A 108268-nucleotide genomic window follows, 5' to 3' on the forward strand; every position below is an offset into this window, starting at 1 on the left:
CTCGGCGCCGTAGTGCCCGAGGACGGTCAGGTGCTCCAGGCCGGGGACGCCCGCGAAGCCGCCGTTGCGCACCGCGACATCGGCGGGCCGGCCGGTGATCACGGCGACCGAGGCCACCTTGGGGGCGAGCGCGGCGAGCGCGGGCACCGCCTCGGGGTGGGCGCGGGCCTGCTCGGGGTCGGCGACGATCGGCGCCAGCGTGCCGTCGAAGTCCAGGCCGATCACCGCGGTGCGGGGACGGGCCAGCAGGGCGGCCAGTCCGTCCCGGCCCGCCGGGGTGGCCGGGGTCGGCAGGGGTTTCGTGGGGTTGGCCGGGTCCGGTGAGTCGGTCGTGTGGATGCCCATATGACCGACCCTATCCACGCGAGGCCGACTCCACTCCTCGGCACCGCGCGCGACGCGCGGCCGGGGCCGCGCGTCAGCGCTCCGCGCGGCGGGTCTCGCGGACGCGGCGCAGGCGGTTGACCGTCACCGGGTCGTGGGCCAGGGCGCGCTCGTCGTCCAGGAGGGCGTTGAGGAGCTGGTAGTAGGTGACGGGGGAGAGGCCCAGCTCCTCGCGTATCGCCCGTTCCTTGGCGCCGGGGCCGGGAAAGCCCCGGCGCTCCAGCGCGAGGACGGCTTGTTCGCGGCTGCCGAGTTCCATGGGGGCCACGGTAGCGCCGGGCACCGACAGCCGGTCAGTTGGCGGCGTCGCTGTCGGCCGCCGTGGCGGTGGCCTGCAGCCGGGTCAGGACACCGGAGGGGCTGCCGCCGGGGGCGACGGCCTGGCCGATGTTCTTCTTCACCTCCGCGCTGACCGACGCCCAGGAGGTCTTGCCGACCGGGTACAGCTCGGAGGTGGGCAGCTGGTCGAGGAAGGGGCGCAGGGCCTTGTCGGAGGCCTTGTCCGACTCGCTCATGGTGTTGGAGGCGGAGCCGGTGACCGGCAGCAGCCCGTACTCGCGGGAGAAGTCCAGGACGTTCTTCTCGCTGTAGACGAAGTCGAGGAAGTCGCCGGCCTGGTCGGCGTGCCCGTTCTGCCTGAAGCCCATCATCCAGTCGGTGACGCCCATCGAGGCCCGGGCCGTACCGGTGCGGCCCGGCATCGGCACCATGCCGAACTTCACGCCCTTCTTGGCTGCCTGCTGGATCAGCGTGGGGTGGCCGTTGAGCATGCCGACCTGGCCGTCGGCGAAGGCGGCGAAGGCGTCGGCGCGGTTGAGCTTGCCGGGGGCGACCGGGCCGGTCAGCCCCTTGCCGACCAGGTCGTCCTTGAGCCAGCCGAAGGTGTCGACGTTCTGCGCGGAGTCGATGGTGTAGGTGCCTATGTCGTCGGTGTAGCCGCTGCCGCCGCTGCTGCCGTTGCCGCCGCTCAGCAGCCACTGCATGGTCTCGGCCTGGGCCTCCTCGGGGCCGAGGGGCAGGGCGTAGGGGTACTTCACGCCCTTGCTCTTGAGTGCCTCGGCGTCGCCGGCCAGCTCGTCCCAGGTGGTGGGCGGGGTGATGCCGGCCTTGGCGAAGAGGGTCTTGTTGTAGAAGAGCACCCGGGTGGAGGCGGCGAAGGGGATGCCGTACTGCGTGTGCTTCCACTGGCCGGCGTCCGAGAGCTGGGACAGCAGGTCGGCCTGGGTGCGGATGGAGAGCAGGTCGGAGGCGGGGTAGAGCTTGCCGGCGGCCGCGTAGTCGGCGTAGGCGCCGATCTGGGCCAGGTCGGGGGCGTGCCCGGCGTCCACCATCTCCTTGACCTTGCGGTCGACGTCGTTCCAGGAGTAGACGCTGACCTCGACCTTCACCCCGGGGTGCCCGGACTGGTAGGCGTCGGCGAGGGCGTTCCAGTACTTCTTGGAGCTGTTGGCGGCCGAGTCGCCGTAGTCGGCCGCGACGAGTCTGAGGGTGACGTCGGAGGAGCCCGTACTCCCGCAGCCACCGAGGACCGCTGTCATGCCCATGGCAGACATTACCGCGATCGTTCCTGCCGTACGCCGACGCACCGTCAAAGCCCCAACCCTGCCGTCTGACCGTTCGATATATGGACCCATAAGGTCTACACCACGCGAGTGGACTAGACCTCTCCCGGGTGCGGGGGTCACACTAGGGGCCGTGGTGAGACATGTCATCGCCCTGGACGTGGGCGGTACCGGGATGAAGGCCGCCCTCGTCGGCGACGACGGCGCACTGCTGCATCGCGCCCGCCGCGCCACCGGGCGCGAGCGCGGACCCGATGCGGTGATCGAGGCGATCCTCGACTTCGCCGCCGAACTGCACGCGTACGGCCTGGAGCACTACGCGCGGCCGGCCGCCGCGGCCGGGATCGCGGTCCCCGGCATCGTCGACGAGGAGCGGGGCACCGCCGTCTACGCGGCCAACCTCGGCTGGCGGGACGTCCCGCTGCGCGACCTGCTCGCCGCACGGCTGGGGATGCCCGTCGCCCTCGGGCACGACGTGCGCACCGGCGGTCTCGCCGAGGGCCGCATCGGCGCGGGACGCGGCACGGACCGCTTCCTGTTCGTGCCGCTCGGCACCGGGATCGCCGGCGCCATCGGCCTGGACGGCCGGGTGGAGGCGGGCGCGCACGGTTTCGCCGGCGAGATCGGCCACATCGTCGTACGGCCCGGCGGCACCCCCTGCCCGTGCGGGCAGCGCGGCTGTCTGGAGCGGTACGCCTCCGCGTCCGCCGTCAGCGAGGCCTGGGCGGCGGCCGGTGGGAACCCGGAGGCGGACGCCGCCGACTGCGCGAAGGCCGTCGCCTGCGGTGACCCGGACGCCGTCCGCATCTGGCAGGTGGCCGTCGACGCGCTCGCCGACGGGCTGGTCACCGCGCTCACCCTGCTGGACCCACGCACGCTGATCATCGGTGGTGGCCTGGCCGAGGCGGGGGAAGTGTTGTTCGAGCCGCTGCGGGATGCCGTCCGGCGGCGGGTCACCTTCCAGAAACTGCCCGCCATCGTCCCCGCCGCCCTCGGCGACACCGCCGGGTGCCTGGGCGCGGGACTCCTCGCCCAGGATCTCCTCAACCACACCGAGCGTACGGAGGTAACCCCCTGATGGCAGCCGACCCAGGGGCGCGGGGAACTGCGCGACCGGCCACGACCCACCCGCGGCCCGCCACGGCCGGGACCCCCCTTGTGCTGTCAGGCGCCCACGTGGTCCTCCCCACCGGAACCGTCGAAGCGGGCCAGGTGATCGTCGACGGCACCCGCATCACCGGCACGGCACCCCCGAACGCCCAGGTCATCGACGTACGCGACCACTGGCTGGTCCCCGGGTTCGTGGACATCCACAACCACGGCGGCGGCGGAGCGTCCTTCTCCGGCACGGTGGACGACGTGCTGACGGCCGTCCGCACCCACCGTCTGCACGGCACCACCACGCTGGTCGCCTCCACCGTCACCGACGAGATGGACCTGCTGGTGCGGCAGGCCGGGTTGCTGAGCGAGCTGGCCGAGCAGGGCGAGATCGCCGGTATCCACTTCGAGGGGCCGTTCATCTCGCCGTGCCGCAAGGGCGCCCACTCCGAGGCGCTGCTGCGCGACCCGGAACCGGCCGAGGTCCGCAAGCTGATCGACGCGGCGCGCGGCAAGGCCAGGATGGTCACCCTCGCCACCGAACTGCCGGGCGGTATCGACTCCGTGCGGTTGCTCGCCGAGCACGGTGTGATCGCGGCGATCGGCCACACGGACGCGACGTACGAGCAGACGGTCCAGGCGATCGACGCGGGCGCCACGGTCGCCACCCACCTCTTCAACGCGATGCCCGCCCTGGGCCACCGCTCCCCCGGCCCCATCGCCGCCCTGCTGGAGGACGAGCGGGTCACCGTCGAGCTGATCAACGACGGCACCCACCTGCACGCCGCCGCGCTGGAACTGGCCTTCCACCACGCCGGGGCCGACCGGGTCGCCTTCATCACCGACGCGATGGACGCGGCCGGCATCGGGGACGGCCGCTACATGCTCGGCCCGCTGGAGGTCGAGGTCAGCGAGGGCGTGGCCCGGCTGGTGGAGGGCGGCTCGATCGCGGGCTCGACACTGACCCTGGACCGGGCGTTCAAGCGGGCGGTGACCGTCGACGGGCTGTCGGTCGCGGACACCGTGACGGCGCTGTCGACGAACCCGGCCCGGCTGCTCGGCCTCTCCGACCGCGTCGGCTCCCTGGAACCCGGCAAGGACGCCGACCTCGTGCTGCTGGACGCCGACTTCGGCCTCAAGGGCGTGATGCGGCAGGGAGAATGGGTGGTGACGCCCCAACTGCCCTGACCGTACCGCGCCTCACAGGACGGTGACCGGTCCACGCACTGGGCCGGACGCCGTCTCCCTGGCATGATCGTGCCCCCGGAAATCGTTCGAGGGAGGTCGGCCCGGGTGATCCTCACGGTCACACTGAACACCGCTCTCGACCTCACCTATCGCATACGGTCGCTGCGGCCGCACACCTCGCACCGGGTGTCCGAGGTCGGCGAACGGCCCGGCGGCAAAGGCGTGAACGTGGCCCGGGTGCTGGCCGCGCTCGGACACGAGGTGACGGTCACCGGGTTCGCCGGCGGCGGGACCGGGCAGGCGGTGCGCGACCGGCTGGCCGGCACGCCCGGCCTGACGGACGCGCTGGTCCCGGTCGCCGGGTCGACGCGGCGCACGATAGCCGTGGTGGACGAACTGACGGGCGACACGACCCAGTTGAACGAGCCGGGCCCGCAGATAGCACCGCCCGAGTGGGGCGCCTTCATCGACCGTTACGAGGAACTGCTGCCGACCGCCTCCGCGGTGGCCCTGTGCGGCAGCCTGCCGCCGGGGGTGCCGGTCGGCGCCTACGCGAACCTCGTCCGGGCCGCCCGTGCCCATGGCGTCCCCGTACTGCTCGACACCAGCGGCGAACCACTGCGCCGCGGGGTCGCCGCCCGACCGGACCTCATCAAGCCGAACGCCGACGAACTGGCCGAACTCACCGGCTCCCACGAGCCGTTGCGTGCCACGCAGGACGCCCTCCGCCGGGGAGCCCACGCGGTGGTCGCCTCCCTGGGCGCGCAGGGCCTGCTGGCGTTCACCTCGGAGGGCCGCTGGCGCGCCACCCCACCGGCCCGCGTCCACGGCAACCCGACCGGCGCGGGCGACTCGGCGGTCGCCGGCCTGCTGTCGGGCCTCGTGGAACAACTCCCCTGGCCGGACCGGCTGACCCGCGCGGTCGCCCTGTCGGCGGCGACCGTACGGGCGCCCGCGGCGGGCGAGTTCGACCACGGGGCCTACCAGGACCTGCAAGGGCGGGTGGCGGTGACACAGGAGGCCGGCGCGGCCTGACGCCCTAGGTCCTGTCTGACAATTCGCGTCGTCGCCCGAAGGGCGGCCGCGCGGCGTCAGGTGCGTACTCTCGGAGTGCCGGCCCCAGGCCCTCGTACTGGACGTACTCGGGTCTGGGGCCGGTGCGGCGAGTGGGGGTCCCCCCGGCCGAAGGCTGGGGGAGCGTGCATGGCGTCGCGCGGCAGACGCGAATTGTCAGACAGGGCCTAGCCCTTGACGTGGCCCTTCTTCAGGTGGAACTGGTCCAGCAGGACGTTGCACTTGTCGCCGTCCTGGCAGGTCAGGGTCAACGTGTTGGAGCCCTTCTGGAGGTCGAGCCACACATAGCTGTGCGTCCACCCCTTGGCGATGTCGCCGTCCGCGGCATGCGCGAAGTTGGCCAGGTTGAACTTGTTGCCGAACGGCTTGCCGTTGACGAGGAGCGTCATCGCCTGGTCCTGACCGGGGACGCTGTAGTTGGCGAAGAGGGTGTAGGCACCGCCCTCGGGGAGGTTGCCAATGGTCCAAGTGGCCGACGCGCCCACGTTGTTGAGGTTTCCCACATAGCTGCCGCCCTTCGCCTGGGCGCCCTTGACATCCGAGGCCACCGAGGCGGTGCCGCCCAGCTGGAGGTCCTTGGCGTCGGTCTCCGGGAGGCCGGCCGCCGGACTGGCGCTCGCCGACTGACTGGGCCGGGAGCTCTGCGAGGTGGACGTGCCGGGCGAGGAGCCGCCGCCCGCCTTGTTGTCCGAGGAGTCGCCGCCCATCATCGCCACGCCGATGCCGATGACGACCGCGGCGACCACCGCGATCGCGCCGATCAGCAGCCCCTTGGTGTTGGGGCCGGAACGGCCGCCACCGCGGCCGCCGGACGCCGGCTGCTGCGCACCCGTGGGGGCGCCGCCCGGGAAGGTCTCGGGCGCTGCGTAGTGCGCGCTCGGCTGGCCGTAGGCGCCCTGCTGAACCTGGCCGTAGGCGGCGGTCTGCTGGCCCTGGGCCGGCTGGCCGTACTGGCGCTGGCCTACCGAGCGCACCCGGTTGACCGAGTTCGGGTAGCCGTAACCGCCGCCGGACGGTGGCTGGGCTCCCCGTGCCTGGCCGTCTGCGTACAGGTAGCCGAACGGGTCGTCGTCCTCGGGCGTGCTCGCGCCGTTGTCGCCGGGCGTCATCCCTTGGTACTCCTCAACAGGTGCGTGCGGATGCGGTAGGGGTATGAATGGCGAGCCTACCCGCTCTCGCTGGCCCAAACGGGTGACTCAGACCGCACTACACCGCTGACCTGCGGCTTACCCCGCGCGCCGATGTTGTTTGGGACGAGATCGTTTCTCTACGTACATCCGCTCGTCGGCCGACTTCAGCACTTCGTCCGCCGTCATCCCGCAGTGCGCCCAGCCGATGCCGAAGCTCGCGCCCACCCGCACGGCCCGCCCCTCGGCGCGGATCGGCTGGATGATCTCGTTGCGCAGCCGTACGGCGAGGTCCTGGGCGTCCGCCCGGCCCAGGCCGTCGGCGAGGATCACGAACTCGTCGCCGCCCAGCCGGGCCACGGTGTCCCCGTCCCGGACCCCCCGGGAGAGCCGCTGGGCGACCTCGATCAGCACCGCGTCGCCCGCGTTGTGACCGAAGCGGTCGTTGATCGACTTGAAGCCGTCGAGGTCGCAGAAGAGGACCGCGAGCCCCTTGGTGCCGTCGTCGCGATCGCCCTCGGGGGCGATGGAGTGCACATGGTGGTCGTAGGCGTCGTAGGCCTCCGCGCCCGGCGCGAAGTCGAAGCCGTGACCGGCGGGGGCCTCGAAGGCGGGGTGGCCGTAGGCCGCGTCCAGGGACTCCAGGGCCCCGGTCTGCGCCGGACGCCGGCACAGCCGGGCCGACAGCCGCGAGCGCAGCTCGGCGGAGTTCGGCAGACCGGTCAGGGAGTCGTGCGAGGCGCGGTGGGCGAGCTGCAGCTCCCGGCGCTTGCGCTCCTCGATGTCCTCGACGTGGGTGAGCAGGAAGCGGGGGCCGTCGGCGGCGTCCGCGACGACGCTGTTGCGCAGGGACACCCAGACGTAGCTGCCGTCGCGCCGCCCGAGCCGCAGTTCGGCGCGCCCGCCCTCCGCCGAGGTGCGCAGCAACGTGCCGATGTCCTCGGGATGGACCAGGTCGGAGAAGGAGTAGCGGCGCATCGCGGAGGCCGGGCGGCCCAGCAGCCGGCACAGGGCGTCGTTGGTGCGCAGGATGCGGCCGTGCTGGTCCCCGCCCATCTCGGCGATGGCCATGCCGGAGGGGGCGTACTCGAAGGCCTGTCGGAAGGATTCCTCGCTGGCCCGCAGGGCCTGCTGCTCGCGCTCCAGCCGGACCAGGGCCCGCTGCATGTTGGCACGCAGACGCGCGTTGCTGATCGCGATGGCGGCCTGGAAGGCGTACATCTGCAACGCCTCGCGGCCCCAGGCGCCGGGGCGGCGGCCGTTGCGCGGCCGGTCCACGGATATGACGCCGAGCAGCTCGCCGGAGGAGCCGCCCTGCAGGCCCGGTGTGTACATCGGCGCGAAGAGGCGGTCGGAGGGGTGCCACTCGTCCTCGAAGCGCGGCGCGGGCCCGTCGGTGTACCACTGCGGGACGTCGTCGTCGTCCAGCACCCAGCCCTCGGTGTGCGGTATGAACACCAGGTCGCCCCACTGCTCGCCCATGTTCAGCCGGCGGTCCCAGGACTCCCGGGAGCCGGCCCGGCCGGTGATCAGGGCCTCGGCGGCGGAGTTCCCGGAGAACGCGGCGACGACGAGATCGCCGTCGGGGCGTACGAGGTTCACGCACGCCATCTCGTACCCGAGGGCGTTGACGGCGCCGTCGGCGACGGTCTGCAGTGTGTCCGCCAGGCTGCGTGCCGTGTTCATGTCGGCCATGACCTGGTGCAGCTGTCGCAGGGACGCAAGGCGGACATACGGCTCCGACTCGGTCTCCATGCTCGCCCTCCCCCCGAGACCTCGCAGCGAATCAAGGGTCGTCTTCGGCGTTTCTCGACAGTGGCTCTCTGCGGTGTTCTCGATGATGCTCTCGCGGCTTCTCGCCACTGAATCACAGCGCGCTGCCCACTCGGTACACAGGGTCAACAATTCCTGCCCCTTGTGACTCAAGTCACAGGCAAACGTGAACAATTGAGTGGAGTTTCTGCGTTTGGTCTGTGTCTTTATGAACGCATGTTTTGTCGTTGCGTACACATCTGGGCACGGTGATGGTCCGCTGGTCCTAGGACCAGCCTCGGACCGGGGCCGGATGCGGGCCCCGGGAAGCGGAGACTAGCGTTTCCGGCGTGCTGAACTCCGCCTCCCCCACCGCCCTCACCGCTTCCGGGCATGCTGAGGGGGTGAGCAACGACGAGTTCCGGGCCGCGATGGCCCGGCTGGCGGCGGGCGTGGTCCTGGTGACCGCGCAGGAACCGCCGCTGGATCCCGACGACCCCGAGGGGCCGGGCGTCGAGGACGTCGGCATGACCGCGACCGCCTTCATGTCGGTCTCCCTCGACCCGCCGCTGGTCCTGGTCAGCCTGCGCGAGGGCTCCCGCATGGACGACCTGCTGGACGAGCAGCCCCTGTGGGCGGTGTCCGTCCTCGCCGAGAGCCAGCGGCACATCGCGGGCCGCTTCGCCATGAAGGGCCGCATCAGCGACCGGCTGCTCTTCGAGGACCTCGCCCGCACCCGCGGCGAGGCCACGGGCGCCCCGCTGCTGGACGGCGCGCTGGCCACCCTGGAGTGCCGCACCGAGCAGCGGGTGACCGCCGGTGACCACACCCTCGTCATCGGCCGCGTCCTGACCACCCGGGTCCCGGCCGCGGACGACGGCCCGCTCCTCTACCACGCCGGCCGCTACCGCCGACTGGGCTGAGCCCCAAACCCCTTGGCCACGGCATGATCCACCCACCTAGGCTGCGCGGATGACACCCCGTCTGGAACCCGTCACGCCCCGGAACTTCGACACCGCCGTCGCCATCAGCGTCCACCCCGCCCAGGAACACGCCGTCTCCTCGGTCATGCAGTCTCTGGCCGAGGCCTACGTCCACCCGACCGGCGTAGCCTGGCCCCGTCTGATCATGGAAGGGGACCGCGCGGTCGGCTTCCTGATGGCCTTCCTCGACATCGACTGGCACGGCGACGGCAGCCTCCACCGCTCCGGGCTGTGGCGACTCAACATCGCCGCCGGCGAACAGGGCAGGGGATACGGCCGCTTCGCCGTGGACCGCGTGGCCGCCGAGATCCGCCGCCGCGGCGGCAAGGAGCTGTACGTCACCTGGCACCCGGGCGCCGACGGCCCCGAGGAGTTCTACCTCCGCCTGGGCTTCGAGCGGAACGGGGAGACGAGCGGAGGCCAGACGGTGGGGGTACTGAGCCTCTGACCGGGCCCGGCACCCCGCTCCACAGGGCGCCGGCCGGTCACGCCGTCTCGATGTCGAGCTCCGCCAGCCGCGCCGGGTCGCCCACGACCTCGATGACCGTGATGCGGTCGGCCGCGAAGGCGAACGTCAGCACGCGCTCCGGACGGCCGTCGGCGAGGACGACCAGGCCGGTGGCGCCGTCGACCAGCGCCGGACGGGCGACGCCCGCCAGACGGGCGAACGTCGTCGCCCCGGAGGCGACCGCCACCGCGCCGCTGGTCACCCCCGCCTCGCTCCGAGCGACCACGTCCGGGTCGAGCACCGCCAGCAGTCCTTCGAAATCGCCTCCCCGCGCGGCGGCCAGGAAGGCGTCGACCACCGCCCGCTGCCGGGCGCGGTCGGCCTCCGGCGCGTCCGCGCCGCGCACCCGGCGCCGCGCCCGGCTGGCGAGCTGCCGCGCCGCCGCCGGGGTGCGCCCGAGGATGCCGCCGACCTCCTCGAACGGCACTCCGAACAGGTCGTGCAACACGAAGGCGAGCCGCTCGGCCGGGGAGAGCGTGTCCAGGACGACCAGCAGGGCCGCCCCGAGCGAGTCGGCGAGCACGGCGTCCTGCGCGGGGTCCGGCTCCGCGGACGGCCCCGGCCGCCAGGCGTCCAGGGGCTCCTCGCCCCGGGAGCGGCGCGAGCGCAGCAGGTCGAGGCAGACGCGGCCGACGACCGTCGTCAGCCAGCCCCCGAGATTGGCCACCTCGCGGGTGTCGGACCGGCTCAGCCGGAACCACGTCTCCTGGACCGCGTCCTCGGCCTCGGCGGCCGAGCCCAGCATCCGGTAGGCCACGGACCGCAGATGCCCCCGGTACGCCTCGAACCGCTCGGCGAGCGGTTCGTCGCCCCGTTCACCGTGCTGGTGGCGTCCACCGTGCTGGTGGCTGTCCCCGTGCTGGTCGCTCATCGGTTCGTCCGGCCCTTCCGCGCGCGCTTCCGTGGTCCCTCACCCCGATGACGGTTCGGCCACCTCGGATGTGACCGGGCGCCGGGAGACGGGCCGGGAGCCGCGGGGACCGGTCAGCCCCAGTCCCGGCCCGAGCGGCCGCGCTTGGTGTCCGAGCGCTGCTTCTTCTCCCGGAGCCGGCGTTCGTTGATGCCGCGGGGGATCCGGGTGGCTCTGCGGGGCTTGGGCGGGGGCGCGGTGGCCTCCGCGAGGAGGGCTGCCAGGCGTACGGCGGCGGCCTCGCGGTTGCGCCACTGGGAGCGGTGCTCGGAGGAGCGTACGGACACCACGCCGTCGACGAGCCGGCCGGCCAGCCGCAGCAGGGCCCGCTCCTTCCACACCGGGGGGAGCGCCTCGGTGCCCGCGAGGTCGAACCGCAGCTCCACCTGGGAGTCGCTGGTGTTGACGTGCTGCCCGCCCGGCCCGGAGGACCGCGAGAAACGCCACACCAGCTCGGCCTCGGGAAGCGAGACCGAGCCGCGGATGAAATAGGGCCCGGACATGCGTCCTATCTTCCCGGGACCGCGCGTCCCACGTCACCCGGTTTTCACCATGGCGGGTAAAAAAGGTAAAGGGATCCGGAACTACGGGGACCCCCCTCGACGTTCTTGCGGGTGACGGTAGCTTCGTCGGCACAAACTGTGCAGGGATATCTAAGGAAGGGACTCCCAACATGGCTGTAAGCCTGTCCAAGGGTGGCAACGTCTCGCTCACCAAGGAGGCTCCGGGCCTGACCGCCGTCACCGTGGGCCTCGGCTGGGACGTCCGCACCACCACCGGCACGGACTTCGACCTGGACGCGTCCGCGATCGCGGTCAACACGCAGGGCAAGGTCTACTCGGACGCCCACTTCGTCTTCTTCAACAACAAGCAGACCCCGGACAACTCCATCGTCCACACCGGTGACAACCGCACGGGCGAGGGCGCGGGCGACGACGAGGCGATCAACGTCAACCTGGCCGCGCTCCCGGCCGACATCGACAAGATCGTCTTCCCGGTCTCGATCTACGACGCCGAGAACCGCAACCAGAACTTCGGCCAGGTCCGCAACGCCTACATCCGCATCGTGAACCAGGCCGGCGGCGCCGAGATCGCCCGGTACGACCTCTCCGAGGACGCCGCCACCGAGACGGCCATGGTCTTCGGCGAGCTGTACCGCAACGGCGCGGAGTGGAAGTTCCGCGCGGTGGGCCAGGGTTACGCCTCCGGCCTCGTCGGCATCGCCCAGGACTTCGGCGTCAACGTCTGACACCCCCCTCGGGCTCTCCGGCTCCCCGCGTCCGCCGGCTCCCGGGCCGCCTCGCTCTTCGGGCGGGGCGGCCCCCGGTGGGGGCCCGCGCCGGGACCCGGCCGGGCGGAGCCGGTGCGGCCAACGGTCACGGATGGGCGGGCTTGCCGTCGCCGTACAGCCAGTCCTGCCAGATCTCGCCGAAGTCGTGGTCCGGTGCCTTCTTCTCCACATACGCGGTGAAGTCGTCCGTGCTCGCGCCGCCGTAACGGTGGGCGGCGGCCCAGCCCTGGATGATGTCGTAGAAGGTGTCGTCGCCGACCTTCTGCCGGATCTTCTGCAGGACCATCGCGCCGCGCTCGTAGACGGGGCTGTCGGAGATGTGCGCGGCGCTCGACGGCCGTGCGGGCGGGAAGGCCCAGATGGCTTCGTCGTCACCGTCGTAGAGGTCCGTGAACTGCTTCTGGGCGTTGGGGCCGCCGTGGTCCTCCGCCCACAGCCATTCCGCATACGTGGCGAAGCCCTCGTTGAGCCACATGTCCCGCCAGGACGTGGGCGTGACCGAGTCGCCGTACCACTCGTGGGCGAGTTCGTGGACGAGCGTGCTGATGGCGGGCGGCCCGGGGAAGACGGGCCGGTTCTGGGTCTCCAGCGCGTAACCGGCGTCGTGCGGCCGGTCGACGATCGCACCGGCGGAGGAGAACGGGTACGGCCCGAAGTTGAGCTCCTCCCAGTCGAGGATCTCGGGGATCTTCGCGAGGACCCCGGCGCTCGCCTCGGCCTGAGTCGGGTCCACCGCCGTCAGCAGGGGCAGCCCGTGCGGTCCCGTGCTCCGCTTGATCGTGTAGTGGCCCACGGCGACCATGGCGAGGTAGCTCGCCATCGGCCGGCCGCTGTGCCAGTGGTAGGTCGTCCGGCCGTCCTTGTCGCTCTGGTCGGTCAACTCGCCGTTGGAGACCGCCTGCAGGCCCTTCGGGACGGTGATCGCGATGTCGTACGTCGCCTTGTCCGAGGGGTGGTTGTCACTGGGGAACCAGGCCATGGAGCCGACGGGTTCGCCGAGGCCGAGGGCGCCGTCGGCGGTGGGCAGCCAGCCCTCCTCGGAGTCGTCGGGGTCGGTGAGGGTGCGCGGGGTGCCCGAGTAGTCCACGGTCACGCGGAAGGTCTCGCCCTTGCTCAGGTCGTCCCGGGGGCGGACGGTGAGTTCCTGGCCGGCGCGGTTCCAGCGGGCGTCCTTGCCCTCGACGGTGACCGCGTCGACACGCAGACCGGCGAGGTCGAGGTCGAACGCGGACAGATCCTGGGTGGCCTGGGCGGTGATGACCGCCCTGCCGGTGAGATGGCGGCCCTTCGGGGTGTAGTCCAGGGTGAGGGCGTAGTGGGTGACGTCGTAGCCGCCGTTCCCGGCCTGCGGGAAGTACGGATCGCGTACGCCCGAGCCGCCCGGCGTGCCGCGCACACCCCCGTCGCACGCGGTGCCGGTCAGGGCGAGGGCGAGCAGAGCGGCCGCGGCCGGCACAAGACGCTCGGATCTGGACATGTCAGTGATCCTATGATCGTCGAGGACTCCCGCACACCGAGGCTGGGGGACGGCGGCGGGCGTGACACCATTCCTTGCGTGCTCGACATCGGCTACGCCCTCTCCAACCGGTTCCCGGACCCGCCGCAGACCGACTACCGCCGTGCGGACGTCCACGCGCTGCGGCACGACCTGTTCTGCGGGGACGTCTACCTCGCGGACACCGAGAAGGACCGGGAGCTGTCCACAGCCTGGGGATGGGTGCCGGTGCTGGACTTCGCGTGGGCGCTGTGCGACATCGCGGAGCGGCTGGACCGCGATCCGATGGGCTCCCGCGCCGCCCGGCCGCAGCGGGCGGAGCTGGACTTCACCGAGTCGACCGACCGGATGCTCTTCGAGCGCCGCTTCGGCTGGGTCGACATCACCTCCGACTGGACACCCGCCGAGGAGTCCCCGCTCACCTTCTCCCACGCCGAACTGCGCCGCGAGGCACGGGACTTCCTGCACGACCTGGTCGCGGACCTGACCGACCTGCACGACGACCTCGCGGAGAACCCGGCGATCTGGACCCTTCAGGCCCGCTTCCCCCGCCTGCCCTGAGCCCTCACCCCTCCACCCGGATCCCCAGCTCGGCCGCCAGCACCGGTGCCAGATCCAGCAGCTGGCCGGTGCTGATCACCGCCCCGGCGAGACGGTCCAGACCCCGCACGATCTCCAGCGGGGCGGCCCCGCGGAAATCCACGTCCTTCAGCGTCGTGCCGCCGAAGTCGGCCTCCCGCAGCGCACAGTCGACGAACTCCACCCGCTCCAGGCTCGCGCCCGCGAAGTCCGGCTCCACCAGCACGCAGGACTCGAAGACCACGTCCTTGAGGCGGGCCTCACGCAGATTGAGGAAGTCCAGCTTGCCGCCGCGGACCACGACCCGCTCCAGCACGGCGCCGTGCAACTGCGTACCACCCAGGCGCGCGTCGACCACCTCGACGTCACGGAACGTGGACTCGGCGAGATGCGTGCCGACACCACGCAGGCCGGTCAGGACCGAGTCCAGCACCCGGGCCCGGCCCAGCCCCGTCTCGTCCACGGCGCAGCCCGTCAGCACGCAGTCCATGAACCGGGCCCCCACGCCGTCCTGCCCCGCCAGGTCGGTCTCCCGGAACTCCAGCCCGTCGTAGTCGCCGTCTGGCTCCAGCTCCCCGCCGGGCCACGGCCGCAACGGCGGCAGCCGCACCTCCGGCCGCCGCGCGCCCTTCACCGCCGACCGGCCCGCCGGTCCGCCACCCGTCGCTCTCCTCACCATGCCCCCATGCTGCACCCCACCACTGACAACCGGCCCCGACCCCCCGTCCGCCGGGCCGCCCTCGACCTCGAGCCGGCTCGAGTCGCCACGGCCGGGCCCCCGTTGGTGGTGACGTGCGGGGCGGGTCCGCACCCGCTCGGCACGGGCCCCGCGGGTCACCGACCACCGGGCGCTGCGGAACCGCGCCACCACGGGAAAGGTGGTGCCGGAACCATGAGGCACCGGCCCGGGAGCCGCGCCACCGGCGGCCTGGCGAGCCCACGCCGGCCCCCGGTCGCCCGTCAGTGCCGTCCCGCCACCCGGTCCGCCACCTCGGCGAGCCGGGAGGAGCGCAGACCGGGGCGCAGCCGCTCGCGCTGGTCGGCGGTGCGGTAGGTGGCGTACATGCCCTGCACACCGAGCCAGCGGAAGGGCTCCGGCTCCCACCTTCTGACCTTGTGGTTCACCCAGGGCAGGTCCGTCAGCTCGGTGCGGCCGCCCTGACCGGAGTCCTGCTGGACCAGATCGCGCAGGGTGCGGGCGGCCAGATTGGTGGTGGCGACACCCGAGCCGACGTAGCCGCCCGCCCAGCCCAGACCGGTGGAGCGGTCCAGGGTGACCGTCGCGCACCAGTCGCGCGGAACTCCGAGGACACCGGACCAGGCGTGCTCGACCCGGACACCCGCGAGCGCCGGGAAGAAGCGGGTCAGGATCTCCCGCAGCGCCTCGATCGTCGCCTCCTGCGTCCGCCCGTCGTTGTCCGTCCGGGAACCGAAGCGGTACGGCACCCCGCGCCCGCCCAGCGCGATCCGGCCGTCCGCCGTGCGCTGGGCGTACATGTAGGCGTGCGCCATGTCCCCGAGGGTCTCCCGGCCGTCCCACCCGATCGCCGCCCACTGCTCCCGCGTCAGCGGCTCGGTCGCGATCATCGAGGAGTTCATCGGCAGCCAGGTCCGCCGCTGGCCCTTCAACGAGGCGGTGAACCCCTCGGTGCAGCGCAGGACGTACGGCGCGCGCACCGTGCCGTACGGGGTGACCGCGTGCCGCGGGCGGATCTCCGTCACCGGCGTCGACTCGTGGATCGTCACCCCGAGCGCCTCCACCGCGGCCGCGAGCCCCTTCACCAGCTTCACCGGATGCAGCCGCGCCCCGTGTGGCGTCCAGGCGGAGCCGACCGCGTCCGCGACCCTGATCCGCTGGGCGGTCTCCCGGGCGCCGTACAGCTCCCGGTCCTTCTCGCCGTACGACAGCTCGTGCTCGTGGAACGCCCGCAGCCGCGCGAGCTGAGCCGGCGTGGTGGCCACTTCGAGGACGCCGCCCTTGTGCACGTCGGCATCGATGCCTTCGGCCCCGGCGACCGCGATCACCTCGTCCACGCTGTCGTTCATCGCCCTCTGCAGCCGTACGGCGGCGTCCCGGCCGTGCAGCCGGGCGTACCGGTCGCGGCCCGCGATCCCGTTGTACAGCCAGCCGCCGTTGCGCCCGGAGGCGCCGTATCCGCAGAACTTCTGCTCCAGGACGGTGATCCGCAGGAACGGGGCCGCCTTCTTCAGGTAGTACGCGGTCCACAGGCCCGTGTACCCGCCGCCGACGATCACGACGTCGGCCGACGCGTCCCCGGACAGCGGCTCCCGCACCGCGGGAAGACCGTCGTCCGCGTACCAGAAGGAGACACCGCCGTTGACGACACTGCTTGCCGAGCTGCTCATGGCCGGGACGTTAACCCCTCGGAGAGGCCGGTGTCTCCTTCGGATTCCGTGCTTTTCCCACGGCCCCTGACCAGCGGATAGCAGCCCAGTCCGATCAGCGCCGCGACGAGGTGGCCCAGCTCGGTGAAGGTCGGCCCGGCCGTCAGCGGCACCCCGAAGACGAGCAGCACCGCCGCCAGATACCCGTACCGCCAGGGCGCGGCGATCCGGTAGGTGAGCACCGCGACGACCCCGGCCAGCGCGTAACTCACCCCGATGTCGAGGGTGTTGACCGCCGAGTGCGGGGCCATGCCGTCCCGGATCGCCTTCAGCAGCGCCCCCTCGCTCACCAGCGTGGCCAGCACGTGCGCGCACACGCACACCGCCAGCCAGCGCGCCGTGCCCAGCCAGCGTTCGGCCGGCGCGTGGAACACCGAGTACAGGAAGACGTACGGCACCCAGTGCCCGCTGTCGATCCACATGGCACTCGACACCAGCACCCGCGCCGGCGTCCGCGACAGCTCATGGATGTTGGTCGAGCGCTGCCGCAGGAAGTGCTGCTCGAACTCCGGCGACATGTGGTGCAGCGCGACCGTCGTGACGAACAGGACCGCCAGCCACACGTACGTGCCGGGAGCACTGCGGACGTACGCCCACACCCCGCTCGGGCCCCGGTGAATTCGCATGACCCGATTCACGCACGCCGCGATCGTCCGGTCCGTCATCGACATCCCCGGCGGACCCCGCCACCGGGGCGTCCGCCCGAAACCCGGCCACTCGCCACCCGCCATGGGAAGACCCAGGTGGGACACACCCCACCCGGGCCCGAAAGAGCCCCCTGTCTCAGGTGACATCCCGGAACGGGCAGGCGTTCTTCATGCGACCGGAGTAGTGCAGCCGCATTTGACCTGACAGGTGAACCCCAGTTCGCCGCCACGCCAGCAGAGACACTTCCGCATCTTCAAGTTGTCCTGCGGGCACTTCGCCTTCTCCTTGCAGTCGGACTTGGCGGCCTCGCAGGCCTCCTTGATATTGGTCCCGTCTCCCTGCCCCTGCACCTCATCCGAGGTGCCAACGTCCGCCAGGGCGATCTGGCCGTCGTCGCCGTCGCCGGCGTCCGCCACGAGAATCTGACCATCCCCGTTTCCGCCCTGCGCCTCCTGGAACGCGTTGATCGCACCGATGGTGATGGGGCCGACCACACCGTCCTCGGCGATCACGGAAAAGCCGTTGTCGTTCCGCCAGGCGTTGAGGAACGTCTGCACCTCTTGCACGTCGTCAGGTTGGTTGTCACCGTCGACTCCGACTGTCCGCACGGATGGCATCGATACTCCCAGGCGCATGGGGCTGATTTGGGTAGTTCCAGCCAGTGTGACCGCATTCATGGGCCTCATCTCCCCGACACGCGAAGAGTTGCCCCACCTGCAGTCGATCCCCAGCCGCCCGCTGGAAACCCAACCAACGACAGTCAGCCACACCGACGCGTGTCGGTGGCTGTCGACGGGGGGCAGCTCTGCGCGTTCCGCCGAAAGTTGAGTCCTGTGCTGAACGAGGTAGGACAACACGCCACCGAGGACAACGCCGCCCAGCGATATGAGTGACGCCCAGACCTGACCTGCCATGACGGTCATCGTGCCATGCGCCGATCTTGAGAGATCTGGCTGTGGCTGGTGCGATCACGGTGTCCGAGCCGTCCTGGACAGCCCCGTTCACCGGGCTGAGCCGACGTCAGTTCGGCAAGTCGACCACCGCGTTACGACACGAGGGTCCGGATCCGGTCCACAGGGGCCGTCCGTGGAGTCTGCCGCTGAAGGACCGGGTGTTGCCGGTCGCCGCGTATTAGCGCACGAACCTGACCCTACGGCAGCCTGCCCCGCTCTTCGGCATCTCGAAGTCGGCGGCCGACCGCATCATCGACCACCTCGGGCCGTCGCTCGTGAGCCGGCCGCGCAGGAGGTTCCGCAAAGACACCGTGCTGATCGTGGATGGGACCCTAGTGCCCACCCGTGACCACACGGTCGCCGAGCAGTCGGAGAACTACAGGTACTCGACCAACCACCAGGTCGTCATCGATGCCGACACCCGGCTCGTGGTCGCCGTCGGCCGGCCGGGGCCCGACCACCGCAACGACTGCAAGGCTTGGGAGCTGTCCGGCGCGAAGGATGCCGTCGGCCGTCCCACGGTCATCGCAGACGGCGGCGCCACGCCATGCTCGGCATCGCCCGCTGCACAACCTCGCCCTGGCCGGGTAATAGAGAAACGGGCTGATCAACCAGCGCACCGCAGAACATTTACGGGACAACCCTCAGGCGTTCGAGTCGAGTACGCGGCGGCCCCACCACTGGATGGGCCGACCACGAGTCTGGATGCTCCCAGCCGAATAATCCGTCCGTGGCCTGCCGACCATGCACCTGGAACAGCCGACGCAGACGGGGAAGAGTTGGGCGGCAAAACGTCGGGGCGTTCACCCCGCTTCATGGTGCTTCCTTCGAAGCACACCAGAATGAGCGCCTTGACGCTTCCCGTCCGGTTCCCCTTCACGTCCCTGCGCCCCCGCCTTCAACCCTCCGGGCTCAGCAGATAGAGGAATCTCGGGGAGTTGTTCCATCATCTTTTGCGCAAGCGCCCTTCTAAGCTCGTCGTCCGCTCCGCGAGTAGACTGACGAATGTCTATTCCGGCGAGCCTTTCCACCGCTAGCACTTGCCCGGTCCGCAGAGGCTCCCAATAGTAGTGACGCAATTCTCTCGTCGTATCGGTGTATGACTTGAAGAATATGCTCGATATGAAGCCGCTCAAGATGGATGCAACTCCGGTGAGACCGGCCGCTGCGTAACGTGCCGAGCTGTCGTTGTTCTCCACAACCAGCGCCACGCCGGCAGCCAGCAGAATAAAGCCGATAGCGGCCGCGATTTGAGCGTTCCGAAATGCAGCTCGCTGCTCATGCAGGGATGTCACGTGGTACTCGTCGAGTTGTCGACGGTTTATGACAAAGAGGTCGGCCAGTGAGAGTCGGCGAGATCCTTGGCTACGCAAAGCTTCCATGTCGTTCTCAATTTGATAGCTCTTCTCTGCTCTTACCCTTTCATAGAAGGAGTGCCTGGCGGCCCAGTAGGAGAAAAACGTAGACCCTGCGATCGCGAAGGCGGCAAAAAGGAGACCGACTATCGCGGCCGCTAGCGCCATATCCCAGCGGCTATTGTCAGGTACCCATATAACGATGGGAACCATGACGACTGCCAGCCAGGTAATAATCAGAGAAACATAGATCCCGACCCTTGCCGAGTCGTAGCCTTCCATCCACCATTTTTGGTACTCCGGGCTATGGCGCCAAATATACGGCTTGATCTGCGCGCCTTGGCCGTCTTCCGGGCCACCCTGGTGGAGGTGAGGCTCCACATCGTGCCACGCTGGGAGATGTATGGCTGGGAGGTGCATGGCCACCTCCCCCTTTCCTCAGGGTCGATCTGACCTTCTACTTATAGACTGCGACGAGCTGGATCGTTACGCATCCCGGTTGGGGCCTTTGCGTCGTTCTGGATGACTCGGTAGTATGGGATTTTTGTGTGCTGGCCGGGTCCGCACGTTAGGTCGGTGGAACGGCTTTGGGCTGGAGCTGATTTGGCGCGAGTGATCGTGGACCATTCCGCTGGCCCGCGGATCGGGCAGGTTTGTGAGCCTTCCCGTTAGCGCCCGATTTGCACGTAGCGCGCCGCCGGGCGCGGCCGCCGGCGAAGACTGAGCAGCGGCCCCGCCGTGCGCGGGCCTTGATGAACCAGAGATAGTTGCACCGCCCGCGCTCCCTGCGCGTCCTTTCAGCAAGGGCGCCCGACGCAACAATGGCTGCGCCTGTCCGTCAGTGTTCGCCTCCGTTGATGTCAGGCCTGAATGTCAGCGGGATCCCTTCCCACGACCAGTAGATGCGAACTGGCAGCGAGCAATGCCGGGTACGGCTCGGCCATGTGGGCCGCCTCCATGGCCGATAAAATCAGCTCACCCGTGGGCCCCTTGTCCGCCTGCTGCTCGGCTGGCTTCACGAGCGACAACGCGGGCCCCTCGAGCCCGAAGACCTGTACGTCAGTCGGTCCGGATGCCACCAGCTCCGTGACCAACTCCTCAGCCCTATTCGCTCCCCGCCGGGTTGCGTCATGCTGGGAGACCTCCGCGGTTCGTTTGGTGACAGGTGGACAAGGGCGGCCCCGCCGCCCCATCCGCGTCCTCCAGCTACCGGACGGAAGCCCGAATAGCCGCGTGGAGAACAGCCGTCTGCGCAGCTCGGCAGACGGGCGGATGGAGTTCGTCAGGACTGAAGAGTTTCTCCGACGCTGCATCGTGACCGGCGCCGAGAGCATCAAGCGCGTGCTCTTCACCGACGGGGACGCCGTCCGCTCCCGATACCGGCGCCCCATGCTCCTGACCGGCGTTGATGTCGGCGTCATCCGGCCCGTCTTCGCCGAACGCCTCCTCCCGCTCCGTCTCGTGCGGCCCCGGCTACGGCGGACTGAGGCTGCGCTGTGGACGGAGTACGCGAGAGCCTGCCGATCGTTCGGAAGTCCGCATGACGTCCTCCGAGTGGCCGCACTGCCTCACCGGGCTCTACAGCGGCGAGGAATGCCGCCCCCTAGGAGCACCCGACCCGCCTTCACCACGGGCGACGTGCTGAGCGGCCCACTGCCATCTGGAGGGGACACGGCAGCCAGTGTGGTCCCGGCTCGACGGACTACCGCTGATACCGGGCCTCAGCCTTGGCCCGGTACTGCTCGAATTTCTCCGGCCGGTAGCGCTGAAGCCACAGCACATTCAGCACAGACAGGCCAACCAGGAGTACGACGCCGAGTGCCCAACCCACCGTCACCTGCCAACTGCGATGCGCGACCACGTTCGACAGCACCGAAAAGGCAACAATTCCAGCCGTCATCAGGGCCTGCCGTATCCACCATCTTCGAGACATGACCGCACCCTAAACGGCCCTGAGGCGGCCACCGATCAAGGAGATGCAAACCCTGACCCTGGCTCCCGCACCCCGCCCCGCGTGCTGCTTGTGCTGTTCCGGCGGTGACGGCACCGAGCTGCACCTGGACACGGCCAAGAACCGGCGAGCACGGATGATCCCGATCCCACCACCGCTCCGGTGGCAGTGCCTCCTCCACCGGTCTGCCGCCAAACCGCTTGCGGGGCGCCATGGGGCCCACGGATCGCTTGCTCAGGCGGCGCCGACAGCCGGGACCGTCGTCAAGAACTACCGTCAACGCCCTCACGATCATGGACCGTGAGGGCGTTGACGCAGGTAGTGCGTGGAGCCCCCTGTCGGATTCGAACCGACGACCTTCGCTTTACAAGAGCGGCGCTCTGACCAGCTGAGCTAAGGAGGCCTGCACGAGCGCGTGGCGCGTGCGTGCGTGTGCAGTCTACCCATGACCCGCCGCGGCACAGCGCGGGAATTTCGTGAAGTTCCGTGGGGCCCGGATGCTGACAGAGCGTGTGGGTGGCAGGTAGCGTCTCGGTCCAGTTCACTCCTGTGGACTACACCAACCACCTTCCTACAACGGATCGTCCGGCACGTTCCTGCCGGTAGAAGGGGGCCCATCACCATGGCCACTGTCACGTTCGACAAGGCGACCCGGATCTACCCGGGTTCCACCAAGCCCGCCGTCGACGGTCTCGACATCGCGATCGAGGACGGCGAGTTCCTCGTCCTGGTCGGCCCGTCGGGCTGCGGGAAGTCCACCTCGCTGCGGATGCTCGCCGGGCTGGAGGACGTCAACGGCGGCGCCATCCGCATCGGTGACCGCGACGTCACGCACCTGCCGCCCAAGGACCGGGACATCGCCATGGTGTTCCAGAACTACGCCCTGTACCCGCACATGTCGGTCGCCGACAACATGGGCTTCGCGCTCAAGATCGCCGGCGTCAACAAGGCGGAGATCCGGCAGAAGGTCGAGGAGGCCGCGAAGATCCTCGACCTCACCGAGTACCTGGACCGCAAGCCGAAGGCGCTCTCCGGCGGTCAGCGCCAGCGTGTCGCGATGGGCCGCGCCATCGTGCGCGAGCCGCAGGTGTTCCTCATGGACGAGCCGCTGTCCAACCTGGACGCCAAGCTCCGGGTGAGTACCCGCACCCAGATCGCCTCGCTGCAGCGCCGGCTCGGCATCACCACCGTCTACGTCACCCACGACCAGGTCGAGGCCATGACGATGGGCGACCGGGTGGCGGTCCTCAAGGACGGTCTGCTCCAGCAGGTCGACTCGCCGCGGAACATGTACGACAAGCCCGCGAACCTCTTCGTCGCCGGCTTCATCGGCTCCCCCGCCATGAACCTGGTCGAGGTGCCGATCGCGGACGGCGGCGTGAAGTTCGGCAACAGCGTGGTGCCGGTGAACCGGGAGGCCCTGACGGCCGCCGCGGACCGGGGCGACCGCACGGTGACCGTCGGTGTCCGCCCCGAGCACTTCGACATCGTCGAGCTGGGCGGCGCCGTCGCCGCCTCCCTGTCCAAGGACACCGCCGACGCCCCGGCCGGCCTCGCCGTCTCGGTGAACGTCGTCGAGGAGCTGGGTGCCGACGGCTACGTCTACGGCTCCGCCGAGGTCGGTGGCGAGGTCAAGGACCTGGTCGTCCGGGTGAACGGCCGCCAGGTACCGGAGAAGGGTTCCACGCTGCACGTCGTGCCGCGGCCGGGCGAGACCCACGTGTTCTCGACGTCCACGGGCGAGCGCCTCACCGACTGAGTCCGGCAGTGACTCAAGGGGCCCCGCGGATCATCCGCGGGGCCCCTTCCGTCAGGGTGAGATACCCCGGCAGAGCGATCATTCCGGGCGCCCCGCGTCAACCCTTTACCCAGAAAGAGGCGCGACTTCATCCCCCAAAGGGGTGACTAAATGTCGCCAAATCATTACCCCGCGCTACCCTCACACGCGTGAAGCACTCCACCATCCCTCAGACGCGACGCGGCCACCGGGGCGGCCCTGCCCGCCGGATCGGCCGCACCCTCGCCCTCGTCCTGCCCGTCTTCATGGTGCTCTCCGGGACCCTCGCGGTCACCCGGGTCAACTGGACGGGCAGCCCATCCGGCTCGGTACTGGCCGCCTCGGACGTCTCCCAGGCGGTGACTCCGGCCAAGGCGGTCTCCCACGCCCCGCAGGACGTGCTCCGCGAGCAGCTGATGTCCGAGCTCCAGGCCAAGGACCCGGGGGTCGTCCTCACCCACCTCCAGCAGGCCGTCAACGGGCACCCCTCGCTGGCCCGGCACTGCTCCTCCATCGCCCGCGCCCTGGGCCAGGCCGCGGTGCGCATCTACGGCGCCTCGCGCGCCCAGTCGTACGCCCGCCCGGTGTGCGACACGGCCTTCGCCTCGGGTGTGCTGACGGCGCACAGCTGAGCCCGGGCTCCACCGCCGGCGGGCGGCGGGGCGCCACGTACAGTGCGGTCATGACCCATCCGAACGCCGCGTCGCGCCCCACTCAAGCCGTGGTCCTGGCCGGTGGCCAGGGCTCCCGACTGCGCCCCTACACCGACGACCGGCCCAAGCCGATGGTCGAGATCCCCGGCACGGGCACTCCGATCATCGGCCACCAGCTGGCCTGGCTCGCCGAGGAGGGTGTGACGGACGTGGTGGTCTCGTGCGGCCACCTCGCCGAGGTCCTCCAGACATGGCTCGACTCGGCCGACCTGCCCGTCTCCGTCACCACCGTCGTGGAGAGCGAGCCTCTGGGCCGCGGCGGCGGCCTCAAGTACGCCGCCGCGCGCCTGCCGCACCCCGACCGGCCCTGGTACGCCACCAACGGCGACATCTGGACCCGCTTCTCGCTGCGGGACATGGCCGACTTCCACACCGAGCGGGACTCCGTCGCCACCCTGGCGCTGGCCCGGCCGCGCATCCCCTGGGGTGCGGTGAAGACCGACGGGTTCGGGCACATCACCGACTTCATCGAGGCCCCGCCGTCGACGTTCGAGATCAACGCGGGTGTGTACGTGTTCTCCCCGGAGTTCGCCTCGCTGCTGCCCGAGCGCGGCGACCACGAGCGGACGACGTTCCCCCGGCTGGCCCGGGAGAAGAAGCTCGCCGGGTTCCCCTTGCCCCAGGGGGCGTACTGGCGGGCCATCGACACGGCCAAGGATCTGACGGAAGCGGCGAAGGAGCTGTCGGCGCTGAGCCGCTGACGACCCGCCCCCACCTGTGAGGGCCCCGTACCTCGACCGGTACGGGGCCCTCCAGCGTGTGGGGTTCCGGGGTCAGCCCAGCAGGCCGCCCACCAGGCCCGGCTGGCCGGTGGAGGTACTGCTGCCGCCGCCGCCCGAGGACGTGCCGCCGCCACCGCCCGTGGTCGAGCCGCCCGTGCCGGTGCCGCCCACGCTGGTCGGTCCCGCCGTGGTGCTGGGGGCGCCGCCTGTCGGGGAGGACGGGCGGGGCGGGATCTGGCCCGTGGTGCCCCGGGTCTGGCTCGGGGTGGTGGTCGTACCGCCGGCGGACCGGGTGGCGCCCGGGGTGGTCGCCGCGCCGGAGGGGCTGGCGCCCGCGGTGGCTCCGCCCGAGGGCGAGGCGGGGGCACTCGGGCTCTTGTGCCGCCTGCCGGGTTCCTGCGGGAGCGGGGAGCCGGGGAGGTTGTTGCGCGGGGCCTCACCGGGGCCGGGGACGACCACCCGGCTGGAGTCGCGGACCGCGCTGCCCAGCAGGGAGCCGACCAGCAGGGTGAGGCCGATCGTGACGGACGTGATGAGCGCGCCGCGGCGCAGGACGAAGCGGCGCAGCTCCCAGATGTCGGAGCGGGGGCCGAGGCGCCGCCAGGCGCTGCCCGCGAGGCGGCCGTCCACGGAGTAGACGGGGGCGCCCGCGATGATCAGCGGGGACCACGCGGCGAGGTAGATGATGTCGGGCGCGTCGTAGGCCGGGACCGTCTTCCAGCTGACGGTGACGATGAGGGCGGCCGAGAGCAGGACACCGCCCACCGCGGCCACACGCTGCCAGCAGCCGAGGACGGTCAGGACGCCGACGACCACCTGGAGGAAGGCGATGACGAGACCGGAGCCGACCGGGTGGTGCAGGGCGAACTGGCGCAGCGGCTCGGCGACGTCCCACGGGTGCAGGGTGTTGAGCCACTTGACCATCGAGCCGCGCTTGCCGCCGTCGAAGTAGACGGGGTCGCACAGCTTGCCCATGCCGGCGTAGATGGAGATGAAGCCGAGGAAGATGCGCAGCGGGAGCAGGACGACGCCGAGGTTCAGCCGGCGGCCCGGGTAGTAGGCGTGCCGGGCCGGGTCGTCGCCGTGGCGTCTGCCGGAGCGCGGGGTGACGGTGTCGGAGGGGTCGGCGTAGTCGCCGTACGGCTCGAACTCCTCGCCGGGGTAGGGCGGTTCGTCGTAGGCGCCGTCGACCGTGCGCATGTGCGGCAGCAGGCGGGTGCCGTCGGCGTCGGGGGAGGTGCGCTGGTGGCCGACGAGGGGCGTCTCGACGGTCTGGTCGAGTGCGTCGTAGGCGTCCGCGTAGCCGGTCACGACGCGCGGGATGACCTGGGTGGCGCCGGCCTCGGGCTCTTCGGCGTGGCGGACGCTGCTGCCCCGCACGGCCTGGAGGAGCCGGTGGGCGCCGGTGTCGTCGGGGGCGGACTTCCCGCTCCACACGACGGGCCGGCGGCGCCCGGCCGCGGCACCGGGCCGGCCGGCCGCGGCCGGCATCCGGGAGGTGTCCGGGGTGGCGCTCAGGTGCCGGGCGATCCGCGGGCTGCGCTTCGCCGACGCGCCCAGCTGCACGCGGAAGCTGGCGTGATTGACGATGACCTGCGCCGGATCGCTCGGCACCTTCACCATGCTCAGCGCGGGAGCGTCGTCGAAACCCGACGAGCGGTCCCCCGTGGGTGTGCGGGGTGTTCTGGTGTCCACACTCATCTAACCGAGTGACATGGAGTTAGGACACTGCTTTGACCGCCCGGAAGTGTCCGGACCGCGTCAAAGCCGTCCTCGACGCCGCGGGGACGCCGGATTCACCCCGCACGGGTGAGGCACCGGACGGGCGTTCAGGCCCGGCGGCGCGCCGCCTCGTACAGCACGATGCCCGCCGCCACACCGGCGTTGAGCGACTCGGCGCCGCCCGGCATCGGGATCCGGACGCGGTGGTCGCAGGTCTCGCCGACGAGGCGGGACAGGCCCTTGCCCTCGCTGCCGACGACGATGACGACCGGGCCGTCGAGGGCCGCGAGGTCGCCGACCTCGGCCTCCCCGTCCGCCGCCAGGCCCACGACCGTGATGCCGGCCTTCTGGTAGGCCTCCAGGGTCCGGGTCAGGTTGGTGGCGCGGGCGACCGGGGTACGGGCGGCCGTGCCGGCGGAGGACTTCCAGGCGCCGGCGGTCATGCCGGCCGAGCGGCGCTCGGGGACGACCACGCCGTGGCCGCCGAAGGCGGAGACCGAGCGGACGACGGCGCCGAGGTTGCGCGGGTCGGTGACGCCGTCCAGGGCGACGATCAGCGGGTCGGCGCCCTCGTCGTAGGCGGCCGCGGCGAGGTCCTCGGGGTGCGCGTACTCGTACGGCGGGACCTGGAGGACCAGGCCCTGGTGGTTGAGGCCGTTGGTCATGCGGTCCAGCTCGGGGCGCGGGGCCTCCATGAGGTTCATGCCGCCGCGCTCGGCGACGAGCTGGAGGGCCTCGCGGACGCGCTCGTCGTTGTCGATGAACTGCTGGACGTAGAGGGTCGAGGCGGGGACGCCCTCGCGCAGTGCCTCGACGACCGGGTTGCGGCCCACGACCAGCTCGGAGGTGGACTTGCCGCCGCGGCCACGGGGCGTGGGGCGGCGCACGGCTTGCTTCGCCTTGGCGTTGGCGACGCGGTTCTTCTTGTGGCCCTTGCGCATCTCGGCGGGCGGGGTCGGTCCCTTGCCCTCCAGACCCTTGCGCCGCTGGCCGCCACTGCCGACCTGCGCGCCCTTCTTGCCGGACATGCGACGGTTGTTCGCGGCCATGACCTACCTGTCTCTGTGGTGCGTGCGGATGCGTACGTCTATGCAGTGTGCCGCCCGGAGGGCCGGGCGGCACAATCGATCATCGGATCATCGGACGGCTCAGCGCGGGCCGAGGCTCCAACGGGGGCCCTGGGGACTGTCCTCGATGGCGAGGCCGGACTGGCTCAGCTGGTCGCGGATGGCGTCGGCGGTGGCCCAGTCCTTGCGGGTGCGGGCGGACTCGCGCTGGTCCAGGACGAGCCGTACGAGGCTGTCGACCACGCCGTGCAGGTCCGCGCCGCGTTCGGTCTCGCCGGCCCAGTGCGGGTCGAGCGGGTCCAGGCCGAGGACGCCGAGCATGGCCCGCACCTCGGCGAGCCGGGCCACGGCGGCCTCCTTGTCGTCGGCGGCCAGCGCGCTGTTGCCCTGCCGGACGGTGGTGTGCACGACGGCGAGGGCCTGCGGGACGCCCATGTCGTCGTCCATGGCCTCGGCGAAGGCGGGCGGGACCTCGGCGGCGGGCTCGACGACGCCCCCGGCCTTCTCCACCACGCGCTGCACGAAGCCCTCGATCCGCGCGAACGCGGACTCGGCCTCGCGCAGCGACTCCTCGCTGTACTCGATCATCGAGCGGTAGTGCGGGGTGCCCAGGTAGTAGCGCAGCACGATCGGGCGCCACTGCTTGACCATATCGGCGACCAGCACGCTGTTGCCGAGCGACTTGGACATCTTGTCGCCGGCCATGGTCACCCAGGCGTTGTGCACCCAGTACTGGGCGAAGTCGTCGCCGTAGGCCTTGGCCTGGGCGATCTCGTTCTCGTGGTGCGGGAAGATCAGGTCGAGGCCGCCGCCGTGGATGTCGAAGGCGCTGCCCAGGTACTTGTGGGCCATGGCGGAGCACTCCAGGTGCCAGCCGGGCCGGCCCGGGCCCCAGGGGGTGGGCCAGGTCGGCTCGCCCGGCTTGGCGGACTTCCACAGGGCGAAGTCGCGCGGGTCCCGCTTGCCGGTCTCGCCCTCGCCGGACGGCTGGAGCAGGTTGTCCAGCTCCTGCCGGGACAGCTCCAGGTAGCGCGGGAAGGACCGCACGTCGAAGTAGACGTTGCCGTCGGCGGCGTAGGCGTGCCCGCGCTCGATGAGGACCTGCATCATCTCGATCATCTCGGTGATGTGGCCGGTCGCGCGGGGCTCGTAGGTCGGCGGGAGGCAGCCGAGGGCGGCGTAGCCGTCGTTGAAGGCGCGCTCGTTGGCGTAACCGATCGACCACCAGGGCCGGCCCTGCTCGTGGGACTTGGCGATGATCTTGTCGTCGATGTCGGTGACGTTGCGGATGAACGTGACCTCGTGGCCGCGGTATTCGAACCAGCGGCGCATGATGTCGAAGTTGAGGTACGAGCGGACATGCCCGATGTGGGGTGCCGCCTGCACAGTGGCACCACAGAGGTAGATCGAGACACAGCCCGGCTTGAGCGGGGTGAAGTCGCGAATCTGCCGGGCGTTGGTGTCGTACAGGCGAATAGTCACCACTCCAGGGTAGTGGGCGGCGGGCAGTGCCTTGCGACCCTTCCCCGCATTGCCTCCCCGATCGTGACGCGGGGGCCCGTCGTCAGCCGAGCGTCCCGACGACCTTGTGCGGCGAGACCCGGACGACCACCCGCTCGGCGTCCTGGGCGGAGGCGGGGTTGAAGTCCGCGTACTTCTGGCCGGTGTACTTCTGGCTCAGCTCGTCGATGAGTTGCCGGCCGCCCTCCGTGGTCATCTCGGCAACGCCGCGGATCTCGGCGTACTCGTAGGGCTGCTCGGGGTTCATGACGACGACCGTCACCCGGGGGTCGCGGTCCAGGTTCTTCTTCTTGCGGCGGTCGGCGGTCGTGGAGAAGAGGAGGTCGTCACCGTCGCGCTTGACCCAGACCGGGGACGACTGCGGGCTCCCGTCGGGCTGGATGGTGCTGACGACGATGAACACCTTGTCGTCGAGCAGGGCCTTGAGCCGGTCGGAAAGGGCGGCGGGCATGGGGTACCTCCGAGGCCTTAAGGTCAGCGGTCACTCTGCGGGTACCCTCGCACGCTCTCAGCTCACCCGCACCACCAGTGCGGTCGCCACCGCCATCAGACCCTCGTCGCGGCCGGGGAAGCCGAGGCCGTCGGTGGTCGCGCCGGAGACGGACACCGGGGCCCCCGCGGCCTCGGACAGGATCTTCTGCGCCTCGTCCCGGCGCTTGCCGATCTTCGGGCGGGGGCCGACCACCTGGACGGCGACGTTGCCGATGGCGAAGCCCGCCGCGCGAACGATCCGCGCGGCCTCGGCGAGCAGGGTGGTCCCGGAGGCGCCGGACCACTCGGGGCGGCCGGTGCCGAAGTGCTGCCCGAGGTCACCGAGCCCGGCGGCGGAGAACAGGGCGTTGCAGGCGGCGTGCGCGACGACGTCCGCGTCGGAGTGACCGGCCAGCCCCGTTCCCTCCCCCTCCCACCTCAGGCCGGCGCACCACAGCTCGCGGCCCTCCTCGAAGGCGTGGATGTCGGTGCCGATGCCGACCTGGGGCAGCACCGGGGACTCAGAAGCCATCGTTGAGCCTCCTGCGGGCCAGGACCGCCTCGGCGAGGACCAGGTCGAGGGGGCGGGTGACCTTGAAGGCCTCCTCGTGGCCGGGGACGGCCACGACCGTCAGCCCCAGCCGCTCCACCATGCCGGCGTCGTCGGTCACGTCGTCGGTGACGGTCTCGTGGGCGCGGACCAGGGTCGCGCGGTCGAAGCCCTGGGGTGTCTGCACCGCGCGCAGCCGGGCCCGCTCGGGCGTGGCGAGAACCGGCTCGGGGTCGCCGGCGACGGTGGCCGGCTCGACCTCCTTGACGGTGTCCGCGAGCGGCAGGGCGGGGACGACGGCGACCGCCCCGGCGCGTACGGCCTCGATCACCGTGTCGACCGTGTCGACGGGGACGAGCGGGCGGGCCGCGTCATGGACGAGGACCGCGCCGTACTCGGGGGGCAGTGCCTCCAGGCCGAGCCGGACCGACTCCTGGCGGGAGTCCCCGCCGGGCACGACCGCGAAGTCGGTGTTCCCGGGAAGCGCGTGCGCGTCGAGCAGGGACTTGACCTCGGGGGCGCCGTCCGGCGGGGCCACGACGATCACCAGGGAGACATGCCGGGAGGCGGCGAGCGCGCGGACCGCGTGGATGAGCATGGGCGTGCCGTTCAGCGCGCGCAGCGCCTTGGGGGCGCCCGGGCCGAGGCGTACGCCGCGGCCGGCGGCGGGAATCACGGCGGCGACGGGGGTCTGCGCGGGTGAAGGGCGCGATTCGTCAGACATCGGTTCCTGTCAGGTTTGTGTGCTCGACCTACGTGGGTATGGCCTGAGGAGTGCCGGGCGCGAGGCCTTGACCGGACCCTTTCCGTGACCCTGGTCGAGCCGTCCGCCCGGGCCCGGCACACTCAGTATCGGGGGATGTTCCCCGAGGTGTGCGGCAGGCTCCGCCCGTGGGCGTACGGCGTGCTTCACCCGGAGCGGCACCGGTTCCTCCACCGGTTCTCACCGGAGACGAACATGCCGCAGCGCCCGGCGACAGGTGAGTGTCATCGGGCACCACGGCATTTCACTGCGCTGAGCGTGCTGCCGGCGAGGGTTCGCCGCAGCCGGGCGTCAGGAGGCGAGCACCTCGTCGAGCAGGGCCTCGGCCTTGTCCTCGTTCGTGTTCTCCGCGAGAGCCAGCTCGCTCACCAGGATCTGGCGAGCCTTGGCGAGCATGCGCTTCTCACCGGCGGAGAGTCCACGCTCGCGCTCACGACGCCACAGGTCACGCACGACTTCCGCGACCTTGATGACATCGCCGGAGGCGAGCTTCTCCAGGTTTGCCTTGTAGCGACGGGACCAGTTCGTGGGCTCCTCGGCATACGGCGCGCGCAGCACCTCGAAGACCCGGTCCAGCCCGTCCTGACCGACCACATCACGCACGCCGACGAACTCCGCATTGTCCGCGGGCACACGTACCGTCAGGTCGCCCTGGGCGACCTTCAGCACCAAGTAGGTCTTGTCCACGCCTTTGATCTGGCGAGTTTCGATGGCCTCGATCAGCGCGGCCCCGTGATGGGGATAGACCACGGTGTCGCCAACCTTGAACGTCATGTGACAGGTACCCCTTCCGTGGCTATCCAGAGTAACACGGATACGGCGTCATCTGAATGGCGTTTTCGCAGGTCAGGGCATATCTCGGGGCTTGACAACAGCAACCGGGACGTGCTGCGAGGGGCCCGCGGAACCGGGTATTCGCAGGTCGGAGGGGCTCTCCGGGCAGAGCGAAACACGTACGCTACACACCTCACGGGCGGACGCCAAGTGGATGAACGTCCCGATTTGTCCGGTTCCAAGCGTGCGACTTCCGCTACTCCGTTCGGTGACCGGAGGTGGTTGTGAGACGAATCCGAAATTGATCAACGATCGCCGGCGGGGTGGCCGGTGATCAATTTCGAGGGCGGTCGCGCATTCCCGCGGAGGAATTTCGCCGGCGCCGTCACGGCGGTCTCGGCGGGGGCGCCGGAAGACACCGGCGGCATGTTTTGCGAATGTCCGGTGAACGGCCCCGCAATGTGACCGCCGAGTCACCTGTGCCGCGTGCGGTACCCCCAGCCGGAGGGATCCGGAGGGATGGGGAGCGGTTGGGGGAGGGTCGGGTGCGGTCACGCGGGAACGGCTCGGTAACCTAAGCCCGCTGACAGACCCTTAGGGTGGCTTCAATAAGAGAGCCGCCCGTGCGTTCAAGGAGTTGCCGCCGCCGTGAGCAGCAGCCTTCGACGCGGCGCCCTCGCCGCGTCCGCCATCGTCTTCTCGATCGCCTCGCTCGCCGCATGTGGCGCCGGCAACAACGCCCAGACCCTGGAGATCCAGCCGGACAACGCGGCGACCAGCGTCGGGGACATCAAGATCCAGAACGCCCTGGTCATCACCCAGCCGGACCCGAAGTCGACGGGCCCCGCGGCGGTCTCCGCGACCGTGTTCAACTCGGCCGGCCAGGATCAGACCCTCCAGTCGATCACCGTCGGCAACGGCACGTCCGTCCAGCTGAAGCCGGCCAAGGGGCAGAAGCTGACCGTCCCGGCCCACGGCTCCCTGGTCATCGGCGGCAAGGGCAACGCCTCCGCCATGGTGCCCGGTGGCCGCGAGGCCGTCCAGGACGGCAACGTCCAGAAGGTCACCTTCACCTTCAGCAAGACCGGTGCGGTGAACGTGCTCGCCTTCGTGGTCCCGGCCACCAACTACTTCGCCGAGTGGGGCCCGAGCGAGATCCCGTCGGCGTCCGCGTCCGCTTCGCCGTCGTCGTCCGCCTCGTCGTCCGCCGGTGCCCCGGGCGCCTCCGCAAGCGGCAAGCCGGGCAAGGACGGCAAGACGACCCCGGCGGCCGGCGCGACCGGCTCCCCGGGGACGGGCGCCACCCCGAGCGACTCGGCCTCGCAGTCGGCCGCCGGTCACTGAGCGGGCCTGCGAGCCGTAGCCGTACACGACGGAGGGCGGCACCCCCACCGGGGTGCCGCCCTCCGTCATGTCGCGGAGCCGACCGGAGGGACCGGCGGGCGCGGCCTACGGCTCGAACTTGTAGCCCAGCCCCCGGACGGTGACCAGGTACCGGGGTGCGCCCGGGTCCGGCTCGATCTTGGCGCGCAGCCGCTTGACGTGCACGTCCAGCGTCTTGGTGTCGCCCACGTAGTCGGCGCCCCAGACCCGGTCGATGAGCTGCATCCGGGTCAGGACGCGGCCCGCGTTGCGCAGGAGCATCTCCAGCAGGTCGAACTCCTTCAGGGGCAGGTCGATCTTCGAGCCGGCGACCGTCACCACGTGCCGGTCGACGTCCATGCGGACCGGGCCCGCCTCCAGCGCGGCCGGGGTGACCTCCTCCGGCTCCCCGCGGCGGCGCAGCACCGCGCGGATGCGGGCGACCAGTTCGCGGGAGGAGAAGGGCTTGGTGACGTAGTCGTCGGCTCCTATTTCGAGACCGACCACCTTGTCGATCTCGCTGTCCTTGGCGGTCACCATGATCACCGGGACGTTGGAGCGGCCGCGCAGCTGGCGGCACACCTCGGTGCCGGGCAGCCCCGGCAGCATCAGGTCGAGGAGGACGAGGTCGGCGCCGTTGCGCTCGAACTCGTCGAGTCCGTCGGGGCCGGTGGCCGCGACGGCCACCTCGAAGCCCTCCTTGCGGAGCATGTACGACAGGGCGTCGGAGAAGGACTCCTCGTCCTCGACGACGAGCACTCGGGTCACGGAAGGACCTCCGGGGCGGGAAGCGGTTCGTACGGGGATGACTCTGTGATGCCGGCCTCGTCGTCGAGGTCGGGGTGCTGCTGCGCGCGGTCGCGGGCCGCGCCCGCCTCCGGCAGCCGAAGGGTGAAGGTGGAACCTTGGCCTTCGGCGCTCCAGACCGTGACCTCCCCGCCGTGCGAAGCGGCCACGTGTTTGACGATCGCGAGACCCAGGCCGGTGCCGCCGGTGGCCCGGGAGCGGGCCGGGTCGACGCGGTAGAAGCGCTCGAAGACGCGCTCCTTGTCCTTCTCCGAGATACCGATGCCCTGGTCCGTGACGGCCAGCTCGATCAGGGCGCCGCCGGGCGCGGAGATCCGGCGGGCGGCGATGCCGACGCGGGTGCGGGCCGGAGAGTAGTTCACGGCGTTCTCGACGAGGTTGCCGAGGGCCGCGGCCAGCTGGCCTCGGTTGCCAACGACACGCAGATCGTCCGTGCCGCCGGCCGCCATCGTGATCTGCTTGGTGCCCGCCTGGTGGCGGCAACGGTCCATGGCCTCGGCGACCAGCTCGTCCACCCGGACGGGCTCGGCGTCCTCGAGGGGATCGTCGTTCTGCACCCGGGAGAGGTCGATCAGCTCCTGGACCAGGTTGGTCAGCCGGGTCGCCTCGATCTGCATACGGCCCGCGAAGCGCTGCACCGCCTCGGGATCGTCCGAGGCGTCCATGACGGCCTCGGAGAGCAGGGAGAGCGCGCCGACGGGCGTCTTCAGCTCGTGACTCACATTGGCCACGAAGTCGCGTCGTACGGCCTCGATGCGCCGGGCCTCGGTCAGGTCCTCGACCAGCAGCAGGACCAGGCGGGAGCCGAGCGGGGCCACGCGCGCCGAGACGGCGAGCGCCTCGCCGCGTCCGGTGCCGCGCCGGGGCAGGTCGAGCTCGACCTGGCGTATCTCGCCGTCGCGTCGGGTGTCCCGGGCCATCTGGAGCATGGGCTCGACGGCGAGCTTGCCGCCGCGGACCAGTCCGAGGGCGTAGGCGGCCGAGCTGGCCTTGACGACGGCGTCGGCCTCGTCGAGGACGACGGCCGAGGAGCGGAGCACGGACAACACGGTGTCCACGCCGGGCGGGAGTACGGGATCGGTGTGCAAGGAAGTCCTGGTGGGTCGCTTCTGGTCGCGTTCGCTCCAGCGGAACGCCAGCATGGCGATGACACCGGTAAGCACCCCGGCGATCGCTGCCGCTGCGGCAACCGCCGCGTTCACGTCCATGCCTCAAGGTTAGGCATGGGGTGTGACCTGGCTACAGCCGTCCGGGTGCGACCTCGAACACTCGTCGCCCAGAGTTCACCTTGGAGCCAGTAGTGGTTCATTTGGGGTGGCAGAAACGGACGCGTACGGGGCAGACCGTGGGAGCGTGGGGAAAGCGGGGTTCGCGCCCTGCGGCTTTCAGCCACTTTCGGCCACGGAGGCGGGCGCGAGGTGTCACGACCCCCTTCCCCCCCAAGATCACGTACGAGAGGGAATCCTGATGCGGGACGCGTACCACGAGGAACTGGACTCGATCGGCGACGGACTGGTGGAGATGGCCCGGCTGGTCGGATCGGCGATCGGGCGCGCCACGACCGCCATCCTCGACGCCGACCTGAAACTGGCCGAGAGCGTGATCGAGGCGGACAAGAAGGTCGACGAACTCCAGCACGACCTGGAGGCCCGGGCCATAGCCCTGCTCGCCCGTCAGCAGCCGGTGGCGACGGACCTCCGTATCGTCGTCACGTCGCTGCGCATGTCCGCCGACCTGGAGCGGTCCGGGGACCTCGCCCAGCACGTGGCGAAGCTGGCCCGGCTGCGCTTCCCGGCGCGCGCCGTCCCGCAGGACCTGCACGCCACGATCCTGGAGATGGGCCAGCTCGCCCAGCGGCTGATGGCCAAGGCCGCCGAGGTGATCATCACCAAGGACGTCGACCTCGCGCTCCAGCTGGAGCAGGACGACGACGAGATGGACCTGCTGCACCGCACCCTCTTCCAGCACCTGATCGACGACCGCTGGAAGCACGGCATCGAGACCGCCGTCGACGTCACCCTGCTCGGCCGCTACTACGAGCGGTACGCCGACCACGCCGTGGCCGTCGCCAAGCGCGTCGTCTACCTGGTCACGGGTGAGCACGCGGACCATCTCCAGCAGGACGGCATCCCGCCGCGCGGCGGGGTGGAGGAGGCGTGACCCTTCCGGGCCGACAGGGGCGTGACCCTTCCGGGCCGACAGAGGGCGTAGCCCTTCCGGGCGGGCAGGAGTCGTAACCCCTCCGGGCCGATGGGCGCCGGGGGGGGCTCGGGGTCCCGAGGGCGTGGTCGCCTCCGTGCGCCGTTGATGCGCCTGGCGGACTGGGCATGAAATGGACGAGGGCAGCCCTGCCCCAGCGTCTAGGAGGGACCCATGGCCGAATCCCCCGGCACCACGCCCGACCCCACGCAGGAGCACGAGACCGAGCAGCCCGCGCAGATCAGGAGCCTGCCGCTGTTCGGCGCGTGCGGCTGCGGCTCGGGTTGCGGCTGCGGATGCCAGTCGGGCAACCCCTGCCAGTGCGGCTGACGGTACGACCGCTGGTCGGCTGACGGCACGGCAGCGCATCGAAGGGCCGGTGTGAACCCGCTTCACACCGGCCCTTCCCCGTCGTACGCCGGGCCCCACGTCGTCCCTGGGAACTCCGTTGACGGAGCCGAACGGCCATGCGACGGTGAGGGGCGCGCTGCTGTCGAGAACCCCTGAGAAGAGTGGAGACGGGCTGCTGTGACCTCCGGAAACGAAGACTCCCCCCAGCCCATGGACCGCGGCCTGACCGCGGACCAACTCGACCTCTTCGAGAAGGAGTTCGCCGCCCGGGGGGTGAACCGGCTGATGCAGAACGCCGTCACCCAGACACCCGTGGACGACGTGGCCCTGGACCGGCGGATCCTCACCGGTATCGACCACTCGGTCTCCCACCACCTGGACGACTGGAAGGCCACCAACCAGAAGCAGAGCGGCCGGTGCTGGATGTTCGCCGGCCTCAACCTGCTCCGGGTCGGCGCCGCGCGGAAGCTGGGCGTGAAGGACTTCGAGTTCTCCCAGAACTATCTGCTCTGGTGGGACAAGCTCGAGCGCGCCAACCACTTCCTGGAGGCCGTCGTCGAGACGTCGGACCGCGACGTGGACGACCGTACGGTGGCGCACCTGCTGACGGACCCGATCGGGGACGGCGGCCAGTGGAACATGTTCGTGGCGCTCGTCGCCAAGCACGGCCTGGTGCCCAAGTCGGCCATGCCGGAGACCGACAGCTCCTCCTCGACCCGGGCGATGAACCGCGCCCTGCAGACCGTGCTCCGCCAGGGTGCCCGCGACCTGCGCGCGCGGGCCGGCGAAGGGGCCGAAGCGCAGCGCGAGCACAAACGGGAGGTGCTGGCCGCCGTCCACCGGGTGCTCAGCATCCATCTCGGCACGCCACCGCAGCGGTTCCTGTGGCAGTGGGAGGACAAGGACAAGAACTTCCACCGTGACGGCTGGCTCACTCCGGCGCAGTTCGCCGCGTCGTACGTGCAGCTCCCGCTGGACGAGTACGTGTGCCTGGTGCACGACCCGCGCGAGTCGAGCCCGGTCGGGCGCACCTTCACCGTCGAGTATCTGGGCAATGTGGTGGACGCCCCGCCGGTGGTCTACCTCAACACGCCGATGGAACAGCTGAAGCGGCTGGCCATGGACGCGATCGTCGGCGGCGAGCCGGTGTGGTTCGGCTGCGACGTGGCCAAGATGATGCGGGCGGACGCGGGCGTCTGGGACGCCGGGCTCTTCGACTACGCGGGCGTCTACGACACCCCGTTCACGATGGACAAGGCCGACCGGCTGCTGCACCACGACACGCAGATGACGCACGCGATGCTGTTCACCGGCGTCGACGTGGTGGACGGCAGCCCGCGCCGCTGGCGGGTGGAGAACAGCTGGGGCGAGGAGAGGGCGGACAAGGGGTTCTGGACCATGAACGACTCGTGGTTCGGCGAGCACGTCTTCGAGATCGCGGTCCGCCGCTCCGCACTCCCACCGGACCTGTCCGCCGCCCTCGACCAGCCCCCGATCGTCCTCCCCGCCTGGGACCCCATGGGCGCCCTCGCCAAGTGAGGCTTTCGGCCGGGGTGTCGCGGGACCGGAAGCATTCGGCAGCCTCTTCATGAGGTCCCGGCCGGGCTGGATCCTGGGCTGCGTGCCGGCTCCGGTCCTCCTGCTGACGGCCTGCACCTCGGGCCGGGACCCGGCGACCGAGTCGACGCCCTCCTGGCCGAAGGCGGTACCTACAAGGTGACCGTGGTGTGCGCGGGCAAGGGTGCCGTGGACCTGGACCTCACTGGCCGAGGCCCAAGAGGAGGTCGAGTCGGCTCGTCGGCGACGACACAAGGGCTCACGGCCGAGGTCGGCGACGACGGGAGTTGCCGGGCCGACGGCTTGCCAGACCTGCCTGCCGCAACGCGCCGGCCACGGGAGAAGTGGGGCCGTCTCGACGCCGCGCCGACTTGGGTCGGATAGCTGACACGGGCTGGGGGTACCCGCCTCGCAGCATGGCCCATGGTCCATGGCCGAGTCCGGTACGCGGCGACAGCAACGGAGAACCAGATGAAGGCCCGCCAGTCAGCAGCCCCGCCGCCACCCACGCCGGTTGCAGCGGATGTGCAGCCCGCCGAAGTGCTCTCCGGCCGCTACCGGTTGGGCGCGAGAATCGGATCGGGCGGCATGGCCGACGTGTACGAGGGCGTCGACACGCGCCTTCGGCGGCCCGTGGCCGTCAAGGTGTTCCGGCCCGGACCGGACCCGCAGATAGAGGACCATCTCACGGCGGAGGCCGTCCTTCTGGCCCGTCTGCAGCACCCGGGACTGGTCACCGTCTACGACGCCGGCCGCCATGACGACCGTACCTACCTGGTCATGCAACTGATCAAGGGCCCCACCCTGCGCAGTCTCCTGGCGTGTGGAGCGCTGCCTGAGCGGCGTGTGGCAGATGTGGGCGCCGCCCTCGCGCGGGTGCTGGCCTATGTCCACCGGGCCGGCGTCGTGCACCGAGACGTCAAACCGTCGAACATCCTCCTCGACGCGGCGGGCGCCCCTCACCTGGCTGATTTCGGCATCGCGCGCCTGGCCAACGCCACCCGCCATACGGCACCGGACGTGCTGATAGGCACCGCCGCCTATCTGGCACCGGAGCAGGTCGAGGGCAGGCGGATCGGGCCGGCCGTCGACATCTACGCGCTCGGCCTGGTCCTGCTGGAGTGCCTGAAAGGCGAACTGGAGTACCAGGGCACCGCGTTGGAAGCGGCGGTCGCCCGCCTGCACCGCCCACCCGAAGTCCCCACCTGGCTCCCCCCGGAACTCGCGGACCTGTTGCGGGCCATGACCGCCCAGGACCCCGAGGCCCGCCCGGACGCCGCGCAGTGCGCGCAAGTCCTCGCCTCCCGGCACGCCGGACCTGATCCACACCCCCTGCCGCCCGCGGTGCCCGCGGCGCCCTCCGAGGCGCGCCTTCCGACACCGCCGGCCACGCACCACGGAACGAAGGAGCACATACGCTCGCAGGAGGCGGCAGTCCCCCGGCGCGATCTCCCCGGCGGCACTCGCCACAGCCGTCGCCTGGCGGCGGGCACGGTCCTGGCCCTCTCCGTGGCCCTGGGCGCGACTCTTGCCGTCACATCCGGCGCCAGCCGAGGCGACGACCGGGCAGCGGTGACGCCCGCCAAAACCCCTTCGCACGCGCCCTCCGGTACGGCGACCGCCAAGAGCGGGCCCGGCGCCCTCCCGCCCACCCGATCTCACAGCGCTCAGTCCCCCTCCAGCGCAGTCGATGCGTCCCACCCCGCGGCTGCGGCAACCGGATCTCATGCCCAGCCCGTCTCCAGGACACTCGACACTTCCTATACGGCGGCTGCCCCGAGCTCGAGCCGCAGCGCCTCTGCACACCCCGCGACCTCGAAGCCGCCCCGGTCGGCGTCACCACGATCCGCGCCGACCCCACCCGGAGCCGGCGGCCGGCACCGGAAGACACATAAGGCGCACCCCACCAAGGCGGCGTCCCGGCCACCAAAGCCCTCGAAGGGCGGCGCCACTACCAGCCCCCCGCCCAGCCCGAGCCCGAGCCCGACGCAGTAAAGGCCGAGGCCCGCTGCCGTAACTTCAGTCCGGCAGACAGGAGCGGAATCGGTGCAGCAGTTCAAGTGCTGCGGGGCTCTTCGCGTCGAAGGTCTGGCCGCGTTGTTCGACAGGAAGATCCGGTCCCCAGATACGGGCACCGTGGCAGCGGAAGCAGAAGGCGATCTCGAAGAGCCGATCGGTCGAGCTGCGCGCTCGGATTCCCCAGCCCGGGAGGAAGCAGCGGTACGGCTCACTTCCTGGTAGGTCGGCGACAAGGGACAGGGCCTGCCGGGCCTGATCCCCCTCCCAGATCGCGACGGTGTCGCCGGCCAGGTCCTCCGAGCCGATGTGCCTGACGGGGTCGGTGATGCGGACGACCTCGACGAACTCGGTCTTCCCATGGGTTGGTGGCAGCAGCATGCTCCCAGACTCCCCGATCGCAGCTTCCCTGACCAGGGAGGGCCGCGGCGGCGGCGAGCATGGAACTCGGCTTGCGAAGGCGGCATCCTGGTGGTGTCTGACGGTCGCCGCGCTCCCTGGGCCGGCACTCATCGGCATCATTCCGCAGGTGATCCCCATCGCCATGACGCCCCGGTGGCTCGAGACCCGAATACGGGCCTTCGGCCGCCCCTTCTTTGCGTCCCTCCCCCAGAAGCCGTTCAGCAGGCGGGCCCGATGGCCACCTGTACATGCTTCAGGCGCTTGGCGGGGGTGGCATCGGCGTTGTAGCCGGGGTTGTCGCTTGCCCATGCCGCTTCGGTGCAGGGCCCCGAGCGTGTTGCCTGACTGTGACCGGCGTTTCCGCGCTTGCTCGCTACCCGCCGGATTGCAGGCAACAGAGCACCTCTACAGCTCCTCACGCAATCTCCTGCAATCACCCGGTAGACAGCAGCAACGGCCAGCATGCTGGGCCTTCCAACGGCCAGAACGGAGAGCACCCATGCAGCTCAGGTTCATCGGCACCACCTCCGAGAACGGCAACTGCCCCACGCTGTACGAGGACCTCGAAACCGGTGACATCGTCGTGCAGGGGTACACCGTCACCGACCCCGCCGACGTCGCCCAGCTCCGCGACGTCCTGGACAGCGAGTCGTTCGTCCGCGTGCCCCGCGAGCTGCTCACCCGCTTCACACCCCGAGACGAGGAGTAGACCGCGTGCCCGACCTGATCCCGTTCGACGAGATCACCCATCTGTTCACCGAGTTCGAGCACACCGCCTGGCGACTGGAGACCCAGCGCGGGTACGCCACCGACCGCGTGAGCCCCAACTGGGCGCGATGGAAAGCGGGCGAGGACTTCGCAAACGATCCGCCGGACGCCTGGCGGCAGAACATCGCCGAGCAGACCGCCGCCGGGAAACGCTTCGAGCGGGTGCGCCTGGTCGACGACCCACCCACCGAGGGACAGCAGTTCCTGCTCGCTCGCGCACCGAGCAACGAGGCCGCGGGCGAGGACATCCGCAACCTGTGGCGCGCGGATGCGGTACGGCTCGGCCTGCCGGGATACGACTTCTGGCTCTTCGACTCCCGCACCGTCGTCCGGTTCGTCATCGACGAAGACGGCGTGACCCTCGGGGTGGAGGTCCACGAGGACCCTGCGACCGTCGTCCACGCCTGCCAGGTACGGGACGCAGCCTGGCACTTCGCCGTCCCTACCAGCCAGTTCCAAGCCCAGGTACCGTCTGCCCGGTGAGCACCGATTACCAGACCGGCCGCGAGGCCCTCGGTGTGCGGCTGCGTGAGCTGCGCACCGAGGCCGGCCTTCAGGGCAAGGATCTCGCGGAGCGGCTGGGCTGGCAGCGCTCGAAGGTGTCGCGGCTGGAGAACGGCAAGCAGACCGCCACGGCCGCCGACCTGGAAGCCTGGGCGCTCGCCCTGGACGCCCCGGGCGAGCTGGCGGACCTTCACAGTCGACTGCGCGGCCTGGAATCTCAGCAGCGCTCCTGGCGCCGCCAGCTCGCCACCGGGCACCGGGCCGTCCAAGACCGGTACGTTGCCGAGTACCGGCGTACCTCGACCGTCCGCGGCTACGAGGCCACCGTCATCCCGGGCCTCTTCCAGACCCCGGGATACGCCCGGCATCTCCTCATCCTGAACGCCGAGCTGATGCAGTCGCCCCGCGACACCGACGAGGCTGTGAACGCCCGCATGCGGCGCCAAGAGGTTCTGTACGAGGGTGACAAGGCCTTTCGCGTTCTGATCTGGGAGGGCGCGCTGCACGCCCTCGTCGGACCGTCCGAGGTGATGGCCGGCCAACTCGACCGCCTCATAGGACTGATCGGGTTGCCGCAGATCGAGCTTGGCATCGTGCCGTTCGGGGTGCGGTTGAAGCTGTCACCGAAGCACGGATTCTGGATCTTCGATGAGCAGCGGGTGGTCGTCGAGACCATCAACACCGAGTTCACGCTGGAGTCCGCCGAGGACGTGGCCTTGTACGGGCGCGTGTGGGATCGGCTGGAAGAGGCTGCCGTGTGCGGGCAGCAGGCACGTCGACTGATCGGCCAGGCAAGGGCCTCCCTCGACCTCGGTTGAGCAACCCACCTCAACCCAGCGACCGCAGGCGCGATGCCGCGCAATCGGCGCACAGGCCCGCAACCGCCCTGCATACGGTCACGGCATGGCGACTCACCTCCCCCTCGCCTCCGTGGCGGCGGCACAGGACTGGCTGCTCTCCTGCATCCCAGACCCGACGGCAGCACAACACGCGTGGGACGCGCAGCAGCTGGCCGCGATTTCGACCGGCACGCACTGGCGCGTCGCCGAGGCCTCGCTGGCACTCAGCCTCGCAGCGATGCGCCGGCTGGGGTCCCACCCCCACGGCCCCGTACTCGCCGACGTCCACCGCAGCCTTTCCTGGTGGCTGCTGCCACCCGGCCTCTGTGACGAACTCGACGACGTCGCCGGCCTCACCGTGCACCCGGTCGGCTGGGAGCTCATGTGCCCGCCATTCGTGCACTCCACGAGCGGCAGGTGGTGGCTGGCGCTGCCAGCCGACGGTGGCCGGCTCACCGATCCCATGCTGCTCGGCGCCGCGTTCGGGCCCGGCGGCTACCACTCGGAAGCAGGTGACCTGTGACAGCCACCGAGACCAGCGCACTCGTCGACATCCCGGCCAGCCTCCTGCCGCTCATCCCCCTGCCGCCCCTGGAAGTCCTGCCCGACGCCCGGGCGCGCGGCGCCGAGTGCGTGTGGGGAGGCGAGCCGCTGTCCACCGCCACGGCCATCGACCTCGGCGAGCGCGAGACTGACGGTGGCCACTGGTTCCCGCGCGCCTGCCGGCCCTGCACCCGCCGCGCCGTCCTGGCCGCACGCAACGACCACCCGGGCCGGTGCGAGCAGTGCACCGACGACGCCACACTCTGCGAGACCCGCCGCGCCCTGCACACCCTCGCCCTGGAGCTACGCCGATGATCTGCGCCCGCTGCACTGAGCCGATCCGCCCCGGCGAGGAGCCCCGGGAAATCCAGAACCACGGCGCGAGCGCTGCCGGCGGCTCCGTCGTCGTGCACGCGCGGTTCTGCCGCCGCGCTCCGCAGCAGACCGCGCCGCGCCAGTAGTACAACTCCGTGCCCGGCACACCCCGACGTGCCGGGCACGGGCAGGACTCCAGCGGACTCGACGACGGCAAGGGCGAGGGCCAGGGCGCTGGAGACGTGGCCGTCCCCGTCATCCCCATCGAGGGCGGGCGGCCACACCCCCACGCCGCCCGTCCTCACAGCCCCTCAGGCGGTCGAGGACATCTTGTTCAGTTCAAGTCGGCCTCCGGGGAGGATCGGAACGGCCAGTAGCGGGAGCGGTCAGCCGGTGGTGAGCTGCCCCGGAATGCGGCCGGAGGCGCGGAGTTCCTGCAGGTCGGGGATGTGGATGTAGAGGGTGCCGGGGCTGACCCGAAGAGCTTGGCGATCGAGGTGATCGAGTTCTCGGGATTGGGGAGCATGTCGCGGGCGGCACGGATGATCTCGGGGGTGGCGACGGTGGGTCGGCCGCCGACGCGGCCGCGGGCGCGTGCGGCGTCCAGGCCCTCGCGGGTGCCGGAGACGATCAACTCGCGGATGAACTCGGCGAGGGCGGCGAAGACGCGGAAGACGAGCCGGCCGCCGGGGGTGGTGGTGTCCAGGCGCTCGTGCAGCGGCAGAAGCCGATCTCGCGGCGTCGGAGTTCGCCGACACCGATTTCTTGCCATAACTGGTTTGTGATGCAAAGCTGACTGGGTGACAGACGCTTCGATGCCCTCGCAAGGCACGCCTCACGAAGTCCTCGCCGGTCTCGGTGAATTGACTCGCAAGGTCCGAGCCGCTCAGCGCGGCACCTGGTTTCCTCTCCTGCTGCTCGGCGCGCTCACGCTGGGCGGCATCCTGGTCAACCGCTTCACCTTCCACGTCGAGACCGTTCCCTGCCCGGCAACCGCCCCCGCCGCAGGCATGGGCTGCACCGTGGGGGTGAAGCAGAATTCGCCGTACTACTGGGACCTCGGGCTCGCCCTCGCCTACGTCGCGACGGCGTTCTTCTACATCCGCCGCTCCCGCGACCGAGGTGTCGGCACCCCAGTCCGGCCGTACATTCTCATTGGGGTAGGCCTGCTTGGCCTGGTGGCCGCCACCACGTTCTGGGCCACCCGTCACGGGCTCCCGCAGCCCGGCGACCCAATCGACTTCTGGGGCCTGCATCTCGACCCCACTTCCGAGGCGACGGGGTTCGTCGGAATGCTCGTCGGCAACGTCACGGCCGTCGGACTGCCGCTGCTCGTACTGTCCTGGGTGGAGCGCAGCCGTGCCCTGCTGCTGCTCACCCTGGCATACCTGGCCCTCTTTCTGGTGCCGTTCCTCACCCGCTTCCAGCTCTTCCAGTTCATCCCCGTCACCTCCCCCTGGTCCGCCGCGCCCCGCCTTGGCCTCCAGGCCTTGCTCCTCCTGCTCGGCGCCCTCGGCTTCGGCCTGGCCGAGCGATCCCGTCGGCGCGACGTCTCATGACCTCCGAGCCCGATCAGCATCCCGTCAACGGCCTGAACGACGTGGTCCACCAGCGCGTCCGTCTCGGCATCCTCACCGTGGCCCACCAGGCACGCCGGGTCGAGTTCGGCTTCCTGCGCACGGCACTCGGCCTCACCGCCGGAAATCTCAGCCAGCATCTCACCGTCCTGGAGAAGGCCGGACTGGTCGAGATCGAGAAGGGCTACGAAGGCAAGCGCGCCCGCACCTGGCTCTCCCTCACCCCGGCGGGCGAGCGCGCGCTGCGCGACGAAGTCACCCAGCTCAAGCGACTCATCCAGCAGATCGAGACACCGACCAAGAACCCCGGGGAGGACATGTGACCACCACACCGGTCAGCCCGAGAACGGACCTGACGCGCCGGCGCATGCTCACAGCCGCGCTGGCCGCCAGCGTCGGGGCCGCCGTACCGATCAGCGCAGCGCGCCAGGCATGGGCGGCTTCGACCGCCACCGGCCCGGTACAGCTCACACTGCCCGCCCCCACCGGGCCGCACCCGGTGGGCACGGTGCCGCTCCACCTCGTCGACACCTCGCGTCCGGATCCTGTGGCCGGCCCGGGACATCACCGCGAGTTGATGGCCAGCATCTGGTACCCCGCTTGCAAGACGAAGGACCTGCCGCGCGCTCCCTGGATGACCCAGGGTGCGCTGCGGGCATTGCTGGCGGACGGCGGCTTCCCCCTCGATCCCGCCCTCGGCCCACTCACCGCCGCACACGTCGGTGCACCCGTGCACCAAATGGGCCATCGCCTGCCCGTCCTCGTGTACTCGCACGGCGCGGGCAGCCATCGCGGCGACCACACCATCATGGTCCAGGAACTCGCCAGCCACGGCTACGCCGTGGTCACCGTCGACCACACGTACGACACGTTCAGCGAGTTCCCCGACGGTCGACTCACCGTTCCGGCAGAGGTCCCGCCATTCCTGGGGCCCCGGGACTTCGCCACGGACATCCGGTTCGTGCTCGACGTCGTCGAGGGCCTTGCCGCCGGGCACAACCCCGACGTCGACGGCAGGCCACTGCCCCAGGGACTGCTCGGCGCCCTCGACCCGAGGTGCATCGGCGTGTTCGGCTGGTCGAAGGGTGGCACCGCCACCGCGCTCACTATGCTCGCCGACCAGCGCGTTGGCGCCGGGCTCGGTATCGACGGCCCGATGCAGCCGACCATCACCACCGACCTGGACCGGCCGTTCATGATGATGACCGCTTCGTTTACCCGGCCCGCCATGCCGGACGTCGCCGAGTTCTGGACACACCTTCGCGGCTGGCGGCTGAACGTCCAGGTCGACGGGGCCGTCCACAAGACGTACGGCGACGACGCGACACTGATCCCGCAAGCGGGCAAGGTCCTCGGCATGACCAACCAGCAGATCCAGGACATGATCGGCACCCTCGATCCGGACCGGGCGGTCCGGATCCAGCAGGCCTACCCGCTCGCGTTCTTCGACCTACACCTGCGACACCGCCGGGGACATCTGCTCGACGGACCGCGCGCGGCCTTCCCAGAGGTGAAGTTCGTCCCGTGAGAAGCGTCGGACCGCGCAATGCGCGGTCCGACCAAGACCGCCAGGAATGCCGTTGATATCCAGGCACGGCCTTCGCAAGGCCGGCTATCCGCGCAGCCCCGAGGGGAGCTGGTGACAGTTGAACTGGAGAGCCCATGAGTAGCGTGGCAAGGTCCGCGATGGCTGCTCCCTGAACGCGATCGCCCCCGGGCACTGCCGGTAGCGGGGGCTGGCCCCACCTTCGATCAGCCGGACAGCCGGATGGCCGGGAGAGCGCCATGTCGGCGACCGTTGCGCTGTCCCGAGCAAGTCGCCCACAGAGAAGGCAGGATCGTGCGCATAGTCACGGCCACCGCCGCCGCCCTGGCCCTCGCCGGCCAAGCCGCGCCGGCCGCCACCGCCCACCAGCCGACCACCGACGGAATCTGGCGCATGGACGGTTACGGCACCGTCCTATCCATCCGGAACGGAACCTTCCAGGAGTACCAGACCACCCCCGTCAGCTGTCTCAAGGGCGATTCCGCGCAGCGGACCGGCCCCGGCACCTACACCATGCCCGACGGCACTGTCCTCACCGTACGCACCCAAGGAGGCCGCGACCGCGCGTCCATGCGGGTGGACGGCTCCGTCGGCGACCGGAACCTGCGCCGGATCCCGGAGTTGCCCGACGCCTGCACGCGTCCGGCCCCCAAGGGTCCGCTTGCTGCCTTTGACGTCTTCTGGCAGTCCTTCGAGGAGAACTACCCCTTCTTTTCCGCCAAGGGCATCGATTGGCACGCCGTACGCGACCAATACCGCCCCCGGGTCCACGCTGGGACGACGAGGGACGAGCTCTACGCCGTCTTCAGCGAGATGGTCAGGCCGCTCCACGATGCCCACGTTGCCGTCCAGAACGGCGATCGCGTCTTCGCACGGGTTCGCCCCGGCACCGTCGTGCCCACCGAGGAGTTGGACGCCAAGGTCAAGAAGTTCATCGTGGCGCGCGACCTCGAGAACGCCCGGAACGTCCGGGACTTCGCCAACGGGCGGATCACCTACGCCGACCTCCCCGGTGGGCAGGGCTATCTGCGGATCTCCGGCTTCGGCGGATACGCGGGCGACGGCGCCCCCTACGCCGCCCAGATGGCCGAGCTCGACAAGGCGCTGGACACGGTCTTCAGCCGGGAGCGCACCCAGCGCCTGAAGGGCCTGGTCATCGACCTGCGGATCAACGGCGGCGGCTCCGACGCCCTGGGAATCCACATCGCCGAGCGCCTCACCGACACCTCCTACCTCGCCTACTCCAAGCGGGCCCGCAACGACCCCGCCGACCCCACCCGGCACACCCGCCCCCAACCCGCGTATGTCACGCCCGCCCAAGGGCCCCGTTACACCGGGCCGGTCGCCGTGCTGACCGGCGGCTCGACCTTCAGTGCGGGGGAGACCTTCACCCAGGCCCTCATGGACCGGCCTGGCCAGACGGCCCGGATCGGGCAGCCCACGCAGGGCGTCTTCTCGGACGTCATGTCGCGCAAGCTCCCCAACGGGATGTCGGCCTGGCTTCCGAACGAGGAGTTCCTGACCCGGGCGGGCAGGACCTTCGACGGCACGGGCATTCCACCGCACCTCGAAGAGCCGGTCTTCACGAAGAAGGAGTTCGACAAGAAGAGGGACTCGGCCTTCGACACGGCTCTGAACGTTCTGCGGAACTACGACGGCCCCATGAGTTGATCAACCCACCGAAGAGACATGCGCGAGCATGCCGCCGCCCGCGAACACGGCATGCACGCCCTGCGGCACTTCTACGCAACGCCCGGAACGCTCTCGGGCCGGCGCTCCGGCCGCGAGGCTCGGGGGGCTGCTTCACCTCGGGTGTCACGGCGGGAGCCCTGGGAAGTCGGGAACCCCTCGTTCGCCTAGGGATGTGCGTGGTCGTGGGGCAGGCCGCAGGCGTCGTCACGCAGATGCAGTCTGCGGAGGTCCTGGACCAGGGCGACGGGAAAGGGATGGAGCATCCACTTGGCCTGGTAGCCGGCCTCGCCGTGCTCTGTGAACACGTTCTGAGCGGCGTTCAGCACGGCGTGGGAGAACAAACGACGCGAGTGTGCCGACTGCCAGATCACCGTGCCGGCGGTGTCCGGTAGGTCGGGGCTGACCGAGACATCGGGGAACTTGTGGATGGTCACGTCGATCAGTACATCCGTGGCACGGAGCACCCAGCGGAGTTCCTGCGGCTCGGCGTCGAAGAAGAATCGGGTCGTGCGCTGCTGCCCGTACAGCCCTCCCGCAGCTGCCACGAGATCCGCCAACGCATCGGTGCAGTAGCTGACTACGAGCGAAGCCTGATGGGAGTCGGTGGCCAGGTGACACCTCGCCCAACCATGGCCCTGGAGTTCCCACTTCAGCTGAAGGGCGCCCGTTGGCGCCTGAGCGAACGGCACAGGGAGCAGGCTATCGGGCAGCGATCGGCCCTCACCCTTGGGAAGCCTGGATCTCCTGGAAAGCAGTTGCTGTGCTGACCTGCAATTGAGTGGCGCCGGAGTGCTGGTCGCCCCCGTGGCCAGTGCCCGCTGCTCCCCGTGGTTCCCTGCACGATCTGGTACGCGACTGGCACGGCTCCTTCGGCTGAGCCACCTGGAGCGGGTAGCCCCCGACCGAGCGCAGTGAGACACAGCCGCGCAAGCCGACCTCCCCTTCATCACACAGTCGTCCTGCGCCGGTAGTACGCGAGCGCCGTGGCCGCGAGGAGGGGCGCCCAGGCCAGCAGCGGGGAGTAGCACACCACGAGGAGTACTTGCTGGGCCGGCGTCTGCGTGACACGCCCGATCAGCCCTGCCGCCTGTGTACAGGCGAACCACCCCACTATCGTGCACAGCAGCGCCGCCCCGAGCATTGCCGGTACTACCGCCGCGAGTGTGTGCACGCGCCGTCCGCCGATGAGTGGGAGCCAGCGAGGTGCGACCTCGCCCCACGGCCGCACCAATCCGAGTGTGAGCAGGGCGAGACCTTCTGTTACCAAGGTCAGCGAGATGGCTACGACCGCCTCGCGACCGTTCCGGCCCAACTGCTCGGCCACCGGGAGCCCCGCAACCTGGGCGATCCGCCACAGGCCGGACGGCAGGGTGACAAGTGGCACTGTGTGGGCCGCGAGGACAGCCCAACGTGGAGCACTGGATAACCCGTCGATCTTCACCATGGGTTCCATCGTGCTCACGCCGAGATGCCCGCGCATCCGCATGCGGGATGACAAGCCTCTCCTCTATGGGGAGTACCTAGCTACCGCGTCGGGGGTCAAACGCGAACTCGCCATCGCCGCACTTCCAGAGCTCAGACCGGCGGCCCGAAGGAACGAGTCGAGACCAGGTCCGCGCTGACTACCGCGCCGCCCAGGAACACACCGCCCTCGGCCTGAAGGACCGCGAGCCCGTGTCCAACTGCGGGTCCTCGGAGAACGGCGTCCGAGGGTCGTACGCCCGGTCCATCTACTCCAACGTGCGGACAGCGCTCAGCGCGGCAGTGGATGACGGCCACCTACCGGCTCACTCTGTACGCGAATCGTGGCGGCAGATTCATTTGAACAGGATCCACGTTACGCGATCTGGTTTCGGACTCTCGAATAACGCATCATGATTACGCGTTTCCGATTACGTCTTCCGCATCCGACATCTTTTCACGTTTGCCAATCATGAATCGTGTCCGCGTGGGCTGCCCACCAAAGTTCGCCGATGCATTTGGGTCATACCAGGCCGGCCAGCCGCACGGCAAGGCTTGGCCCCCACCTGAGAGGCCGTCCGACGCCAGCTGAGCAAGCGCGCTCAAGGCCCAGCGTCCGGCCAACGCTTGATACCGACGGCTAGTTAATAGGGTGGATATAGCGCTGAGCTCAGCCTTTTGTTAATTGTCGGATGAGGCAGTAGGGTCCTGCTACCGAAATAGTGGAGAGGCCACCCATGGCCGGGCAGCCTCTCCTCTCCATGGGCTTGTTCATTGACCCAGCGATAGGACAACACATGACTCACACGGAGAGGGCCATAGTGCCACGGCGGGGCCTCCGCATCGACCTCGCCCTCCGCGAGACACCGTTCACCGTCATCGGTCTCGGCGGTGCCGGCCTGGGTGTGCAGACCGGGACCGGCCCCGTCGCCGCTTCCCTGTTCGCGCTGCTCGTGGCAGTCCGCGTCCAGATCAGCCGCACCTAGGGTCCACGGCCCCAAGCCCCAGCACAGCAACAGGCCCCCTACCAGCAGCGAAACGGCAGGTAGGGGAGCGGTGATGCACCCCTCTTCCATGTCCGACCACTCCTTAGCCACGCCATGGTTGAGCAGCTTCTGCACTCAGGCACTGAGCTGGGCGGACGGTGGGGAAAGCGGCCCCATCGGGCCCGGCTGCTTTCACCGTTGTTCCCCGCTGTTCCCGCCCGATCTGGTGCCTTGTGGTGCGGCAGACTTCAGCGCTGGAGTCCTGGCGCCGGCTCGATGACGTCACCCCAGACACGATCGCCCCATGGGTTTCCCTCGACACCGAGGCGTGCCGCGACAACATCGTCGAGGAAGTGCGCCTGAGCGACGCCTACCGTCGCGTGGGGCCACCACAGTGAGTCGCACTCGGTGCACAGCAGGAAGCACGTCCCATCGGCCTTGAAGCGGTACGGCTGGACCCAGTCCTGCTCACAGCGCGGGCAGACACGTTTGACTGACATGACCAGCACGGTACTCCGGGTGGGAGTGCACGCTTTCCAACTGTGTTGGTGGCCTCGTGGGCTGCCTCCGGGGTCGTTCACCTGCGTTCATGGGCGGCTGGCGCGGGCGGCAACACCTGCTGACGGTCCCGTGTGAACGGTCCTGAATGGGGCTGAATGAGAAGGGAACTGAGACGGGCGGCTCTACCCGGCAGGCTGCGGCCCCACGGGAGGAAATGCGTGGACCCACCACCATGCAAGGGGATGGGTTCCGTCTGGTCATGCGTCGTCTAGCGGCCACGCGGAGTGCTGAGGCGGTTTGTACTACTGCCGTAACAACCACTGCCGAACCCCGGCAGGCACGCGCGCCCGGGTGCCGGGGATGGCACTCTTTCCGCCTACGGCCCGTCAGGTCGGGCCAGTCAGAGGGGGAGTCTCTCCACGATGCATCGCATGCGCGCCGCCGCGGCCGTTCTCGCCGCCGCAGGGCTCGTCACCGCCACCCAGCTCGGTCTCGCCGGCACGGCATCGGCCGCGACCCCGGCTACGACGAGCACCGGTTGCCCGGTCAACCTCGTCTACCCGGCGAGGTTCTACGTCGACTCGCACGGTTGGGTGACCAACGGCGGTCTGTACTTCGGGATCAAGAACAAGAGCACGACCAAGAGCTTCACGAAGGTCACGCTCACCGTCACGGACGTCGCGAACATCCGCTTCGGCACGGCCACGCCCAAGAACGGCCGGGTCACCCACAAGACGTCGATGACGGTCTCCGTGTACAAGGGGACCCTCAAGCCGAGCAGCAGCCTCGGCGTGAAGGTGCAGACACACCTGCTCAACACCCACAGCTACAAGGTGAAGTTCGCCCTCCACGGCACCGGCTGGACCTGCGCCGTGAACCAGGGCACCTGGGGCGTCTGACCCCAAGTTCCCCTTCGGTCCACAGGGCGTCGCGGGGCGCTGTCCATCGGTTCAGGACAGCGCCCCGCGAGGCACAAGGGCTTTGAGGTCTGGCCTCATCTTTATCAGGTCGATCACCATGGGGTCCCGGCACTGCTGAGCGGCAGCTACTCGCTCTGCGGCTGGCCGTATAAGTGCGCGCTGATCCGCTCCCGTGCGGGGCTGTTGGTGTCAGACGTTGGTGTCAGACGTCAGTCGGTTGCTTGACGACTCCGTCAGGCCAGTGCTCATGGCGCATGGTCGGCACTCTTGGGACGCTTGCCGCAGCGAGGGCAGCCTCTCGCTGTTCCCGTTCCTCACGGAGTTCCTTGGCGAGCTGGGCAACTTCCCCTGCGACCCGTCGTTGCTCGTCCCGTGCCTTCAGAAGTTGCTTGCGTCGCACCTCCAGGTGAATGACCATGGCGGCCAAGACGGAGCGCAAGGCGTATGGCCACGACGCTGCGGCGACGTTCGGCTCATCGACCATCGACGTGTGGCGAAGCAGCGGACTCAGACAGTTGATCAGGTCAACTTCGTCCCCGGCGCTCAACGCTGCATTCAGGCGGTGCGCTACCTTGTTGCGCATTGAGTTGACCTTGAGATAGGCCGGGACATCCTCCTGATCGAGGGCTCCATGGGCCGCCACCAGGGCCACCTTCTGCGGGAAGGTGAAGCGATCGAAGTCGATCCGATCCGGAAACGGCACGAGATCCCCGAGCAGCTCGATCATTCGCGGCCCTCGCCGAGTACCTCGGTCACTCGGACCCGGGGCTGACGCTCCGCGTGTACGCGCATCTGATGCCGTCGAGCCAGGAGCGCACTCGCAAGGCGGTCGCCGCCGTCTTCGACACGGCCCGACCGGGCTCGTCCGGCACCTGACGGCCCAGAGACGGCCCAGAGGCAGCAACAAGCCCCCTACTCGCGGAGAAACCGCAGGTAGGGGGCTCGATCGTGGGCGCTTACTTCTTCTTGCCCTGGTTCTTGACCGCCTCGATCGCCGCTGCCGCCGCCTCGGGGTCGAGGTACTTGCCGCCGGGGGTGACCGGCTTGAAGTCGGTGTTCAGCTCGTAGTACAGCGGGATGCCCGTGGGGATGTTCAGGCCCGCGATGTCGGCGTCGGAGATGCCGTCCAGGTGCTTGACCAGGGCGCGCAGGCTGTTGCCGTGGGCCGCGACCAGGACCGTGCGGCCCGTCAGGAGGTCGGGGACGATGTCGTCGAACCAGTAGGGGAGCATGCGGACGACGACGTCCTTCAGGCACTCCGTAAGCGGGCGCAGCTCCGGCGGGAGGGTCGCGTAGCGGGCGTCGTGGAACTGCGAGTACTCCGAGTCCACGGCGAGCGGGGGCGGCGGGGTGTCGTAGGAGCGGCGCCAGAGCATGAACTGCTCCTCGCCGAACTCGGCCAGCGTCGCCGCCTTGTCCTTGCCCTGGAGGGCGCCGTAGTGGCGCTCGTTCAGGCGCCAGCTGCGGTGGACCGGGATCCAGTGGCGGTCGGCGGCCTCCAGCGCGAGCTGCGCGGTGCGGATCGCGCGCTTCTGGAGGGACGTGTGGACCACGTCGGGGAGGAGATCGGCGTCCTTCAGAAGCTCGCCACCGCGGACTGCCTCCTTCTCGCCCTTCTCGTTCAGGTTGACGTCCACCCAGCCGGTGAACAGGTTCTTCGCGTTCCACTCGCTCTCGCCGTGGCGGAGGAGGATCAGCTTGTACGGTGCGTCGGCCATGGCGTCGAGCCTACCTAAGGGGCATGGGGGCCGTCGTGGCGGCGCCGGGCCGTGCGAGCGGCGCCTGCCCGTAAATGGGGTGGCGCCCCGACGACCCTCATTCGTAAGGTGTGATGGCCGTCTTGGCCGCTTACCGCTGTGGGGGAAACGATGTCGTCAGCCGCTCTGAGACGTGCTGCCCGGGAAACCGTCTCCGGGCTCCCGCGCGAGTACTGGTGGCTGTGGACGAGCACCCTCGTCAACCGGCTCGGCGCGTTCGTGGCCACGTTCATGGCCCTGTACCTCACCATCGACCGCGGCTACTCGGCCTCGTACGCCGGTCTCGTCGCCTCCCTGCACGGCCTCGGCGGGGTCGTCTCCTCGCTCGCCGGCGGAGTGATGGCGGACCGGATGGGTCGGCGGCCCACCCTGCTCGTCGCCCAGACCGCCACCGCCGCCTCCGTCGCGCTGCTCGGCTTCATGACCGATCCGGTCGCCATCGCCGGGGCCGCCTTCCTCGTCGGCGTGGCCTCCAACGCCTCCCGGCCGGCCGTGCAGGCGATGATGGCCGACATCGTTCCCCCCGAGGACCGCGTACGTGCCTTCTCCCTGAACTACTGGGCCATCAACCTCGGTTTCGCCGTCTCCTCCACGGCCGCCGGGTTCATCGCCGAGTTCAGCTATCTCGCCGGGTTCCTGATCGAGGCCGGGATGACCCTGGCCTGTGCGCTCGTCGTCTTCCTCAAGGTGCCCGAGTCCCGGCCGGTCCCCGTCGGCGGCAAGGAGTCGCGGGACGCCGTCGGCCTCGCGGCCGTGCTGCGCGACGGCCGGTACATGGCCGTCGTCGGGCTCTCCTTCCTCGTGGCCCTGATCTTCCAGCAGGGGTCGGTCGGGCTGCCGGTGGCGATGGGCCGGGCCGGCTTCTCCCCCGCCGACTACGGCCTCGCCCTCGCCGTCAACGGCGTCCTGGTCGTCGTCCTGCAGATCCCCGTCACCCGGTTCATCGAGCACCGCGATCCGCGCACCCTGCTGGTCGCCTCCTCGGTCCTCGCCGGCTACGGCTTCGGACTCACCGCCTTCGCCGGGTCGGTCGGCGTCTTCATGCTCACCGTGTGCGTGTGGACCCTGGCCGAGATCGTCAACGCGCCGACCCAGACCGGCCTCGTCGTCCGGCTGTCACCGGTCCATGGGCGCGGGCGCTACCAGGGCGTCTACACCCTCTCGTGGTCCGTCGCCGCGCTGGTCGCCCCCCTGATGTCCGGCGCGGTGATCGACCGGTTCGGCGCGCAGTGGCTGTGGGCGATGTGCGCGGCGGTGGGGACCGTGGCCGGGCTGGGCTGGGCCGTGCTGATGCGCGGGATCCGGGACCCCGGGCCTGCCGCGGCGACGGTGGCAACGGCCGACGCCGTTGCCGTACCTGCGCCTTCACCCGCACCTGAGCCTTCGCCCGTACCTGCGCCCTCACCCGTGCGCGAGCCCTCCCCCGTGCGCGAGCCCTCACCCGTGCCCGGGTCCGAGGCCACAGTCCCCGCCATCGAGTCCACCGCCGAGTCCGCCGACGAGCCGGCCGACGGTGCGCCCGTCACCGGTGTCAGTCCAGGCACCCCGTGACCACGACCGGGCTTCCCGTGCAGTTGGTCGGGATGTTGTAGAGGATCTTGGAGTCCCTCACCGTGAACGGGGTGTCGGTCCAGACGCCGCCGGGGGCCACCGTGGAGGCGTTGCCGCGGACGGTGGTGTGGTCGAGCGTGACCGTCGCGTCGCCGTTCCAGATGCCGCCGGCGTGGGCGTCGCTGTCGCCGTTGGCGCTGTTCCCCTCGACGAGGCTGTCCCTGAGGACGAGCGCGCCGCCCGCCGTGTTGAGGATGCCGCCGCCCGTGCCACCCGTGCCGCCGGCGACGTTGCCCGTGACCTCCGCCCGGATCAGCGTCAGGCGGGCGCGGTTGAGGACGCCGCCCGCCAGGCCGGACGACGTGTTGTTGGCGATCTTGCCGTCGTAGAACTCCACCGTGCCGCCGTCGTCGACCAGGCCGCCACCGGCACTGGCGGCGGTGTTGTACCTGATCAGGGAGTTGCTGTAGACGGCCGAGCCGCCGGTCTGGTCGACCCCGCCACCGGTCGTCCGGGCGTGGTCGCGGGAGAAGTCGGTGTCTTCCACGCTCAGGGTCCCGGCGTTGTGCAGCCCACCGCCGGTGTCGGCGTTGTTGTACGCCAGCCGGCTGTGCTTGACGACGGCCGTGGCACCGGCCCCCACCTCCACGCCGCCGCCCTGTCCGCCGGCGGCGTTGTCCACGACGTCGGCCTTCACCAGGGTGAGCCTGCCGCCGCCGTCCACGAGGATCCCCCCGCCGTCGTCGGGCGCGTCGCCGCCGCGCACGGTGACGTCCTCCAGGTGCAGGTTGCCCGTGGAGGTGACGTGGAGGATACGGAAGGCGCCGGCCGTCGCCGAGTCACGGACGATCGTCGCGCCCTGGCCCATGATCGTGAGGCGGCGGTCGACGGCGGGCAGTCCGTCGTCGCCGGAGTAGGCGGAGGTCAGGTGGTAGGCGCAGTGGCTGGTGAGGACGAGCGTGGCGCCCGGCGACGCCGTGGCGATGGCGGTGCGCAGTGCGGTGGCGCCGCAGGGGACCTGGTCCTGACCCGTGGCGCCCGCCGGTCCGCCCGCCAGGCCCGTGACGACCGCCGCCGCGACCGCTGCCACGCTGCCGGATCGGATGTGTCCCATGGCTCTCCTTCAGGGCCGGGCCGCGTCGCGCAGCCGTCCGGGGTCCGTCGGTCGTGGCGGACAGCGGCAGCAAATACGACATTCAGCCTGGAGTCGGGCAGCCATGGTGGCCATGGTGATCGGATCACCCGGTCACGCGATGGGATTCGTTCGACCGGCCGAGTGGCCGGGGGCAGGCGGCCGGGCGGAGGGAGGGCCGGGGGCGGGAGACCGACGGCAGGGTTGCTGCCGTCCGCGCCTGTCCGCCCGCGCCGGCACCGGCGCCCTCACGGATGCATCCGGGCCCCCTTCAGCACCTTGTCCACCGCGCCCCGCGCCCCGTACACCGCGAGGCCCACCAGATCCAGGTCCGCCGTGGGGACGGCCCGCACGGCGGCGCGGTTGTCGCGGTCGTTGCCCGTCGCGAAGAGGTCCGCGGTGAACACCGCCCGGGGCAGGGACCGGCTCAGCGCCCGCTCGTGGGCCGCCTTCAGGGTCTCCTTCGTGCCCTCGAAGACCAGCACCGGCTGCCGGAACATGGGCAGGTACGACACCGAGTCGGCGTCCTCGTAGGGCTCCCCGACCACCTCGGGGAGGGTCACTCCGAGGCCGCTGACCAGGAACGCGGTGACATTGAGGCGCTGCCACGACTCCAGGTCCCCGCGCAGCAGTACGGCGATCTTCGTGTCGAAGCGGATGGGTTCAGTGCTCATGGGATGAGACTGCCGACCGCCCCGCCGCCGCGTCTTGTACGTTCTTTGCATGGCCGCACGGCGGGAGGTGACCGCGTGGCGTCCCCGCGTCCCGGGCGTCACGGAGGTCTTCCACGCCCGCTTCACCGAGTACGCCTACCCCATGCACGTCCACGACGCCTGGACGCTGCTGATCGTGGACGACGGGGCGGTGCGGTACGACCTCGACCGGCACGAGCACGGCACCCCGCACGACACGGTCTCCCTGTTGCCGCCGCACGTGCCGCACAACGGCTCGCCCGCCACCGCGGACGGCTTCCGCAAGCGGGTGGTGTACCTCGACAGCAGCCGGCTGGGCGAGGAGCTGATCGGGGCGGCCGTCGACGGACCCGATCTGCGCGATCCGGGGTTGCGGCGGGGCGTTGGCAGGCTGCACTCCGCCCTCGCCCGGCCCGGTGACGAGCTGGAGGCGGAGAGCCGGCTTACCTTCGTGGGGGAGCGGCTGCGGGACCATCTGCGGCACCGGTCGGACCCGCCGAGGGTGCGCCGGGATCCGGTACTGGCGGGTCGGCTGCGGGAGTTGCTGGACGCACGGCTCGTCGCAGGGGTCTCGCTGGAGGAGGCCGCGCGGCTGCTGCACGCCCATCCGGCGCATCTGGTGCGGGTGTTCAGCGGCGCCTACGGCATCGCCCCGCACCAGTACCTGATGTCCCGCCGGGTCGGCCGGGCCCGCCGGCTGCTGCTGGACGGGATGGCGCCGGGCGAGGTGGCGTCGGTGGCCGGGTTCTACGACCAGGCGCACCTGACCCGGCACTTCAGGAAGCTGGTGGGGGTCGCGCCGGGCCGCTACCGGCTCAGCTCGCGCTGAGCGTCGTACAGGTTGCTCGGCCGTACGACGTTCGTGGTGCCGTACAGCTCCAGGCGGGAGTGCGGGTCGCCGGTGAAGTCGGGGACGTCGATCTGGTCGAACTCGGTGACCTCGTTGATGCCGACCGTCGCCGAGTACGGTGCCAGGCCGTCGATCCTCGTCAGGCCCGCGCGGCCGTTGGTGACCCGGATGTTCCAGTGGGTGAAGCGGGCGCCGAAGAGCGGCCCGGCGCTGGCGTCCCCGCCGTGCCGGCCGGTGTTGTCGATGGTGATGTCGGTGCGGACGTCGGCGAACGGCAGTCCGCGATGGCTGTCGAAGGTGCCCATCCGCATGTCGCCGCGCGACCAGACGTTGTGGGAGGACAGCCCTTCGACGTTGATGCCGTGCAGTTGGGTGCCGGGGGGCGCGGGGACCGTGCGCTCCTCGATCGTGAAGTCCTCGATCAGATTGTCGTGGGAGCCCTCGCGGCAGAAGTACGGGTGGTGCGAGCCGCGGCCGGCGACCCGGGTGCGGCGCAGGGTGCAGGCGGAGGCGGCGACCAGGCCGAAGCCGTTGTCGACGTGGCGCACGGTGACGTCGTCCACCCAGCAGTCGTAGGCGCACTGCAGGACGACCCCGTTGTAGCCCTTGTCGAGGAGGTGGGGCGACTGCGGGGTCTGCACCGCCTCCAGGGTCAGGCCCTGCACGCCGGAGCCGGTCAACTCCGGTACGTGCGTGGTGAGTCGCGGATCCCATTCGGTGCGTACGTCGAGTGGGAGGGGGCGTTCGAGGGTGACGCGGCGGCCCTGGACGCGGGTGATGCGCACGGGCCACTCGTAGGGGACGTAGGAGAGCAGCTTCGTCTTGTCGTCCCAGGAGTAGGACGCAGGCCCCGGACCGCCGCCCGCCATGTGCTGGAGCAGGGTGTGGGCGGGGTCGTCGGCGAGGCGGAGCAGGACCAGGCGCCCGGGGCGCAGGCCGGTGGGGTCGGTCACGGTGAGGGTTCGCGAGCCCTGACGGGCGGGGGCCACGGCCGTGAGCGTCGTCCACTCGTCGCGGCTGTTGCCGGTCCAGCCCTCGAAGGGCCAGGCCCGGGATCTGATCGCGGCGACCAGGGAGTCCCAACGGGCCCTCGGAGCGAGCCAGATGAGACCGCCGGCCCAGGACCACGAGGACTTGTCACCGCCGTAGCGCGAGCCGTAGACGCCGACCAGTTCGGTGAGGTTCTTCGTGGCGTAGAGGGTCGTACGGCCGCTGCCGGCGCCGCGCAGGACGACGTGCGAGTCGCCGAGGCGGATCACGTCGTCGATGCGGAAGATGCCGGGCGGGATGGTGACCGTGCCACCACCGGCCCTTCCGGCGGCGGCGATGGCGCGGTTGATGGCGGGGGCGCAGTCGGTGCTGCCGTCGGGCACGGCCCCGAAGTCGGTGACGTCGGCGACGACGCGGGGGCGGGGGAAGCGGGTGGCTCCGCCGCGGTAGCCGGCCCGGCCGACATAGGGGATCTGCGGGTGGGTGAACGGGGTGCGCCGGAACTCGTGCCAGAGCGCGGGGACTTCACCCGGCGCCGTGGTCAGCCGCGCGCCGCCGGCGGCGGCCTGTGCGGTGTCGGCGGTGGCCGCCCGCGCGGTGCCGGTCGTGGCGCCCAGGGCCACCGCCGTCGCGCCCGCGAGCAGGGTCCGTCTGGTGAGGTGCGCGTTGCTCATGGTGACCCGGCTCATGGTGACCCGCCCCTTCGGTTCTGTTCATCCTTATGAACTACGTTCAGGAGTGTGCTGGCGGCGAGCATGCCACTGCCGACACCTGGCCGGAAGAGGGCGGCACGAAAAGGCCGGCCCGGGAAACGGGAGCGGTGCGAGGGTCAGCCCGACGCCCAGCCCGACGGTCAGTTCGCCGGACGCTCGATCAGATGCTTGAACGCGTCCAGGTTCCGGGTGGACTCGCCGCGGGAGACGCGCCAGGCGTACTCCTTGCGGATCGAGGAGGCGAAGCCCAGTTCCAGAAGGGTGTTGAAGGCGCCGTCGGCCGCTTCCAGGACCTGCCCGAGCAGGCGGTCGATCTCGTCCTCGGTGACGGAGGCGAGCGGGAGGCGGGCGTTGACGTAGATGTCACCGAGCTGGTCCACGGCGTAACTCACGCCGTACAGCTTGAGATTGCGTTCCAGGAGCCAGCGGTGGACACCGGCCTCGTTCTCGTCGGGGTGCCGGATGACGAAGGCGTTGAGGGAGAGGGAGTGGCGGCCGACGATGAGGGAGACCGTCGTGGACAGCTTGCGTGTGCCCGGGAGTTTGACCACGTAGTTCCCGGGCTCCGGGCTCTCCCACTCCAGTTCGGCGTCCGCGAGGACGGCCGCGAGGACCCGCCCGGCCTTGTCGACGTCACCCATGCGCTCGCCCTCACCCATGCTGGGAGCGTACGCGACGGCGGTGCCACTGGGCCGCGGCGGTGTAGACGTCGGCGGTGGCGGCGGCCGCGGTGTCCCAGCCGAAGCCCTGGGCGTGGCGGGCGGCGGCCTGCCCCATGCTCGTCGAGAGGGACGGCTCGTCGGCGAACCGGCCCAGCACGCGCGCGTACTCGGCCGGATGGTGGCCGCCCACGAGGAAGCCGGTCTCGCCGTCGCGCACGGCCACCGGCAGACCGCCCACGGAGGCCGCGAGCACCGGGGTGCCGGTCGCCTGCGCCTCGATGGCGACCAGCCCGAAGGACTCGCTGTAGGACGGCATGACGAGCAGCGACGCGGCCCGGAACCAGTCGGCGAGCTGCTCCTGGCCGACCGGCGGGCGGAACCGTACGACGTCCGCGATACCGAGCCGGGCGGCGAGCTTCTGCAGCCCCTCCGGCTTGGCGAGCCCGCTGCCGCTGGGGCCGCCGACGACGGGCACGAGGATGCGCGAGCGCAGCTCGGGGCGCTCGTCGAGCAGCACGGCCACCGCGCGCAGCAGGATGTCCGGCGCCTTCAGGGGCTGTATGCGGCCCGCGAACAGCGGGATCAGGGCGTCCTGCGGGAGACCGAGGCGGGCGCGGGCGGCGGCGCGGCCGTCGGCGGGGCGGAAGCGGTCGAGGTTCACGCCGGGGTGGACGACCGCGACCTCGGCCGGATCGGCCGCGTAGTGCCGGACGAGTTCGGCGGCCTCCTCGGCCGTGTTGGCGATGAGGCGGTCGGCGGCGGCGACGATCTGGGTCTCGCCGATGACCCGGGCGGCGGGCTCGGGACGGTCGCCGTCGGCCAGGTTGGCGTTCTTGACCTTGGCCATCGTGTGCATCGCGTGCACCAGGGGGACGCCCCAGCGCTGGGCGGCGAGCCAGCCGACGTGGCCGGAGAGCCAGTAGTGGGAGTGGACGAGGTCGTAGTAACCGGGTCGGTGACCGGCCCATGCCTGCATCACGCCGTGCGTGAACGCGCACAGCTGGGCCGGGAGGTCCTCCTTGGCGAGGCCCTCGTAAGGGCCGGCGTCGACGTGCCGGACGAGGACGCCGGGGGCCAGCTCGACGGTGGGCGGCAGGCCGCCGGCCGAGGCCCGGGTGAAGATCTCGACCTCGATGTTGATCGCGGCGAGCCGCTGGGCCAGCTCCACGATGTAGACGTTCATGCCGCCTGCGTCGCCGGTGCCGGGCTGGTGGAGCGGGGAGGTGTGCACGGAGAGCATGGCGACCCGGCGGGGCCTGCGGTGCAGCCGTAGCCGGGCGGAGGCCGACGGGGAGCGTCGCCCGAGCCTGCTGACGTACTGGCTCACCTGGCGGTCCTCCTTGTCGCGGGCATGCCTTCCAGAGGATCCACCTCATCCTCCGAAGGGGGACAACAGCGGCGGGGGCGCCCGCCATTCCCCCGCGCCCGCCTTTACCGAATAATTACCCTCATTCGCTCAACTGTTCACGGCGGGATCCGGTCACCGACCACCCCCCACCGGGCACCCGCACACCGGACCCGACCACCCGCGCCCCCGCCGCCGCCTGCTCGGCTCGGTCCGGGGGGCCGCGGGCGCCGCATACCCTCGTAGACATGGCAGCCCGCTCGACGTCCCTCCGCCACTCTCGGCCTCGCTCGGCCGGGGGGACTCCCGTCGTGGGAACGGTGACGCGCGGGACGACCAACCCCAACCGGCTGCGCCGGATGGACCGCTGGATCGCGGCCGCGCACGGCGCGGAACTGCGCCGCGCCGAGGACCCGGTGGCGGTCGACCTCGGCTACGGCGCCGCGCCCTGGACCGCCGTCGAACTGCTCGGCCGGCTGCGCACGGCCGCCCCACGCGCGCGCGTGGTCGGTGTCGAGATCGAACCGGAGCGGGTGGCGGCGGCCGTGCTCTACGAGCGGGACGGGCTGACCTTCCGGCACGGCGGGTTCGAGATCCCGGTCCCGGGCCGTCCGATCCTCATCCGGGCCGCCAACGTGCTGCGGCAGTACGACGAGGCCGAGGTCGCCGCCGTGTGGCAGCGACTGTGCGCCCGCCTCGCCCCGGCGGCCGGCGCCTCGCGTGGCGGACTGCTGGTCGAGGGGACCTGCGACGAGATCGGGCGGCGGCACGTCTGGGTGGCGCTCGGCCCGGAGGGCCCGCGCACGGTCACCTTCGCCACCCGGCTGGGCTCCCTGGAGCGCCCCTCCGACCTGGCCGAGCGGCTGCCGAAGGCGCTGATCCACCGCAACGTCCCCGGCGAGCCCGTGCACGCCTTCCTCCGCGACTTCGACCGCGCCTGGGCCGCCGCCGCGCCCTACGCCTCCTACGGCGCCCGGCAACGCTGGATCCGCTCGGTCCGCGACCTCGCCGCCGACTGGCCGGTGACGGACCGCGCGGCGCGCTGGCGCCAGGGCGAAGTCACGGTGGCGTGGGAGGCGTTGGCACCCCGCGGCTGACCCCTTCGAGTGGACAAAGCGGTGAACGGAACGATCTCCGTGCGTCGTTCGTCACAGAAGCGGGGGAGATCGTCGTACTCGGCGGTCGGCGGGGGAAATCCGACTTCCGACGACCTCTGTCGCTTTGCGCGCCGCCATGGCACGATCCCTCAGGCGACCGTAAGTTACTGACGGTAAATCAGTTTGGGGGAAGTGGTATGGGTACGGGCAAGCGCGGCCTGCTCACGGCCGCCCTGACCGTGGTCTGCGCGGCGAGCGTGCTCGCGGCCCCGGGTGTGGCGTTCGCGGCGGCCCCCTCCCCCCTGCCGACGGCGAGCGGCTCCCCGGCCGCCCCGAAACCGAGCGGCTCCCCGGCCGCTCCGGCGCCGAGCGGCTCTCCCGCCGCCCCGACTCCCCCGCGCGACAAGGACCTGGAGCGCGTCCGACGGCAGCTCGACAGCCTCTACCACGACGCCGCCGTGGCCACCGACGCCTACGACGCGGCCGAGGAGAAGGCGAAGAAGCAGTCCGCCGAGATCGTGGCGCTGGCGAAGAAGATCGTCGAGGGTCAGGAGAAGCTGAAGGCGATGAAGAACCGGGCGGGCGCCGCCGCCCGCTCCCAGTACCGCACCGGCGGACTGCCGCCCATCGCCCAGTTCCTGCTCAGCGACGACCCGGGACAGGTCCTGGACGGGGCCGGACTGGTGCTCCAGGGCCAGCGGGCGGCCAGGTCCCTGCTCGGCGAAATGGCCCGCACCCAGAAGGAGTTGCGGGAGTACGCCGCCGACGCCGCAGCCCAGTGGAAGAAGCTGGAGGCGGGCCGCAAGGCCAAGGCCGCCGCGAAGAAGAGGATCGAGCGGCGGATCGACGCCGCCGAGAAGCTCGAGTCGAGGCTGGAGAAGAAGGAGAAGGAGCGGCTCGCCGAGCTGGAACAGGCGGCCGCCGTCAAGGCCCAGACGGCCTGGCTGGACACCGGCGTCATCAAGGACACCGCCGGCAAGGCCTCGACGCAGGGCGAGAAGGCCGTACGGTTCGCCACCGCCCAGCTCGGCAAGCCGTACGTGTGGGGCGCCGAGGGGCCGGACTCCTTCGACTGCTCGGGCCTGACCTCGCAGGCCTGGGCGGCGGCCGGGCACCCCGTCCCGCGCACCTCGCAGGAGCAGTGGAAGCAGCTCAGGCACGTCGGCGTCGAGGACATGCGCCCCGGCGACCTAGTCATCTACTTCGACGACGCCAGCCATGTCGGGATGTACATCGGCGACGGCGCGATCATCCACGCCCCGCGCCCCGGGCGGACGGTGACGGTCGCGGGCGCCGGATCGATGCCGATCCTGGGTGTCGTCCGCCCGGACGCGTGAGGCGTACCCTTCCGGCCATCTCCCGCCGTGACGCGGGTCATGTGACCCACCGCACCCGCGGCCCGTACCCGAGTGAGCTTCGTCATCACCGGCGGTCCGCCGGACTGTCCAACTGCGGTACATAACACGGCATATGACAGCGGTCTGCGCGGCAGCGACGCGGCTCACACCATTCCATCGGGGTGGGCAATGCCGCTATGGTCACCCGTCGGTGGGTCGAGCCCCTCGACGCCGCCGTGCCCTCGGGGGGAGGGAAGGAACCCAAGAGATGCCCGTACCCGTACCGCGGCAGAGAGCGATCCCGGCCGTGGAGAGTGGTCAGGCGCAGGCCGCACCCGCAGTCGGCGGCCCCCTCAAGGACGAGGCCCACCGCGACGCCGTGCCCGTGAACGGCACCGGCGCCACTCTCACCCTGCTGTTGATCGAGGACGATCCGGCCGGTTCGCCGATCGTGCCCGACCTGCTGGACGCGGCCGGCAAGCCGATCCGTGTCCGCACCGCCCGCAACCTCACCGAGGCCGGACGGCTGCTCACCGACGACGTCCACTGCATCCTGCTGGATCTCGCGCTCCCGGCCCCGGGAGGCACCGGCGCGGACGACGAGCTGGCCGTGCTCAAGCACGTGCTGCGGCTCGCGCCCCGGCACGCCGTACTCGCGCTGACCGCCTCCGCGGACGCCGAGCGCGGCGCCGAGGCCGTGCGCGTGGGCGCCCAGGACTACCTCTTCCGGGACGAACTGGACGGCCGGCTGCTCAGCCGCGCCATCCGGTACGCGGTGGAACGCAAGCGGTCCGACACCGCCGAGCGCCGCCTCGCCGAGGGCAGGCTGCGCGCGCAGGAGAACCGTCGCCTGGAACGCGGCCTGCTGCCCACCCCGCTGCTGGAGGGGTCCTCGCTGCGCTTCGCCGCGCGCTACCGCCCGGGCCGTTCGCGGGCCCTGCTCGGCGGTGACTTCTACGACGCCGTCCGCACCCCGGACGGCACCGTGCACGCCATGATCGGCGACGTCTGCGGTCACGGCCCGGACGAGGCCGCGCTCGGCGTGGAGCTGCGCATCGCCTGGCGGGCGCTGACCCTGGCCGGACTGTGCGGGGACGAGCTGCTGGGCACGCTCCAGGAGGTGCTGGAGCACGAGCGCGCCGACGAGGAGATCTTCGCGACGCTGTGCACGGTGGACATCGCGCCCGACGGCCGGCGGGCGGGGCTGTGCCTGGCCGGGCATCCGGCGCCGCTGATCGCCCGCCCGGGCCGGCCCGCGCGGCTGCTGCCGTACGACAACAACGGTCCCGCCCTCGGTCTGCTGCCCGGCGCCCGCTGGCCGCGCATGCAGGTGGAGCTGGGTGCCGAGTGGAGCCTGATGCTCTACACCGACGGCCTGATCGAGGGCCGGGTCGGCGTGGACGGCGAGCGGCTGGGCCAGGACGGCATGGTCGGGATGATCCGCCGCCAGCTGGCCGAGGGGCTGCGCGGCGAGGAGCTGCTGCGGGCCGCGGTCAACGAGGTCCGCGACCTCAACGGCGGCGAGCTGACGGACGACGTGGCGGTCGTCCTGCTGGACCGAACGCCGTAGCGCGGCCGGCCCGCCGTACGGGCGGGCGGTTCGGCCCCCGAGAGGGGGCTCGGCCCGGAGAAGAGCCCGGCCCCCGCTGCACCCGGCCCAAGGCCCGCCCCGCGCCCCCCGTCGCCGGGCGCGGTCCGATCGCGGCCGACCCGCACCCCTCGGCAGCTCCCACGGCTGCCGGGCGATTCGGCCCCCGAGAGGGGGCTCGGCCGCCGACGCCCGGCCCCCGCTGCACCCGGCCCAAGACCCGCCCCGCGACCCCCCGGCCCCCGTCACCGGGCGCGGTCCGATCGCGGCCGACCCGCATCCCTCGGCAGCTCTCACGGCTGCCGGGCGCGTTCAACGCGTGCCGCGGCTGCCGGCGCGCCGTTCCGGTTCCTCGGCCGCCCGGACACGCTCAACCGACACGGCACCCAGCCGCTGCCACTGCCTGCCCGTACCGCGGCCGACCGATACCGCACTCGCCCGTATCGCGCCCCCTATCGCGCGCCGACCAGGCGCGCTGGGCCGGTGTCGCGGTGTACGCCCGCGCTCGACCGGGCATAGCGGCCGCCGCCCGCGCGCGATCCGCACGGCGGCCGGTGGCGCGTGCCCCGTCGCCGGGGGTGAGCCGCTAGCGGCCGCCGTTGTAGGGGCCGTACGGGCCGTCGCTGCTGCTGCCGCCGCGGCGGCCCCACCCGCGGCCGCTGCCGCCGGAGACCTGGCGAAGGGCGGGGCGGACGTCCACGAAGAAGACGATCGTGGCCACCAGGCCCGCCAGCTGAAGGAACAGCATCGGGACGAACAGGTTCACCGCGACGACGACACCCAGGATGATCAGCCAGAAGCCCTTGTTCTGCTTGTCGGCCGCCCGGTAGGCGTCCTCACGGAAGAGCGCGGCCAGCACGAAGGCCACCACGGCCATGGCCAGCATGGCGGTGAAGATCAGCCACATCACGCCGCCGAATGCCGTCATCAGCACAGAGCCCACCACCCGGGTCGAGTCGTCAGTACAGCCACCGTACCCATACAACGGGCCGGGCACCCCGAAGGTGCCCGGCCCGTACCGGCCTCGTCGGGTCTCGTCACATGGCCGGCGGGGGCGTCTTCTTCGCGGTGGTGCCGTTCTTGCGCGGAGTCGGCGCCTTCTTCGCGGCCGGCTTCGGCTCCTCCGTGACCTCGACCGGCTCGGGCTTGCCCTCGACGGCGATGGCCAGGTCCTCGATCTCCTCGGCGGCCTCGCCGCGCCAGGTACGCACGGCCTGCTCGCCCTGCTCGGCGACCTTCTCGTAGGTCTCGCGGACCCGGACCGCGTACTCGGCGGCGACGCCCACCCCGCGCAGGGCGAGGTCCTGGGCGCTCTCACCGAGCTTCTTCAGGTCGACGTCGAGGGTGCCGAGGAACTCGTTGACCCGGCCCTGGAGAGTCTCCTGCGCCTCCTTGGCGCGGGCCGCGGCCCGCTCCTGCACGGCCTTGGGGTCGGTGTTGCGCACGGCCTCGATACGGGCCGGTGCCTCGGCGCGCAGCTGCTCGACCAGGCCGGGCACCTTCTTGGCCTGCCGGAACGCCAGATCGGCGGTGCCGGCGGCGAAGTAGAGCGGCTTCGGGTCGCTGAGGGACTTGCGCAGGTCGTCGGTGATGGCCATGGTGATGGTCCTCCCGGATTCGCGTTCGGCTGAGGTTGTGTGGTCCGCGGTGTGACGTCCGTCAGCCCTGGCCGGCGTCATCCGGCCGTCCGCCGCGGACCGGCATCGTCGACAGCGTCGGCCGTGCGGGTGCCGCGCACGGCGGTGCCGCCGGTGCCCTCGTCCGCGGTCCCGGAGCCGTTCTCGTCGTTCCCGGCGTCCTCGTGTGCCGCGGGCTCGCCGATCCCGAATCCGTTCTCCTTGCGGAAGGACTCGTAGATCTGCAGCAGCACCTGCTTCTGCCGCTCGTTGAGCGAGGGGTCGGCGAGGAGGACGGCTCGCGTCTCCACGTCGTCCCGGTCCCGTTCGGCGTCGAGGATGCCGGCGCGGACGTACAACGTCTCGGCGGAGATGCGCAGGGCCTTGGCGACCTGCTGGAGCACCTCCGCGCTGGGCTTGCGCAGCCCGCGCTCGATCTGGCTCAGGTACGGATTGGACACCCCGGCGGCATCGGCGAGTTGCCGTAGCGACAGCTGGGCGTTGCGCCGCTGCTCGCGCAGGTACTCACCGAGATTGCCGACGTTGAGCGATGCCATGCCTCCACCTTGCCCCACCTTCGCTAACAATTGCAAGCACCCGCTTGCAAGAGTGTGTCGAAGCGGAAGGAGCCGCACTGTGATCGTGACGCGCCCGGCGTCCGATCAAGGTCACCCGCTGAGCCGGTCAGTATCGGAGAAGCGTCGGCCGGGGTGCTGCGGCTAGCGTGTCGGGGCGGCCCCGCGGAGATGGAGAGACGATGACCTCGACCACCAGGACGGACGCCCAGGCGTCCGCTCGGCACGACGCCGACCGGCACGACCTGATCAGGGTGCACGGCGCAAGGGAGAACAACCTCAAGGACGTCAGTGTCGAGATCCCCAAGCGCCGGCTGACCGTCTTCACCGGTGTCTCCGGCTCGGGCAAGAGCTCCCTGGTGTTCGACACCATCGCCGCGGAGTCACAGCGGATGATCAACGAGACGTACAGCAGTTTCGTGCAGGGCTTCATGCCGACGCTCGCGCGGCCCGACGTCGACCTCCTCGACGGGCTCACCACCGCGATCCTCGTCGACCAGCAGCGGATGGGTGCCGACCCGCGCTCCACGGTCGGCACCGCCACCGACACCAACGCCATGCTGCGCATCCTCTTCAGCCGCCTCGGCACACCGCACATCGGCTCGCCCAAGGCGTTCTCCTTCAACACCGCCTCGATCAGCGGGGCGGGCGCGGTCACCGTGCGACGCGGCGGACAGACCGTGAAGGAGCGTCGCGAGTTCAGCGTCACGGGCGGCATGTGCCCGCGCTGCGAGGGCCGGGGCGACGTCACCGACATCGACCTCACGCAGCTCTACGACGACGCCAAGTCGCTCGACGAGGGCGCGCTCACCATCCCCGGCTACAAGGCCGGCGGCTGGAACTACCGCCTCTACGCCGAGTCAGGCCTGTTCGACCCGGGCAAGCCGATCCGCGCCTTCACCGAGCGGCAGCTGCAGGACTTCCTGTACCGCGAGCCGACCAGGATGAAGATCGCGGGCATCAACATGACGTACGAGGGGCTCGTCCCGCGCATCCAGAAGTCGATGCTCGCCAAGGACCGGGAGGCGATGCAGCCGCACATCCGGGAGTTCGTGGACCGGGCGGTCACCTTCACCACCTGCCCCGAGTGCGCGGGCACCCGGCTCACCGAGGCGGCCCGGTCGTCGAAGATCGAGGGGATCAGCATCGCCGACGCCTGCGCGATGCAGATCAGCGACCTGGCCGAGTGGGTGCGCGGCCTCGCCGAGCCGTCGGTGGCGCCGCTGCTGAAGGCGCTGGGCGAGACCCTCGACTCCTTCGTCGAGATCGGCCTCGGCTATCTCTCGCTCGACCGGCCCGCGGGCACGCTCTCGGGCGGCGAGGCACAGCGCACCAAGATGATCCGCCACCTCGGTTCCTCGCTCACCGACGTCACCTACGTCTTCGACGAGCCCACCATCGGCCTGCACCCGCACGACATCCAGCGGATGAACGACCTGCTGCTGCGGCTGCGGGACAAGGGCAACACGGTGCTCGTCGTGGAGCACAAGCCGGAGGTCATCGCGATCGCCGACCACGTCGTCGACCTCGGCCCCCGCGCCGGCACGCAGGGCGGCACGGTCTGTTTCGAGGGCACCGTCGAGGGGCTGCGGGCCGCCGGCACCCTCACCGGCCGCCATCTGGACGACCGGGCCGTGCTCAAGAAGACGGTCCGCGAGCCGGCCGGCGCGCTGAGGATCCGCGGCGCGACCAGGCACAACCTGCGGGGCGTCGACGTCGACATCCCGCTCGGCGTCCTCGCCGTCGTCACCGGTGTCGCGGGCTCCGGCAAGAGTTCCCTGGTGCACGGCTCGATCCCGGCCGGCGAGGGCGTGGTGTCGATCGACCAGACGCCGATCCGCGGCTCGCGCCGGAGCAATCCGGCGACGTACACCGGGCTGCTGGAGCCGATCCGCAAGGCCTTCGCCAAGGCCAACGGCGTCAAGCCGGCGCTGTTCAGCGCCAACTCCGAGGGCGCCTGTCCCACCTGCAACGGCGCCGGGGTCGTCTACACCGACCTGGCGATGATGGCCGGTGTCGCCGTCACCTGCGAGGAGTGCGAGGGCAAGCGGTTCGAGGCCTCGGTGCTGGAGTACCGCCTCGGCGGTCGGGACATCAGCGAGGTGCTGGCGATGCCGGTGTCCGAGGCCGAGGAGTTCTTCGCCGCCGGCGAGGCGCGCACTCCGGCCGCCCACCGGATCCTGGTGAACATGGCCGACGTGGGGCTCGGCTACCTCACCCTCGGCCAGCCGCTCACCACGCTGTCCGGCGGTGAGCGGCAGCGGCTGAAGCTGGCCACGCACATGACCGAGAAGAGCGGTGTCTACGTCCTCGACGAGCCGACCGCCGGCCTCCACCTCGCCGACGTCGAACAGCTGCTCGCCCTGCTGGACCGGCTCGTCGACTCCGGCAAGTCGGTGATCGTCGTCGAGCACCACCAGGCGGTCATGGCGCACGCCGACTGGATCATCGACCTCGGCCCCGGCGCCGGTCACGACGGCGGCCGGGTGGTCTTCGAGGGCACCCCCGCCGACCTCGTCGCCGCCCGCTCCACGCTCACCGGCGAACACCTCGCGGCCTACGTCGGCGCCGGCTGAGCACGGCTCAGCCGCCGGATGCCGCCAGCCACTCCTCCAGGACGTCGAAGTCGCCCTCGGTGAGCCCGTAGCGGTGGTCGATCCGGTGCAGCAGGGCGGCCCCCGGGTGGTGGACGGCCGTCCAGGCGCGGTCGGCCTCGGTGATCTCGTCGTCCACCCAGATGAAGGGGCGGCGGGCCGCCCAGGCGACCAGCGGCCGGGTCTTCCAGTGCAGCAGGCCGGGCGGTTCGTCCTCGTCCGGCCACTCCACGACCGGCAGCGGGGGCAGGCCCAGCCAGGGCGCGAGGCAGGAGTTGGCGTCGTCCATCCAGGTGGTGGCCCACACCAGCTCACAGCCCAGCGCGAGGAGCCGGGGGCCTAGCGCCGGGTCGACACGGCTGAGCAGCGGGTGCCGTGCGCAGGCGGTCGGCGGGCCCGCGAACTCCGGGTAGGACCGGTCCGCCGCCCCGAACGGGATGAGCGGGCCGTCGACGTCGAGGAAGAGCAGCATCACCGTCCAGGATCGGCCACGGAGCCGTTCCCGGCGAGAAGCGCCTCGCCCCGGGCCCGGTGCGCGGCCTCCCACCCCTCGAGGGTCCGAGTGGCCTCCCCGGCGACCCGCGCCGGACGCCGGCCGGCGCGTGATCCGGGTCCCGCCGGTCCGGCGTCGCGGGGCGGGGGGTCCCCGCAGTGGCCGTATCAGCCACCGCCCCTCGGCACGTCGCCGAAGCCGGTGCCCGCCCGGAAGGCGAGGGCGCGCCTGGGGGACAGTCCCAGGGAGGCGGTGGCCGCGGCCAGGGTCATGGCGTACGAGTCCAGCGCGCGGCGGACGTTGGGGGCGTCCAGGCTCGTCCCGCTGACCAGGCGGTCGAGGTCGACGTAGGCGGAGCGGACCAGTTCGATCCACCGGTACACCGGCCAGTCCCGCTGCCAGCCCTTGGTGAAGCGCGGGGCCAGGCGGGCCTCCCAGCGGCGGAACATGCGGTCGCGGATCTCCGGGCGGGTCGGGGTGAGGTGCATGTGCCGGACCAGCTCGTACAGCGGGTCCCCGACCAGGGCCATCTCCCAGTCGATGAGGGTGAGCGCCGGGTCGTCGTCCCGGCGGACCAGGTTCCAGGGGTTGAGGTCGCCGTGCAGCAGGGCGCAGTCGCGGTCGGTGACGCGGTGCCGGGCGAGGATCTCGCGCAGCCGCGGCGCGTCGGGCAGCCCGAGGAAGCGGGCCGACTGCTGGGACGCCTTCGGCAGGTCGGCGACCAGCGCCACCAGCTGGTCGCTGAGCCAGTCGTAGAAGCCGGGGCGGCCCGCGACCGGGTCGACCGGGGCGTAGTCGACGGCGGTCAGCGCGGCGAGCTGGTCGATCAGACAGTCCGCCTCGTGCGGCCGCAGTCCGTGCACCGGGTGGTCGGGGCCCCGGCCGAGGTCGCGGGCGCCCTCGTAGGTGTGGACGGCGAAGCGGTCCCCGCGGTAGCGGTGGGCGGGGTCGGTGGCGTGGCTGGTGCCGAGTGCCAGGACGCGGGGCGCGGCCACCGGCACCCCGGACCGTTCGATCGCCCCGAGTACGGCGTGCTCGCTGAGGAAGCTGCGCTCGCGCCGCAGGACGACGCCGGCCTCGCGGCGGACGACCACGGGGAAGGGGGTGCCCGGCACCCGGAGCACCGTGTTGAGGTGCGCGGCGCCCTTGAACACCCGGCCGGCCGGGGCGGCTCCCTCCAGGAACAGCGCGTCGGCGACCGCGGCGTGCGGGAAGTCCCGGTGTTCGGGCACCCGCCGGTCCGGCGCCCACCCGATGCCCCGCCCCCCGGCCCCCCGCGCGCGGGCGACGGCCCCGGCGCGGGCCCCGGCGGGCCTGGCCCGGCCCGCCGACACCCCCCGGCGGAACAGCACCCGTTCGATCTCGTCCCGCTCCGGGACCCGGCCCAGCCGCAGGGGCTCGGTGGCGGATCGCAGGGCGCCGCGGACGATGTCGGTGGCCCTCTCCAGGCGTTGCCGGTCGAAGGAGTCCTCCAGCGAGCGTGCGGCCCGGATGACGTCCGCGTAGAGGGACTGCGCGTGCTCGAACGCCACGTAGTGGGGCAGGTCCTTGTGCAGGCCGGCCACGGCGGCCGGGCGCACCCGGCGCACCGCCGCGGCCCAGGCGTCGACGGCCCGGGGCCACTGGTCGTCCGGATAGCGCATCCGCACCAGATGGACGGCGAGGTCGTGCAACGGGTCGCCGTAGCCGGCCCGTTCCCAGCCCAGGCAGTGCAGCGCGGGGTCACCGCCGGGCGGCAGGACCAGGTTGCCGCGGTGCAGGTCGCCGTGGAGCAGACCGTAGGGCCGCCGGGTCATCGCCGGTACCCGGTCGGCGAACCGCAGCAGGGCGTCCTCGGGTACGCCGAGCGCGACGAACAGGCCGCCGTGGCGGGACCGGTGGGTGCGGCGGAGCTGCCGGTCGGTGAGCAGGGCCAGGGTGCGCAGGAATCCCTGGGAGTCGGTGTGGTTGCGCGGTCGGTCGGCGGGCAGGGGTGGCAGGGCGGGGCCGCGCACCTGGAGGATCGAGGCGAGCAGCCGCCCGAGGTCGGCCAGCAGCGCCGCGCCGACCGGTTCGCCGGGGCCGCACACGTCCGCCAGCAGGGGTCCGTCCACATGGCTGTGGACGGCGTACCCCTCGCCCTCGGCCAGGCACTCGGGCACGGGCAGCAGGCCGTGCAGGGCCCGCAGGATCTCCGGCTCGCTCCGCCAGGTCCGCACGGCGAGGGGCAACGCGTCCTCGCGCGCCACCCGCACGGTCACCAGGGTGCCGGGCTCCCGGCCCAGCGCCGCGGCCACGGGCCCGGTCAGCGGGACGACGTGGTCGCGGTGGTGGCGGCCTTCGCGCTCCGCCGCGGCGACGGCCCGGTGCACGAACGCCTGGACGAGGGCGTCCCTCCGGAATCTGCCGGCGTGCCCCCCGGCCGCGGCGCGGGGGACAGGCGGTGCGCCCACGGGCCGCTCCGGGAGGATCGCGCGAAAAAAGAAGGGCGGAAACGCTGGTCACCGGGGTGACCGGCTCGACCTTCGGCTCCGGAGCGGTGGCTCGGATGCGCGCATGCTAGCGCACGGGACGTCCGCTTCGGAGCATCCGCAGCAGCGGCTCCAGCGACCGTATGACGTGCTCGGCGCCCGCTGTCCGCAGCTGTTTCTCCTTGCCCTCGTCGCGCGCGTACCCCAGGAACGGGACGGCCGCCTCGCGTGCCGCGGCCAGGTCCGAGACCGAGTCGCCGATCATCAGGGCGGCGGCCGGGGCGGTGCCCATCGCCTTCAGCGCGCGGTGCAGGCAGTGCGGGTGCGGTTTGAGGTGGTCCAGTTGCCGGGTGCGGCCGTACAGATGGGGGCTGAAGCATTCGGCCAGGCCCCGGGTCTCCAGGTAGGAGCGGGCCACCCGGGGCGAGTTGTCGGTGGTGACGGCGAGCCTGGCGCCGACGGCGGTCCAGGTGCGGATCAGCGGATCGGCGTAGGCGGTGGGCAGCGCGGAGGCGGCGGCCCGCAGCTCCTCCCGGGTGAGCCGTTCCTCCAGTTCGGTGACGAGGTCGCTGCCCGGATGGCGGCGCCCGACGGCGCGCAGGACGACCTGGGGGTCGAGCGTCTCGCGTTCGCTCTCGGTGAGCAGCCCGCGCAGGCCGCGCAGCTCCAGCCACTCCACCAGATCGGCGGCCACCCGTTCCGCCTTGTGTCCGGCGAAGAGGCGGCAGATCGGCCCGTCGAAGTCCCACAGCACCACCTGAGCGGGTGTGGTCAGTTTCCGTAGCTTCTCGATCTCTTTCGCGGCAAGCTTCGCATCAGAAGTCGCATCAGAAGTCACTAGGAGAGTGTCAGGTCCGTGGTGATGGTTTCCCAGAGGGCGTCGAACCACTTCTGCGACTCCTCCACGAACGCCGCGTCCCGCCGACCGGCCCGCCGCGCGAAGGAGAAGAGCAGGGACTCCGAGCCGAGGGTGTCGTACATCTCCAGCGTCCCGCTCTCGGTGGGCTCCTCGCGTCGCGTGATCATGTAGTACGCGTACAGCGCCTCCTCGCCGTTGAGCAGGTACAGCTTCGCCGGCGGGGTGAACGGCAGGGCCCGGAAGGTGACGTGGACGTCGATGTCGTGGGTGCCGCGCAGTGCCTGGAGGTTGTACTGGAGGACCTGGCCCTGGGCGTTGCGCATCGCCAGCCAGCGCTGGTGGACGGCGTCGTCGTCGCTCCCGGCGTCGACCGAGACCGGGAAGGCGAGGTCGATGTCGCGGGACGGCAGCAGCACGCGGGCGTCGATCCGCTCGGGCCGCACGCGCCCCTCGTGGATCAGGCGCAGCGGCTCACCGAGGGCGGGTATCAGGCTCTGCGCGGTCAGACAGACCGCGTCGACGCGCACGTGCGGGGCCGCGAAGGCCTCCGTCAGCCGGGGGGCGAGGGCCACCATGGTCGGCTGCGGTTCGGCACGGGCGGGCGCCGGCCCGGCGACCCTCGGCGGGCTGCCCTTGCTGACGTGACTGAGCAGCCCGTCCTGCTGAAGTGCCCGCAGGGCCTGGCGTACGGCACCGCGCTCCACGCCGAACTCCCCGGCCAGCTCGGCCTGGGTGGGCAGCCGCTCGCCCGCCCGCAGGGCTCCCGTGCGGATGCGCTCGCGCAGGGCGTCGGCGATCTCGTGGGAGGTGATCCTTCTGCCGCCGTCGACTGCCACGTTCTCCTGGGTCACGACCAAACGCTACAACTCTGGTCCATCCATGGGCAGTTGTCGGAAAGTTGTTTATGCATGGCGACCAAGTGAGGACATCGAGCGGCAACCGTCTGCCAACTTCTGCGGGTTGGCGGAGCTTTCGCTCCGGTTCGGCGCGCGTCCGCCCCCGGACGCCTACGACGCCAGCACCAGCTCCGAGCTGATCGTCTCCCACAGCGCGTCGAACCACAGGCGCGACTGATCCACGAACGCCGCGTCCCGCCGCCCGGCCCGCTGCTCGAAGGCGAACAGCATCGACCGGGTGCCGTCGGCGTCGTACAGCTCCATGTGCTCGTGCCCGATCTGCCGCTCGCGTCGCCCCAGCGTGTAGTACGCGAACAGCGCCTCGGCCCCGTTGAGCAGGTACAGCTTGACCGGCGGGGTGAACGGCAGGGCGCGGAAGAGGACCTGGACGTCGATGCCGTGCGTGGCGCGCAGGGCCAGCAGGTTCTGCCGCAGCACCTGGCCCTGGGCGTTGCGCTGGGCCAGCCAGCGGCGGTGCAGCAGGCCACCGTCGGCCGCGTCCACCGCCACCGGGAACGCCAGTTCGATGTCCTGGCTCGGCAGCAGGACCCGGAAGTCGATCTTGGCCGGTTTCACCTGGCCGGCGTGGATCTCCCGCAGCGGCTCACCGATGGCCAGCGTGAGCGAGACGGAGGTGAGGCAGAGCGCGTCGATCCGCACGTGCGGGGTGGCGAAGGCGGCCGCGATACGCGGCGCCAGGCCCACCATGGTCGGCTGCGGCGGCGCAGCGGGACCGGCCGCGAGGGGCACCGCCCCCGGGAGTGCGGCCACGATCGCCGGACTGCCCTGGGAAACAGCGGTGAGCAGATGCTCCGACCGCAGGATGCGCAAGGCCTGGCGAACCGCACCGCGTTCGACGCCGAACTCGTCGGCGAGCGCGGCCTGGGTGGGCAGCCGCCGACCCGGCCGCAGCTCGCCGGACCTGATCCGGCGGCGCAGCTCGTCGGCGATCTCCCGATGGGACGGGCGGGGCCGCTGTGACCTCGTCCGTCCACTGGCCAGGACGTGCTCCGGGTCCACGGATGAACACTACAACTTCCCGCCAACTTACGGCAGTTCGCCGACGACCGGTTATGAGTCGGTTCCTTGCGGAGATAAGTACAGAGGAGTTGGCTACCAACTCGCACAACATGGTCGAAGCTTCCCGGTGGTTGGCCGAACGGGCTCCCTTCCGGAGGGGAGCCGGGAGCCCGGGCAGGGGGCGGCCCCCGGAGCACACAGCCACAGCGCACCAACCGCACAGCCACAACTGAACATCCGGCACAGCCACAACTGAACACGGTCATCGCACAGCCACAACCGAACAGCTCGCTACGGATGCACCACCGGCGACGTACGCGGAGGGGAGGCCGTCAGAAGATGTCCGGGCACCACGGGCGCCCGGGCGAGCGGAACAGGGCGTCGGCCTTCCGGGCGGCGCCCTCTCGTTCCTCCTGGACACGGCCGAGGGCGGCGAGCCGCAGCGGCGATTCGCCGCCGAGCCAGATCGAGGCCAGCTCCGCCACGTCCAGCGTGAGGTCGGCGCCCACGGTGCTCGTCGGCACGCACGACGCCCCCTCGGGCGAGGCCTGGAGCCGGAACCGTCCCCCGGCCGGACCGGTGTCGTCCACCACCTCGAGCACCAGCGCCCCCGACGCCTCGTACGTCCGCGCCTCAAGGGCCCGTACGACGTCCAGGATCCGCACCCACAGCCAATCCGCGTGCCCGGTGACCCGGGCCGCGCGCGGGTCGGGCAGCAGCAGCGGGAGCAGGTCGTCGGGGCCGCGGAAGCCGCTCTTGACCTTCGTGATCCAGTCGATCGAGCACAGGTAGTGCCACAGGGCGCGCTCGGCGGCCGGGGTGGTGGCGACGAGCTTGTGCACGGAGGCGGTCTGGTCGGGCTGCTTGCCGCTCCAGGTGTCGTCGGACCGGTAGGTCACCAGGCCCTCGACCTCGCCGGAGGCCGACCGGTACACGGCGTGGAACGGCTCGGTGAAGTCGGCGTGGAAGGGGACGGATCCGGTGAACGTCTGCCACCACAGCTCGTCCCGGCTGACCGCGCCTGGCTGGGCGCGGCGGAACCGCTCGTACAGCCCGGGGCCGAGCTCCCGGACCCGCGCCCCGTCCACCAGGTCGATCCGGCCCCCGTCGCCGGGGCCGGACCAGCGCGGGTCGAGACCGGCGCGCGGGACCTCGACGGTCCACTGGGTGGACCAGGTGGCCGGGCCGAAGCCGTAGCGGCCGTAGATGGGGTACTCGGCGGCTATCAGGGTGGCGACGACGTCCCCGCGGTCCTTGGCCGCCGCCAGGTCCGCGGCCATCATGCGGCCCAGCAGACCGCGGCGGCGGTGGGTCGGGCTGACGGTGACGTTGGTGATGGCGTCGGCGGGGACCGGAGCGCCGCCCACGGCGGTCAGTTCCTGCGCGAAGGAGCGGAAGGTGGCCACCCACCGGTCGTCGTCGACGGCGCCGAGCAGCCGGCCCGGCACGAACTCCCCGCGGCGGGCGTCCAGTTGCTCCCGCGCCAGGGCCGGAGGCTGCAGAAACCCGGTGGCCAGGGCACGCTGCCAGTCGTCGAAATCGGCCTCGGGGACGGTGCGCACATCGTTCATGGGGCCACGGTAGGCAGCCCCCCGGCCGGGTGTCCTGCCGATTTCCGCCCTCAGATCAGCAGGTCGTCGACCTGCGCCTCGCCCACCCGGTAGCGGCGGGCGATCTCCCCGCTGCAGTCGTCGGTGGTGCGCTGGAGCCGCTGACGGTGCCGGGAGACCTCCTGCTCGTAACGGACCAGGCGGCCCATGGCGGTGGTCAGTTCGAGGTCCGTGCGGGCCTGGAGGTCGGACAGTTCGACCTCGGCGAGCATCTCGGCGGCCAGCTGCCGGTACTCCTCGTTGTGCGGGGTGCCGAGGGTGACGTGCCGGGCCGAGGAGCGTTGCCGGGCGGGGGCGTCCTGGAGGATCTCCGGGAGCCGGTCGACCATCGAGCCGTCCGCCGGTGCCGGTACGGCGGCCCGGCCGCGCCGGCCCAACTCCGCGCGCAGGATGTCGATGCGGCCCTGGAGCAGCCGCCGCACATAGCTGAGGTCCGCCTCGTCACGCTGGGCGTCGCGGCGCAGGGCGCGCAGTTCGGGCAGGCTCAGCAGGGCCGGATCGTGCTCGGGCGGCTCCGCCGGAAGCGCCGTGTCCGCGGTGGCGTCGGAGCGCTGCGCGGGCGGCCGGTACGTCCCGTGTGTCCCCTGCCGCCCGCTGGTACTCGGTGTGCTCATTGCTTGTGACCGTCCCCTCGACCGGCGTGTGCAAGCATCGTGCCACCCCAACCGACCGCTATGTGACCGAGTGCCCCCGAACGGCCCCAGATGGCCGTGAAGAGAGCCATATTGGACCCCGTGTGGCCGTGTGCGGCGCACCGGGCATGATGGTCCGCATGCGTGCGGTGGTGCAGAGGGTGGACGGCGCGAGTGTCGTCGTGGACGGCGAGACGGTGGGCGCGATCGAGGGCGAGGGACTGTGCGTCCTCGTCGGGGTGACCCATGAGGACACCCCGGAGAAGGCGGAGCGACTGGCCCGCAAACTGTGGTCGGTCCGGATGCTCCAGGACGAGAAGTCGTGCAGCGACATCGACGCCCCGCTCCTCGTGATCAGCCAGTTCACGCTGTACGGCGACGCCCGCAAGGGCCGCCGGCCCACCTGGAACGCGGCGGCACCGGGCGAGGTGGCCGAGCCGCTGGTCGACGAGGTGGTGGCCCGGTTGCGGGCGCTGGGCGCGACGGTGGCGACGGGCCGCTTCGGGGCCGGGATGCGGGTGTCCCTGACCAACGACGGCCCGTTCACGGTGCTGCTGGAGGTCTGAGGGTGGGGCCGGGGCGCGCCGGCACCGCGCGCCCCGGTGGGGCCGTTACGGCTCGACCACGACCTCCTGCGCCGCGGCCGTCTCGCCGGCCAGCAGCGGCGCGTCGGCCGGGACGTTGCGCTTGACCAGGGCGAGGGCGACCGGCCCCAGCTCGTGGTGGCGGGCGGAGGTCGTCACGAAGCCGACCTTGCGGCCCTCGGCGCCCTCGTCCGCGAGGCGGATGTCCGTGCCGGGCACCGGCAGATGGACGTCGCTGCCGTCGAGGTGCAGGAAGACCAGCCGGCGCGGCGGCTTGCCCAGGTTCTGCACGCGGGCGACCGTCTCCTGGCCGCGGTAGCAGCCCTTTTGCAGGTGCACCGCCGTGCCGATCCAGCCCAGCTCGTGCGGGATCGTGCGGTGGTCGGTCTCGAAGCCGAGCCGGGGGCGGTGGTGCTCGACCCGCAGCGCCTCGTAGGCGAGCAGACCGGCGGCGGGTCCGTGCTGCGCCGCGAAGGACTCCAGATCGGCCCGGGGCAGGAACAGGTCGCGGCCGTACGCCGTCTCGCGCACGACGACGCCCTCGGGGACCTCGGTGATCGAGCCCGCCGGGAGGTGGACCAGCGCGAAGTCGGCGGTGCGGTCGGCGACCTCCACCCGGTAGAAGAACTTCATCGACTCCAGGTAGGCGATCAGCGCGTCCTGGGTGCCGGGCTCGACATGCGCCCAGACCGTGGTGCCGTCGTCCACCAGGTACAGCACGTGTTCGATGTGGCCGTGCGCGGAGAGGATCAGCGCCTCGGTCGCCCGGCCCGCGGGCAGTTCGCTGACGTGCTGGGTGAGCAGCAGGTGCAGCCAGGCCAGACGGTCGTCCCCGGTGACGGTGACCACGCCGCGGTGGGAGAGGTCGACGAATCCGGTGCCGGCGGCGAGTGCGCGCTGCTCGCGGAACAGGTCGCCGTAGTGCGCGGCGACGCCTTCGTCCACTCCTTCGGCGGAGACGGCGCCGGGCAGGGACAGCAGAGGGCTCTTCATACCGCAAGCCTACGACGTGGCAGTTGACGCCTTTAGCGAGCAGTCCGCGCACCGCCCGAAGATCGCGAAGTGCTTCATGTCGGTGTCGAACCCGAACCGCTCGCGCAGCTCGGCCCGGAAACCGGCCGCCACCTCGACGTCCGCCTCGATCACGTTGTCGCAGTCCCGGCACACCAGGTGCAGATGGTGGTGGCGGTCGGCGAGGTGGTAGGTGGGCGCCCCGTGCCCGAGGTGGGCGTGGCTGACCAGGCCCAGCTCCTCCAGCAGCTCCAGCGTCCGGTAGACGGTGGAGATGTTGACGCCCGACGCGGTCTTGCGCACCTCCACGAGGATGTCGTCGGGTGTCGCGTGCTCAAGGGTGTCCACGGCTTCCAGGACAAGCTGCCGCTGCGGCGTCAGCCGGTAGCCACGCTGCCTGAGGTCGCTCTTCCAGTCGGTGTTCACCACACCGAAGAGTCTAGGACCAACGCCCCGCCCCACGGAGATACGGTCTCTCACGTCCTGCCGGTCCCGCCGGCCTCCGCGGCGGCGGGCGGCACCGGCAACCGGTCCGTCAGCAGCAGTTCCGCAAGGCTCTCGCGCAGGTCCGCGGTAACCCGGACGATTTCCTCGTGCGCTCTGATCTTGTCGTCGATCGCCTCGAGCGCCCCTCCGATCTCCCGTTGCCGGTCGAGCGGCGGCAGGGAAACCGGCAGGTCGTGCAGGGTACGCAGGGTGATCGACCGCATGCCCGTGGTACCGGCCGCCCGGCGCTCCAACCAGTCGGCGGCCCGGCGGCCGGAGAGGAAGGCGAGCAGGTACGGGGCCTGCGCCGGATCGTGCGCGCGCACGCGGAGCAGATGGGTGTTGTACAGCCACCCGCTCTCCTCCTCCGTGACCAGCGCCACCCGTCCCACCGTGCCCGTACGGGTGACCAGGATGTCGCCGGGGGCGATCCGGAACTTGCGCAGCTCCCCCGCCTTCTCGGGGTCGAGGTACACCACGCTGTGGGCCGAGATCCTTCGATGCCGCAGATCGCCGGGCCGCACCACCGGGATTCCGGCGCGCGTCTGCTCATCCCTGCGCACGGTCGGGCCGCCCGCCTGGATGTCGCAGATCTCGCCGAGAGCGACACGCGGCCATTCCCGAGGGGAATCGTCCATACCCTCCTCGCTCACAGGCCGTACCTTCCCAACATCGCAGCAGCCGCGGCGTCGGCGTCCCGAGCCCGCGCGTGCAGTTCGCTCAGCTGCCTGGTGAGAGCGGCGAGATCCGCGGGCTCCGCGGAGTGTGCACCACTCGGCGTTCCGCTCGGCACGTAGAAGGCTGGGCTGAGGACGTAGTCCTTCTCCCTGATCTTCTCGATGGAAACGGCCCGGCTCAGGCCGTCGGTCGCCATGAACGTGCCGCCCTCGGCCCGTGCAGTGGTCCAAGACCGGTATTCCTCGAGGAGGCGCCGGCTCTCGGGCGGAGTCAGTTCGCGCCGGCCACGGGAGACGAGGGAGCCGAGACGGCTGGCGTCGACGAAAAGGATCTCGTCGCATGTCCCCGTCGGGTGTCGCAGCAGCCAGACCATCACCCGGATGCCCGTCGTCGTGAAGAGCTGAGGGGGCAACGCGATCAACGCCTCGATCGCGCCGTCCTCCACCATCGCGGCCCTGATCCTGCCTTCCGACGGGTTGGCGGAGAACGCGGCGATGTCGGGCATGAGGACGCCTGCCCGGCCGCCCGGGCGCAGATGGGTCACGACGTACTGGAGCCAGTCGAAGTTCGCGTTGTGCGAGGGCGGTTCGCCGTAGCGCCAGTGCGCGCGGTCGACGGCACTGCCCCGTTTCATGTTGAAGGGGGGGTTCGTCAGAATGCGGTCGAACCCGTGCGGCCAAGGATCGGGCCCGGCCGAGGGAGCCGTCCGTCCCCCGAAGAGGCTGTCCGCGCGTGCGCCGTGCAGGGCCAGGTTCATGCTCGCCAGCGCCAGCGGGTACTCGCCCACACCCGCGCCGCTCAGGTCGGGCGAACGATCCTGCCCCTCCGCCACCGCCTCCCGGGCGGCGGCCAGCAGTTCACCAGCCCTGACGAAGGGGTCGTGCACACTCCTGACGTCCTGGCTACGGTCGGCGACGAGCTTGGCGAGAAGGTCGACGGCGGTTCGGGGTGTGAAGAGGTCGCCCGCTCTTTTGCCCATGAGATCGCTGTAGCGAGCCATGAGCCGCTCGAAGGCGCGAGCGTGCTCGGCCCGGTCCACCGGCCCCGAGTCGTCCAGCAGCAGAATCGTCTCGACCAGACGGTGCTCGTCGAGGTCCCGGGAGAGTGCGGGCAGAACACGCTCGTGCTCGGGACCCAGCCCTCGCCGGACCGCGGCCGCCAGTCTCCGCACCGGCGAGTCACCGAAGGCGGGAGAGGGCCACCGCCGCACCACGGCCAGGATCGCCTCCCAGTCGTCGGGCAGGCACCCCCGGACGTAGAGAAGGGTGAGCAGGAGGGTGAGGTGGTCGGCCTGGGACAGTTCTCCACGGAATCGTTCCGCCTCTGGGCCGCTGAGCCGGTTCACGGCCTCGATCAGCGCTCCGGTCCGCGGTCCTCCGAGTGCGGCACGGAACCGGTCACCGTAGGTGGTGCCCTCCGGTTCCCCCGATCGTCTGGCGTTCGCCGGAATCGCACGCCGATCGAGCCATGCCAGTACTTCCGCCGCCGAGAAGACCTCGACGTCCGGCGGCTCCCGGGCCGGTTCCACGAGAGGCTGGGGAAAGTCCGCGTGCCGACGCTCCCAGTTCGTCACCGCGGGACGCTTCACCCCGGCCAGCCGCGCGACGTCGGCCCTGGTCACCAGGACCCCCTCGAGGTCGCTCACCGCTCCTCCGGCCATCAGAATCGGCAAGACCTGGAGCCGCGCAGCGTGTCCTGCTTGGCGGCGAGAACAGCCGGGAAACGATCCATGGCCTGGGCCTCCTTCGCCAGCTCGGGGTCGAGGTACCCGATCACGCGGTAGATCTTGGCATGGTCGGCGGCGAGATCGCGATGGTGGATCGGCTCGTGATGCATGATCCGGTTCCGTAGCAGCACCAGCGACCACAGGCCGTCGTACAGGGCGTCGCGGCGACCCGAGTAGTGCGGGAACGCCCTGTGCACGGTGGGCACCCAGAACAACCGGTCGTAGCCGGATCCGCCGCTGACCAGCGAAGCCCAGAAACCGAAGGACAACTCGGCGACGACGCTGTCGGACGGCGCGGGATCGAGCCCCCGCCGCTCGCACTTGGTGCGGGCCTTGGCCACGAGACGCTGCCCGTTCGCGTTGAGCGGAGCCACGGCCCACCAGTCGTCCCGGTGGTAGGCGAGCGAGAGCTGCTCGTGGAGCGCGTTGCGCAGCGCGAGTTCCAGGCAGTGCAGAGAACCGTAGAGCGCGGCCGAGGCCTCGACGTTCCACCAGTAGAGACGCCCCGCCACCACGGCGTTGCCCCGCGCGGCCTGGACGTAGCGGGCCAGGCGCAGCTTCGAGAACGCACGCGGCATCCACTCCGGCAGCTTGTCGGGCATCGTCATCCCCCTCGATCCGGGCATGTCGGAGCCCGGGACGGCTTCCACACGGGAACAGATTCACCGTGATACGGTGATGGGCGAACGCCCTGGGCTCGCCTCTGCACAGCACGCCACCCGGGGCACGGATTTCAGACCCCCGGTCGCCCTTTGGGCCGCCGGGGGTTTCTGTTTCTCATGCAACGACTTCACTACGGGGCCAACTGCGCCAGATGACCTCGTCGTTGAGCCCAACGGTAGCGACGGATGCCGAGCTTCACAAGCGCAGTGCACTGCGGAGGGTTCTGTTAACCCCCCTCACGACTGTTTCGGGGCCGGAAAACGGATGATGGCCCCGGCGCGGTGCGCGGGGCCATCGGGTGGCGGGGCCTACTTGAAGAAGGCGATCCCGTCGTCCGGCATGTCGTCCGGCAGGGCCTTGGCCCAGCGCTCGACGTCCTCCGGGGTGACGACCTTCTTCAGGTGGGCCGACATGTAGGGGCGCAGCTCGACCTCGGGGGTCTGCTTCTCGCCGACCCACATCAGGTCGCTCTTGACGTAGCCGTACAGCCGCTTGCCGCCGCTGTAGGGCTGGGCGGCGGCGGTCCGCGCCACGGCGTCCGTGACCAGGTCGATCTGCGGCTTCTTGTCGGCCATCTCGCCGTACCAGATCTCCACCGTGCCGTCGTCGCGGGTCATCGTGACCTCGACCTTGCGGTCGGCGTCGATCCGCCAGAAGCCGGACTCCGACTCCAGGGGGCGGACCTTGTTGCCGTCGTTGTCCAGCACCCAGGTGTGGGAGTGGTACTCCAGGAAATCCCGGCCGTCGTGGGTGAAGCTGACCTCCTGCCCGAAGTTGCACTTCTGCGAGCCGGGGAAGTCGTGCACGCCCGCGCCGGCCCAGTTGCCGAGCAGGAAGGCGAGCGGGACGAGGTCCTTGTGCAGGTCGGACGGGATCTCGATCATGGCGGAAGCTTTCCTAGGTGTGGATCAGCGCTGGCCCTGGTACAGCTTCTTCACGGTCAGACCGGCGAAGGCGAGCACGCCGACGCAGACCAGGACCAACAGGGTTTCGAAGAAGATCTCCACGGGTGCTCCTTGAGCGGAATACGACAGAGCCGGGGCCCAGCTTACGCGGCCGTACCCCGGCCCTCTCGGCGAGGTGGGCGGCGGGCTCGGTGGGCCGGATGTCTCGAGGGAGCCGCGGGCGCGGCGGATTACGATTTCGCCATGGCGAAGAAGCTCGTGATCAAGGTGACCGCCGGGGCCGACGCCCCCGAGCGCTGCTCGCAGGCCTTCACGGTGGCGGCGGTGGCCGTGGCCAGCGGGGTCGATGTCTCGCTGTGGCTGACCGGGGAGTCGTCCTGGTTCGCGCTGCCGGGCCGGGCCGCCGAGTTCGAACTGCCGCACGCGGCCCCGCTGCCGGACCTGATCGACTCGGTGCTGGCGGCCGGCCGGGTCACGCTGTGCACCCAGTGCGCCGCGCGCCGGGACATCACGGAGAAAGACGTCGTCGAGGGCGTACGGATCGCGGGCGCGCAGGTGTTCGTCCAGGAGGCCCTGGCGGACGGGGCGCAGGCGCTCGTCTACTAAAGCCCGGTTCAGCGGGGCGGAGGCTTCTTGCCGTCCAGTTCCTCCCACCACTCGTCGGACTTGGGGTCACCGGAAGGGTCGTCCCACCAGCGGTCGTCCGGGCCCCGCCGGTTGGCGACCATCGCGGCGACGGGCGGGATGACCATGGCGAGGACGCACATGCCCACGGCCGCCGGCACGGACCACAGGCGCACCACCGCCCACGCCAGGACGAAGAGCCCGATGCACGTTCCCATCAGGGCGAAGTAGAGGTGCCGACGCCGCGCGTACATGACTCCAGGGTAGGACCGGCGACCACTGTCACAACCGATCGACAATCCACGCCCGGCCCCGGCCCACGGGGTTACCGTGACGTAGCCCTACCGCGTTCCGAACGCCGTCACCGACCCGGGGAACCTCACATGCGCGCGCTGCGAATACTCCTGATCCTCGTCGTGATCCTGGGCGGCCTCTTCGTGATCGCGGACCGGGTCGCCGTGCACTTCGCCGAGGGCGAGGCCGCGGACAAGCTCAAGACGACGGAGCACCTGGCGTCCACGCCGGACGTGGACATCAAGGGCTTCCCGTTCCTCACCCAGGTCGCGGGCGGCTCGCTGGACGACGTGCGGGTCGGCATCAAGGACTACGACGCGGCCACCGGCGAGCCCGGCCGGACCCTGCGCATCGACGACCTGAAGGCCGACATGAAGGGCGTCGACTTCTCCGGCGACTACAGCTCCGCCACCGCGGCCACCGCGACCGGCACCGCGACGGTCTCCTACGGCGAGCTGCTCAAGGCCGCCAAGTCGGAGCCGAGCGACGTCGGCCTCGGCGTCCAGGCCCAGGTCGTCGGCCTCTCCGACGGTGGCAACGGCAAGATCAAGGTCGCGATCCGGGTGAAGGGCTCGGTCGTCGGGGCCATACCCGTCGACCGGACGGTGTCGGTGCTCAGCACGGTGACGGTGCGCGACGACCGGGTCCAGGTGCACGCGGACGGCCTGCCGGTGATCGGCGGGGTCACGCTCGCCGAGAACCGCGTCCGCGCGATCACCGACTTCCAGCAGGCCATCGACCGGCTGCCCGGAGGTATCAAGCTGGACGAGGTGCGGGCCGCCGCGAACGGCGTGGAGATCAGCGTGAAGGGTTCGGACGTCAAGCTGGCGGGGTAGGCAGCCGGTGCTGGACGCGGATGTCCGACTGGCGAGACGATCCGCGCCCGCACCACGGCCGCGCCGCCCAGCGCGCGCGTCCGTGGGACCCGCGACGCCCACCGCACCCCTCGCTCATCTCAATAAGTGGACGATCGCGTCTCGCCATATGACATGCCGGTGACACGCGCGCCCGGACGTCCCTACGATCGACGGCATGAAGCGACAGGCGGACCTCACGAAGCGGCGGGCAGTTGACCTGTGCCGCGTTTCCGCCATGCTCTGTCGCCCCTTCTGAGCGGAAGTCCGCGCACTTCCGCATTCCCCAGCCGCCCTGCTGGTAGGGCATCCGTGTGCTGCTCGTTCCCGAGCGCGCACCCTCTGCACTCGCACGCCCGCCGTAACTGCCCCGGAGGAGAAAGAGCATGAGCCGCAGCGACGTCCTCGTCGACGCCGACTGGGTCCAGGAACACCTGGACGACCCGAACGTCGCCATCGTCGAGGTGGACGAGGACACGTCCGCCTACGAGAAGAACCACATCAAGAACGCGATCCGCATCGACTGGACCAAGGATCTTCAGGACCCGGTCCGTCGTGACTTCGTCGACCAGGAGGGCTTCGAGAAGCTCCTGTCGAAGAAGGGCATCGCCAACGACACCCTGGTGATCCTCTACGGCGGCAACAACAACTGGTTCGCGTCCTACGCGTACTGGTACTTCAAGCTGTACGGCCACGAGAACGTCAAGCTCCTCGACGGCGGCCGCAAGAAGTGGGAGCTGGACGCCCGCGAGCTGGTCGACGGCGGCGACGTGCCCGAGCGCGCCGCGACCGACTACAAGGCAAAGCCGCAGGACACCTCGATCCGCGCCTTCCGCGACGAGGTCGTGGCCGCCATCGGCGCCCAGAACCTGGTCGACGTCCGCTCGCCCGACGAGTTCTCCGGCAAGCTGCTCGCCCCGGCGCACCTGCCGCAGGAGCAGTCGCAGCGTCCGGGTCACGTGCCCTCCGCCCGGAACATCCCGTGGTCGAAGAACGCCAACGACGACGGCACGTTCAAGTCGGACGACGAGCTCAAGGAGCTGTACGCCGCCGAGAGCGTGGACCTCGCCAAGGACACGATCGCCTACTGCCGCATCGGTGAGCGCTCGGCCCTGACCTGGTTCGTGCTGCACGAGCTGCTCGGCGTCCAGAACGTCAAGAACTACGACGGCTCCTGGACCGAGTACGGCTCCCTGGTCGGCGTGCCGATCGAGCTCGGCGCCAACAAGTAATCCGTCCCGACCGGCCTTCCGGTCAGACCCCTTACGGAGAATCAGCATGTGTGGAGCGAAGGCCGGCGGCCCGGACGCCTCGACGATCAAGCCCGGCGAGACCACGATCCAGGGCCAGGTGACGCGTGACGGCGAGCCGGTGACGGGTTACGTCCGCCTGCTGGACTCGACCGGCGAGTTCACCGCGGAGGTGCCCACCTCCGCCACGGGCCAGTTCCGCTTCTACGCGGCCGAGGGCACCTGGACCGTCCGTGCCCTCGTCCCCGGCGGCACGGCCGACCGCACGGTCGTCGCCCAGCAGGGCGGTCTGGCCGAGGTCGCCATCGCGGTCTGAGGCGACCCGGTTCCGTCGGAGGGCCGCATCCCCTGGGTTGGACGCCAGTGGGGGTGCGGCCCTCCGGCATGCGCGTGCGGCGCAGCTTCAGCCACGCGTCCGGACGACCGCCAGCGTCATGGCGACGAGCAGCGCGGCGACGCAGAGCGCCAGGAGCACGCCGCTCACGGCGGCGTCGACGACCTCGCGGCGCCGGGAACGCCGAGCCGGGCGGCTCAACGCCGGGGACGCGGGCGCGGGCGCCGTACCGGGCGTGGCGGCGCGCACACCGGGATGGAACGGCGGCAGGGCGTAGGCCGGCGGACAGGGCACGGTCCGGCCGCGCGACGCCGCGCTCGGCGGCCTGCGGTGCATATCGGTCACGCGCGGTGCTCCTTTCCCTGGTGCTGCCGCAGCAGCACGTTCGCGTCACTCTCGGCACTGCGGTCGTGCTCCGCCCGCGCGGCCTGCCGTTGTTCCGCCAGCCGCGCACAGTCGCCGCATCCGGGCACGGGCCGCGGTGGCCGGCTGGCGTCGTCCAGCGGCGGGGGCAGCGAGGGCACCGACGCGGCGCGGTGGTTGGCGGCCCGCACGCTCGCGCCGAGCCGCTCCCGGTCGGTGGCCGGGCGCAGTGTGTCGGGATCCGCCTCCCACTCCAGCCCTCCCCCTACGGGGCGGAGCATCGCGCGGGGCCCGACTCGGTCGCGGTACTCGCCGACCCTGCCGGTGACGGGGTCGTAGAGCAGCTGTCCGGGCTCGTGTCGCTCCGGCTTCGTGGTCATCACGCCCGGCTCCTTTCCATGAACGCCTGAACGCAGCGCGATGCCGGCACTACGCTGCGTGTTCGGGACGCTTACGAGCATGCCGCATGGAGGGGGCGTTCGCGCTGGTGAGAGGCCCAAATTCAACGCAGGGGCCGCCAAATTCAACAAATGCAACAGGAAACGCGACGGGAGCGCGATGCCACAACGACTGGTGATCACAGGGCGCAGCCAGGAGCCGCGGGGCCGCTTCACCGAGGAGTTACGCCGCCTCAGGAGCGAACGGGGCCTGAGCCTGCGGGAGCTGGCGAAGGAGGTGGGCTGGGACGCGTCGCTGCTCAGCAAGATGGAGAGCGGCCGGACGCTGGGCGGCCCGGAGGTCGTCCAGGCGCTGGACCAGTTCCACGGCACACCGGGGCTGCTGGTGACGCTGTGGGAACTGGCGGTGGCGGACCCGACCCAGTTCAAGGAGCAGTACCGGCGGTACATGTTGCTGGAGTCGGAGGCGGTGAGCCTCTGGCATTACGGGGTGAGCAGGCCGCCGGGACTTCTCCAGACCGATGCCTACGCCCGTGAGGCGCTCGCGGCGGGCGGGCTCAAGGGGAAAGAGCTGGAACAGCAGGTGGAAGCGCGCATCGGTCGCCGGGAACTGCTGGAAGGAGCCGACGCACCGACGTTCCGCAGCATCCTCTCCGAGGCGGTCCTGCGCACACCGTTACCCAACCGGGGGGAGTGGAGGGAGCAGTTGGAGCACCTGCTGGACATGTCGGAACGCCCGAACATCACCCTGCAAGTGCTGCCGCTCAGCACCGCCTTCCACGGCCTGGCGAGCACCGCCATGATGTTCCTCCGACTGCTGGACAGCCGCACCGTGGCACATGCCGAGAACGACTACGCGGTGAACTGATCGAGGATGCAAGCAGGGTTGAGCGTTTCCAGCGCACTTATGATGCGGTGCGCGACACGGCCCTGTCCCCGGCCGAATCGCGGAAGTTCGTCCTGCGGATGTTGGAGGAAGTGACGTGCGAGCCATCGACCTGACCCACGCGACTTGGCGCAAGAGCAGCTACAGCAACTCGGACGGCGGCGAGTGTGTCGAGGTCGCCGACGGTGTCCCCCTCGTTCCCGTCCGGGACAGCAAGGCCCCCACCCGCGGAGCGCTCCTCTTCGAGGCCGCCGCCTGGTCGGCCTTCGTGGACGGGATCAGGGGCGAGAGGCCCCTCGGCTGAACGGCCGGGAGGCGTCGGCACACTGCCGGTGGGCGCCTCCCGTCAGCCCAGGGCCCGCCCCAGCACCCACACCACCGGTGCCGCCGCCGACAGCGGCAGGGCGACGCCCGCCGTGAAGTGGACGAAGCGGGACGGGTAGTCGTAGGACGCCACCCGGTGGCCGATCAGGGCGCAGACCGCCGCCCCGGCACCCAGGACGGCACCCTTCGTGCCGAAGCCCGTCATCCCTCCCACCGCGATGCCCGCACCCGCGGCGGCCAGCAGCGCGACCACCACCGACGCCGGGGCCGGCAGGGGCAGGGCCCGGGCCAGGACGGCCACCGCCACCGCCGCCGCGCCCACCGAGACCGCGTGCGGATCGGCAGCCAGGTAGCCGGTCGCCAGGACCGTGAGGGACGCGGAGACGACCGTCGCCATCAGGCCGTACATCCGCTCGTCCGGCGAGGCGTGCGAGCGCAGCTGGAGGACCAGGGAGAGCAGGACCCAGACGCCGAGCGGGCCGAGGATCGCCGCCGGGGCGTGCTCGCGGCCCGCGACCAGGACCGCCACGTCGGCCGCGAGTCCGCCCGCGAAGGCGAGCGCGATGCCCTGCCGGGCCGGCCACATGCCGTTGAGCCGGAACCAGCCCGCCGCCGTCACCGCCTGGAGCGCCACCAGGGGGACGAGCAGGGCGTAGGAGCCGACGGGGGCCGCCACGGCCAGCAGCAGGCCCGTCAGCGCGGTGAGCGCCGCCGGCTGCATGCCGGGCTCGATGACCGGCGAACGGCCCTCCATGCGGGCCCGCTGGGCGTCGGTGATCCGGGAGTTCCCGGCGAGCGTCGCGGGGCCGTAGTCCGGCCCGGCCTCCGGTGCGGCCACGGCCGCGGGAGCCGGTTCCGGCTGGGGCTGCGCCGTCGGGGGCTGCGCGTACGACTGCGCGAACTGCTGCTCGGGCTGCTGGTGCGCCTGGTACGGCTGCTGCTGGTACGCCTGCTGCTGCCCGTACGCCTGCTGCTCCTGCGGCACGGGCGGCTGGTACGCCGTCTGAGCCGCCTGCACCGGCGCGTGCGTCTGCGTCTCCCAGGTCTGCCCCTGCCACTGCTGGGTGGACTGGGGGTCGTAGCCGGGGCCGCCGCCGTAGGGGTCGTCGTAGCCGGGCCACGCCTGCTGCTCCCCCTGCTCCCCCTGCTCCGGCTGCTGCTGGTGCTGGTTGTGCTGGTTGTGCTGTTGGTACGGGTCGTAGCCCTCGTACGGGCCGCCCTGATACGGCTGGTCGCTCATCGCCTCACCCTCCTGCGAACGGCGGGAGTACCTCGACCGTGCCGCCGTCGGCCAGCCGTACCGTCTCATGCGCGCGCGTCCCGACGGGGTCACCGTCGACGAGGAAGGAGCATCGCTGGAGCACGCGTGTGAGTTCACCGGGGTGTCCCGCGCGCACGGCGGCCAGCGCCTCGGCGAGCGTGTCCGCGACGTGCGGCTCCTCGGCGACCCCTGCGGCGGCCTTCGCGGCGGCCCAGTAGCGCACCGTGACCTTGGGCATCTGATTCCTCAATCGGCGGCGGGAAGACTCAACGACAGATGGTGTCAGGCTAGCCCGCCGCGGCCGCCGCCCAGTCCCCGATCCGGGCCAGCAGGTCGTCGTCCGCCGCGTTCTCGGCGTGGCCCATGCCCGGCTCCACCCACAGTTCGCCGTGGTCACCGGCCGCTTCGGCGAGCATCCGGGGGTGGTCAAGGGGAAAGTAGCCGTCGCGGTCGCCGTGCACGATCAGCAACGGGGTCGGGGCGATCCTCGCGGCCGCCTCCGTCGGGGAGAGCGGCACCGGGTCCCAGTCGCGGTGGTGGATGCGCGTGCGCAGTCCGTAACGGCCGACCAGGCGGCCCTCGGGACGGGTGATCAGCCAGTGCAGGCGGCGCATGGGCGCGGTGCCGCGGTAGTACCAGCGGGCGGGGGAGCTCACCGAGACCACCGCGTCCACCGTGCCGGGGTGGAGGGCCGCGTGCCGCAGCACCACCGAGCCGCCCATCGAGAAGCCGACGGTCACCACGCGCGCGTGCCCGAGACCGCGGGCCCACTCCACGGCCGCGGCGAGGTCCAGCACCTCCTTGTCGCCCACGGTGGAACGGCCGCCGGAGCGGCCGTGGCCACGGAAGGAGAAGGTGACGACGGCGCCGTGACCGCGCAGCACGCCCGCCACCCTTCGCACATGCAGGCGGTCCACGTCCCCGGTGAAGCCGTGGGCGACCACGAACACCGGATCACCGCAGGCGGGCCGGGAGGTGTCCGGAAGGCTTTCGTATACGACGGCACCCGGGTCGTATACGGAATCGATCGGAATTCCGTCGGCGCTGTGCAGAAACGTCCGGATAGGGGCCACTCTGCTTGTCTCGGAATTCGGACGAACGGTGGAACGTGCCGCATGACCTGCCGGACGGTTGCTCATGTGGGCTATTCTGCTGGGCAGAGGACTCGGGCAGCGTAGCCCCCGGGTCCTTTTGTGCTTTCGGACGCGTTGTATACGAAGCGGCGAACCCCAGGGTGACCGCGGGTGTACGGAGCCTTCGGGATCGCAGAGCCAGTGCCGTACCGCACACGTCCTCGCAGGGACCGAGGAGGAACCAGACGTATGAGTTCTCTGCTGCTCCTGACCAACGCCCTCCAGCCGTCGACGGAGGTGCTCCCCGCCCTCGGCCTGCTGCTGCACAACGTGCGGGTGGCCCCGGCGGAGGGACCCGCCCTCGTCGACACCCCCGGCGCCGACGTCATCCTGATCGACGGCCGCCGCGACCTGCCGCAGGTGCGCAGCCTGTGCCAGCTGCTGCGCTCCACCGGCCCCGGCTGTCCGCTGCTCCTCGTCGTCACCGAGGGCGGCCTGGCCGCCGTCACCGCCGACTGGGGCATCGACGACGTCCTCCTCGACACCGCCGGTCCCGCCGAGGTGGAGGCGCGGCTGCGGCTCGCCATGGGCCGGCAGCAGATCGTCAACGACGACTCCCCCATGGAGATCCGCAACGGCGATCTCTCGGTGGACGAGGCGACCTACTCCGCGAAGCTCAAGGGCCGGGTCCTCGACCTCACCTTCAAGGAGTTCGAGCTGCTGAAGTACCTCGCCCAGCACCCCGGCCGGGTCTTCACCCGGGCCCAGCTGCTCCAGGAGGTGTGGGGCTACGACTACTTCGGCGGCACCCGCACCGTGGACGTGCACGTACGGCGGCTGCGCGCCAAGCTCGGCCCCGAGCACGAGTCGCTGATCGGCACCGTCCGCAACGTCGGTTATCGATTCGTTACCCCCGAGAAGGGGGACCGTGGCGGCGACGAGGCCAAGGCCAAGGCGGACCGGGCAAAGACGGAGGATGCGGACGCTTCCGGCGTGCTGGACGGCGTCGAGTTCCACGCGGACGCCTGATGCCTTCCCGGCAGGGCGTGAAGAGTGCTCGGGCGGGGCATCGCCTCCGCGTATCCGACCCTCGATACGCCCTGCCCGGAGTGGGTCAATCCGCGTAGACTCCGCGCGTGGCCAAGGTGACTCGGGATGATGTGGCACGGCTGGCGGGGACCTCCACCGCCGTCGTCAGTTATGTCATCAACAACGGACCCCGGCCGGTCGCCCCGGCAACGCGCGAGCGTGTTCTCGCCGCGATCAAGGAACTGGGGTACCGGCCCGACCGGGTCGCCCAGGCGATGGCCTCGCGGCGCACGGACCTGATAGGCCTGATCATCCCGGACGCCCGCCAGCCCTTCTTCGGCGAGATGGCGCACGCGGTCGAGCAGGCCGCGTCCGAGCGCGGAAAGATGGTCCTCGTCGGGAACACCGACTACATCGCCGAACGCGAGGTCCACTATCTGCGTGCCTTCCTGGGCATGCGGGTCTCCGGACTGATCCTGGTCAGCCACGCCCTCAACGACCTCGCCGCCGCGGAGATAGACGCCTGGGACGCCCGGGTGGTGCTGCTGCACGAGCGCCCCGAGGCCATCGACGACGTGGCCGTGGTGACGGACGACCTCGGCGGCGCCCAGCTCGCCGTCCGCCACCTGCTGGAGCACGGCTACGAGTACGTGGCCTGTCTGGGCGGCACGGCCGACACCCCGGCCGTCGGCGACCCGGTCTCCGACCACGTCGAGGGCTGGAAGCGGGCCATGGCCGAGGCGGGCCTGTCCACCGAGGGGCGACTGTTCGAGGCGCAGTACAACCGCTACGACGCCTATCGCGTGGCCCTGGACATCCTGTCCGGCCCGGACCGGCCGCCGGCGGTCTTCTGCTCCACCGACGACCAGGCGATCGGCCTGCTCCGGGCTGCGCGCGAGCTGCGCATCGACGTACCCGGGAAGCTGGCCGTGGCGGGCTTCGACGACATCAAGGAGGCCCCGCTCGCCGATCCGCCGCTGACCACGGTCGCCTCGGACCGCTCGGCCATGGCCCGCGCGGCCGTCGACCTCGTCCTGGACGACGGGCTGCGGGTCGCCGGATCCCGGCGCGAGCGGCTGAAGACGTTCCCGTCCCGGCTGGTGGTCCGCACGTCCTGCGGCTGCACCGGCTGACCGCGCCCGGCCGGGGCCGTCCCCCGCGGCCCCGCCGTCTTTATATGGGGCAAACGAGGTTCTGCCGGGCTTCTCAGACGGCACTCAGGAAGCTCTCATGGTCGCGGGGGACTCTTCTCTCATGACCGAGAGCATCCGCCGCAGCGGCGAGTACGAGTTCGGGACCCCCCAGGGTGACGTCCCCCAGGGCACGTACACACAGCAGGGCGCCTACGCCCCGCGGTACGGCACTTCCGCTCCCGTGAACCCCGAGTGGCCGCCTCCGCCGCCGTACGAGCCCCTGCCGGAGGGCGCCGCGGCCCCCGGGCCGGAGCCGAAGCGGACCCGGGGCCCGGTCGCCCTGCTCGCGGCGGTCGCGATCGTCGCGGCGGCGGTCGGCGGCGGCACGGCGTACGCCTTCCAGGAGCTGGCCGGCAAGGGCACCATCGCCTCCACCGGCAGCACCACCAACGCGGTGCCCACCGGCAAGAAGGGTGACGTCGCCGCGATCGCCTCCGCGGTCAGCCCGAGCGTCGTCGAGGTCAACGCGACCTTGAGCAACGGTTCCTCCACCGGCTCCGGCGTGGTCGTCACGTCCGGCGGGGAGATCGTCACCAACAACCACGTCGTTGCCGGCGCCACCTCCGTCAAGGTGCGCACCAGCGACGGCAAGAGCCACACCGCCGACGTCGTCGGCACCGACAGCTCAAAGGACCTGGCGCTGATCAAGGTCCGGGGCGCCTCGGGGCTGAAGCCGGCCGACCTCGGCGACTCGGACAGCGTGCAGGTGGGCGACTCGGTGGTCGCCATCGGCTCCCCCGAGGGCCTGACCGGCACCGTCACCAGCGGCATCGTCTCCGCCCTCGACCGGGACGTCACCGTGCCCACCGAGGAGGGTCAGGGCCAGAACCAGGGCGGCGACGGACAGTGGCCGTTCCAGTTCGGCGGCCGCCAGTTCAACGGCGACACCGGCTCGTCCACCACGACCTACAAGGCGATCCAGACCGACGCGTCCTTGAACCCGGGCAACTCCGGTGGCGCGCTGATCGACGCCGCCGGTCATGTCATCGGCATCAACTCCGCCATGTACTCGTCGAGTTCGCAGGCGTCCTCGTCCTCGGACGCGGGCAGCATCGGCCTCGGCTTCGCCATCCCCGTCAACACCGTCAAGTCCGACCTCGCCAAGCTGCGGTCCGGCTCCGGCAGTTGACCCAAGCGACTCCAGCCTCTCCAGCCGTAACCCCCCACACCAACGGTCAGCAGGGAGAACGCCATGATCACCAAGATCCCGCACCAGGTCACCGGCCGCGGTCCGGCCGACACCGCCCTCGCCGTCTCCGTCGCCGCCGAACTGCACCCGCACGTCCCGGCCCCCCGCGCCCCCGAGGCCGCCACCACCCCGGCCCCCCGCGCCCCCGAGATCGCCGCCTACCCGGTTCCCGAGCTGATGGGTCTGCGCACCTCCGCCGCCCGTCCGCACCGCCGCAGGGTGCCCCTCAAGCGCCTGAACACCTTGCGCGGCCTGACCACGGCCGGGGTCTGAGCCCGGCCTGACCGCCTCGCGGCCCGGGAACGTGCGAGGCTGACGGGGAACCCGACCACCCGCCCCACCGCACCCCGAGGAAACGCGAGCGATGAGCCCCGCCGAAGGCGACCGTGAGACCCAGCGCATCCTGATCGTCGACGACGAACCGGCCGTACGCGAGGCCCTGCAGCGCAGCCTCGCCTTCGAGGGGTACGACACGGAAGTCGCCGTCGACGGCGCGGACGCCCTGGAGAAGGCCACCGACTACCGCCCGGACCTGCTCGTCCTGGACATCCAGATGCCGCGCATGGACGGCCTGACGGCGGCCCGGCGCATCCGGGGCGCGGGGGACACCACCCCCATCCTCATGCTCACCGCCCGCGACACGGTCGGCGACCGGGTGACCGGCCTGGACGCGGGAGCCGACGACTACCTCGTCAAGCCCTTCGAACTCGACGAACTCCTCGCCCGGATCCGCGCCCTGCTGCGCCGCAGCACCTACGCCGTGGCCGTGTCGGCCGAGGCCCGGCAGGACGAGGCCCTCACCTTCGCCGATCTGCGCATGGACCTCGCGACCCGCGAGGTCACGCGCGGCGGACGGCAGGTGGAACTGACCCGCACCGAGTTCACGCTCCTGGAGATGTTCATGGCACACCCGCGCCAGGTCCTCACCCGCGAGCAGATCCTCAAGGCAGTCTGGGGCTTCGACTTCGAGCCCTCGTCCAACTCCCTCGACGTCTACGTCATGTACCTGCGCCGCAAGACCGAGGCCGGCGGCGAGCCGCGCCTGGTGCACACCGTCCGGGGCGTGGGGTACGTACTGCGGCAGGGCGGCGCGGAGTGAGAAGGCTGGTGCGCCGCTACCAGGCGCTGCCCATCCGGGCCCGGCTCGCCATGCTGGTGGCGGCGGCGGTGGCGTTCGCGGTGGCGGCGGTGTCCGTCACCTGCTGGTTCATCGTGGAACGGAAGCTGAACGAGCAGGTCGCCAAGGATCTGCAGAAGACCGCCCAGCCCCAGCGCGGGGTGAACGTCGACTCCGTGCTCGCCAGCTGCCCCCAGCAGCCCAACGGGTCCATCGGCAGCGGCCTGCGCGCCCACGGCACCTACTACTACCTCCAGCTGGTGCGGCGCGACGGCAGCGCCTGTGTGTCCGCCGACTCCGCGGGCCGGGTGGAGACCACAGCGTCCGACACCGGCGTCATCGCCAGGGCCGACCGCAGCGGCGGGGTGCTGATCGACCCCGTCCTGCGCGACGGCGTCGACTCCAAGGGCAACGCCGTGCGCGTGCTCACCCAGCCGCTGACCCTCATCGTTCCGGGCGGTCAGCCCCAGCCCTACCCCGGGACGGCCCTCCAGGTCGCCATTCCGCTGAAGGCCACGCACGACACCCTCAAGGACCTGGCCCTGATCCTCCTGCTCGTCTCCGGCATCGGGGTGCTCGGGGCCGGCGCCGCGGGGCTCGCGGTGGCCCGGGCGGGCCTGCGCCCGGTCGACAAGCTCACGGAGGCCGTCGAGCACGTCGCCCGGACCGAGGACCTGGGCATCCGCATCCCGGTCCAGGACGACAGCGTGGACGAGGTGGCCCGCCTGTCCCGGTCCTTCAACTCGATGACCACCGCCCTCGCCAGCTCCCGCGACCTCCAGCAGCAGCTGATCGCGGACGCCGGCCACGAACTGCGCACCCCCCTCACCTCGCTGCGCACGAACATCGAACTGCTCAGCCGCAGCGAGGAGACGGGCCGGCCGCTGCCCCCGGCCGACCGCAAGGCCCTGCTCGCCTCGGTGAAGGCGCAGATGTCCGAACTGGCCGCCCTGATCGGCGACCTCCAGGAGCTGTCCCGCTCGGAGGGGCAGCGGGGCGAGCGGGTGCAGGTGGTGTCGTTGCAGGACACGGCCGAGGCGGCGCTGCGCCGGGCGCGGCTGCGCGGACCCGAGCTGACGATCACGGCGGACCTGGAGCCGTGGTTCGTCCGGGCGGAGCCGTCCGCGCTGGAGCGGGCGATCGTCAACATCCTCGACAACGCGGTGAAGTTCAGCCCCGAGAACGGCACGGTCGACGTCCGGCTGACCGGCGGCGTGCTGACGGTGCGAGACCACGGTCCCGGTATCCCCGAGGACGAACTCCCGCACGTCTTCGACCGGTTCTGGCGCTCCCCCAGCGCACGCGCCCTCCCCGGCTCGGGCCTCGGCCTGTCCATCGTGGCCCGCACCGTCCGGCAGGCGGGCGGCGAGGTCACCCTGGCCCGCGCGCCCGACGGCGGCACGGTGGTGACGGTACGGCTGCCGGGAGCGCCGACCCCGCCGCCGGACACGCCGGGCGACTGAGCGGAGCCCGCCCTACCGGATGATCGTGATCCGGTCGGCCTGGGGCGGGGTGAGCGGGTTCGTGGCGGTAGGTGGCCGCCGGGTCGATCGGGGGCCGTCCCTCTGCCCTTTCGGCTGCCGCCCGGCGTGCCGGGACTTCGCCGCGCCCGCCCCGTACCCTCGTACGCATGAGCAGCGACGACACCGTACGGGCCTTCCCCTCCCGCTCCATCGAGACCTATTCCGCGCTCTCCCCCGACCAGGCCGAGGCCGTACTCACCCTGCTCGCCGAGGCCGCCCGGGTCGACGGCCGGCAGCCGGTGTCCGAGCAGGGCCGGCTGCAGCTGCGCGGAGGCGCCCGCCAGGGCGTCGCGCATCTGCTGCTGACCATCGACGGCGAACTCTCCGGCTACGCGCAACTGGAGGACACCGACCCGGTGGAGGCGCCGGCCGCCGAACTGGTCGTGCACCCCGCGCAGCGCGGGCACGGGCACGGACGGGCGCTCGGCACGGCACTGCTCGCCGCCTCCGGCAAGCGGCTGCGGGTGTGGGCACACGGCGGACATCCCGCCGCCCGCCATCTGGCCCAGGTGCTCGGCCTGACCCTGTTCCGTGAACTGCGCCAGATGCGGCGGCCGTTGACCGACCTGGAGCTGCCCGAGCCGCGGCTGCCCGAGGGCGTGAGCGTGCGCGCCTTCGTGCCCGGCAAGGACGACGCGGCCTGGCTCGCGGTCAACGCCGCCGCGTTCGCCCACCACCCCGAGCAGGGCTCGCTGACCCAGCGCGACCTCGACGCCCGCAAGGCCGAGCCGTGGTTCGACCCGGCCGGGTTCTTCCTCGCCGAGCGGCGCGGCGAGCTGATCGGCTACCACTGGACCAAGGAGCACGCCGAGGAGGGGCTGGGCGAGGTGTACGTCCTCGGGGTGCGCCCCGGCGAGCAGGGCGGCGGCCTCGGCAAGGCCCTCACCACCATCGGCCTGCGCCATCTGGCCGGGCAGCACCTGCCGACCGCGATGCTCTACGTCGACGCCGACAACAAGGCGGCGGTGTCCGTGTACGAGCGGCTGGGATTCACGGCCCACGAGACGGACCTGATGTACCGCACCGAAACCTGACATCACGCGCCGACCGGCGGCCAAGGGGCGGCCGCCAGGGCGGGCCCGCCCCGCACGTCCAGACGGCCCGGCAGCGAACACGAGCGCTCCCCCTCGGCACCGTGCCCGGCGGCCCTGGACCGGGGCGATGTGGCCACGCTCCTCCCCGCCGGCCCCGGCAGGCGCAGAACACCTCCCCGGCGCGCCGACGACCGGCAACGCGCTCCCGCGCCGCGAAACCAGCCGAGCAGCGGCACCAACCGTCGCCCGGCGACACCCCCCGACGGGCCCGGACCGGGGCGATGTGGCCACGCTCCTCCCCGCCGACCCCGGCAGGCGCAGAACACCTCCCCCGACGCGCCGACCACCGGCAGCGTGCCCCACGCCGCGGAACCGGCCGAGAAGCGGCACCGCGCCCGGTCCCGTGCGTCCAGACCGCCCGGCAGCGGACACGGGCGCTTCCCCCTCGACACCGCCGCCCGCGGGCCTGGACCGGGGCAGTGTGGCCACGCTCCTCACCGCCGGGCTCGACCCGGCGATCGAGCGGCAGGCGCAGAACACCTCCCCGGCACGCCGGCCACCGGCTGCGCACTCCCGCGCCCCGGAACCGGCCGAGAAGCCGCACCGCCGCCCGGCGACACCCCCCGGCGGGCCGGAACCGGGCCGAAGTGGCCACGCTCCTCACCGCCGGACACGACCCGGCGATCGAGCCCACCGGCCCCGGCAGGCGCAGAGCACCTCCCCCGGCACGCCGGCCACCGGCCGCGCACTCCCGCGCCCCGGAACCGGCCGAGAAGCCGCACCGCGCCCCGTCCCGTGCGTCCCTTCCGGGTCGGAGGGCCGCACGGGACCGTCGGGCCGGGGGGCGGAACCCGTCGCTTTCGTGACGAAGACTCCCGGGAGCCGCCCCGCGCTATCCCGCACGTCATGTCGCCGTAACCGTTGATTCAGCCAGGCTTGCGACGCTCGGCCAATGAATCCCGCCGTGCCAGAGCCTTCGCCGCCACCCCAGGCGCCCGCGCGGAACGGAGCCGTGACGCTCCCGCCCGCACGTTCCGACGCGCCTGTGACGCCCCTGGCGCGGAAGAATGGGGTCATGAGTCAGCCAGACGCCCCGGCACCGGTCCAGCACCCCCAGCCCTCCGTGGGCTCCATCGCCGCGCACCGTCCGCACACCGTGGCCGCGGTGGTATCCGACCTGGAACCCGACCTCGACGCCGACCTCGACACGTACGAGGAGGCGGCGGGCGGCGGCCCCGCGCTGCCCCAGGGCCGGTTCCTGGACCGGGAGCGCAGCTGGCTCGCCTTCAACGAGCGGGTCCTGGAACTGGCCGAGGACCCGAACACGCCCCTGCTGGAGCGCGCGAACTTCCTGGCGATCTTCGCCAGCAACCTGGACGAGTTCTTCATGGTCCGGGTCGCCGGTCTCAAGCGCCGCATCGCCACCGGCGTCGCCACCCGCTCCGCCTCCGGCCTCCAGCCCCGCGAGGTGCTGGAGATGATCTGGGCCCGCTCCCGCGAGCTGATGGCCCGGCACGCCGCCTGCTACCACGAGGACGTCGCCCCCGCACTCGCCGAGGAGGGCATCCACCTGGTCCGCTGGAGCGAGCTGGCCGAGAAGGAACAGGCACGGCTCTTCACGCTCTTCCGGCACCAGATCTTCCCCGTCCTCACCCCGCTCGCGGTGGACCCCGCGCACCCCTTCCCGTACATCTCCGGCCTCTCCCTGAACCTGGCCGTCGTCGTACGCAACCCGGTCAGCGGCCACCGGCACTTCGCCCGCGTGAAGGTGCCGCCGCTGCTGTCCCGCTTCCTGGAGGCCGCGCCCGGCCGGTACGTCCCCCTCGAGGACGTCATCGCCGCCCACCTGGAGGAGCTGTTCCCGGGCATGGAGGTGCTGGAGCACCACGCCTTCCGGCTCACCCGCAACGAGGACCTGGAGGTCGAGGAGGACGACACCGAGAACCTGCTCCAGGCCCTGGAGAAGGAACTCATGCGGCGCCGCTTCGGGCCGCCGGTACGCCTGGAGGTCGAGGAGTCCATCGACCGCGAGGTGCTCGATTTGCTGGTGCGCGAGCTGAAGATCTCCGAGGCCGAGGTCTACCCGCTGCCCGGCCCCCTGGACCTCACCGGCCTCTTCCGCATCCACAGCCTGGACCGGCCGGAGCTGAAGTACCCCAAGTTCGTCGCCGGCACCCACCGCGACCTCGCCGAGGTCGAGTCCGCGTCCGCCCCGGACATCTTCGCCGCCCTGCGCGCCCGGGACGTCCTGCTGCACCACCCCTACGACTCCTTCTCCACCTCCGTGCAGGCCTTCCTGGAGCAGGCGGCCGGCGACCCGGACGTCCTCGCCATCAAGCAGACCCTGTACCGCACCTCCGGCGACTCCCCCATAGTCGACGCGCTCATCGACGCCGCCGAGTCCGGCAAGCAGGTCCTCGTCCTGGTCGAGATCAAGGCCCGCTTCGACGAGCACGCCAACATCAAGTGGGCGCGCAAGCTGGAGGAGGCCGGCTGCCACGTCGTCTACGGCCTGGTGGGCCTCAAGACGCACTGCAAGCTGTCGCTGGTGGTCCGCCAGGAGGGCGAGACCCTGCGCCGCTACAGCCACGTCGGCACCGGCAACTACCACCCGAAGACGGCCCGGCTCTACGAGGACCTGGGCCTGCTCACCGCCGACCCGCAGGTCGGCGCGGACCTCTCCGACCTCTTCAACCGCCTGTCCGGCTACTCCCGCCGGGAGACCTACCGCCGCCTGCTGGTCGCCCCCAAGTCCCTGCGGGACGGCCTGATCGCGCGGATCGACAAGGAGACCCAGCACCACCGTGCGGGCCGGCACGCCTTCGTCCGCATCAAGGTCAACTCGATGGTCGACGAGGCGGTCATCGACGCGCTCTACCGCGCCTCCCAGGCGGGCGTGCCGGTCGACATCTGGGTGCGGGGCATCTGCGCCGTCCGCCCGGGCGTCGCGGGCCTTTCGGAGAACATCCGGGTCCGCTCGATACTCGGCCGCTTCCTGGAGCACTCCCGGGTCTTCGCCTTCGGCAACGGCGGCGAACCGGAGGTGTGGTTCGGCAGCGCCGACATGATGCACCGCAACCTCGACCGCCGGATAGAGGCCCTGGTCCGGGTGGTCGACCCCGGCCACCGCGCGGCCCTCATCCGGCTGCTGGACACCGGCATGTCCGACGGCACCGCCTCCTGGCACCTCGGCCCGGACGGCGAGTGGACCCGGCACGCGACCGACGCGGACGGCCAACCCCTGCGCAACATCCAGGAGATGCTCATAGACGCCCGGAGGCGCCGGCGTGGCACAGCGACACCTTGACCCGACGGACCGCCCCACGGCCGAGGTGGTGACCGCGCAGGCCCTGGAGGGCTATCTGCGCGCCCAGGCCACGGAGTTCCTCCGCGCCCTGCGTCTGCACCGGGTGACCGGCGGCAGCTCCGCGGGCGGTGCGGACGGGGCCGTGGACGCGGCCCGCGCCCTGCGCCGCTCGGCCCGCCGCATCAGCGGCAGCCTGCACACCTTCCGGCCGCTGCTCGACCCCGGCTGGGCCGAGGAGATGCGCCCCGAACTCGCCTGGCTGTCGGGCACGTTGGGCCTCGAACACGCCTATGAGTCCCGGCTGGAGAGGCTGTTGCTCGCCCTGCACCGGCTGTCGGGAGCCGCGGTGTTCCCGGCACAGGCCGTGACCGCCGCGGCCGTCGCCGCGGCCGACCCGGGCGCGGCCGGCCGGGCCGGCGGGGCGGCGCCCATCCCGCCACGGGCGGCCTCGGACCACGGCGGGGGCCCGCCCGTCCCGGCGCCGGCCCCCGAACGCGGCAACCTGACGGTCGGCGCGGCCAAGGCGGGCGCGCTGCTCGAACGCCAGCTGACCCTGGCCCGCACCCGCGCGCACTCCACCGCCCTGCAGGCCCTCGGCTCCGCCCGCTTCCACGCCGTCGCCGACAAGGTCGCCGTACTGGCCAGCGAGGTCCCCCTCACCCCCGCCGCCGCCACCACCGACCCGAGCCCCCTGGCGGCGGCGGCGCGCGAACGCCTCACGGACGCCGTCGCCGCCCTGCCCCTGGTCACCGCCGGTCACCCCTACAACGCCGAGGCCCTGGTGCACGGCCTGTCCCCGGGCCCGTCCCCGCACCCCCAGGACGGCCCCTGGCACCAGGTCCGGCTGCTGCTGCGCCTGCACCGGTACGCCCGGGAGGCGCTGCACGCGGACGGCGCGCCCTTGGACGTGCGGCTGGTGGCGGCGGCCCAGGCCCTGGACCGGCACCGGGACGCCGCGGAGGCCGCCGGGGCCGCCGCGCAGGCGGCCCGCACCCCGCGCATCGCGCCGGCGACGGCGTACGCGCTCGGTGTGCTCCACGCCGACCAGCGCCACGAGGTGGAGGCGGCCAGGTTCGCCTTCCAGCGGGCGTGGCAGAAGCAGACCGTCGACATGCCCTGATCACCCCTGAGGAGGCGGTGTGGACGAGACCCCGGTCCAGGCGGCGGGCTGTGTGCTCTGGCGCCGCTCGCCGGTCGCCGGCGGCCTGGAGATCTGCCTGGTCCACCGGCCGAAGTACGACGACTGGTCCCACCCCAAGGGCAAGCTCAAGCCGGGTGAGGAACCGCTCGCCGGCGCCCTGCGCGAGGTCGCCGAGGAGACGGGGTGCGCGGCCGAGCCCGACGGCGAGCTGCCGACCCTGCGCTACCCGGTGAACGGCCGGCCCAAGGAGGTGCGCTACTGGGCGGCGGAGGCGGTTTCCGGCCACTTCACACCGAACGACGAGGTCGACCGGGTGCTGTGGCTCTCCCCCGCCGCCGCCCGCGACCGACTGACCCAGCCCCGTGACCGGGAGCTGGTGGACGCCTTCCTGCGGATGTCCGCGCCCCTGCGCCGACCGGGCTGAGACCGGCCGCCCGGCGGCCCGTCACCCGGCCGCCGTGTGCCCTTCCGCATCCGTGCGGGCCTGGCTGCGGGCCCTGCGGGCGGGGCCACGCCAGCCACAGCTGCATCTGGCCACGCAGAAACGGCCCTGCTCGGCGGTGGTCGTGAGGTGTTCGTGCCCGGGCCGAGCGGGTTCCGGCCCTTCCTGCTGCGCCGCGGTGACTGCCACGCCCACAACGCTACCCAGCGAGCGCCCGAGCGGTGCACGCTCCCCACCGCCTCCTCGTCGCCGCCCCGCCGTCTCCCCTCCGTCGCCCCGCACGGGCCGGCCGAGGCTGACGGCGGCGCGTGACGACGCCCCCTACCCGTCGTTAACCGGACGACGGGGGACCCGTGACGGACGTACCGGCTTGGGGGTAGGCAGGCGATGGATCGGTGGCAGCACCGGCGCGCGGGCAGGACGGTCCTCGCGGTCGGCATCATGCTCGGGCTCGGCACGGGCGCCTCGGGCTGTTCCGGCGGCCGGGCCGCGGCCGACGACGTCAAGGGCACGGGTGACCCGGTCGCCGTGCTGCACCGGGCCGCCGACACCCTGCGCGGCGCGGGCAGCTCCAAGGCCGGCACCTCGATGGAGATGGCCACGGGCGGCACCCGGGTCACCATCCGGGGCAGAGGCGTCTACGACTACCGGCACCGGCTCGGCCGGCTCACCGTCGTCCTGCCCGAGGACCCCACGGGCGCCGCCGAACACCGGCCCATCACCGAACTGCTCGCGCCGGGCGCCCTGTTCATGAAGAACCGGGGCGCGGGCGTGCCCGCCGACAAGTGGGTCCGGGTGGAGACCGCGTCGCTGTCCGACGGCAACCTCGTCACCGGCGGCGCGACCGACCCGTACGCCGCGGCCGAGGTGCTGCGCGGGACCCGTACGGCGGTCTACGTCGGCACCGACACGCTCGGCGGCACCCGGGTGCGGCACTACCGGGGGACGGCGGACCTGAGCCGCGCCGCGCGGTCCGCCTCCGCCGAGGACCGGGCGTCCCTCACCGCGGCGGCGAAAGGGTTCGCCACGGCCGAGGTGCCGTTCGACGCCTACCTGGACGACCAGGGCCGCGTCCGCAAGCTGCGACAGCGCTTCAGCTTCGTCAACGGCCGCCAGAAGACGGCCGTGGCGGTCGCCTCGACCACCCTGCTGTACGCCTTCGGCACCCCCGTCGACGTACGGCTGCCGCGCGCGGCGGACATCTACGCGGGCCGGATCGCCGAGAACGAGCCACCGGGCACTAGTCCTGTGCGCCACCCGTGAACTAGCCCGTCCGTGCCATGCGCGTTGCGTGGGGCCCTGCCTACCCTAGGAAGTCGTGACGGCGCGGAAGAGGTGAGGCAGGTGGCCCCGGTCGGCGGTACGGCGGTTCAGGACCACGTGGCCCTCGCCGAGATCGAGCTGTGCGGCGAGCTGATCATCGCGGCCTCGGCCGCCGAGGACCGGCTCAGCCTGGAGAGCATCGACGAGGTGCTGCGGGTGGCCGAGGAACGCGCGTCGGCCCGGGTCTGAGACCCGTCCCGCCGGGCGCGTGGCTCAGGTGCGCAGCAGACGGCCGATCGCCTTCGTCGCCTCGTCCACCTTCGCGTCGATCTCGTCACCGCCCTGGAGCGCGGCGTCCGCGACACAGTGCCGCAGGTGCTCCTCCAGCAGTTGCAGCGCGAAGGACTGCAGGGCCTTGGTGGAGGCGGAGACCTGCGTGAGTATGTCGATGCAGTACGTGTCCTCCTCGACCATCCGCTGCAGGCCGCGGATCTGGCCCTCGATCCGGCGCAGCCGCTTGAGGTGCTCGTCCTTCTGCTTGTGGTAGCCGTGCGTGGCGCCGGCCTCGGTCGTCGTCATCGCGGGCCTCCATCTCGGGACGCGCTGGAGATACATACCCCAGGTGGGTATATGGTAACGAATTTTGCGGGGTAGGGGGCCCTCGGGGCGCCCCCGTGATGATCACTCTGCCCGATGGGCGACACTGGGGGACGGCCCGATAGCCGTGGCCGGATGATGCGCCTAGCATCAGCCTGACCGAAACCGAAGCACCCCGAGGACCCCACGTGCGCTTTCGTCTGACCCCCAGGGAGACGAGCTTCTACGACATGTTCGCCGCCTCCGCGGACAACATCGTCACCGGCTCGAAACTCCTCATGGAACTGCTCGGGGCGGACTCCTCCGCCCGGGCCGAGATCGCAGAGCGTATGCGGGCCGCGGAACACGCCGGTGACGACGCCACTCACGCGATCTTCCACCAGCTGAACTCCTCGTTCATCACGCCGTTCGACCGGGAGGACATCTACACCCTCGCCGGATCCCTCGACGACATCATGGACTTCATGGAGGAGGCCGTCGACCTCGTCGTCCTCTACAACGTGGAGGAACTGCCGAAGGGCGTCGAGCAGCAGATCGAGGTACTGGCCCGGGCCGCCGAGCTGACCGCCGAGGCCATGCCGAACCTGCGCACGATGGACAACCTCACCGAGTACTGGATCGAGGTCAACCGGCTGGAGAACCAGGCCGACCAGATCCACCGCAAGCTGCTCGCCCAGCTCTTCAACGGCAAGTACGACGCGATCGAGGTGCTGAAGCTCAAGCAGATCGTGGACGTCCTGGAAGAGGCGGCGGACGCGTTCGAGCACGTGGCGAACACGGTGGAGACCATCGCCGTCAAGGAGTCCTGAGGCGTCGATGGACACCTTCGCCCTGATCGTGACCGTCGCGGTCGCGCTCTTCTTCACGTACACGAACGGTTTTCACGACTCCGCGAACGCGATCGCCACCTCGGTGTCGACGCGGGCGCTGACCCCTCGGGCGGCCCTCGCCATGGCGGCCGTGATGAACCTCGCCGGCGCCTTCCTCGGCTCCGGGGTCGCCAAGACGGTCAGCGAGGGGCTGATCGAGACGCCCCACGGCTCGACGGGGATGGCCATCCTCTTCGCCGCACTGCTGGGCGCGATCGTCTGGAACCTCGCCACCTGGTACTACGGCCTTCCGTCCTCGTCCTCCCACGCGCTGTTCGGCGGCATGGTGGGCGCGGCGCTGGCGGGCGGCACGGACGTGCTGTGGAACGGCGTCCTCGACAAGATCGTCATCCCGATGTTCGTGTCGCCGTTCGTCGGTGTGATCGTCGGCTACCTCGTCATGACGGCGATCATGTGGCTGTTCCGGCGGTCCAACCCGCACAAGGCCAAGCGGGGGTTCCGGATCGCGCAGACCGTCTCGGCGGCCGCGATGGCGCTCGGGCACGGTCTGCAGGACGCCCAGAAGACCATGGGTGTCGTGGTGCTGGCCCTGGTCATCTCCGGCCACGAGACGTTCGGCGACCCGATCCCGGTGTGGGTGAAGATCGTCTGCGCGGTGATGCTGTCCCTGGGGACGTACGCCGGTGGCTGGCGGATCATGCGCACACTGGGCCGCAAGATCATCGAGCTGGACCCGCCCCAGGGGTTCGCGGCGGAGGCCACGGGCGCGTCGATCATGTTCACGACCGCGTTCATCTTCAAGGCGCCGATCTCCACGACCCATGTCATCACCTCGGCGATCATGGGTGTGGGCGCGACGAAGCGAGTGAAGGCCGTCCGCTGGGGCGTGGCCAAGAACATCGTCCTCGGCTGGTTCATCACGATGCCCGCGGCGGCCCTGGTCGCCGCCCTGGCCTTCGGAATCATCAAACTGACGGTCCTGTAACCGCCGCCTTCCCCGGTCCGCCCACCCGCCCCGTCCCAGGGGAGGGTGGGCGGACCGGGACGGAGCGCGCGTGGGCCCGCCCCCGGATGACCGGGGGCGGGCCCTTTGCGTCCTCACGGTGGCACCGCCATGCAGCACCGCGAGGGGTCCGGTCGGCCGCCCGTCCAGGCCGGGGCGGCCGCGTCCGTCAGCCGAAGCGTCCGGAGATGTAGTCCTCGGTGGCCTGGACGGACGGGTTGGAGAAGATCCGCTCGGTGTCGTCGATCTCGATCAGGCGCCCGGGCTGGCCCACCGCCGCCAGGTTGAAGAACGCCGTACGGTCCGAGACCCGCGCCGCCTGCTGCATGTTGTGCGTCACGATGACGATCGTGAAGCGCTCCTTCAGCTCACCGATCAGGTCCTCGATGGCCAGGGTGGAGATCGGGTCCAGGGCGGAGCAGGGCTCGTCCATCAGCAGCACGTTCGGCTCGACGGCGATCGCGCGGGCGATGCACAGCCGCTGCTGCTGACCACCGGAGAGCCCGGAGCCCGGCTTGTTCAGACGGTCCTTGACCTCGTTCCAGAGGTTCGCGCCCCTGAGCGACTTCTCGACGATGTCGGAGAGCTCGCTCTTGCGGTAGTTGCCGTTCAGACGCAGCCCCGCCGCCACGTTGTCGAAGATCGACATCGTCGGGAAGGGGTTCGGCCGCTGGAACACCATGCCGACCTCGCGCCGCACCGACACCGGGTCGATGCCGGCGCCGTACAGGTCCTCG

Annotated in this window: 113 protein-coding genes, 1 tRNA gene and 5 pseudogenes (2 of these 119 cut by a window edge); 57 read left to right on the top strand and 62 right to left on the bottom strand. The window is 71.2% G+C overall.

The window, feature by feature from the left end:
* From otsB to ACIBA9_RS31665, 3 genes are all read right to left on the bottom strand, one after another.
* Positions 1-345, bottom strand: partial view of a trehalose-phosphatase gene (otsB, locus tag ACIBA9_RS31655; protein ID WP_399368424.1) — the 5' end (the start) only. It extends 531 nt beyond the left edge of the window; 345 of the gene's 876 nt are visible here — the first part of the coding sequence; the start codon lies at positions 343-345; the stop codon falls past the left edge of the window.
* 73 nt (positions 346-418) lie between these two features.
* Positions 419-643 (bottom strand): DUF3263 domain-containing protein, encoded by a 225-nt coding sequence (locus ACIBA9_RS31660; protein ID WP_362158742.1) that lies wholly within the window; start codon positions 641-643, stop codon positions 419-421.
* A 34-nt stretch (positions 644-677) separates the two neighbouring features.
* Positions 678-1937 carry an extracellular solute-binding protein gene (locus tag ACIBA9_RS31665; protein WP_399368426.1) on the bottom strand — a complete coding sequence of 420 codons (1260 nt, stop codon included), beginning with the start codon at positions 1935-1937 and terminating at the stop codon, positions 678-680.
* A 145-nt stretch (positions 1938-2082) separates the two neighbouring features.
* Here ACIBA9_RS31665 and ACIBA9_RS31670 point away from each other — a divergent pair, with 145 nt between their 5' ends.
* The 3 genes from ACIBA9_RS31670 to ACIBA9_RS31680 all read left to right on the top strand — a co-directional run bounded on the left by ACIBA9_RS31670 (position 2083) and on the right by ACIBA9_RS31680 (position 5267).
* Positions 2083-3024: an ROK family protein gene (locus tag ACIBA9_RS31670; RefSeq protein WP_399368624.1), complete on the top strand. Its 942-nt coding sequence runs from the start codon at positions 2083-2085 to the stop codon at positions 3022-3024.
* Positions 3024-4232, top strand: a complete 1209-nt coding sequence (gene nagA / locus ACIBA9_RS31675) for an N-acetylglucosamine-6-phosphate deacetylase (protein WP_399368428.1) — start codon at positions 3024-3026, stop codon at positions 4230-4232. Before ACIBA9_RS31670 ends, nagA begins: the two co-directional genes overlap by 1 nt.
* A gap of 105 nt (positions 4233-4337) precedes the next feature.
* A complete protein-coding gene (locus tag ACIBA9_RS31680) occupies positions 4338-5267 on the top strand; it encodes a 1-phosphofructokinase family hexose kinase (protein WP_399368430.1) in 930 nt (309 codons plus the stop codon).
* 206 nt (positions 5268-5473) lie between these two features.
* Here ACIBA9_RS31680 and ACIBA9_RS31685 read toward each other — a convergent pair whose 3' ends face one another.
* On the bottom strand, positions 5474-6415 hold the full coding sequence (locus ACIBA9_RS31685) for a carbohydrate-binding protein (protein ID WP_399368432.1): 942 nt from the start codon (positions 6413-6415) through the stop codon (positions 5474-5476).
* 117 nt (positions 6416-6532) lie between these two features.
* The gene (gene cdgB, locus ACIBA9_RS31690) at positions 6533-8188 is read right to left on the bottom strand and encodes a diguanylate cyclase CdgB (RefSeq protein WP_399368434.1); all 1656 of its coding nucleotides are present in this window, start codon (positions 8186-8188) and stop codon (positions 6533-6535) included.
* Between the two features lie 347 nt (positions 8189-8535).
* On the opposite strand from cdgB, the gene ACIBA9_RS31695 reads away from it, so the two are divergent.
* Positions 8536-9108: a flavin reductase family protein gene (locus ACIBA9_RS31695; RefSeq protein ID WP_399368436.1), complete on the top strand. Its 573-nt coding sequence runs from the start codon at positions 8536-8538 to the stop codon at positions 9106-9108.
* Positions 9109-9157: 49 nt separating this feature from the next.
* A complete protein-coding gene (locus ACIBA9_RS31700) occupies positions 9158-9616 on the top strand; it encodes a GNAT family N-acetyltransferase (RefSeq protein WP_399368438.1) in 459 nt (152 codons plus the stop codon).
* Positions 9617-9653: 37 nt separating this feature from the next.
* Here the strand turns inward: ACIBA9_RS31700 and ACIBA9_RS31705 are convergent, their stop codons facing one another.
* Complete coding sequence (locus tag ACIBA9_RS31705) at positions 9654-10547, bottom strand: sigma-70 family RNA polymerase sigma factor (protein ID WP_399368441.1); 894 nt, start codon at positions 10545-10547, stop codon at positions 9654-9656.
* A 113-nt stretch (positions 10548-10660) separates the two neighbouring features.
* Entirely contained in the window at positions 10661-11089 is a 429-nt protein-coding gene (gene arfB, locus ACIBA9_RS31710; RefSeq protein ID WP_362158762.1) for an alternative ribosome rescue aminoacyl-tRNA hydrolase ArfB, read from the bottom strand.
* A 170-nt stretch (positions 11090-11259) separates the two neighbouring features.
* Here arfB and ACIBA9_RS31715 point away from each other — a divergent pair, with 170 nt between their 5' ends.
* Positions 11260-11835, top strand: a complete 576-nt coding sequence (locus tag ACIBA9_RS31715; RefSeq protein ID WP_362158764.1) for a TerD family protein — start codon at positions 11260-11262, stop codon at positions 11833-11835.
* Between the two features lie 127 nt (positions 11836-11962).
* Here the strand turns inward: ACIBA9_RS31715 and ACIBA9_RS31720 are convergent, their stop codons facing one another.
* Complete coding sequence (locus ACIBA9_RS31720; protein WP_399368443.1) at positions 11963-13354, bottom strand: M1 family metallopeptidase; 1392 nt, start codon at positions 13352-13354, stop codon at positions 11963-11965.
* Positions 13355-13432: 78 nt separating this feature from the next.
* Here ACIBA9_RS31720 and ACIBA9_RS31725 point away from each other — a divergent pair, with 78 nt between their 5' ends.
* Positions 13433-13933 carry a hypothetical protein gene (locus ACIBA9_RS31725; protein ID WP_362158769.1) on the top strand — a complete coding sequence of 167 codons (501 nt, stop codon included), beginning with the start codon at positions 13433-13435 and terminating at the stop codon, positions 13931-13933.
* 4 nt (positions 13934-13937) lie between these two features.
* Here the strand turns inward: ACIBA9_RS31725 and ACIBA9_RS31730 are convergent, their stop codons facing one another.
* The 4 genes from ACIBA9_RS31730 to ACIBA9_RS31745 form a co-directional block, all read right to left on the bottom strand.
* Entirely contained in the window at positions 13938-14630 is a 693-nt protein-coding gene (locus tag ACIBA9_RS31730; RefSeq protein ID WP_399368446.1) for a pentapeptide repeat-containing protein, read from the bottom strand.
* Between the two features lie 281 nt (positions 14631-14911).
* Positions 14912-16318, bottom strand: a complete 1407-nt coding sequence (locus ACIBA9_RS31735) for an NAD(P)/FAD-dependent oxidoreductase (RefSeq protein ID WP_399368448.1) — start codon at positions 16316-16318, stop codon at positions 14912-14914.
* Positions 16315-16983, bottom strand: a complete 669-nt coding sequence (locus ACIBA9_RS31740; protein ID WP_399368450.1) for a rhomboid-like protein — start codon at positions 16981-16983, stop codon at positions 16315-16317. Before ACIBA9_RS31740 ends, ACIBA9_RS31735 begins: the two co-directional genes overlap by 4 nt.
* Before the next feature lie 189 nt (positions 16984-17172).
* Complete coding sequence (locus tag ACIBA9_RS31745; protein WP_399368452.1) at positions 17173-17571, bottom strand: peptidoglycan-binding protein; 399 nt, start codon at positions 17569-17571, stop codon at positions 17173-17175.
* 389 nt (positions 17572-17960) lie between these two features.
* On the opposite strand from ACIBA9_RS31745, the pseudogene ACIBA9_RS31750 reads away from it, so the two are divergent.
* A pseudogene (locus tag ACIBA9_RS31750) lies at positions 17961-18497 on the top strand (transposase family protein); the annotation flags it as partial.
* A 264-nt stretch (positions 18498-18761) separates the two neighbouring features.
* On the opposite strand, the gene ACIBA9_RS31755 reads toward ACIBA9_RS31750, so the two are convergent.
* On the bottom strand, positions 18762-19595 hold the full coding sequence (locus ACIBA9_RS31755) for a hypothetical protein (RefSeq protein ID WP_399368454.1): 834 nt from the start codon (positions 19593-19595) through the stop codon (positions 18762-18764).
* Between the two features lie 578 nt (positions 19596-20173).
* Positions 20174-20422: pseudogene (locus ACIBA9_RS31760) on the bottom strand (methyltransferase); the annotation flags it as partial.
* A 199-nt stretch (positions 20423-20621) separates the two neighbouring features.
* Here ACIBA9_RS31760 and ACIBA9_RS31765 point away from each other — a divergent pair.
* A pseudogene (locus ACIBA9_RS31765) lies at positions 20622-20919 on the top strand (hypothetical protein); the annotation flags it as partial.
* A gap of 96 nt (positions 20920-21015) precedes the next feature.
* Here the strand turns inward: ACIBA9_RS31765 and ACIBA9_RS31770 are convergent.
* Positions 21016-21246 (bottom strand): hypothetical protein, encoded by a 231-nt coding sequence (locus ACIBA9_RS31770; protein ID WP_399368456.1) that lies wholly within the window; start codon positions 21244-21246, stop codon positions 21016-21018.
* Positions 21247-21590: 344 nt separating this feature from the next.
* Positions 21591-21667, bottom strand: a tRNA-Thr gene (locus ACIBA9_RS31775).
* Between the two features lie 219 nt (positions 21668-21886).
* Here ACIBA9_RS31775 and ACIBA9_RS31780 point away from each other — a divergent pair.
* From ACIBA9_RS31780 to ACIBA9_RS31790, 3 genes are all read left to right on the top strand, one after another.
* Positions 21887-23023, top strand: coding sequence for a sn-glycerol-3-phosphate ABC transporter ATP-binding protein UgpC (locus tag ACIBA9_RS31780; RefSeq protein ID WP_362163152.1), 1137 nt, complete (start codon positions 21887-21889; stop codon positions 23021-23023).
* Positions 23024-23211: 188 nt separating this feature from the next.
* A complete protein-coding gene (locus tag ACIBA9_RS31785) occupies positions 23212-23673 on the top strand; it encodes a hypothetical protein (protein WP_399368458.1) in 462 nt (153 codons plus the stop codon).
* 50 nt (positions 23674-23723) lie between these two features.
* Positions 23724-24455: an NDP-sugar synthase gene (locus tag ACIBA9_RS31790; RefSeq protein WP_399368461.1), complete on the top strand. Its 732-nt coding sequence runs from the start codon at positions 23724-23726 to the stop codon at positions 24453-24455.
* Positions 24456-24527: 72 nt separating this feature from the next.
* Here ACIBA9_RS31790 and ACIBA9_RS31795 read toward each other — a convergent pair whose 3' ends face one another.
* The 7 genes from ACIBA9_RS31795 to ACIBA9_RS31825 all read right to left on the bottom strand — a co-directional run bounded on the left by ACIBA9_RS31795 (position 24528) and on the right by ACIBA9_RS31825 (position 31344).
* Complete coding sequence (locus ACIBA9_RS31795) at positions 24528-26177, bottom strand: DoxX family membrane protein (RefSeq protein ID WP_399368463.1); 1650 nt, start codon at positions 26175-26177, stop codon at positions 24528-24530.
* Between the two features lie 128 nt (positions 26178-26305).
* On the bottom strand, positions 26306-27247 hold the full coding sequence (gene rlmB, locus ACIBA9_RS31800; protein ID WP_393899307.1) for a 23S rRNA (guanosine(2251)-2'-O)-methyltransferase RlmB: 942 nt from the start codon (positions 27245-27247) through the stop codon (positions 26306-26308).
* 99 nt (positions 27248-27346) lie between these two features.
* The gene (gene cysS, locus ACIBA9_RS31805) at positions 27347-28747 is read right to left on the bottom strand and encodes a cysteine--tRNA ligase (RefSeq protein WP_399368465.1); all 1401 of its coding nucleotides are present in this window, start codon (positions 28745-28747) and stop codon (positions 27347-27349) included.
* A gap of 82 nt (positions 28748-28829) precedes the next feature.
* The gene (locus ACIBA9_RS31810) at positions 28830-29237 is read right to left on the bottom strand and encodes a PPOX class F420-dependent oxidoreductase (protein WP_399368467.1); all 408 of its coding nucleotides are present in this window, start codon (positions 29235-29237) and stop codon (positions 28830-28832) included.
* A gap of 57 nt (positions 29238-29294) precedes the next feature.
* Complete coding sequence (gene ispF / locus ACIBA9_RS31815) at positions 29295-29789, bottom strand: 2-C-methyl-D-erythritol 2,4-cyclodiphosphate synthase (RefSeq protein ID WP_399368470.1); 495 nt, start codon at positions 29787-29789, stop codon at positions 29295-29297.
* On the bottom strand, positions 29779-30531 hold the full coding sequence (gene ispD / locus ACIBA9_RS31820; RefSeq protein ID WP_399368472.1) for a 2-C-methyl-D-erythritol 4-phosphate cytidylyltransferase: 753 nt from the start codon (positions 30529-30531) through the stop codon (positions 29779-29781). The genes ispF and ispD overlap by 11 nt, the downstream gene beginning before the upstream one ends.
* Positions 30532-30861: 330 nt before the next feature.
* Positions 30862-31344 carry a CarD family transcriptional regulator gene (locus tag ACIBA9_RS31825; protein ID WP_003953493.1) on the bottom strand — a complete coding sequence of 161 codons (483 nt, stop codon included), beginning with the start codon at positions 31342-31344 and terminating at the stop codon, positions 30862-30864.
* A 648-nt stretch (positions 31345-31992) separates the two neighbouring features.
* On the opposite strand from ACIBA9_RS31825, the gene ACIBA9_RS31830 reads away from it, so the two are divergent.
* Positions 31993-32688: a DUF461 domain-containing protein gene (locus ACIBA9_RS31830; protein ID WP_399368474.1), complete on the top strand. Its 696-nt coding sequence runs from the start codon at positions 31993-31995 to the stop codon at positions 32686-32688.
* A gap of 105 nt (positions 32689-32793) precedes the next feature.
* On the opposite strand, the gene ACIBA9_RS31835 is transcribed toward ACIBA9_RS31830, so the two are convergent.
* Positions 32794-33474: a response regulator transcription factor gene (locus ACIBA9_RS31835; RefSeq protein ID WP_362163172.1), complete on the bottom strand. Its 681-nt coding sequence runs from the start codon at positions 33472-33474 to the stop codon at positions 32794-32796.
* Positions 33471-34721, bottom strand: coding sequence for a sensor histidine kinase (locus ACIBA9_RS31840; protein ID WP_399368476.1), 1251 nt, complete (start codon positions 34719-34721; stop codon positions 33471-33473). The genes ACIBA9_RS31835 and ACIBA9_RS31840 overlap by 4 nt, the downstream gene beginning before the upstream one ends.
* A 259-nt stretch (positions 34722-34980) precedes the next feature.
* Here ACIBA9_RS31840 and phoU point away from each other — a divergent pair, with 259 nt between their 5' ends.
* From phoU to ACIBA9_RS31860, 4 genes are all read left to right on the top strand, one after another.
* Positions 34981-35673 (top strand): phosphate signaling complex protein PhoU, encoded by a 693-nt coding sequence (gene phoU / locus ACIBA9_RS31845; RefSeq protein ID WP_362163176.1) that lies wholly within the window; start codon positions 34981-34983, stop codon positions 35671-35673.
* Positions 35674-35886: 213 nt separating this feature from the next.
* A complete protein-coding gene (locus ACIBA9_RS31850) occupies positions 35887-36042 on the top strand; it encodes a hypothetical protein (RefSeq protein ID WP_362163178.1) in 156 nt (51 codons plus the stop codon).
* A gap of 198 nt (positions 36043-36240) precedes the next feature.
* A complete protein-coding gene (locus tag ACIBA9_RS31855) occupies positions 36241-37602 on the top strand; it encodes an aminopeptidase C (RefSeq protein ID WP_399368479.1) in 1362 nt (453 codons plus the stop codon).
* 489 nt (positions 37603-38091) lie between these two features.
* Positions 38092-39615: a protein kinase gene (locus ACIBA9_RS31860; RefSeq protein WP_399368481.1), complete on the top strand. Its 1524-nt coding sequence runs from the start codon at positions 38092-38094 to the stop codon at positions 39613-39615.
* A 24-nt stretch (positions 39616-39639) separates the two neighbouring features.
* Here the strand turns inward: ACIBA9_RS31860 and ACIBA9_RS31865 are convergent, their stop codons facing one another.
* Positions 39640-40017 carry a hypothetical protein gene (locus tag ACIBA9_RS31865; RefSeq protein WP_399368483.1) on the bottom strand — a complete coding sequence of 126 codons (378 nt, stop codon included), beginning with the start codon at positions 40015-40017 and terminating at the stop codon, positions 39640-39642.
* 520 nt (positions 40018-40537) lie between these two features.
* Here ACIBA9_RS31865 and ACIBA9_RS31870 point away from each other — a divergent pair.
* From ACIBA9_RS31870 to ACIBA9_RS31890, 5 genes are all read left to right on the top strand, one after another.
* Positions 40538-40747, top strand: a complete 210-nt coding sequence (locus ACIBA9_RS31870; protein ID WP_399368485.1) for a hypothetical protein — start codon at positions 40538-40540, stop codon at positions 40745-40747.
* A gap of 5 nt (positions 40748-40752) precedes the next feature.
* Entirely contained in the window at positions 40753-41289 is a 537-nt protein-coding gene (locus ACIBA9_RS31875) for a DUF6879 family protein (RefSeq protein ID WP_399368487.1), read from the top strand.
* Positions 41286-42128, top strand: a complete 843-nt coding sequence (locus ACIBA9_RS31880; protein WP_399368489.1) for a helix-turn-helix domain-containing protein — start codon at positions 41286-41288, stop codon at positions 42126-42128. Before ACIBA9_RS31875 ends, ACIBA9_RS31880 begins: the two co-directional genes overlap by 4 nt.
* A gap of 85 nt (positions 42129-42213) precedes the next feature.
* Complete coding sequence (locus ACIBA9_RS31885) at positions 42214-42672, top strand: hypothetical protein (protein WP_399368491.1); 459 nt, start codon at positions 42214-42216, stop codon at positions 42670-42672.
* Complete coding sequence (locus ACIBA9_RS31890; protein WP_399368493.1) at positions 42669-43007, top strand: hypothetical protein; 339 nt, start codon at positions 42669-42671, stop codon at positions 43005-43007. Before ACIBA9_RS31885 ends, ACIBA9_RS31890 begins: the two co-directional genes overlap by 4 nt.
* Before the next feature lie 334 nt (positions 43008-43341).
* Here ACIBA9_RS31890 and ACIBA9_RS31895 read toward each other — a convergent pair whose 3' ends face one another.
* Positions 43342-43779 carry a recombinase family protein gene (locus ACIBA9_RS31895; protein ID WP_399368495.1) on the bottom strand — a complete coding sequence of 146 codons (438 nt, stop codon included), beginning with the start codon at positions 43777-43779 and terminating at the stop codon, positions 43342-43344.
* A gap of 28 nt (positions 43780-43807) precedes the next feature.
* Here ACIBA9_RS31895 and ACIBA9_RS31900 point away from each other — a divergent pair, with 28 nt between their 5' ends.
* The 4 genes from ACIBA9_RS31900 to ACIBA9_RS31915 all read left to right on the top strand — a co-directional run bounded on the left by ACIBA9_RS31900 (position 43808) and on the right by ACIBA9_RS31915 (position 47801).
* Positions 43808-44566 carry a hypothetical protein gene (locus tag ACIBA9_RS31900; RefSeq protein WP_399368497.1) on the top strand — a complete coding sequence of 253 codons (759 nt, stop codon included), beginning with the start codon at positions 43808-43810 and terminating at the stop codon, positions 44564-44566.
* The gene (locus tag ACIBA9_RS31905; RefSeq protein WP_399368499.1) at positions 44563-44907 is read left to right on the top strand and encodes a winged helix-turn-helix domain-containing protein; all 345 of its coding nucleotides are present in this window, start codon (positions 44563-44565) and stop codon (positions 44905-44907) included. Before ACIBA9_RS31900 ends, ACIBA9_RS31905 begins: the two co-directional genes overlap by 4 nt.
* Positions 44904-46112: an alpha/beta hydrolase family protein gene (locus ACIBA9_RS31910; protein WP_399368501.1), complete on the top strand. Its 1209-nt coding sequence runs from the start codon at positions 44904-44906 to the stop codon at positions 46110-46112. Before ACIBA9_RS31905 ends, ACIBA9_RS31910 begins: the two co-directional genes overlap by 4 nt.
* Positions 46113-46424: 312 nt before the next feature.
* Positions 46425-47801: a S41 family peptidase gene (locus ACIBA9_RS31915; RefSeq protein ID WP_399368503.1), complete on the top strand. Its 1377-nt coding sequence runs from the start codon at positions 46425-46427 to the stop codon at positions 47799-47801.
* A gap of 185 nt (positions 47802-47986) precedes the next feature.
* On the opposite strand, the gene ACIBA9_RS31920 is transcribed toward ACIBA9_RS31915, so the two are convergent.
* A complete protein-coding gene (locus tag ACIBA9_RS31920; RefSeq protein ID WP_399368505.1) occupies positions 47987-48367 on the bottom strand; it encodes a hypothetical protein in 381 nt (126 codons plus the stop codon).
* 401 nt (positions 48368-48768) lie between these two features.
* Positions 48769-49266 carry a hypothetical protein gene (locus ACIBA9_RS31925; protein WP_399368507.1) on the bottom strand — a complete coding sequence of 166 codons (498 nt, stop codon included), beginning with the start codon at positions 49264-49266 and terminating at the stop codon, positions 48769-48771.
* An 814-nt stretch (positions 49267-50080) separates the two neighbouring features.
* Here ACIBA9_RS31925 and ACIBA9_RS31930 point away from each other — a divergent pair.
* Entirely contained in the window at positions 50081-50269 is a 189-nt protein-coding gene (locus ACIBA9_RS31930; RefSeq protein ID WP_399368509.1) for a hypothetical protein, read from the top strand.
* 248 nt (positions 50270-50517) lie between these two features.
* Here ACIBA9_RS31930 and ACIBA9_RS31935 read toward each other — a convergent pair whose 3' ends face one another.
* Positions 50518-50769: a hypothetical protein gene (locus ACIBA9_RS31935; RefSeq protein ID WP_399368511.1), complete on the bottom strand. Its 252-nt coding sequence runs from the start codon at positions 50767-50769 to the stop codon at positions 50518-50520.
* 432 nt (positions 50770-51201) lie between these two features.
* Between ACIBA9_RS31935 and ACIBA9_RS31940 the strand changes: the two genes are divergently transcribed.
* Positions 51202-51669, top strand: coding sequence for a hypothetical protein (locus ACIBA9_RS31940; protein WP_399368513.1), 468 nt, complete (start codon positions 51202-51204; stop codon positions 51667-51669).
* Between the two features lie 223 nt (positions 51670-51892).
* Here ACIBA9_RS31940 and ACIBA9_RS31945 read toward each other — a convergent pair whose 3' ends face one another.
* Entirely contained in the window at positions 51893-52417 is a 525-nt protein-coding gene (locus ACIBA9_RS31945) for a hypothetical protein (protein WP_399368515.1), read from the bottom strand.
* Here ACIBA9_RS31945 and ACIBA9_RS31950 point away from each other — a divergent pair.
* A pseudogene (locus tag ACIBA9_RS31950) lies at positions 52405-52566 on the top strand (site-specific integrase); the annotation flags it as partial. The gene ACIBA9_RS31945 and the pseudogene ACIBA9_RS31950 overlap by 13 nt on opposite strands.
* An 80-nt stretch (positions 52567-52646) precedes the next feature.
* On the opposite strand, the gene ACIBA9_RS31955 reads toward ACIBA9_RS31950, so the two are convergent.
* A complete protein-coding gene (locus tag ACIBA9_RS31955) occupies positions 52647-53408 on the bottom strand; it encodes a phosphoglyceromutase (RefSeq protein ID WP_399368517.1) in 762 nt (253 codons plus the stop codon).
* Between the two features lie 150 nt (positions 53409-53558).
* Here ACIBA9_RS31955 and ACIBA9_RS31960 point away from each other — a divergent pair, with 150 nt between their 5' ends.
* Positions 53559-54998, top strand: a complete 1440-nt coding sequence (locus ACIBA9_RS31960; protein WP_399368519.1) for an MDR family MFS transporter — start codon at positions 53559-53561, stop codon at positions 54996-54998.
* On the opposite strand, the gene ACIBA9_RS31965 is transcribed toward ACIBA9_RS31960, so the two are convergent.
* Complete coding sequence (locus tag ACIBA9_RS31965) at positions 54979-56112, bottom strand: hypothetical protein (protein WP_399368521.1); 1134 nt, start codon at positions 56110-56112, stop codon at positions 54979-54981. The two genes, ACIBA9_RS31960 and ACIBA9_RS31965, sit on opposite strands and share 20 nt — an antisense overlap.
* Before the next feature lie 266 nt (positions 56113-56378).
* On the bottom strand, positions 56379-56804 hold the full coding sequence (locus tag ACIBA9_RS31970; RefSeq protein ID WP_393899295.1) for a DUF2000 family protein: 426 nt from the start codon (positions 56802-56804) through the stop codon (positions 56379-56381).
* A gap of 49 nt (positions 56805-56853) precedes the next feature.
* Here ACIBA9_RS31970 and ACIBA9_RS31975 point away from each other — a divergent pair, with 49 nt between their 5' ends.
* A complete protein-coding gene (locus tag ACIBA9_RS31975) occupies positions 56854-57651 on the top strand; it encodes an AraC family transcriptional regulator (RefSeq protein WP_399368523.1) in 798 nt (265 codons plus the stop codon).
* Here ACIBA9_RS31975 and ACIBA9_RS31980 read toward each other — a convergent pair.
* The 3 genes from ACIBA9_RS31980 to mshA all read right to left on the bottom strand — a co-directional run bounded on the left by ACIBA9_RS31980 (position 57630) and on the right by mshA (position 61364).
* Positions 57630-59351, bottom strand: coding sequence for a glycosyl hydrolase family 28-related protein (locus tag ACIBA9_RS31980; protein WP_399368525.1), 1722 nt, complete (start codon positions 59349-59351; stop codon positions 57630-57632). The two genes, ACIBA9_RS31975 and ACIBA9_RS31980, sit on opposite strands and share 22 nt — an antisense overlap.
* Positions 59352-59515: 164 nt before the next feature.
* Positions 59516-60016, bottom strand: coding sequence for a YbjN domain-containing protein (locus ACIBA9_RS31985; protein ID WP_399368626.1), 501 nt, complete (start codon positions 60014-60016; stop codon positions 59516-59518).
* 10 nt (positions 60017-60026) lie between these two features.
* A complete protein-coding gene (gene mshA / locus ACIBA9_RS31990) occupies positions 60027-61364 on the bottom strand; it encodes a D-inositol-3-phosphate glycosyltransferase (protein WP_399368527.1) in 1338 nt (445 codons plus the stop codon).
* Between the two features lie 329 nt (positions 61365-61693).
* On the opposite strand from mshA, the gene ACIBA9_RS31995 reads away from it, so the two are divergent.
* The 3 genes from ACIBA9_RS31995 to ACIBA9_RS32005 all read left to right on the top strand — a co-directional run bounded on the left by ACIBA9_RS31995 (position 61694) and on the right by ACIBA9_RS32005 (position 65386).
* Positions 61694-62479: a class I SAM-dependent methyltransferase gene (locus tag ACIBA9_RS31995; protein ID WP_399368529.1), complete on the top strand. Its 786-nt coding sequence runs from the start codon at positions 61694-61696 to the stop codon at positions 62477-62479.
* 197 nt (positions 62480-62676) lie between these two features.
* The gene (locus ACIBA9_RS32000) at positions 62677-63816 is read left to right on the top strand and encodes an NlpC/P60 family protein (protein ID WP_399368531.1); all 1140 of its coding nucleotides are present in this window, start codon (positions 62677-62679) and stop codon (positions 63814-63816) included.
* Positions 63817-64084: 268 nt separating this feature from the next.
* A complete protein-coding gene (locus ACIBA9_RS32005; protein WP_399368533.1) occupies positions 64085-65386 on the top strand; it encodes a PP2C family protein-serine/threonine phosphatase in 1302 nt (433 codons plus the stop codon).
* Positions 65387-65990: 604 nt separating this feature from the next.
* Here ACIBA9_RS32005 and ACIBA9_RS32010 read toward each other — a convergent pair.
* The 3 genes from ACIBA9_RS32010 to ACIBA9_RS32020 all read right to left on the bottom strand — a co-directional run bounded on the left by ACIBA9_RS32010 (position 65991) and on the right by ACIBA9_RS32020 (position 67577).
* Complete coding sequence (locus ACIBA9_RS32010; RefSeq protein WP_399368628.1) at positions 65991-66332, bottom strand: DUF2516 family protein; 342 nt, start codon at positions 66330-66332, stop codon at positions 65991-65993.
* A 109-nt stretch (positions 66333-66441) separates the two neighbouring features.
* Positions 66442-67002 (bottom strand): hypothetical protein, encoded by a 561-nt coding sequence (locus ACIBA9_RS32015; protein WP_362163208.1) that lies wholly within the window; start codon positions 67000-67002, stop codon positions 66442-66444.
* Positions 67003-67079: 77 nt separating this feature from the next.
* On the bottom strand, positions 67080-67577 hold the full coding sequence (locus ACIBA9_RS32020; RefSeq protein WP_399368535.1) for a helix-turn-helix domain-containing protein: 498 nt from the start codon (positions 67575-67577) through the stop codon (positions 67080-67082).
* 200 nt (positions 67578-67777) lie between these two features.
* On the opposite strand from ACIBA9_RS32020, the gene ACIBA9_RS32025 reads away from it, so the two are divergent.
* A complete protein-coding gene (locus ACIBA9_RS32025; RefSeq protein WP_399368537.1) occupies positions 67778-70171 on the top strand; it encodes an ATP-binding cassette domain-containing protein in 2394 nt (797 codons plus the stop codon).
* A 7-nt stretch (positions 70172-70178) separates the two neighbouring features.
* On the opposite strand, the gene ACIBA9_RS32030 is transcribed toward ACIBA9_RS32025, so the two are convergent.
* The 7 genes from ACIBA9_RS32030 to ACIBA9_RS32060 form a co-directional block, all read right to left on the bottom strand.
* Positions 70179-70661 (bottom strand): HAD domain-containing protein, encoded by a 483-nt coding sequence (locus ACIBA9_RS32030; RefSeq protein ID WP_399368539.1) that lies wholly within the window; start codon positions 70659-70661, stop codon positions 70179-70181.
* A gap of 188 nt (positions 70662-70849) precedes the next feature.
* A complete protein-coding gene (locus tag ACIBA9_RS32035) occupies positions 70850-73114 on the bottom strand; it encodes a phosphotransferase (protein WP_399368541.1) in 2265 nt (754 codons plus the stop codon).
* 106 nt (positions 73115-73220) lie between these two features.
* Positions 73221-73970 (bottom strand): HAD family hydrolase, encoded by a 750-nt coding sequence (locus tag ACIBA9_RS32040; RefSeq protein ID WP_399368543.1) that lies wholly within the window; start codon positions 73968-73970, stop codon positions 73221-73223.
* Positions 73970-74848 carry a winged helix-turn-helix domain-containing protein gene (locus ACIBA9_RS32045; protein ID WP_399368545.1) on the bottom strand — a complete coding sequence of 293 codons (879 nt, stop codon included), beginning with the start codon at positions 74846-74848 and terminating at the stop codon, positions 73970-73972. The genes ACIBA9_RS32040 and ACIBA9_RS32045 overlap by 1 nt, the downstream gene beginning before the upstream one ends.
* A 150-nt stretch (positions 74849-74998) precedes the next feature.
* A complete protein-coding gene (locus tag ACIBA9_RS32050) occupies positions 74999-75907 on the bottom strand; it encodes a winged helix-turn-helix domain-containing protein (RefSeq protein WP_399368547.1) in 909 nt (302 codons plus the stop codon).
* A 332-nt stretch (positions 75908-76239) separates the two neighbouring features.
* Positions 76240-77478: a GNAT family N-acetyltransferase gene (locus tag ACIBA9_RS32055; RefSeq protein WP_399368549.1), complete on the bottom strand. Its 1239-nt coding sequence runs from the start codon at positions 77476-77478 to the stop codon at positions 76240-76242.
* A 50-nt stretch (positions 77479-77528) separates the two neighbouring features.
* A complete protein-coding gene (locus tag ACIBA9_RS32060; protein ID WP_399368551.1) occupies positions 77529-78131 on the bottom strand; it encodes an aerial mycelium formation protein in 603 nt (200 codons plus the stop codon).
* Between the two features lie 158 nt (positions 78132-78289).
* On the opposite strand from ACIBA9_RS32060, the gene dtd reads away from it, so the two are divergent.
* Positions 78290-78715, top strand: coding sequence for a D-aminoacyl-tRNA deacylase (dtd, locus tag ACIBA9_RS32065; RefSeq protein ID WP_399368553.1), 426 nt, complete (start codon positions 78290-78292; stop codon positions 78713-78715).
* A 45-nt stretch (positions 78716-78760) separates the two neighbouring features.
* On the opposite strand, the gene ACIBA9_RS32070 is transcribed toward dtd, so the two are convergent.
* The 6 genes from ACIBA9_RS32070 to ACIBA9_RS32095 all read right to left on the bottom strand — a co-directional run bounded on the left by ACIBA9_RS32070 (position 78761) and on the right by ACIBA9_RS32095 (position 84181).
* A complete protein-coding gene (locus ACIBA9_RS32070) occupies positions 78761-79726 on the bottom strand; it encodes a YgfZ/GcvT domain-containing protein (RefSeq protein ID WP_399368554.1) in 966 nt (321 codons plus the stop codon).
* A gap of 9 nt (positions 79727-79735) precedes the next feature.
* On the bottom strand, positions 79736-80173 hold the full coding sequence (locus ACIBA9_RS32075; protein WP_362163231.1) for a transcriptional repressor: 438 nt from the start codon (positions 80171-80173) through the stop codon (positions 79736-79738).
* Between the two features lie 47 nt (positions 80174-80220).
* Positions 80221-80868, bottom strand: a complete 648-nt coding sequence (locus ACIBA9_RS32080; RefSeq protein ID WP_399368556.1) for a restriction endonuclease subunit S — start codon at positions 80866-80868, stop codon at positions 80221-80223.
* Positions 80869-80879: 11 nt separating this feature from the next.
* Positions 80880-82553: an N-6 DNA methylase gene (locus ACIBA9_RS32085; RefSeq protein WP_399368558.1), complete on the bottom strand. Its 1674-nt coding sequence runs from the start codon at positions 82551-82553 to the stop codon at positions 80880-80882.
* A gap of 14 nt (positions 82554-82567) precedes the next feature.
* Complete coding sequence (locus ACIBA9_RS32090) at positions 82568-83236, bottom strand: hypothetical protein (RefSeq protein ID WP_399368560.1); 669 nt, start codon at positions 83234-83236, stop codon at positions 82568-82570.
* Between the two features lie 369 nt (positions 83237-83605).
* Positions 83606-84181 carry an FABP family protein gene (locus tag ACIBA9_RS32095; protein WP_362163233.1) on the bottom strand — a complete coding sequence of 192 codons (576 nt, stop codon included), beginning with the start codon at positions 84179-84181 and terminating at the stop codon, positions 83606-83608.
* Between the two features lie 264 nt (positions 84182-84445).
* On the opposite strand from ACIBA9_RS32095, the gene ACIBA9_RS32100 reads away from it, so the two are divergent.
* Positions 84446-84808, top strand: coding sequence for a DsrE family protein (locus ACIBA9_RS32100; RefSeq protein WP_362163235.1), 363 nt, complete (start codon positions 84446-84448; stop codon positions 84806-84808).
* Positions 84809-84816: 8 nt separating this feature from the next.
* Here ACIBA9_RS32100 and ACIBA9_RS32105 read toward each other — a convergent pair whose 3' ends face one another.
* Entirely contained in the window at positions 84817-85080 is a 264-nt protein-coding gene (locus ACIBA9_RS32105; protein ID WP_399368563.1) for a DUF3099 domain-containing protein, read from the bottom strand.
* A 129-nt stretch (positions 85081-85209) separates the two neighbouring features.
* Between ACIBA9_RS32105 and ACIBA9_RS32110 the strand changes: the two genes are divergently transcribed.
* The 4 genes from ACIBA9_RS32110 (at position 85210) to ACIBA9_RS32125 (ending at position 87540) form a co-directional block, all read left to right on the top strand.
* A complete protein-coding gene (locus tag ACIBA9_RS32110; RefSeq protein WP_399368565.1) occupies positions 85210-85956 on the top strand; it encodes a DUF2993 domain-containing protein in 747 nt (248 codons plus the stop codon).
* A gap of 196 nt (positions 85957-86152) precedes the next feature.
* Positions 86153-86233, top strand: a complete 81-nt coding sequence (locus ACIBA9_RS32115; protein ID WP_362163317.1) for a putative leader peptide — start codon at positions 86153-86155, stop codon at positions 86231-86233.
* 127 nt (positions 86234-86360) lie between these two features.
* Positions 86361-87206: a sulfurtransferase gene (locus tag ACIBA9_RS32120; RefSeq protein ID WP_362163240.1), complete on the top strand. Its 846-nt coding sequence runs from the start codon at positions 86361-86363 to the stop codon at positions 87204-87206.
* A 46-nt stretch (positions 87207-87252) separates the two neighbouring features.
* Positions 87253-87540 carry a DUF1416 domain-containing protein gene (locus ACIBA9_RS32125; RefSeq protein ID WP_004986406.1) on the top strand — a complete coding sequence of 96 codons (288 nt, stop codon included), beginning with the start codon at positions 87253-87255 and terminating at the stop codon, positions 87538-87540.
* Between the two features lie 87 nt (positions 87541-87627).
* Here the strand turns inward: ACIBA9_RS32125 and ACIBA9_RS32130 are convergent, their stop codons facing one another.
* Both ACIBA9_RS32130 and ACIBA9_RS32135 read right to left on the bottom strand, forming a co-directional pair.
* Positions 87628-87894, bottom strand: coding sequence for a hypothetical protein (locus ACIBA9_RS32130; RefSeq protein ID WP_399368630.1), 267 nt, complete (start codon positions 87892-87894; stop codon positions 87628-87630).
* Positions 87895-87899: 5 nt separating this feature from the next.
* Entirely contained in the window at positions 87900-88301 is a 402-nt protein-coding gene (locus ACIBA9_RS32135) for a hypothetical protein (RefSeq protein WP_399368567.1), read from the bottom strand.
* Positions 88302-88380: 79 nt separating this feature from the next.
* Between ACIBA9_RS32135 and ACIBA9_RS32140 the strand changes: the two are divergent.
* Together ACIBA9_RS32140 and ACIBA9_RS32145 are read left to right on the top strand one after the other, a co-directional pair.
* Positions 88381-89321, top strand: a pseudogene (locus ACIBA9_RS32140) (helix-turn-helix transcriptional regulator).
* Entirely contained in the window at positions 89303-89509 is a 207-nt protein-coding gene (locus tag ACIBA9_RS32145) for a DUF397 domain-containing protein (RefSeq protein ID WP_362163243.1), read from the top strand. The pseudogene ACIBA9_RS32140 and the gene ACIBA9_RS32145 overlap by 19 nt, the downstream one beginning before the upstream one ends.
* A 42-nt stretch (positions 89510-89551) precedes the next feature.
* Here ACIBA9_RS32145 and ACIBA9_RS32150 read toward each other — a convergent pair whose 3' ends face one another.
* From ACIBA9_RS32150 to ACIBA9_RS32160, 3 genes are read right to left on the bottom strand one after another with little or no spacing between them, the layout of a single operon-like run.
* A complete protein-coding gene (locus tag ACIBA9_RS32150; RefSeq protein ID WP_399368569.1) occupies positions 89552-90769 on the bottom strand; it encodes a hypothetical protein in 1218 nt (405 codons plus the stop codon).
* A 4-nt stretch (positions 90770-90773) separates the two neighbouring features.
* Positions 90774-91028, bottom strand: a complete 255-nt coding sequence (locus tag ACIBA9_RS32155) for a MoaD/ThiS family protein (protein WP_362163247.1) — start codon at positions 91026-91028, stop codon at positions 90774-90776.
* A 49-nt stretch (positions 91029-91077) separates the two neighbouring features.
* Positions 91078-91929 carry an alpha/beta hydrolase family protein gene (locus ACIBA9_RS32160; protein WP_399368571.1) on the bottom strand — a complete coding sequence of 284 codons (852 nt, stop codon included), beginning with the start codon at positions 91927-91929 and terminating at the stop codon, positions 91078-91080.
* Between the two features lie 183 nt (positions 91930-92112).
* Here ACIBA9_RS32160 and ACIBA9_RS32165 point away from each other — a divergent pair, with 183 nt between their 5' ends.
* The 10 genes from ACIBA9_RS32165 to ACIBA9_RS32210 all read left to right on the top strand — a co-directional run bounded on the left by ACIBA9_RS32165 (position 92113) and on the right by ACIBA9_RS32210 (position 103820).
* Positions 92113-92892 carry a response regulator transcription factor gene (locus tag ACIBA9_RS32165; protein WP_362163251.1) on the top strand — a complete coding sequence of 260 codons (780 nt, stop codon included), beginning with the start codon at positions 92113-92115 and terminating at the stop codon, positions 92890-92892.
* A gap of 107 nt (positions 92893-92999) precedes the next feature.
* Entirely contained in the window at positions 93000-94025 is a 1026-nt protein-coding gene (locus ACIBA9_RS32170) for a LacI family DNA-binding transcriptional regulator (RefSeq protein WP_362163252.1), read from the top strand.
* A gap of 121 nt (positions 94026-94146) precedes the next feature.
* On the top strand, positions 94147-95214 hold the full coding sequence (locus ACIBA9_RS32175) for a S1C family serine protease (protein ID WP_399368574.1): 1068 nt from the start codon (positions 94147-94149) through the stop codon (positions 95212-95214).
* Between the two features lie 63 nt (positions 95215-95277).
* Positions 95278-95547: a hypothetical protein gene (locus tag ACIBA9_RS32180; RefSeq protein ID WP_399368576.1), complete on the top strand. Its 270-nt coding sequence runs from the start codon at positions 95278-95280 to the stop codon at positions 95545-95547.
* A gap of 91 nt (positions 95548-95638) precedes the next feature.
* Positions 95639-96373: a response regulator transcription factor gene (locus ACIBA9_RS32185; protein ID WP_362163257.1), complete on the top strand. Its 735-nt coding sequence runs from the start codon at positions 95639-95641 to the stop codon at positions 96371-96373.
* 50 nt (positions 96374-96423) lie between these two features.
* Positions 96424-97854 (top strand): sensor histidine kinase, encoded by a 1431-nt coding sequence (locus tag ACIBA9_RS32190; RefSeq protein ID WP_399368632.1) that lies wholly within the window; start codon positions 96424-96426, stop codon positions 97852-97854.
* Between the two features lie 167 nt (positions 97855-98021).
* Positions 98022-98948: a mycothiol synthase gene (gene mshD, locus ACIBA9_RS32195; protein ID WP_399368579.1), complete on the top strand. Its 927-nt coding sequence runs from the start codon at positions 98022-98024 to the stop codon at positions 98946-98948.
* Positions 98949-99900: 952 nt separating this feature from the next.
* Positions 99901-102255, top strand: a complete 2355-nt coding sequence (locus ACIBA9_RS32200) for an RNA degradosome polyphosphate kinase (RefSeq protein ID WP_399368581.1) — start codon at positions 99901-99903, stop codon at positions 102253-102255.
* Positions 102236-103375 carry a CHAD domain-containing protein gene (locus tag ACIBA9_RS32205; protein ID WP_399368583.1) on the top strand — a complete coding sequence of 380 codons (1140 nt, stop codon included), beginning with the start codon at positions 102236-102238 and terminating at the stop codon, positions 103373-103375. Before ACIBA9_RS32200 ends, ACIBA9_RS32205 begins: the two co-directional genes overlap by 20 nt.
* Before the next feature lie 19 nt (positions 103376-103394).
* Complete coding sequence (locus ACIBA9_RS32210; RefSeq protein WP_399368585.1) at positions 103395-103820, top strand: NUDIX hydrolase; 426 nt, start codon at positions 103395-103397, stop codon at positions 103818-103820.
* A 21-nt stretch (positions 103821-103841) separates the two neighbouring features.
* Here the strand turns inward: ACIBA9_RS32210 and ACIBA9_RS32215 are convergent, their stop codons facing one another.
* Positions 103842-104027: a hypothetical protein gene (locus tag ACIBA9_RS32215; protein WP_362163269.1), complete on the bottom strand. Its 186-nt coding sequence runs from the start codon at positions 104025-104027 to the stop codon at positions 103842-103844.
* A gap of 198 nt (positions 104028-104225) precedes the next feature.
* On the opposite strand from ACIBA9_RS32215, the gene ACIBA9_RS32220 reads away from it, so the two are divergent.
* Together ACIBA9_RS32220 and ACIBA9_RS32225 are read left to right on the top strand one after the other, a co-directional pair.
* Positions 104226-105101 carry a hypothetical protein gene (locus ACIBA9_RS32220; RefSeq protein WP_399368587.1) on the top strand — a complete coding sequence of 292 codons (876 nt, stop codon included), beginning with the start codon at positions 104226-104228 and terminating at the stop codon, positions 105099-105101.
* A gap of 81 nt (positions 105102-105182) precedes the next feature.
* Entirely contained in the window at positions 105183-105350 is a 168-nt protein-coding gene (locus ACIBA9_RS32225; RefSeq protein WP_362163273.1) for a hypothetical protein, read from the top strand.
* Positions 105351-105374: 24 nt separating this feature from the next.
* Here ACIBA9_RS32225 and ACIBA9_RS32230 read toward each other — a convergent pair whose 3' ends face one another.
* A complete protein-coding gene (locus ACIBA9_RS32230) occupies positions 105375-105680 on the bottom strand; it encodes a metal-sensitive transcriptional regulator (RefSeq protein ID WP_362163275.1) in 306 nt (101 codons plus the stop codon).
* A gap of 206 nt (positions 105681-105886) precedes the next feature.
* On the opposite strand from ACIBA9_RS32230, the gene ACIBA9_RS32235 reads away from it, so the two are divergent.
* Together ACIBA9_RS32235 and ACIBA9_RS32240 are read left to right on the top strand one after the other, a co-directional pair.
* Positions 105887-106507, top strand: coding sequence for a DUF47 domain-containing protein (locus tag ACIBA9_RS32235; protein WP_093476565.1), 621 nt, complete (start codon positions 105887-105889; stop codon positions 106505-106507).
* Between the two features lie 7 nt (positions 106508-106514).
* The gene (locus ACIBA9_RS32240) at positions 106515-107513 is read left to right on the top strand and encodes an anion permease (RefSeq protein WP_399368590.1); all 999 of its coding nucleotides are present in this window, start codon (positions 106515-106517) and stop codon (positions 107511-107513) included.
* 187 nt (positions 107514-107700) lie between these two features.
* Here ACIBA9_RS32240 and pstB read toward each other — a convergent pair whose 3' ends face one another.
* On the bottom strand, positions 107701-108268 hold the 3' portion of the coding sequence (gene pstB, locus ACIBA9_RS32245) for a phosphate ABC transporter ATP-binding protein PstB (protein ID WP_362163279.1). 209 nt of this gene lie beyond the right edge of the window; 568 of the gene's 777 nt are visible here — the last part of the coding sequence; the start codon falls outside the window, past its right edge; the stop codon is at positions 107701-107703.

Source organism: Streptomyces sp. NPDC051452 (genome assembly GCF_044454765.1).
GTDB lineage: Bacteria > Actinomycetota > Actinomycetes > Streptomycetales > Streptomycetaceae > Streptomyces.

Excerpts from the sequence above, each read along its gene's own strand:
- ACIBA9_RS31660 (WP_362158742.1), bottom strand. The coding sequence starts at position 643 with ATGGAACTCGGCAGCCGCGAACAAGCCGTCCTCGCGCTGGAGCGCCGG.
- ACIBA9_RS31665 (WP_399368426.1), bottom strand. The coding sequence starts at position 1,937 with ATGTCTGCCATGGGCATGACAGCGGTCCTCGGTGGCTGCGGGAGTACG.
- nagA (WP_399368428.1), top strand. The coding sequence starts at position 3,024 with ATGGCAGCCGACCCAGGGGCGCGGGGAACTGCGCGACCGGCCACGACC.
- ACIBA9_RS31685 (WP_399368432.1), bottom strand. The coding sequence starts at position 6,415 with ATGACGCCCGGCGACAACGGCGCGAGCACGCCCGAGGACGACGACCCG.
- cdgB (WP_399368434.1), bottom strand. The coding sequence starts at position 8,188 with ATGGAGACCGAGTCGGAGCCGTATGTCCGCCTTGCGTCCCTGCGACAG.
- ACIBA9_RS31700 (WP_399368438.1), top strand. The coding sequence starts at position 9,158 with ATGACACCCCGTCTGGAACCCGTCACGCCCCGGAACTTCGACACCGCC.
- ACIBA9_RS31705 (WP_399368441.1), bottom strand. The coding sequence starts at position 10,547 with ATGAGCGACCAGCACGGGGACAGCCACCAGCACGGTGGACGCCACCAG.
- arfB (WP_362158762.1), bottom strand. The coding sequence starts at position 11,089 with ATGTCCGGGCCCTATTTCATCCGCGGCTCGGTCTCGCTTCCCGAGGCC.
- ACIBA9_RS31715 (WP_362158764.1), top strand. The coding sequence starts at position 11,260 with ATGGCTGTAAGCCTGTCCAAGGGTGGCAACGTCTCGCTCACCAAGGAG.
- ACIBA9_RS31720 (WP_399368443.1), bottom strand. The coding sequence starts at position 13,354 with ATGTCCAGATCCGAGCGTCTTGTGCCGGCCGCGGCCGCTCTGCTCGCC.
- ACIBA9_RS31730 (WP_399368446.1), bottom strand. The coding sequence starts at position 14,630 with ATGGTGAGGAGAGCGACGGGTGGCGGACCGGCGGGCCGGTCGGCGGTG.
- ACIBA9_RS31735 (WP_399368448.1), bottom strand. The coding sequence starts at position 16,318 with ATGAGCAGCTCGGCAAGCAGTGTCGTCAACGGCGGTGTCTCCTTCTGG.
- ACIBA9_RS31740 (WP_399368450.1), bottom strand. The coding sequence starts at position 16,983 with ATGCGAATTCACCGGGGCCCGAGCGGGGTGTGGGCGTACGTCCGCAGT.
- ACIBA9_RS31755 (WP_399368454.1), bottom strand. The coding sequence starts at position 19,595 with ATGGAAGGCTACGACTCGGCAAGGGTCGGGATCTATGTTTCTCTGATT.
- ACIBA9_RS31770 (WP_399368456.1), bottom strand. The coding sequence starts at position 21,246 with ATGTCTCGAAGATGGTGGATACGGCAGGCCCTGATGACGGCTGGAATT.
- ACIBA9_RS31780 (WP_362163152.1), top strand. The coding sequence starts at position 21,887 with ATGGCCACTGTCACGTTCGACAAGGCGACCCGGATCTACCCGGGTTCC.
- ACIBA9_RS31790 (WP_399368461.1), top strand. The coding sequence starts at position 23,724 with ATGACCCATCCGAACGCCGCGTCGCGCCCCACTCAAGCCGTGGTCCTG.
- ACIBA9_RS31795 (WP_399368463.1), bottom strand. The coding sequence starts at position 26,177 with ATGAGTGTGGACACCAGAACACCCCGCACACCCACGGGGGACCGCTCG.
- rlmB (WP_393899307.1), bottom strand. The coding sequence starts at position 27,247 with ATGGCCGCGAACAACCGTCGCATGTCCGGCAAGAAGGGCGCGCAGGTC.
- ACIBA9_RS31810 (WP_399368467.1), bottom strand. The coding sequence starts at position 29,237 with ATGCCCGCCGCCCTTTCCGACCGGCTCAAGGCCCTGCTCGACGACAAG.
- ispF (WP_399368470.1), bottom strand. The coding sequence starts at position 29,789 with ATGGCTTCTGAGTCCCCGGTGCTGCCCCAGGTCGGCATCGGCACCGAC.
- ispD (WP_399368472.1), bottom strand. The coding sequence starts at position 30,531 with ATGTCTGACGAATCGCGCCCTTCACCCGCGCAGACCCCCGTCGCCGCC.
- ACIBA9_RS31825 (WP_003953493.1), bottom strand. The coding sequence starts at position 31,344 with ATGACGTTCAAGGTTGGCGACACCGTGGTCTATCCCCATCACGGGGCC.
- ACIBA9_RS31840 (WP_399368476.1), bottom strand. The coding sequence starts at position 34,721 with ATGGACGTGAACGCGGCGGTTGCCGCAGCGGCAGCGATCGCCGGGGTG.
- phoU (WP_362163176.1), top strand. The coding sequence starts at position 34,981 with ATGCGGGACGCGTACCACGAGGAACTGGACTCGATCGGCGACGGACTG.
- ACIBA9_RS31850 (WP_362163178.1), top strand. The coding sequence starts at position 35,887 with ATGGCCGAATCCCCCGGCACCACGCCCGACCCCACGCAGGAGCACGAG.
- ACIBA9_RS31860 (WP_399368481.1), top strand. The coding sequence starts at position 38,092 with ATGAAGGCCCGCCAGTCAGCAGCCCCGCCGCCACCCACGCCGGTTGCA.
- ACIBA9_RS31865 (WP_399368483.1), bottom strand. The coding sequence starts at position 40,017 with ATGCTGCTGCCACCAACCCATGGGAAGACCGAGTTCGTCGAGGTCGTC.
- ACIBA9_RS31870 (WP_399368485.1), top strand. The coding sequence starts at position 40,538 with ATGCAGCTCAGGTTCATCGGCACCACCTCCGAGAACGGCAACTGCCCC.
- ACIBA9_RS31885 (WP_399368491.1), top strand. The coding sequence starts at position 42,214 with ATGGCGACTCACCTCCCCCTCGCCTCCGTGGCGGCGGCACAGGACTGG.
- ACIBA9_RS31895 (WP_399368495.1), bottom strand. The coding sequence starts at position 43,779 with ATGGCAAGAAATCGGTGTCGGCGAACTCCGACGCCGCGAGATCGGCTT.
- ACIBA9_RS31905 (WP_399368499.1), top strand. The coding sequence starts at position 44,563 with ATGACCTCCGAGCCCGATCAGCATCCCGTCAACGGCCTGAACGACGTG.
- ACIBA9_RS31925 (WP_399368507.1), bottom strand. The coding sequence starts at position 49,266 with ATGGTGAAGATCGACGGGTTATCCAGTGCTCCACGTTGGGCTGTCCTC.
- ACIBA9_RS31930 (WP_399368509.1), top strand. The coding sequence starts at position 50,081 with ATGACTCACACGGAGAGGGCCATAGTGCCACGGCGGGGCCTCCGCATC.
- ACIBA9_RS31935 (WP_399368511.1), bottom strand. The coding sequence starts at position 50,769 with ATGTCAGTCAAACGTGTCTGCCCGCGCTGTGAGCAGGACTGGGTCCAG.
- ACIBA9_RS31940 (WP_399368513.1), top strand. The coding sequence starts at position 51,202 with ATGCGCGCCGCCGCGGCCGTTCTCGCCGCCGCAGGGCTCGTCACCGCC.
- ACIBA9_RS31945 (WP_399368515.1), bottom strand. The coding sequence starts at position 52,417 with ATGATCGAGCTGCTCGGGGATCTCGTGCCGTTTCCGGATCGGATCGAC.
- ACIBA9_RS31955 (WP_399368517.1), bottom strand. The coding sequence starts at position 53,408 with ATGGCCGACGCACCGTACAAGCTGATCCTCCTCCGCCACGGCGAGAGC.
- ACIBA9_RS31960 (WP_399368519.1), top strand. The coding sequence starts at position 53,559 with ATGTCGTCAGCCGCTCTGAGACGTGCTGCCCGGGAAACCGTCTCCGGG.
- ACIBA9_RS31965 (WP_399368521.1), bottom strand. The coding sequence starts at position 56,112 with ATGGGACACATCCGATCCGGCAGCGTGGCAGCGGTCGCGGCGGCGGTC.
- ACIBA9_RS31970 (WP_393899295.1), bottom strand. The coding sequence starts at position 56,804 with ATGAGCACTGAACCCATCCGCTTCGACACGAAGATCGCCGTACTGCTG.
- ACIBA9_RS31975 (WP_399368523.1), top strand. The coding sequence starts at position 56,854 with ATGGCCGCACGGCGGGAGGTGACCGCGTGGCGTCCCCGCGTCCCGGGC.
- ACIBA9_RS31980 (WP_399368525.1), bottom strand. The coding sequence starts at position 59,351 with ATGAGCCGGGTCACCATGAGCAACGCGCACCTCACCAGACGGACCCTG.
- ACIBA9_RS31985 (WP_399368626.1), bottom strand. The coding sequence starts at position 60,016 with ATGGGTGACGTCGACAAGGCCGGGCGGGTCCTCGCGGCCGTCCTCGCG.
- ACIBA9_RS32000 (WP_399368531.1), top strand. The coding sequence starts at position 62,677 with ATGGGTACGGGCAAGCGCGGCCTGCTCACGGCCGCCCTGACCGTGGTC.
- ACIBA9_RS32005 (WP_399368533.1), top strand. The coding sequence starts at position 64,085 with ATGCCCGTACCCGTACCGCGGCAGAGAGCGATCCCGGCCGTGGAGAGT.
- ACIBA9_RS32010 (WP_399368628.1), bottom strand. The coding sequence starts at position 66,332 with ATGACGGCATTCGGCGGCGTGATGTGGCTGATCTTCACCGCCATGCTG.
- ACIBA9_RS32015 (WP_362163208.1), bottom strand. The coding sequence starts at position 67,002 with ATGGCCATCACCGACGACCTGCGCAAGTCCCTCAGCGACCCGAAGCCG.
- ACIBA9_RS32020 (WP_399368535.1), bottom strand. The coding sequence starts at position 67,577 with ATGGCATCGCTCAACGTCGGCAATCTCGGTGAGTACCTGCGCGAGCAG.
- ACIBA9_RS32025 (WP_399368537.1), top strand. The coding sequence starts at position 67,778 with ATGACCTCGACCACCAGGACGGACGCCCAGGCGTCCGCTCGGCACGAC.
- ACIBA9_RS32030 (WP_399368539.1), bottom strand. The coding sequence starts at position 70,661 with ATGCTGCTCTTCCTCGACGTCGACGGCCCGCTCATCCCGTTCGGGGCG.
- ACIBA9_RS32055 (WP_399368549.1), bottom strand. The coding sequence starts at position 77,478 with ATGAACGATGTGCGCACCGTCCCCGAGGCCGATTTCGACGACTGGCAG.
- ACIBA9_RS32060 (WP_399368551.1), bottom strand. The coding sequence starts at position 78,131 with ATGAGCACACCGAGTACCAGCGGGCGGCAGGGGACACACGGGACGTAC.
- dtd (WP_399368553.1), top strand. The coding sequence starts at position 78,290 with ATGCGTGCGGTGGTGCAGAGGGTGGACGGCGCGAGTGTCGTCGTGGAC.
- ACIBA9_RS32070 (WP_399368554.1), bottom strand. The coding sequence starts at position 79,726 with ATGAAGAGCCCTCTGCTGTCCCTGCCCGGCGCCGTCTCCGCCGAAGGA.
- ACIBA9_RS32080 (WP_399368556.1), bottom strand. The coding sequence starts at position 80,868 with ATGGACGATTCCCCTCGGGAATGGCCGCGTGTCGCTCTCGGCGAGATC.
- ACIBA9_RS32090 (WP_399368560.1), bottom strand. The coding sequence starts at position 83,236 with ATGCCCGACAAGCTGCCGGAGTGGATGCCGCGTGCGTTCTCGAAGCTG.
- ACIBA9_RS32095 (WP_362163233.1), bottom strand. The coding sequence starts at position 84,181 with ATGATCGAGATCCCGTCCGACCTGCACAAGGACCTCGTCCCGCTCGCC.
- ACIBA9_RS32100 (WP_362163235.1), top strand. The coding sequence starts at position 84,446 with ATGGCGAAGAAGCTCGTGATCAAGGTGACCGCCGGGGCCGACGCCCCC.
- ACIBA9_RS32105 (WP_399368563.1), bottom strand. The coding sequence starts at position 85,080 with ATGTACGCGCGGCGTCGGCACCTCTACTTCGCCCTGATGGGAACGTGC.
- ACIBA9_RS32110 (WP_399368565.1), top strand. The coding sequence starts at position 85,210 with ATGCGCGCGCTGCGAATACTCCTGATCCTCGTCGTGATCCTGGGCGGC.
- ACIBA9_RS32115 (WP_362163317.1), top strand. The coding sequence starts at position 86,153 with ATGAAGCGACAGGCGGACCTCACGAAGCGGCGGGCAGTTGACCTGTGC.
- ACIBA9_RS32120 (WP_362163240.1), top strand. The coding sequence starts at position 86,361 with ATGAGCCGCAGCGACGTCCTCGTCGACGCCGACTGGGTCCAGGAACAC.
- ACIBA9_RS32125 (WP_004986406.1), top strand. The coding sequence starts at position 87,253 with ATGTGTGGAGCGAAGGCCGGCGGCCCGGACGCCTCGACGATCAAGCCC.
- ACIBA9_RS32130 (WP_399368630.1), bottom strand. The coding sequence starts at position 87,894 with ATGCACCGCAGGCCGCCGAGCGCGGCGTCGCGCGGCCGGACCGTGCCC.
- ACIBA9_RS32135 (WP_399368567.1), bottom strand. The coding sequence starts at position 88,301 with ATGACCACGAAGCCGGAGCGACACGAGCCCGGACAGCTGCTCTACGAC.
- ACIBA9_RS32150 (WP_399368569.1), bottom strand. The coding sequence starts at position 90,769 with ATGAGCGACCAGCCGTATCAGGGCGGCCCGTACGAGGGCTACGACCCG.
- ACIBA9_RS32155 (WP_362163247.1), bottom strand. The coding sequence starts at position 91,028 with ATGCCCAAGGTCACGGTGCGCTACTGGGCCGCCGCGAAGGCCGCCGCA.
- ACIBA9_RS32160 (WP_399368571.1), bottom strand. The coding sequence starts at position 91,929 with ATGAGCAACCGTCCGGCAGGTCATGCGGCACGTTCCACCGTTCGTCCG.
- ACIBA9_RS32165 (WP_362163251.1), top strand. The coding sequence starts at position 92,113 with ATGAGTTCTCTGCTGCTCCTGACCAACGCCCTCCAGCCGTCGACGGAG.
- ACIBA9_RS32175 (WP_399368574.1), top strand. The coding sequence starts at position 94,147 with ATGACCGAGAGCATCCGCCGCAGCGGCGAGTACGAGTTCGGGACCCCC.
- ACIBA9_RS32180 (WP_399368576.1), top strand. The coding sequence starts at position 95,278 with ATGATCACCAAGATCCCGCACCAGGTCACCGGCCGCGGTCCGGCCGAC.
- ACIBA9_RS32185 (WP_362163257.1), top strand. The coding sequence starts at position 95,639 with ATGAGCCCCGCCGAAGGCGACCGTGAGACCCAGCGCATCCTGATCGTC.
- ACIBA9_RS32190 (WP_399368632.1), top strand. The coding sequence starts at position 96,424 with ATGCTGGTGGCGGCGGCGGTGGCGTTCGCGGTGGCGGCGGTGTCCGTC.
- mshD (WP_399368579.1), top strand. The coding sequence starts at position 98,022 with ATGAGCAGCGACGACACCGTACGGGCCTTCCCCTCCCGCTCCATCGAG.
- ACIBA9_RS32200 (WP_399368581.1), top strand. The coding sequence starts at position 99,901 with ATGAATCCCGCCGTGCCAGAGCCTTCGCCGCCACCCCAGGCGCCCGCG.
- ACIBA9_RS32220 (WP_399368587.1), top strand. The coding sequence starts at position 104,226 with ATGGATCGGTGGCAGCACCGGCGCGCGGGCAGGACGGTCCTCGCGGTC.
- ACIBA9_RS32230 (WP_362163275.1), bottom strand. The coding sequence starts at position 105,680 with ATGACGACGACCGAGGCCGGCGCCACGCACGGCTACCACAAGCAGAAG.
- ACIBA9_RS32240 (WP_399368590.1), top strand. The coding sequence starts at position 106,515 with ATGGACACCTTCGCCCTGATCGTGACCGTCGCGGTCGCGCTCTTCTTC.